At 71.2% G+C, this 115,343-nt stretch carries 89 protein-coding genes, 2 tRNA genes and 4 pseudogenes (2 of these 95 cut by a window edge); 53 read left to right on the top strand and 42 right to left on the bottom strand.

Translation table 11 applies throughout. The features are described from left to right. Positions 1-227: the 5' portion of a GPP34 family phosphoprotein gene (locus ACIA79_RS05695; protein ID WP_399426874.1), read on the bottom strand. It extends 514 nt beyond the left edge of the window; only the first 227 of its 741 coding nucleotides appear in the window; its start codon is at positions 225-227; the stop codon falls past the left edge of the window. A 178-nt stretch (positions 228-405) separates the two neighbouring features. Between ACIA79_RS05695 and ACIA79_RS05690 the strand changes: the two genes are divergently transcribed. From ACIA79_RS05690 to ACIA79_RS05680, 3 genes are all read left to right on the top strand, one after another. After that, complete coding sequence (locus tag ACIA79_RS05690) at positions 406-3,039, top strand: hypothetical protein (RefSeq protein WP_399426873.1); 2,634 nt, start codon at positions 406-408, stop codon at positions 3,037-3,039. A gap of 475 nt (positions 3,040-3,514) precedes the next feature. After that, positions 3,515-5,299 (top strand): MFS transporter, encoded by a 1,785-nt coding sequence (locus ACIA79_RS05685; protein WP_399426872.1) that lies wholly within the window; start codon positions 3,515-3,517, stop codon positions 5,297-5,299. Between the two features lie 40 nt (positions 5,300-5,339). Beyond that, complete coding sequence (locus ACIA79_RS05680) at positions 5,340-5,999, top strand: adhesin (protein ID WP_399426871.1); 660 nt, start codon at positions 5,340-5,342, stop codon at positions 5,997-5,999. Positions 6,000-6,147: 148 nt separating this feature from the next. Here the strand turns inward: ACIA79_RS05680 and ACIA79_RS05675 are convergent, their stop codons facing one another. Beyond that, a complete protein-coding gene (locus ACIA79_RS05675; RefSeq protein ID WP_399426870.1) occupies positions 6,148-7,026 on the bottom strand; it encodes a GntR family transcriptional regulator in 879 nt (292 codons plus the stop codon). Between the two features lie 811 nt (positions 7,027-7,837). Here ACIA79_RS05675 and ACIA79_RS05670 point away from each other — a divergent pair. After that, entirely contained in the window at positions 7,838-8,254 is a 417-nt protein-coding gene (locus ACIA79_RS05670; protein WP_399426869.1) for a hypothetical protein, read from the top strand. Continuing rightward, complete coding sequence (locus ACIA79_RS05665; RefSeq protein ID WP_399426868.1) at positions 8,251-8,685, top strand: hypothetical protein; 435 nt, start codon at positions 8,251-8,253, stop codon at positions 8,683-8,685. Before ACIA79_RS05670 ends, ACIA79_RS05665 begins: the two co-directional genes overlap by 4 nt. Before the next feature lie 45 nt (positions 8,686-8,730). Here the strand turns inward: ACIA79_RS05665 and ACIA79_RS05660 are convergent, their stop codons facing one another. From ACIA79_RS05660 to ACIA79_RS05640, 5 genes are all read right to left on the bottom strand, one after another. Beyond that, positions 8,731-9,522 (bottom strand): hypothetical protein, encoded by a 792-nt coding sequence (locus ACIA79_RS05660; protein WP_399426867.1) that lies wholly within the window; start codon positions 9,520-9,522, stop codon positions 8,731-8,733. A 200-nt stretch (positions 9,523-9,722) separates the two neighbouring features. Continuing rightward, a complete protein-coding gene (locus ACIA79_RS05655) occupies positions 9,723-9,938 on the bottom strand; it encodes a hypothetical protein (protein ID WP_399426866.1) in 216 nt (71 codons plus the stop codon). Positions 9,939-10,055: 117 nt separating this feature from the next. Then, entirely contained in the window at positions 10,056-10,355 is a 300-nt protein-coding gene (locus ACIA79_RS05650) for a hypothetical protein (protein WP_399426865.1), read from the bottom strand. Between the two features lie 168 nt (positions 10,356-10,523). After that, entirely contained in the window at positions 10,524-11,432 is a 909-nt protein-coding gene (locus ACIA79_RS05645; protein ID WP_399426864.1) for a restriction endonuclease fold toxin-2 domain-containing protein, read from the bottom strand. A gap of 133 nt (positions 11,433-11,565) precedes the next feature. Beyond that, a complete protein-coding gene (locus ACIA79_RS05640) occupies positions 11,566-12,192 on the bottom strand; it encodes a hypothetical protein (RefSeq protein WP_399426863.1) in 627 nt (208 codons plus the stop codon). Positions 12,193-12,282: 90 nt separating this feature from the next. Between ACIA79_RS05640 and ACIA79_RS05635 the strand changes: the two are divergent. After that, positions 12,283-12,623: pseudogene (locus ACIA79_RS05635) on the top strand (tyrosine-type recombinase/integrase); the annotation flags it as partial. Between the two features lie 55 nt (positions 12,624-12,678). Here ACIA79_RS05635 and ACIA79_RS05630 read toward each other — a convergent pair. The 3 genes from ACIA79_RS05630 to ACIA79_RS05620 form a co-directional block, all read right to left on the bottom strand. After that, a tRNA-Arg gene (locus ACIA79_RS05630) sits at positions 12,679-12,754 on the bottom strand. Between the two features lie 209 nt (positions 12,755-12,963). Beyond that, positions 12,964-14,394 (bottom strand): hypothetical protein, encoded by a 1,431-nt coding sequence (locus tag ACIA79_RS05625; RefSeq protein WP_399426862.1) that lies wholly within the window; start codon positions 14,392-14,394, stop codon positions 12,964-12,966. Then, on the bottom strand, positions 14,387-14,791 hold the full coding sequence (locus ACIA79_RS05620; protein WP_399426861.1) for a hypothetical protein: 405 nt from the start codon (positions 14,789-14,791) through the stop codon (positions 14,387-14,389). Before ACIA79_RS05620 ends, ACIA79_RS05625 begins: the two co-directional genes overlap by 8 nt. 315 nt (positions 14,792-15,106) lie before the next feature. Here ACIA79_RS05620 and ACIA79_RS05615 point away from each other — a divergent pair, with 315 nt between their 5' ends. The 3 genes from ACIA79_RS05615 (at position 15,107) to ACIA79_RS05605 (ending at position 19,011) form a co-directional block, all read left to right on the top strand. Beyond that, positions 15,107-15,490, top strand: a complete 384-nt coding sequence (locus ACIA79_RS05615; RefSeq protein WP_399099107.1) for a hypothetical protein — start codon at positions 15,107-15,109, stop codon at positions 15,488-15,490. Between the two features lie 90 nt (positions 15,491-15,580). Then, positions 15,581-17,038: an ATP-binding protein gene (locus ACIA79_RS05610; RefSeq protein ID WP_399426860.1), complete on the top strand. Its 1,458-nt coding sequence runs from the start codon at positions 15,581-15,583 to the stop codon at positions 17,036-17,038. Positions 17,039-17,148: 110 nt separating this feature from the next. Beyond that, positions 17,149-19,011 carry a Druantia anti-phage system protein DruA gene (locus ACIA79_RS05605; protein WP_399426859.1) on the top strand — a complete coding sequence of 621 codons (1,863 nt, stop codon included), beginning with the start codon at positions 17,149-17,151 and terminating at the stop codon, positions 19,009-19,011. Between the two features lie 473 nt (positions 19,012-19,484). Here the strand turns inward: ACIA79_RS05605 and ACIA79_RS05600 are convergent. From ACIA79_RS05600 to ACIA79_RS05565, 8 genes and pseudogenes are all read right to left on the bottom strand, one after another. Then, positions 19,485-20,355: pseudogene (locus ACIA79_RS05600) on the bottom strand (IS5 family transposase). Between the two features lie 25 nt (positions 20,356-20,380). Next, positions 20,381-21,574 (bottom strand): hypothetical protein, encoded by a 1,194-nt coding sequence (locus ACIA79_RS05595; protein ID WP_399426858.1) that lies wholly within the window; start codon positions 21,572-21,574, stop codon positions 20,381-20,383. Then, a complete protein-coding gene (locus ACIA79_RS05590) occupies positions 21,571-22,161 on the bottom strand; it encodes a DUF4365 domain-containing protein (protein WP_399426857.1) in 591 nt (196 codons plus the stop codon). The genes ACIA79_RS05595 and ACIA79_RS05590 overlap by 4 nt, the downstream gene beginning before the upstream one ends. Positions 22,162-22,413: 252 nt before the next feature. Then, on the bottom strand, positions 22,414-27,981 hold the full coding sequence (locus ACIA79_RS05585; RefSeq protein WP_399426856.1) for a DEAD/DEAH box helicase: 5,568 nt from the start codon (positions 27,979-27,981) through the stop codon (positions 22,414-22,416). Next, entirely contained in the window at positions 27,978-28,847 is an 870-nt protein-coding gene (locus ACIA79_RS05580) for a hypothetical protein (RefSeq protein WP_399426855.1), read from the bottom strand. The genes ACIA79_RS05585 and ACIA79_RS05580 overlap by 4 nt, the downstream gene beginning before the upstream one ends. 218 nt (positions 28,848-29,065) lie before the next feature. Further along, the gene (locus tag ACIA79_RS05575; protein ID WP_399426854.1) at positions 29,066-31,957 is read right to left on the bottom strand and encodes a hypothetical protein; all 2,892 of its coding nucleotides are present in this window, start codon (positions 31,955-31,957) and stop codon (positions 29,066-29,068) included. Between the two features lie 233 nt (positions 31,958-32,190). Continuing rightward, positions 32,191-33,432 (bottom strand): annotated as a pseudogene (locus ACIA79_RS05570) (IS3 family transposase). A gap of 268 nt (positions 33,433-33,700) precedes the next feature. Beyond that, positions 33,701-34,024: a helix-turn-helix domain-containing protein gene (locus tag ACIA79_RS05565; RefSeq protein WP_239099564.1), complete on the bottom strand. Its 324-nt coding sequence runs from the start codon at positions 34,022-34,024 to the stop codon at positions 33,701-33,703. Between the two features lie 1,608 nt (positions 34,025-35,632). Here ACIA79_RS05565 and ACIA79_RS05560 point away from each other — a divergent pair. From ACIA79_RS05560 to ACIA79_RS05530, 7 genes are all read left to right on the top strand, one after another. Continuing rightward, positions 35,633-37,012 carry an FAD-binding oxidoreductase gene (locus ACIA79_RS05560; RefSeq protein WP_399426853.1) on the top strand — a complete coding sequence of 460 codons (1,380 nt, stop codon included), beginning with the start codon at positions 35,633-35,635 and terminating at the stop codon, positions 37,010-37,012. Positions 37,013-37,119: 107 nt separating this feature from the next. Beyond that, entirely contained in the window at positions 37,120-37,323 is a 204-nt protein-coding gene (fxsA, locus tag ACIA79_RS05555) for an FxSxx-COOH cyclophane-containing RiPP peptide (RefSeq protein WP_399426852.1), read from the top strand. Further along, positions 37,320-38,507, top strand: a complete 1,188-nt coding sequence (locus ACIA79_RS05550) for an FxsB family cyclophane-forming radical SAM/SPASM peptide maturase (RefSeq protein WP_399426851.1) — start codon at positions 37,320-37,322, stop codon at positions 38,505-38,507. The genes fxsA and ACIA79_RS05550 overlap by 4 nt, the downstream gene beginning before the upstream one ends. Next, the gene (locus ACIA79_RS05545; protein ID WP_399426850.1) at positions 38,504-39,547 is read left to right on the top strand and encodes an aKG-HExxH-type peptide beta-hydroxylase; all 1,044 of its coding nucleotides are present in this window, start codon (positions 38,504-38,506) and stop codon (positions 39,545-39,547) included. Before ACIA79_RS05550 ends, ACIA79_RS05545 begins: the two co-directional genes overlap by 4 nt. A 125-nt stretch (positions 39,548-39,672) precedes the next feature. Continuing rightward, entirely contained in the window at positions 39,673-41,043 is a 1,371-nt protein-coding gene (locus ACIA79_RS05540; RefSeq protein ID WP_399426849.1) for a TIR-like protein FxsC, read from the top strand. Then, positions 41,040-45,014, top strand: a complete 3,975-nt coding sequence (gene fxsT / locus ACIA79_RS05535) for an FxSxx-COOH system tetratricopeptide repeat protein (RefSeq protein WP_399426848.1) — start codon at positions 41,040-41,042, stop codon at positions 45,012-45,014. Before ACIA79_RS05540 ends, fxsT begins: the two co-directional genes overlap by 4 nt. A gap of 129 nt (positions 45,015-45,143) precedes the next feature. Further along, positions 45,144-46,904 carry a class I adenylate-forming enzyme family protein gene (locus ACIA79_RS05530; RefSeq protein ID WP_399426847.1) on the top strand — a complete coding sequence of 587 codons (1,761 nt, stop codon included), beginning with the start codon at positions 45,144-45,146 and terminating at the stop codon, positions 46,902-46,904. Here ACIA79_RS05530 and ACIA79_RS05525 read toward each other — a convergent pair. Further along, positions 46,891-48,174, bottom strand: a complete 1,284-nt coding sequence (locus ACIA79_RS05525; protein WP_399426846.1) for a M6 family metalloprotease domain-containing protein — start codon at positions 48,172-48,174, stop codon at positions 46,891-46,893. The genes ACIA79_RS05530 and ACIA79_RS05525 overlap by 14 nt on opposite strands. A gap of 305 nt (positions 48,175-48,479) precedes the next feature. On the opposite strand from ACIA79_RS05525, the gene ACIA79_RS05520 reads away from it, so the two are divergent. The 3 genes from ACIA79_RS05520 (at position 48,480) to ACIA79_RS05510 (ending at position 51,195) form a co-directional block, all read left to right on the top strand. After that, a complete protein-coding gene (locus ACIA79_RS05520; protein ID WP_399426845.1) occupies positions 48,480-49,385 on the top strand; it encodes a LysR family transcriptional regulator in 906 nt (301 codons plus the stop codon). 176 nt (positions 49,386-49,561) lie between these two features. After that, on the top strand, positions 49,562-50,116 hold the full coding sequence (locus ACIA79_RS05515; RefSeq protein ID WP_399426844.1) for a cysteine dioxygenase: 555 nt from the start codon (positions 49,562-49,564) through the stop codon (positions 50,114-50,116). Then, positions 50,116-51,195 (top strand): YeiH family protein, encoded by a 1,080-nt coding sequence (locus tag ACIA79_RS05510; protein WP_399426843.1) that lies wholly within the window; start codon positions 50,116-50,118, stop codon positions 51,193-51,195. Before ACIA79_RS05515 ends, ACIA79_RS05510 begins: the two co-directional genes overlap by 1 nt. 210 nt (positions 51,196-51,405) lie before the next feature. On the opposite strand, the gene ACIA79_RS05505 is transcribed toward ACIA79_RS05510, so the two are convergent. Continuing rightward, positions 51,406-51,909, bottom strand: a complete 504-nt coding sequence (locus ACIA79_RS05505) for a MarR family winged helix-turn-helix transcriptional regulator (RefSeq protein WP_399426842.1) — start codon at positions 51,907-51,909, stop codon at positions 51,406-51,408. A gap of 111 nt (positions 51,910-52,020) precedes the next feature. Between ACIA79_RS05505 and ACIA79_RS05500 the strand changes: the two genes are divergently transcribed. Next, positions 52,021-52,806 (top strand): dioxygenase, encoded by a 786-nt coding sequence (locus ACIA79_RS05500; protein WP_399426841.1) that lies wholly within the window; start codon positions 52,021-52,023, stop codon positions 52,804-52,806. A gap of 115 nt (positions 52,807-52,921) precedes the next feature. On the opposite strand, the gene ACIA79_RS05495 is transcribed toward ACIA79_RS05500, so the two are convergent. Then, a complete protein-coding gene (locus tag ACIA79_RS05495; RefSeq protein ID WP_399426840.1) occupies positions 52,922-53,434 on the bottom strand; it encodes a GNAT family N-acetyltransferase in 513 nt (170 codons plus the stop codon). 150 nt (positions 53,435-53,584) lie between these two features. Here ACIA79_RS05495 and ACIA79_RS05490 point away from each other — a divergent pair, with 150 nt between their 5' ends. Next, a complete protein-coding gene (locus ACIA79_RS05490) occupies positions 53,585-54,595 on the top strand; it encodes an RNA polymerase sigma factor RpoD/SigA (RefSeq protein ID WP_399426839.1) in 1,011 nt (336 codons plus the stop codon). 187 nt (positions 54,596-54,782) lie between these two features. Here the strand turns inward: ACIA79_RS05490 and ACIA79_RS05485 are convergent, their stop codons facing one another. Beyond that, entirely contained in the window at positions 54,783-55,775 is a 993-nt protein-coding gene (locus tag ACIA79_RS05485) for a helix-turn-helix transcriptional regulator (protein ID WP_399426838.1), read from the bottom strand. Positions 55,776-55,837: 62 nt separating this feature from the next. Here ACIA79_RS05485 and ACIA79_RS05480 point away from each other — a divergent pair, with 62 nt between their 5' ends. The 4 genes and pseudogenes from ACIA79_RS05480 (at position 55,838) to ACIA79_RS05465 (ending at position 61,761) form a co-directional block, all read left to right on the top strand. Next, a complete protein-coding gene (locus ACIA79_RS05480; protein WP_399426837.1) occupies positions 55,838-57,457 on the top strand; it encodes an MFS transporter in 1,620 nt (539 codons plus the stop codon). A gap of 277 nt (positions 57,458-57,734) precedes the next feature. After that, positions 57,735-58,496 (top strand): DeoR/GlpR family DNA-binding transcription regulator, encoded by a 762-nt coding sequence (locus ACIA79_RS05475; RefSeq protein ID WP_399426836.1) that lies wholly within the window; start codon positions 57,735-57,737, stop codon positions 58,494-58,496. After that, positions 58,493-59,422 (top strand): annotated as a pseudogene (pfkB, locus tag ACIA79_RS05470) (1-phosphofructokinase); the annotation flags it as partial. The gene ACIA79_RS05475 and the pseudogene pfkB, both read left to right, overlap by 4 nt. Positions 59,423-59,598: 176 nt before the next feature. Then, on the top strand, positions 59,599-61,761 hold the full coding sequence (locus ACIA79_RS05465; protein WP_399426835.1) for a fructose-specific PTS transporter subunit EIIC: 2,163 nt from the start codon (positions 59,599-59,601) through the stop codon (positions 61,759-61,761). 156 nt (positions 61,762-61,917) lie between these two features. Here ACIA79_RS05465 and ACIA79_RS05460 read toward each other — a convergent pair whose 3' ends face one another. The 4 genes from ACIA79_RS05460 to ACIA79_RS05445 form a co-directional block, all read right to left on the bottom strand. Next, positions 61,918-62,745, bottom strand: a complete 828-nt coding sequence (locus tag ACIA79_RS05460) for a DUF6227 family protein (protein ID WP_399426834.1) — start codon at positions 62,743-62,745, stop codon at positions 61,918-61,920. Positions 62,746-62,888: 143 nt separating this feature from the next. Continuing rightward, the gene (locus ACIA79_RS05455; RefSeq protein WP_399426833.1) at positions 62,889-63,938 is read right to left on the bottom strand and encodes a P1 family peptidase; all 1,050 of its coding nucleotides are present in this window, start codon (positions 63,936-63,938) and stop codon (positions 62,889-62,891) included. Further along, positions 63,935-65,122 carry a low temperature requirement protein A gene (locus ACIA79_RS05450; protein ID WP_399426832.1) on the bottom strand — a complete coding sequence of 396 codons (1,188 nt, stop codon included), beginning with the start codon at positions 65,120-65,122 and terminating at the stop codon, positions 63,935-63,937. The genes ACIA79_RS05455 and ACIA79_RS05450 overlap by 4 nt, the downstream gene beginning before the upstream one ends. 459 nt (positions 65,123-65,581) lie before the next feature. Continuing rightward, positions 65,582-66,844 carry a beta-ketoacyl-[acyl-carrier-protein] synthase family protein gene (locus ACIA79_RS05445; protein WP_399426831.1) on the bottom strand — a complete coding sequence of 421 codons (1,263 nt, stop codon included), beginning with the start codon at positions 66,842-66,844 and terminating at the stop codon, positions 65,582-65,584. Between the two features lie 65 nt (positions 66,845-66,909). Here ACIA79_RS05445 and ACIA79_RS05440 point away from each other — a divergent pair, with 65 nt between their 5' ends. Together ACIA79_RS05440 and ACIA79_RS05435 are read left to right on the top strand one after the other, a co-directional pair. Further along, positions 66,910-67,527, top strand: a complete 618-nt coding sequence (locus ACIA79_RS05440) for a TetR/AcrR family transcriptional regulator C-terminal domain-containing protein (protein WP_399426830.1) — start codon at positions 66,910-66,912, stop codon at positions 67,525-67,527. Between the two features lie 203 nt (positions 67,528-67,730). Then, on the top strand, positions 67,731-67,937 hold the full coding sequence (locus ACIA79_RS05435; RefSeq protein WP_399426829.1) for a hypothetical protein: 207 nt from the start codon (positions 67,731-67,733) through the stop codon (positions 67,935-67,937). A 46-nt stretch (positions 67,938-67,983) separates the two neighbouring features. On the opposite strand, the gene ACIA79_RS05430 is transcribed toward ACIA79_RS05435, so the two are convergent. The 6 genes from ACIA79_RS05430 to ACIA79_RS05405 form a co-directional block, all read right to left on the bottom strand. Continuing rightward, positions 67,984-68,409: an MscL family protein gene (locus ACIA79_RS05430; protein WP_399427125.1), complete on the bottom strand. Its 426-nt coding sequence runs from the start codon at positions 68,407-68,409 to the stop codon at positions 67,984-67,986. 56 nt (positions 68,410-68,465) lie between these two features. Then, a complete protein-coding gene (locus tag ACIA79_RS05425) occupies positions 68,466-68,954 on the bottom strand; it encodes a hypothetical protein (protein WP_399426828.1) in 489 nt (162 codons plus the stop codon). Between the two features lie 395 nt (positions 68,955-69,349). After that, positions 69,350-70,189: an S-methyl-5'-thioadenosine phosphorylase gene (locus ACIA79_RS05420; RefSeq protein ID WP_399426827.1), complete on the bottom strand. Its 840-nt coding sequence runs from the start codon at positions 70,187-70,189 to the stop codon at positions 69,350-69,352. Between the two features lie 85 nt (positions 70,190-70,274). Next, positions 70,275-70,601, bottom strand: a complete 327-nt coding sequence (locus ACIA79_RS05415) for an FmdB family zinc ribbon protein (protein WP_399426826.1) — start codon at positions 70,599-70,601, stop codon at positions 70,275-70,277. 69 nt (positions 70,602-70,670) lie between these two features. Beyond that, positions 70,671-71,966, bottom strand: coding sequence for an MFS transporter (locus ACIA79_RS05410; RefSeq protein WP_399426825.1), 1,296 nt, complete (start codon positions 71,964-71,966; stop codon positions 70,671-70,673). Between the two features lie 253 nt (positions 71,967-72,219). Next, positions 72,220-73,677, bottom strand: coding sequence for a potassium/proton antiporter (locus tag ACIA79_RS05405; RefSeq protein ID WP_399426824.1), 1,458 nt, complete (start codon positions 73,675-73,677; stop codon positions 72,220-72,222). Between the two features lie 278 nt (positions 73,678-73,955). On the opposite strand from ACIA79_RS05405, the gene ACIA79_RS05400 reads away from it, so the two are divergent. After that, entirely contained in the window at positions 73,956-76,733 is a 2,778-nt protein-coding gene (locus ACIA79_RS05400) for a penicillin acylase family protein (protein ID WP_399426823.1), read from the top strand. Positions 76,734-76,772: 39 nt separating this feature from the next. Here ACIA79_RS05400 and ACIA79_RS05395 read toward each other — a convergent pair whose 3' ends face one another. Beyond that, the gene (locus ACIA79_RS05395) at positions 76,773-77,384 is read right to left on the bottom strand and encodes a 5-formyltetrahydrofolate cyclo-ligase (RefSeq protein WP_399426822.1); all 612 of its coding nucleotides are present in this window, start codon (positions 77,382-77,384) and stop codon (positions 76,773-76,775) included. Between the two features lie 93 nt (positions 77,385-77,477). On the opposite strand from ACIA79_RS05395, the gene galU reads away from it, so the two are divergent. The 7 genes from galU (at position 77,478) to ACIA79_RS05360 (ending at position 82,882) form a co-directional block, all read left to right on the top strand. Further along, positions 77,478-78,380 (top strand): UTP--glucose-1-phosphate uridylyltransferase GalU, encoded by a 903-nt coding sequence (gene galU / locus ACIA79_RS05390; protein WP_399426821.1) that lies wholly within the window; start codon positions 77,478-77,480, stop codon positions 78,378-78,380. Between the two features lie 4 nt (positions 78,381-78,384). Then, positions 78,385-79,692 carry a gephyrin-like molybdotransferase Glp gene (gene glp, locus ACIA79_RS05385; protein WP_399426820.1) on the top strand — a complete coding sequence of 436 codons (1,308 nt, stop codon included), beginning with the start codon at positions 78,385-78,387 and terminating at the stop codon, positions 79,690-79,692. Between the two features lie 121 nt (positions 79,693-79,813). Further along, positions 79,814-80,314, top strand: a complete 501-nt coding sequence (gene moaC / locus ACIA79_RS05380) for a cyclic pyranopterin monophosphate synthase MoaC (protein ID WP_399426819.1) — start codon at positions 79,814-79,816, stop codon at positions 80,312-80,314. After that, positions 80,311-80,904, top strand: coding sequence for a molybdenum cofactor biosynthesis protein B (locus ACIA79_RS05375; RefSeq protein ID WP_399426818.1), 594 nt, complete (start codon positions 80,311-80,313; stop codon positions 80,902-80,904). Before moaC ends, ACIA79_RS05375 begins: the two co-directional genes overlap by 4 nt. After that, on the top strand, positions 80,901-81,521 hold the full coding sequence (locus ACIA79_RS05370) for a GNAT family N-acetyltransferase (RefSeq protein WP_399426817.1): 621 nt from the start codon (positions 80,901-80,903) through the stop codon (positions 81,519-81,521). Before ACIA79_RS05375 ends, ACIA79_RS05370 begins: the two co-directional genes overlap by 4 nt. Before the next feature lie 145 nt (positions 81,522-81,666). Next, complete coding sequence (glpR, locus tag ACIA79_RS05365; protein WP_399426816.1) at positions 81,667-82,713, top strand: gephyrin-like molybdotransferase receptor GlpR; 1,047 nt, start codon at positions 81,667-81,669, stop codon at positions 82,711-82,713. A gap of 95 nt (positions 82,714-82,808) precedes the next feature. Continuing rightward, positions 82,809-82,882: transfer RNA gene (locus tag ACIA79_RS05360), tRNA-Ala, on the top strand. A 79-nt stretch (positions 82,883-82,961) separates the two neighbouring features. On the opposite strand, the gene ACIA79_RS05355 is transcribed toward ACIA79_RS05360, so the two are convergent. After that, the gene (locus ACIA79_RS05355) at positions 82,962-84,218 is read right to left on the bottom strand and encodes a vanadium-dependent haloperoxidase (RefSeq protein WP_399426815.1); all 1,257 of its coding nucleotides are present in this window, start codon (positions 84,216-84,218) and stop codon (positions 82,962-82,964) included. Between the two features lie 525 nt (positions 84,219-84,743). On the opposite strand from ACIA79_RS05355, the gene ACIA79_RS05350 reads away from it, so the two are divergent. Next, positions 84,744-86,699 carry a ricin-type beta-trefoil lectin domain protein gene (locus ACIA79_RS05350; RefSeq protein ID WP_399426814.1) on the top strand — a complete coding sequence of 652 codons (1,956 nt, stop codon included), beginning with the start codon at positions 84,744-84,746 and terminating at the stop codon, positions 86,697-86,699. On the opposite strand, the gene ACIA79_RS05345 is transcribed toward ACIA79_RS05350, so the two are convergent. The 3 genes from ACIA79_RS05345 to ACIA79_RS05335 all read right to left on the bottom strand — a co-directional run bounded on the left by ACIA79_RS05345 (position 86,672) and on the right by ACIA79_RS05335 (position 90,169). Further along, positions 86,672-88,336 carry an amidohydrolase gene (locus tag ACIA79_RS05345; RefSeq protein ID WP_399426813.1) on the bottom strand — a complete coding sequence of 555 codons (1,665 nt, stop codon included), beginning with the start codon at positions 88,334-88,336 and terminating at the stop codon, positions 86,672-86,674. The two genes, ACIA79_RS05350 and ACIA79_RS05345, sit on opposite strands and share 28 nt — an antisense overlap. Before the next feature lie 232 nt (positions 88,337-88,568). Then, positions 88,569-89,540, bottom strand: a complete 972-nt coding sequence (locus tag ACIA79_RS05340) for a trypsin-like serine peptidase (RefSeq protein WP_399426812.1) — start codon at positions 89,538-89,540, stop codon at positions 88,569-88,571. A gap of 128 nt (positions 89,541-89,668) precedes the next feature. Further along, on the bottom strand, positions 89,669-90,169 hold the full coding sequence (locus ACIA79_RS05335; RefSeq protein WP_399426811.1) for a GNAT family N-acetyltransferase: 501 nt from the start codon (positions 90,167-90,169) through the stop codon (positions 89,669-89,671). Between the two features lie 61 nt (positions 90,170-90,230). Here ACIA79_RS05335 and ACIA79_RS05330 point away from each other — a divergent pair, with 61 nt between their 5' ends. Both ACIA79_RS05330 and ACIA79_RS05325 read left to right on the top strand, forming a co-directional pair. After that, positions 90,231-91,028 carry an exodeoxyribonuclease III gene (locus ACIA79_RS05330; RefSeq protein WP_399426810.1) on the top strand — a complete coding sequence of 266 codons (798 nt, stop codon included), beginning with the start codon at positions 90,231-90,233 and terminating at the stop codon, positions 91,026-91,028. 139 nt (positions 91,029-91,167) lie between these two features. Further along, a complete protein-coding gene (locus tag ACIA79_RS05325) occupies positions 91,168-92,196 on the top strand; it encodes a DUF6528 family protein (protein ID WP_399426809.1) in 1,029 nt (342 codons plus the stop codon). A 12-nt stretch (positions 92,197-92,208) separates the two neighbouring features. Here the strand turns inward: ACIA79_RS05325 and ACIA79_RS05320 are convergent, their stop codons facing one another. Then, positions 92,209-92,829: a MerR family transcriptional regulator gene (locus tag ACIA79_RS05320; RefSeq protein WP_399427124.1), complete on the bottom strand. Its 621-nt coding sequence runs from the start codon at positions 92,827-92,829 to the stop codon at positions 92,209-92,211. A gap of 225 nt (positions 92,830-93,054) precedes the next feature. Between ACIA79_RS05320 and ACIA79_RS05315 the strand changes: the two genes are divergently transcribed. From ACIA79_RS05315 to ACIA79_RS05300, 4 genes are all read left to right on the top strand, one after another. Continuing rightward, positions 93,055-94,554: a flavin-containing monooxygenase gene (locus tag ACIA79_RS05315; protein ID WP_399426808.1), complete on the top strand. Its 1,500-nt coding sequence runs from the start codon at positions 93,055-93,057 to the stop codon at positions 94,552-94,554. Next, positions 94,551-95,429 carry an alpha/beta fold hydrolase gene (locus ACIA79_RS05310; RefSeq protein ID WP_399426807.1) on the top strand — a complete coding sequence of 293 codons (879 nt, stop codon included), beginning with the start codon at positions 94,551-94,553 and terminating at the stop codon, positions 95,427-95,429. The genes ACIA79_RS05315 and ACIA79_RS05310 overlap by 4 nt, the downstream gene beginning before the upstream one ends. Then, positions 95,426-96,331: an SDR family oxidoreductase gene (locus tag ACIA79_RS05305; protein WP_399426806.1), complete on the top strand. Its 906-nt coding sequence runs from the start codon at positions 95,426-95,428 to the stop codon at positions 96,329-96,331. Before ACIA79_RS05310 ends, ACIA79_RS05305 begins: the two co-directional genes overlap by 4 nt. A gap of 93 nt (positions 96,332-96,424) precedes the next feature. After that, complete coding sequence (locus ACIA79_RS05300) at positions 96,425-96,619, top strand: hypothetical protein (protein WP_399426805.1); 195 nt, start codon at positions 96,425-96,427, stop codon at positions 96,617-96,619. A gap of 369 nt (positions 96,620-96,988) precedes the next feature. Here ACIA79_RS05300 and ACIA79_RS05295 read toward each other — a convergent pair whose 3' ends face one another. Next, the gene (locus tag ACIA79_RS05295) at positions 96,989-100,237 is read right to left on the bottom strand and encodes a S41 family peptidase (protein ID WP_399426804.1); all 3,249 of its coding nucleotides are present in this window, start codon (positions 100,235-100,237) and stop codon (positions 96,989-96,991) included. A 151-nt stretch (positions 100,238-100,388) separates the two neighbouring features. On the opposite strand from ACIA79_RS05295, the gene ACIA79_RS05290 reads away from it, so the two are divergent. Then, positions 100,389-100,961, top strand: a complete 573-nt coding sequence (locus ACIA79_RS05290; protein WP_399426803.1) for a TetR/AcrR family transcriptional regulator — start codon at positions 100,389-100,391, stop codon at positions 100,959-100,961. A 93-nt stretch (positions 100,962-101,054) separates the two neighbouring features. Further along, a complete protein-coding gene (locus tag ACIA79_RS05285) occupies positions 101,055-103,223 on the top strand; it encodes an MMPL family transporter (RefSeq protein ID WP_399426802.1) in 2,169 nt (722 codons plus the stop codon). 20 nt (positions 103,224-103,243) lie between these two features. Here the strand turns inward: ACIA79_RS05285 and ACIA79_RS05280 are convergent, their stop codons facing one another. Beyond that, positions 103,244-103,606, bottom strand: coding sequence for an SsgA family sporulation/cell division regulator (locus ACIA79_RS05280; RefSeq protein WP_399426801.1), 363 nt, complete (start codon positions 103,604-103,606; stop codon positions 103,244-103,246). A 156-nt stretch (positions 103,607-103,762) separates the two neighbouring features. Here ACIA79_RS05280 and ACIA79_RS05275 point away from each other — a divergent pair, with 156 nt between their 5' ends. From ACIA79_RS05275 to ACIA79_RS05255, 5 genes are read left to right on the top strand one after another with little or no spacing between them, the layout of a single operon-like run. Next, complete coding sequence (locus ACIA79_RS05275; protein ID WP_399426800.1) at positions 103,763-104,815, top strand: energy-coupling factor ABC transporter permease; 1,053 nt, start codon at positions 103,763-103,765, stop codon at positions 104,813-104,815. A gap of 1 nt (position 104,816) precedes the next feature. Further along, positions 104,817-105,578 carry a cobalt ECF transporter T component CbiQ gene (gene cbiQ, locus ACIA79_RS05270; RefSeq protein ID WP_399426799.1) on the top strand — a complete coding sequence of 254 codons (762 nt, stop codon included), beginning with the start codon at positions 104,817-104,819 and terminating at the stop codon, positions 105,576-105,578. Beyond that, complete coding sequence (locus ACIA79_RS05265; RefSeq protein ID WP_399426798.1) at positions 105,575-106,348, top strand: energy-coupling factor ABC transporter ATP-binding protein; 774 nt, start codon at positions 105,575-105,577, stop codon at positions 106,346-106,348. Before cbiQ ends, ACIA79_RS05265 begins: the two co-directional genes overlap by 4 nt. A 59-nt stretch (positions 106,349-106,407) precedes the next feature. Then, complete coding sequence (locus tag ACIA79_RS05260; RefSeq protein ID WP_399426797.1) at positions 106,408-107,565, top strand: serine hydrolase domain-containing protein; 1,158 nt, start codon at positions 106,408-106,410, stop codon at positions 107,563-107,565. Positions 107,566-107,587: 22 nt separating this feature from the next. Further along, entirely contained in the window at positions 107,588-108,085 is a 498-nt protein-coding gene (locus tag ACIA79_RS05255; protein ID WP_399426796.1) for a peptidylprolyl isomerase, read from the top strand. 122 nt (positions 108,086-108,207) lie between these two features. On the opposite strand, the gene ACIA79_RS05250 is transcribed toward ACIA79_RS05255, so the two are convergent. Continuing rightward, entirely contained in the window at positions 108,208-109,866 is a 1,659-nt protein-coding gene (locus ACIA79_RS05250) for a penicillin-binding transpeptidase domain-containing protein (protein WP_399426795.1), read from the bottom strand. A 137-nt stretch (positions 109,867-110,003) separates the two neighbouring features. Next, a complete protein-coding gene (locus ACIA79_RS05245) occupies positions 110,004-111,761 on the bottom strand; it encodes a dolichyl-phosphate-mannose--protein mannosyltransferase (RefSeq protein ID WP_399426794.1) in 1,758 nt (585 codons plus the stop codon). A 52-nt stretch (positions 111,762-111,813) separates the two neighbouring features. Here ACIA79_RS05245 and rsmI point away from each other — a divergent pair, with 52 nt between their 5' ends. The 4 genes from rsmI to ACIA79_RS05225 all read left to right on the top strand — a co-directional run. Continuing rightward, complete coding sequence (gene rsmI / locus ACIA79_RS05240; protein WP_399426793.1) at positions 111,814-112,689, top strand: 16S rRNA (cytidine(1402)-2'-O)-methyltransferase; 876 nt, start codon at positions 111,814-111,816, stop codon at positions 112,687-112,689. Between the two features lie 169 nt (positions 112,690-112,858). Next, positions 112,859-113,317 (top strand): hypothetical protein, encoded by a 459-nt coding sequence (locus tag ACIA79_RS05235; RefSeq protein WP_399426792.1) that lies wholly within the window; start codon positions 112,859-112,861, stop codon positions 113,315-113,317. 31 nt (positions 113,318-113,348) lie between these two features. Beyond that, a complete protein-coding gene (locus tag ACIA79_RS05230) occupies positions 113,349-114,218 on the top strand; it encodes a TatD family hydrolase (protein WP_399426791.1) in 870 nt (289 codons plus the stop codon). Positions 114,219-114,317: 99 nt separating this feature from the next. After that, a protein-coding gene (locus ACIA79_RS05225; protein WP_399426790.1) for a ubiquitin-like domain-containing protein crosses the window boundary here: on the top strand, positions 114,318-115,343 show its 5' portion. 525 nt of this gene lie beyond the right edge of the window; 1,026 of the gene's 1,551 nt are visible here — the first part of the coding sequence; its start codon is at positions 114,318-114,320; its stop codon lies off the right edge, out of view.

The following is a 115,343-nucleotide window of genomic DNA, read 5'->3' as shown; positions in this document are numbered from 1 at the left end:
CGCAGCAGTTCCAGCGCGGAGTCCAGTGTCGGATCTCCGGTCGGCCGTGGCATCACCACGGCGATACGATCCCCGTCTGGGGCTATCCGTCCCGCCAGTGCCAGCTCCACTAGCTGAGCTCCGGCGAGACCGAGGTCGAGCGACTGCGGCTGCGCTGTGGTACCCGTGGCCGGGTCCAGAGCGAGCAGCAGAAGCTCCTCCGGAAGTGTTCTGCGGCTCCTGCCCATCCATGCCTCCCCGCGTGGATGAATGACAGGGTGACCCCTCTCACATTGGTCTGTCGAGAGTGCCTGGGTGCTTCGTACGGGAACCGGTAGGTATGTCGTTCTCGTCTAGCACGGGGGCCAAGCGCTCACACAGGACACTGGTACATGGTTCGGACACGGCGTTTTTGAAGGAGGCACGGTGGCGGGCGAGTCCCCCGACAAGTCGGAGCAGCAGAAGTCGTCGGGGAGGACGTCTTCGAGCGAACGCGACCCGCGGGTGCGCGTGCGCGGCGACGGAGCGGCCGTCGACCAGCCGACCGCGGTCTTCAGGACGCTTCCCCGGACCACCGCGGTTCCCCAGCCGTCCGACGCCCCGGACGCCGAGGAGGCGGCGGAAGCCGCTGACGCCGCTCCTGACGCTTCCGGGGCTGCTGAGGCTCCTGAGACTCCGCGGCCCCCTGAGGCCGCCGCGGCACCGGGACCCGACGCACCCGCGAAGGCGGGGAAGACCGCTCCCCGGGCCGGCGCGCCGACCTCCGGCGACGAGTCCCTGACCCGCGACGAGCCCGTTGCCGCGGAGGCCCGCGCGGGGGGTGCCGCACCGCGGGACGGCCTGGACGACGGGGACGGCGGAGACAACGCGGACGACAGGGACGACAAGGCCGCCGCGTCCGGCGAGGAGCCGGCGAAGGCGGCCGCTTCGGGCAAGGACGCCGCGGACGACGGCTCCGAGGACGGTGACGAGCGGCTGCGCGCCGCCGTGGCGGCCTGGGTCGCGGACGACGCGCCCGACGCCGCCGCCTCCGAGGGCAACGGGGACGCGGGGGCGGAAGGTTCCGCCACGGCGGACCCGCGCGCGCAGGCGGACACGCCCGCGCCGGCGCGTACGCCCCGGGCGCCGCGCTCGGGCCGCGGCGGCACGCCGCCTTCCGCGGCCGAGCCGGCTGCGGGGGGCGCGGAGGACGCACAGGCTGCGAAGGACGCGCAGGCGTCGAAGGACTCGGGGGACCCGCGGGCTCCCAAGGAGGCGCAGGGTTCCAGGAGCGAACCGGCCCCCAAGGGGGCGCAGGACGCGCAGGCGTCGAGGGGCGCACAGACTCCGAAGGACTCCGAGGACGCGCAGGCCCCGAAGGCCGGCGCGCCCGTCGACCAGCCCACCGCCGTCTTCACGGCGGTCCCGCGCAAGAAGGCCGTGGACCAGCCGACGACCATGCTGAAGGCCGTCACGCCGCCGAAGGCGAAGCCCGAGGCAGCACCCGAGACGACATCCAGGACGGCGCCCGAGGCGGAGCCGAGGTCCGCCACCGAGGCGGAGGCCAAGTCCGCCCCTGAGGCTCCCGCGGAGCGGACCAGCAGGTTCGTACCGCTGCGGCACGACGACGTACGCCCTGCCGGGCAGCCGAAGCCGGCGCCGAAGCCCGCATCGGATTCCGCGCCCAAGCCCGCGCCCGCACCGGCGGCGGCCGCACCCGCGGAGGGTGCCGCACCCGCGGGGAGCGCCGCGCCCGCGTCCCTCACCGAGGCCGAGCGGACCAAGCAGCAGCCCATGCCGCCGCTGCCGCCGCTCGACCTGCTCGCCGAGCTGACGAACACGCCGCCGCCCCCGGAGACCCCGGTCCGCACGCTGGTCCGGCGCGTGAAGATCTGGACGCCGCTCGTCGTCCTCCTGCTGATCGTCTTTGCGGTCGTACAGGCTGTCCGCCCGCTGCCGGCGCCCACCCTGACGCTGACGGCCGAGTCCTCGTACACCTTCGAGGGCGGCAAGCCGTCCCTCCCGTGGCCCGACCAGGGCCAGGGCTGGATGACGGCCACGGGCCTCGGCACGGTCGACTCCTTCGGCGAGCAGAAGCCGGTGCCGATCGCGTCCGTCACCAAGTCGATGACGGCGTACATCATCCTGCGGGACCACCCCCTGAAGAAGGGGGAGAACGGCCCGATGATCGAGATCGACGCCAAGGCCGAGAAGGAGGGCGGCTTCGACGCCCAGGGCGAGTCCACGCTGGACACCGTCAAGGCCGGCGACAAGATCTCGGAGCGCGACGCGATCGCGGCCATCATGATCCCGTCCGCGAACAACATCGCACGGCTGCTCGCCCGCTGGGACGCGGGCTCCGAGGCGGCGTTCGTCAAGAAGATGAACGCCACCGCCAAGGAGCTCGGGATGACCAACACCACCTACACCGACCCCTCCGGTCTCGACGCGACGACCGTGAGCACCGCCGAGGACCAGGTGAAGCTGGGCGAGAAGCTGGTGGAGATCCCGGCACTGGTGGACATCACCAAGCTCCCCCAGTGGGAGGACCCCTCGGGCAAGAAGTGGCGCAACTGGAACGAGCTCGTGCCCTTCGACGGCGCGATCGGCATCAAGACCGGCAGCACCACCAAGGCCGGCGGCAACCTGCTGTTCGCCGCGCACAAGAAGGTCGGCGACACGGACCAGCTGATCGTCGGCGCGGTCTTCGGCCAGCACCGGACGCCGATCCTCGGCACGGCGATCGCCGCCAGCAAGCAGGCGATGCTCGCGACGCAGGAGCTGCTGGAGAGCCGCACGGTCGTGAAGAAGGGCGAGGTCGTCGGCCATGTCGACAACGGGATGGGCGGCAGGACGCCGGTCATCGCGACCAAGGACGTCAAGGTCGTCGGCTGGCCGAGCCTGAAGGTCGAGCTGGAGCTGAGCGACGACGGCGCGGCCCCGCCGCACACGGCCCCGGCCGGCACCAAGGTCGGCACCCTCACGGTGGGCGAGGGGGCCAGCCAGGTACGGGTGCCGGTGGCGCTGGAGAGCGCCGTGGACGAGCCGGGCATCGGAGACAAGCTGACCCGCCTGAGCTGACGCACGCCGGGGGGCGTCCCGGGCCGCCGGGGCGCCCCGCGTGTTAGCGTCCGGTCAACTGCCGGGCGTCGGGGCGGCGTCTTCGCAGAGGGGACGACGCAGAGGACTGAGAGCCGCAGTGACCACGACCGAGCCGACACGCGCGGACAGCGACCCGCCTTCCGGCGCGGAGCCGGGAGTCGTACCCGGTCCCGTGCTCGGGCCGGAACCCGGAACCGTGCCTGTGCCCGGAGCCGTGCCCGTACCCGGAGCCGTGCCCGTACCCGGTGCGGTGCTCGGGCCGGAAGCCGGAACCGTACCTGTGCCCATGCCCGGCACCGAACCCGTGCCCGTTCCCATGCCCGGCACCGAACCCGTGCCCGTGCCCGTATCCGTGCCTGCGCCAGCCCGCGGGCACCTGGTGGACGGCGCCGGAGGCGCAGCCGGTGCGGGGACCGCTCGCGCCGGCTCCGCCGCACGGCCGCCACAGCAGCCCATGGCCGCCACCCCAGCCACGCCCACCCCAGCCACGCCCACCACCCCCACCCCAGCCGCAGCCGCCGCGGCGCGCGCCGCCCGTCGCCGGAGGCTGCTCCGTCACCCCGTCAGCGTCGCGACCGCGCTCGCCGCCCTCACCCACGTCGTCTGGTTCCTGGCCTTCGCCAACAGCGGCGGAGACCTCGCCGCGCAGGACGCGTGGGCGGAGTTCGTCGGACGGCACCCCGACTCCGCGTACAACCTGGCCTGGTACGGCGGGATGCACCCGGTGTCCTACAGCGTCGTCTCGCCGTACCTGATGTCGCTGCTCGGCGTGCGGACGACGATGATGATCGCCGGGACCGCGTCCGCGGCGCTGACCGCGCTGATCCTGGTCCGGGTCCGGGCCGTGCGCAATCCGATGGCGTGTGCGCTCGCCGCGGTGTTCGCGCTGCTGTGCAACGCGCTGTCCGGCCGGGTCACCTTCGGCCTGGGCATGATGTTCGCGCTCGGCGCGGTGGCGGCCGTCTTCTGCTGGCCGCACCGCTGGCGCCGCAGGCGCTGGGCGAAGGCGGCGGTCGCCGCGCCCCTCGCGGGGCTGGCGACGGCGGCGAGCCCGGTGGCGGGACTCTTCCTGGGCGTCGCGGCGGCGGCGCTGTTCCTCAACAAGCGGCGCCCCGGGGCGTACGCGCTGGGTCTCGCGCCGGTCGCCGTCGTGGCGCTGTCGTCGTGGCTGTTCCCCTTCTCGGGGACGCAGCCGATGTCGTTCGCCTCGACGCTGCTGCCGTTCTCGTTCGGGGTGCTCGTCTTCGTCTTCGTACCGGCCGACTGGCGCACCGTCCGGACGGGCGCGGCGGTGTACGCGCTCGGCACCCTGCTGACGTGGATCATCGACTCGCAGATCGGGTCGAACGTGGCACGCCTGCCGATGCTGTTCGCGGGCGTGGTCCTCCTCGCCGCCCTGCCGTACGCGGCTCCGCGCACGCGGCCCTGGTACGCGATCGTCGTGGCGTTCGTGGGCCTCAACTGCTGGATCGGCTACAAGAGCGCCGACGACGTGATCCGTACGGCTCCGGACGCGTCGTGGGCGCGCGAGGCGGCACCGCTGATCAACCAGTTGCAGCGGCGCGGCGCGGAGAAGGCGCGCGTCGAGGTCGTGCCGGCCCGCAGCCACCGGGAGGCGTCCGCGCTCACCCCGTACATCAACCTCGCGCGGGGCTGGAACCGGCAGGCGGACATGGAGCGCAACCCGGTCTTCTACGACGACACGCTCAACTCGGCGACGTACCGGGACTGGCTGCACCGCTGGGCCGTGCACTACGTGGTACTGCCCACGGGCGAGCCGGACGTCGGGGCCGAGCAGGAGGCGGAGCTGGTGCGGGACGGGCTGCCGTACCTGAAGCCGGTGTGGACCGACGAGAACTGGCAGCTCTTCGCGGTCGAGGACCCGACGCCGCTGGCCGCTCCGCCGGCGACGGTGGAGCGGGCGGGTGCGGGCGAGGTGACGATCCGGCTGAAGTCGGCGGGCCGGGTGCTGATCCGCGTGCCGTACTCGCCCTGGCTCGCGCTGCTCGACGCGGAGGGCAAGAAGGTCGAACCGCCGCAGGAGACGGAGGAGTCGAAGCGGCGGGAGGACGGCCCGAAGAGCTACGTCAACGTGTACGGCTGCCTGCTGAAGGCGGAGGAGGACGCGGAGGGCGACGAGTGGACGGAACTGCTCGCGCCCGAGCCGGGCGTGTACCGGCTGGCCGCACCGTACAAGATGTTCCCGCGCGGCACTCCGTGCCCGGAGGAGCTGCGCTGACCCTCCCGTTACCGCGAGTGACGGTGCATAGTGATCGCCCATGCCGAGCCAACGCACCACACTGGCGGCGGTCGTGATGGCCGTCTCCTGCCTCGCGGCGTGCGAGCCGTCCGCCGAGGACCGCGACGACCTGCTCCCGCCGCCCGAGCGCAGCCTGCCGTCCCGCATCGCCCCGACGGGCGCCCCCGATTACACGGCCTGGGCGGGCCCGGGCTGCACGAGCGAGACGACGTACCGGGAGAAGGGCCGCTTCGAGAACGGCGACGCGGCCTGGTACACGGTCCCCTCAGGCGGCCACCGCGACGACACGTGCGACGGCCGCTTCACGGCCCTGCCCATGTCGGGCAGCGCGACCCGCGACGGCACGGGCTCGGTCACCTGGACCTGGCCGGTCGGCACGTCCTTCGCGCGCTGCGCCCTGGCGGTGTTCGTGCCGAAGGGGCCACGCGACATCGATGTCGCGGGCAATCCCGCGCTCTACCGCGTCCTGGAGGCCCCGGACGACCCGTCGTCCGCGTACGCGGTCTTCGGCGTCCGCCAGCCGGTCCACCGCGGCACGCTGGTGGAGGTCGGCACCTACGCGGTGAAGTCCCCCACCTTCACGGTGCAGCTCTCGGACCGCGGCCGCGACTGGGGCGACACCTCGGTGGTGGGCGCCCACCTGGGGGCGGCCCAGATGAAACTCACCTGCCGCCGGTAGGCCGGTGGGCCGGGGCCTTCGGTCGGCGTTTCGGGAGGCGGGGCGCCGCGCCCGGTGGGCGTCGGTGGTCGAGGGGCTCGGCGCCGTGGGCAGCGGCGACCTCGTCGATGCGCCTTGGGCGCCTAGGCCGATGCTGCTGTACGCCGGCTCAGTCGTCGAGGTCGATCACGAAGTCGACGACCGTGGTGTCTCCGCGCCGCACGATGGGATGTGCGACTTCCACGACGCGGCCCGTATCCGCGATGTGCCTGCGGGTGTACCGCAGTACCGGCACGCCTTGGCCGACGCGGAGCGCCGTCGCTTCCGCATCGGTGGGCATGGCTGCCGTGAACGACTCGGTGATGCGTGTGACGCGAATGCCGAGCGAGCTGAGCTGCGCCCGCGTTCCGCCGGGCCACGGCTCGTTGATCGGGTCCGCCACGGGAGTGCCGGCGACGTCCGTCCACCGCAGGCAGGACGTGCTCATCTGGGTGGGGGCGTCGTTGTCGTAGAACACGAAGTGCCGGGCCAACAGGCGCTCGCCCACCTCGCATGCGAAGAGCGCGGCCAACTCGGCGTCGGCGCGCACCTTCTCGAAACGCTTGTCCAGCCGGTGCTCGGACCAGCCGATTCCCTGATCCCGGGTGTACGGGGTGGCCTTGGCGCCCGGAGCGCTGCGGTACCGGTCGGCCGCCATGCGGTGGATCGGGGGCCGGGGCCGGACGCGGGTGCCCGCGCGGGCGCGCGTTTCGACGAGGCCCTCGTTCCTCAGCAACCCGATCGCGTTCCGGACGGTGGTCTCGGACACCCGGTAGTGCTCACACAGTGCCGGGAGGGTGGGGAGTTGGTCACCGGGCCCGAACTCGCCGCTGGAGATGCGCCGACGCAGGTCGGCGGCGATCCGGAGGTACTCGGACTGGGCCACTGCCACACCGCCGTTCGGGAAGATCGCGTCAATCTGAGTACAGAAGTAGCTGTTGGTACTCGGATAACCATGAGAGCCGGGGATCAAGCATGTCCGAAGCGGGGCAATCCTGGCGACGAGCATTCAAGGCGCTGCCCCAGGAGGCAGCTCACGTCCGCTCGTGGACGGCACTCCGTACTCCCCACGCGGACGCCCCGCTCGTCGCTCACGAGCTCTTCGTGGCGATCCTCGGCACCCGACCCGCCGTGATCGAGATGGCCATTTCCACCGCGGACACCCGCGTCCGCATCTCCGCCGCCGGGCCGGCACGGCTGAGCGTGCGGCACAGCCACGGACCGGGCTGGCCATCGTGGCCGGCCTCTGCCGGCACCGGGGCGTCACCCCCGACGAGCGGGGGCTGTGGGCGCAACTCCAGCAACAGGACGGGACATGACCGAACGGACGGACCGCATGCCCGCCATCACACCCGCGTTGCGACACGACGACGTGGTACCGACCCACCCCGGAGCCCGCTGGCTGGCACCCGCCATGAGCCCGCCGTCCATCGTCCTCACCGAGTGGGCGGACAACCCCGACGGTTCCCTGACGGACCCCGCCTCCTTGCACACGTCTACACGCGCTCGTCCTGCGCGGCGACCACCCCTGAGGGAGCAGCCGATGACCTCCACGTCCCGCCCGCGGATCTGCGCGCGCTGCGACCAACCGATTGCGGCCGGGAGGGCCGTCAAGCTGGAGACTCCGTTCTCGGCGTCCGGCGCGGGTCCCGACGACTACGCGCACCCCTACGGCGACCCCGACTGCGCGACCGGATCCCCATGGCGGAGGCCTTGGAAGCGAGAGCGGCGCCTCTGAACTCCGCCCGACGCCCGAGGCGAGGACGGCCCGCACACCTCCCTGGCGAACAACGCCCACCACGGCACACATGGAGGCACCGATGGACGACCGCATGACCGACGACGACAAGCGCGGCGGGGCGCCGTCCGACACACATAGGCTGCGAGGTGATCACCACCATCACAGTCGGCGCACCGGACGGGGAGCCATGCCGCGGTACCTGCGCGTAAAGATCGTCACGCCGGAGAGGGAAGCCGCCGAGCGCAGAGCCGGCATGCTCATGTTCCTCACACTGGCCGCCCTGGCCGTGCAAGCGATCGGAACGATCCACCTCTCGCTGTCGCTGAGGAGCGAGCACTACCCCCAGGCGGCCGTGGGAGCGGCGTGCGCCGTGCTCGGCGCGTGGGCGGGGCTGTACGTGGACGCCAGAAGCCGCCGCCGCCCCTTCAGGACGGGCAGGTTCCTCCTCAGCGCCTCCCTGTCGATCGCCTTCGGCGTGACGATCGGCCTCCGGTGAGCGCGGAGGCCGCTTACGGCAAGCAGCCGGAAACCATCGCGGCGGTTCTGCGGGCCGCCGGCAACGCCGCGATGGTCCTCTCGCACGCCGAGGACCGCGCATGCGCCGCCCTCGCCCTCAATCGCTTCGGCGCCATCGGATCGACCCGCCTGGACTGGCACGGCGCCGAAGTGCTCCGGCGCTCCCCGGCCTTCGACGGCGCGGGGCTGCGGAGCCTGCTGCACGCCTTCGCCGGCCCGGACGAACTCGCCGTCGTGTCGTGGGGCAACCTCGCGGTGCCGTCCATCGCGCTGGAGGCGCGGGTGGCGGCGACGTACGCCGACGAGATCCTGGACTGCGGTCCCGAGTGCTGGATCCACCTCATGGACGGCGACGTGCTGATCGAGTTCCAGGACGGCGAGGGCTTCACGGCCGGCCGACCGCCGCGGTGACGCCCGCGCCGCGCATGCCCGGCCGGGCGCCCGTAGCGGTACGGATCAGCCGAGCTTGGCCGCCTGCGCCTTGATGACGGCGGTCGGCTGCGGGAACGCCTCGCCCCGGGAGACCGCCGCGATGTTGAACGACGAGAAGCCCGCGAGCGTGGAGCCCTGCCGGAGGACGACGACCTTGGTGTCGCCGGTCGCGTCGCCCTGCTTCGTCCCCACGGTCCAGGCGACGGCCTCCTCACCGACGGAAAGCTTCTCCTCGCTGACCTTGGTGACCTGCTGCTTCTCCCCGTCGACCGTCATGGTGAAGCCGCCGGCGCACTTCTTGCCGGCCTCCCGCAGCGCGGCCATGGCCTGTGCGGCGCCGTCGGAGTCGTAGGACCAGAGGGCGGTCCGCGTCTTGGTGATGTCGAGCGAGTCGATCGTCGCCTCCTCGGCCTCCTTCTCCGTCATCTCCGCGAGCTCCTCCACCGTGGGCATGCCTTTCTTGGCCGCCGCGGACTCGTGGACGACGAGCCGCTGCACGCTCGCCGCCGGCTTGCCCGTGGCCAGGGCCGACAGTGCCTGGGCGACGGGTTCGCACTCGGCCTTCCCGACGGAGAGCCCGGCAGGATCGGAGACATCCTGCTTGCCCGGCTTCTTGACCGTGTGCCCGTCGACATCGCCCTGGGCGATCACGCGCTTCTCCAACTCGGCGGCGGTGTACGCCTTCGCCGCCGGCTGCCCGGACGTGGCGCCACCCTTCGCCGCCCCGCCGTCACCGCCACCGCAGGCGGTGGCCAAGAGGACGAAGGAGACCGCGGTGGCGGCCATGACGGTACGGCGGACGGCAACGACTCTCACTGTGCAACTCCCGGTCTTCGGCACCCCGCGCCGAGGAGCGGCGCAGAGATCACCTGACGAAGACGAGCGCCGGGCCGCCGGGGTTGTGCCGAAACCCGTCCGATTTCCGGACACACCACGGGCCGGGCGAACCGCCGGCACGAGACGCGCGGCCCGAGTCCCCTGGTGCGTTGCGGAGTGGGTCTGCTCGGCCGGTCGCTTCACTCACTCCCGTCGACGTGCGACCGCTCCTCGTCATGCCACCTGTCGATGGCAGCGATGCGGTTCAACGCTGCTTGCGCCTCGCCGTCCGTCACGCTGCCGTACTCCTCTTCAAGAAGCTCGGCCAGCTCACGCAGCCGCTCTATCGCCTCCCGGTGTTCGGCACTGACCTCGGCGCTGCCAAACGCCCCATGCACTTCACTGCGCTCCTGCATCCAGCCCCTCCGGCACGGTGTCGGTGTTGTTATGGGACGCCATACCCGCGGTAGGTCTTCCTGCGTGGGCGCGCACGATTCGTCGGAGACCTCGCTGTACCCGCATTCGAGCCGCTTTCAAGATGCATCGACGGACTGCAGATGCCTGCGCAGTTCCGCCTCGATCTCCTCTTGGCCTCCAACGGTCGGCAGGGGCCACGGAAGCTGCTCTCCATTCGCCATGGCAAGACTGCTCGCGAACCGGGCCAGGTGTGGGGACGGCACGAACGAGTCACGCAGCCATTGGGCGAAGACCGCAGCTTCACCGGCCGTCACGTCGGTGAGGGTGATGTAGGAGTAGTCGCCTTCCGACAGCGCTGCCGTGCCATCGATCCATACGTCATGCGCCAGCTCCACTTCGAAGTCGAGCACGGTCATACGGTGGATCCCCGACTTCCGGTAGTTCACGGTGTGCTCGGGGAAAGCCTGCCGCAGGGCACGCTCCAAGCCTTCGAGGCTCGCTCCCCAGCACTCGCCCCCCTGGGGCGGGTAGAAGCCGAAGTTCGTCCGGATGTTCCGTTCAGCTGACACAGTCTTCCTTCGCTCTCACGGCACGTATCGCGTCGAACCCTGCGTACCCGTCATCGCCATCATGGACTGCCAGTAGGCGGCGTTGTCCTTGCCGTTCGTGACGATCTCCAGGCCTCGGACCTCGCGGTTCGCCGGGTTGGCCATGGCCTGCTTGTACCGGATGAGCTCCTTCTCGTCGCCCGCGTACATGGAATCGACCACCGGGTCCCGGGCGATCTTGCCCTTGTCATTCACCTTGACCGGCTTGGCCAGCGTTTCCTCAACGCGGTCGAGGGACCGGAAACTCTTCTTCCGGCAATCCGGATCCCTGACGTGTTTGGCCTCGATGAGGTATCCGTCGACCGGTCGTACGCCGTCCACCATGAGGCCACGCCGGCTTCCGGCCAGTGGTACCTCCCGCTCCGGGTATCCGGCTATACGTAGCTGATACGCGTTGTCCGGATCGTTGGGACCTCCGCCGCGCGCCAGGCCTCCCGGCCGGAGAGTGTTCGCCCAGGAACGGAACTGCTGTTGCTCGACGGCCGTGAGCAGCCGGGTCGTTCCGGGCGCAGGAGGAATGGGGTCGCCGAAGGCGATACCCGGATCCACGGGATTGACCGTGGGCAACAGGGTCGGCACTCGTCCGGTGCGGGAGGCGATCCTGACAGGTACGGGAATCGGCACGCGGATCGGAGGAGGCAGGATCGGCGCCCAAGGAGTGCCGGGCGCCGATGGGTTTTCCGGGCTGGGGAGCGATATTCGAGCGGCTGAAGAATCGAGGGCATGGGCTACGTCGCCCAGATCACGTATCCACAGGTCGGCGAGGACCGCGTCGTGCAATCCGCCGTCGTAGCCGTTCGCGCCGAACATGGGCTGATCCCACGGCATGTCGACCTCGAACGGATCCGTCTGGTGATGGAGGATCTTCTCCTTCGCCGCTGCCACGTGGTCCGCGTACGGCAGTGGCTCGCCTGTCACTGTCGGTCGCCGTTGGTCGGCCTCGGGCACCCTCACACGGCCCAGGACTGAGCCGAGCCGGGAGCGGAAATCAAGAGCTTCTCCGCCGCGCTGACATCCGTCACTCAAGCGGCATAGAAGCGACCGGGAGCTGTTCCTTGTGGAGCCACGTGAAGGTGCGGTCCGGTTCGAGGTGGGCCTCTCCCCAGTGAATGACGTGGATGCCGTTCTCCGCGTCGGCCGTGAAGAACACGCAGACGAGCCTCGTAGAGGCCCCCAGCTCCTCGAACGCCTCGTGCAGTCCCAGGTACTCCTCCGTCGCCAGGCCGGCGTCCACCTCGAACAGCCCGTCCGGAGGCTGCGGCCCGTGGGCCCGGAACAGTCGCTGACGGGTGGGCGACGCGTTGGCAGGCAACCGCGCGCGATCCAGGGGCCGCAGCTTGTCCGCGTACCGGAAGGGGAACAGTGCGTGCTCGTTGATCACGGCGTACTCATATCCACGGACGTCCCGCACGGACTCCCCCAGCTCCCGCGCCGCGTCCGCCAGGCCCTCCCGCACAGCCCCGGCAAGGGCGACACCGTAGGGACTCCGCTTCTTCAGTCCCGCCGCTATGTGCGCCGCGTGAGCCTTGGCGTGCGCGCTGGTCAGCTGCCGCGGGACCGCAGCGGCGAGCGCGCCGGCATGCCGCCCGAACCGCTCGCTCGCCCAATTTGACGGCACGACCGGATCACCACTCAACTCCCACATGAAGCGCCCCTCCGCCTCCGGAGACCGTCCGCATCTCAACTGTGTGGCAGCTGCACAAAGGGAGCACAAGAGGGCGATTCAGCCACCATGGCCGAGGCGGGGGAGAACTGGCGGAGTCGGACTACGTCTTCACCACCCGGACCGGGCGCCCGGTCGAGTGCGGAACGTATACCGGTCCTGCACCCGCGTCGCCCAGTCCGCCGACCTCCGCGTGATCCGGCTGCACGACGCCCGGCACGGCACGGCGACGCTCCTGACAGCGGCCGGGGGTCGCACCCCGCGTCGTGATGGAGATCCTGGGGCACTCACAGATCAGCATCACCATGGACGTGTACAAGCACGTCGTACAGGACACGCAGCGGGAGGCCATGAGCCACATGGACCGGCTGCTCAGGAAGAGGCGGCCGATCAAGGGCGGCCGCTCTCGTTGATGTCAGAAGTGGATGTCAAAGGCCCCGGACCAAGATCGGTCCGGGGCCTTTGCGCTGGTGCCCCCGGCAGGATTCGAACCTGCGACACCCGCTTTAGGAGAGCGGTGCTCTATCCCCTGAGCTACGGAGGCGGGGCTTGATCGAAACCTTGCACGGAACTCGGTGAAGTGTCCGTGGCCAGGTCTGTCTGTCAAGCCCTGAGCATCCTGGAGGCGACCGCTGTGGCGTGGACAGGCTGGGCCTGTTGACATGCCGCAGCGCCCGCCGAGGCGCTCGATCCACAGGGTACCGGATCGGGGCTCGGGCGGGCGCTGGTGTTAGTGGGTCGGCGGTGGGGTGCTCAGGCGGTGGGGCTCAGCAAGGGTGACCCCTCTTCGTGGAGGGCCCGGCTCGTTGAGTTCTGGGCGAGGACGAAACCGAGGGTAAGGAGCTTCTGGGCCTCGACGCCGTAGGAGATCAGGCGTCCGTTCCACAGTGACGCGTCGAGCTGGGAGTGGCCCGACTCGGCGTCGCTGCGGTAGGGGTAGACGAGCTGGTGGGTGCGGGTGTACTTGGGGATCTGCTGGAGGTGCTCGGCGCGGTGGAATCCGCGTTCCTCGTCGCTTTCGCCGGCCGGGCGTTCACCGGCACGGCTGGTGGTGGCGACGGCGACGCGGTGGATATGGGCCCCGTGGCGGCAAGGAATTTCCAGGACGTGGTACCAGCGGTAGGTGCGAGTGCCACGTCTTTCCAGTCTTCTGATCGGCACTGGGACCAGTTCCGTCGTACCGTCGGCGAACGGGACCTTTTCCGCGATGCGTCCGTTAGCGGCCCACAATTCATGGATGCAGCGTCCTGGCCGGAGCGTCTCGTAGAATTGCGGTTCGTTTCCTTTGTGCTGTTTGTTGATTACGAGGCCGCCGCGCCGGGCGATGGCGTCTCGGTGGGTGCCGCGGAAGGCGCCGTCGTAGAGGACGCCCATGCATCCGGGGGCTCTGTCCATAATGTCGAGGACGCCGTCGACGGCGATGGCGGCTTCCCCACCCGGGTGCTGATGGGGCACGTAGCGGGAGTCAAGGAAGACCCGGGAGAGATAGTTATCGTCTTTCCGTGCGGAGAAGAAGACGTATTTGGGGCCGTATGCTTCGTTTCCACCCCCCTCTCGCTGTGGGGCGGATGCGGGGTCGATGCGGTGGTAACGGATTTCTCCGGTTTTCATGTCGATGCTGCAGTGGGCCCGGGCGAGGGTCGGGGATTTGAGGACGGTTCCGTCGGCGGCTATGAGCTGGTGGCGCCCTGGGCTGCTCCAAGAGCGGGTTTCGTCTCCTGGGAAGATTCCCTGCTCGAGCGCCTGGTCCAGTGCGAGCATGCGGTACAGGTCCCACAGGTCGTCCGCGTGGTCCCGCAGGCGGCGCTGGGCGTGGAGCCACTGGGAGCGGGTTGGTCCGGTCTCCGGGAGGAGCAGGGCGGTTTCGGCACCGAGTTCGCTTCGTACTCCTGATCGGAAGATCTTCCATATCTCGGGGTCTTCGAGGTGTGCGGCGGTGCGGCGCGCGGAGGCGAGGACGCTGCGGGCGGCGAGGAAGAAGAGGAACGCAACATCGGGGTAGCCGCGGCGCCGGCCGACCCTGTTGGGCGGCGGGAGGGCTTCGGCAAGGTCATAGAGGTCGGGGTTGTGGGCGCAGTCGGTGAGGCGCTCGTGGAGGGTGCGGCGGTCCCGTTCGGTGAAAGTGCGCTTGCGTGGTGTGCGCTGGGCCGGCGGGAGGGCGTCCTGGAAGATGTCGTCAGGCATGTTCGGCTCCCGCTTCCGGCGCAGGGGTCGTCCAGTCAAGGCCGATCAGATCGGCGGCGCGGTCGAGGGAGCGGAGCCCGAGCCGGCGGGCAACGTCCTCGATGTTCCGGGTCTCGTCGTAGAGGCGCACCGCCGCGTACGCGGGCAGGGAGGCTGGCTTGACGTGCGGGTCGGCATTCAGGCCGATTCGGCGGATGAGGTCGGCCAGGGCGACGCAGGCCCTTGCCTGCAACTGTTCGTCCGGTGCCGGAGCCGAGGAGACGGCGAGCCGGCCGTCCGGTGCTCCTTCGCTGCGCAACTGCTGCCGGGTAACGAAGGCGGATCTGGCCTTCAGGACGCGCAGGGCCCAGGGATCGAGAGGGCACCAGCGGGGATCGGTTCGCGTGGAGCCGTGCATCCAGACGGCGGCAGCCTGGCTGCCGGTTCGCCCGCCGCGCTTTCGTCCTTGGCTCCCTCCATCTGCTCCACAGGGAGCGACTCCAGGGCTCAGATCGGATCCGTCGCCATGAGATCGACTCACTCCACCCGGGCGCCGGCCTGAGGGCCCGGGACCGGACGGACGGCGTCCAGCACCGCGCGGCTCAGCCGTTAGGCCAGCGAACCTTCGTTAAACTGCGAATTTCTCTCACAGATGACGTCCCGACCATACTCACTGAGGAAGCAACCGGTCGACCGGTGCCTGCCTTGCTCTTCCATCAGTCATGATGCTCGCATGGGTACCATCCAGTCAGCAGCAGAGATCGGGCCTCTGCTGGAACCCCTTACGGGGCAGAAGATCGCCGCACTCCAGGTGCTGGGCATCAACTCGCTGAAGACGCTTTCGCCACCTCTAGAGGCGCTAGCGGGAGAGGTGGTGACAGCGGTGGATGTCGTCGATCGCACCCTCCGCGTCGACACGACGAGCCATGTCATCTCGTTCGATCTGCAGCGCACCGGTCGGGTGGTCCTGCTTGAGTCCGCGGAGCCCTATCGGTTCGTTGCCGGGGCTAATCGCCCTACCGTCCGTCTTCTGATGGTGGATGGGACGGGCCTGGACTTGACCGAACCGGCCAAGACCAAGCGGATCACGGTGACGATCACGACCAAGCCCGCCTGACCCCAGCCGCACCGCAATGATCTACTTCCCAGGGCCGCCTCGATGCAGCTACTCTCGACGCAGAGATATGGGCAAGTCATGGGAGTGGCGATGGGTCAGCAGACGCACCGGAAGGATGACCTCCTGGTCTCCTCCAACTTCATTCGGGCGATCCGGGAGTCGGGCTACGTCAGCCTCTCGACCGCTCTCGCAGAACTCATCGACAACTCCCTCCAGGCCGCAGCGACCGAGGTCGCGATCACGGTCGTGCGGACCAAGGCAGACGATGATCCCGAGATCTCTGTCGAGGACAACGGTCACGGGATGTCGCGTTCCGAGATTGAGGCGTGCCTCCGCTTCGGTGGTTCGTCACGCTTCGACGGGCGGCAATCGTTCGGTCGCTTCGGCATGGGACTGCCTGCCGCATCGCTCAGCCAGGCTCGATGGATCGAGGTGATGTCCTGGCAGAACGGCCGGAGCGCGCACCAGGTCTCCTTGGACGTTGATGCTGTCGCTGCCGGGGCCCCGGTTGACCTTCGTGCGCGCCGCCAACCTGGCAGCACTGCAGGCTCGGGTTGCCGGGTGGTCTGGCGAAACTGCGACCGCATCGAGTATCGCCGCCTCGCCTGGCTCGAGCGGGCCCTGCGTCGTGATCTCGGACGCCTGTACCGGCGCTTCCTGAGCAGCGGCGAACTTGTCTTGACCATCAACGGGAAGCAAGTTGACTCAGTCGATCCCATGCTCCTTACCACCAGGATCGAGGGCCGTAGTGCACGGCTGGCCTTCGAGCCGATCCGCTATGAACTCGCCACCTCATTGGGCAAGACCGCCTTCGTCACGGTCAGGTTCGCGATGCTGCCGGTTCAGCACTGGCATCACCTGGACAATGTGACCAAACGACGCATGGGCATCGTCGGTGGAGCTGGCGTCTCCATCCTGCGTGCCGGCCGTGAGATCGCGAGTGGCTGGCATCTCATGGGAGCGAAGCGCAAGGAAAATTACGACGACTGGTGGCGATGTGAGATCGACTTCGATCCCATCCTTGATGAGCACTTCGGGATCACCATGAACAAACAGGGCATCCGGCCGTCTCAGGAACTTCAGGAGGCCCTTGGGCCGGAGCTGGAGTCGATCGCTCGGCTGCTGAACTTGCGCGTACGCCAAGCCTTTGAGGAGGTCAAGTTCCAAGCGGCAACGGAGACGTCATGCCGTATAGCGCAGGCCGCGGACGCCGACCTGCCCGTTATCCGGTCCACCAGAAAGGGGTCGGGCACCCTGAGTTACCGAATCGGGTCGGAACAGCTGCCGATTGAGACGATGTTCACCTCAGACCTGAAGCGGCGCACGCTCGATGTCACACTTAACGTTGATCATCCAGCCTTCGCAGCGTTGTACCGGCCCCTGCAGGCACTGAGCGACGAGGCGGGGAGAGACCTACGCACTGCACTCGAACTGTTCCTTCTATCCTTCGCCCGTACCACGACCCTCCTGGGCAGCGACGGTCACAACTGTGACGACCTCCTGCGACTATGGAGCAAAACCTACGGACGGATGCTCCAGAAGTCATGAAAGAAGAGGCCAAGCCCGTTACCCTCAGGCTCCCTGCCGACGCGCCTCGTCGGGAGAGGCAGGCGTTCGCTCGTCTCTGCGGCCTGCTGGCAAGTACTCCGCTCGGATCCATGGATGTGAGCAGTCACGATCACTGGATTCAGGCGGCCAAGATCAAGAACCTGTACGAGCAGCCGCTGCTCGCGGCAGCTGCTCACACCGCCATAGATCTGGTAGATCAGGGCTGGACGATCCAGACCGATAAGTCCGGGCACGTCTTCACTCCCCCGTTGGCGAGTGGTGACCGAGAGAATGAGAAAGCCCGGATCCGACGCCAGGAGCATCTGCGTCGGGACGAGCAACTCGGGCAGAGCAGCGTTCGACGCTTCGTCGAGAGTATGGAGCGCACGCACCAGCACGGCGGCCGGCTGGTCTCCATCTTTAATCTGATGCGCGACGGCCGGGAGTTGGCGGACGCACTTCAGAGTGCTGGCGCATCCACAGACGTCATCAGACCGTACGTTCAGATCGTCGACTCCTCGACCTGCGTTCTGACAGGTTTCAAGCTTCACGACATCTGGCGATACTTCCGGCACACTTGGTCCAATGCCTACGCAACCGTGCCCGGCCGTTCGATGCCAATCTTGATCCGGGACGCGGCCACTGAATTCCACACCGTCATTGGGCTGGCGGCGATCTCCAGCCCCGTTGTTCAAATCGCCGAGCGCGACCACTGGATGGGTTGGGAAACTGATCAGTTTCTTGAGCAGGTGCGGGCTGAGCCCACTGCTGACATCGCCCGCTGGCTGGCCCGACGGATCACGGTTCAGCAGGAAGAGATCTATGTTGATGATCTCCTCCGCGACGGGATCCTTCAACCGACCGACCTGGCGGCGCCTACCTCGGAAGTGATCGGCCGGCTGCGGGCTGACGCTGAACGGCACCGTCAGCGACACCACCAGGCCAGCACAATCCGCGAGGTCCGCAACATAGAGCGTGGTGCGTGGGTGGATCGGGCCACGACAGATCTGTTTCGCAGTAAGCGTTCAGCAGCGCTTGCCGAGACCTTGGAGATCGCCACCCTCCTTGGGGCCTATCTCTCTCCACCCACAGCCGAAGGACTCGCCAAAGCTTTCTCGGATTCGAAGGCGCGGGCACACATGCGTCGCGTGGTACGACGCGCACGAGGAGAGCGAGTCGGCACCGTCATCGCCGACCTCACCGTCTGTGGCGCCGTGGCGCCTTATAACGCGCTGGTGGCGGGTAAGCTTGTAGGGGCCTTGGCCGTCTCACCGAAAGTACTGACGGCCTACCGTGAGAAATATTCACGCCCCAGTGAGATCGCCTCTGCGATGGCTGGCCGTCCAATTCTGCGGGAGCCTCGCCTTTCCTTCATCGGAACCACGTCGCTCTACGGAACTGGTTCAAGCCAGTACAACCGGTTGTTTTGGCCTGCTGAAGTGATGGGAGGAAAGAGCAGCGCCCGGATGGGATTCCACGAACTTGGGCGATCACGCTCCTTTGGAACCTCTCACTTCTCCAGTGAGACTGTCGAAGCCCTTGTTCGGCTTTCGGCCCTGCGCGGATCGCTCGTACGAGTCAACAATCTGTTCGGTGAAGGAGTCAGCCCTCGTCTACGGAAGGTGAGGCTAGGGATCGCCGCACTTGGGTGGCCCGCCAACGAACTCCTCAGACACGGACGTGAGCGCATCCTCTACGGCGTTCCGTTGGTCAAAAATCTGCGGGACTACTCACTCGGCATCGATGAGGAGCCGGAGTACCTACTCAATCCCGATCTTCCTGAAGCAGACGACAGGGTCGCCAACTGGTGGCTTGAACGCTGGTGTCGGCAGAGGGCTGCACGCCAGGACGTCCTTGAGTCCATGCGTTCCCATCGGCTGGTCCGCCCAGTCCGGCATGGCGCCCGGGTACCGTTGCCTGCTGGAGACGGGGTGCCGCCGATCGACCAAGGAATGCTGCCCATGTTCACATAGCCGGGAGGCGTCCCTTCGCCGAGTGCGGGGCATGGCCGGAGCGGCACTGGCGTCATAAATCTCGGGCCAGGGCGGTTCGATCGCACCCAAAGCCCGGCCGCTGCTCGCCTCGATGTCGACCGGGCGGGTCGCCGGTAGGGGAATGGGCGCCCACTCCTTCACCCGCGGTAGGCGCCGACGAAGTGCCGCTCCTCGGAGCGGACAACGTCGCAGTCCGGCGGATGGCAGGCTAACGGTTGTCGCGGTCCGTGCTCTTGGTGACCTTACGCGAGCAGCGCCACCCCAGCTCGTTGCGCGGTATCCATGCTTCGTCGATGTCCTTGAGCCAGTGCATGCGCGGGCATCTCGTCCCCGCCTCCTGGGTGCGCTTCCGGACGATCGTGCAGGTCACCTTCCGCCCGGACGGAATCTCGCCGTAGCAGGTCAGGCGGGGACGCCCATGGACTTGCCTACTGTCAACCCGATAACAACGGCTAACACAATGAGCTGAGTCGCCGGAGGGTGATGAGGCAGCAGGCGAGCTTGAGGAACGCTTCGTGGATGTCGGCCCGCCGTTCCCAGCGGATCCGCAGGCGTCGGAATCCGTGCAGCCAGGCGAAGGTCCGCTCGATCACCCATCGGTAGGTGCCCAGACCGGTTCCGTGCCGGGTGCCTCGGCGGGCGATGGCGGGCACGATACCGCGGATGCGGACCTGGTCGCGGTAGATGGCGTGGTCGTAGCCTCGGTCGGCGAACAGAGAGTCGGGCTTGCGGCGGGGACGCCCGACCCGTCCACGGACCGGCGGGATCGCGTCGAGCAAGGGCAGCAACTGGGTGACGTCGTTGCGGTTGCCGCCGGTGAGAAGTGCCGCTAGCGGAGTGCCGTGCCCATCGGTGATCAGGTGGTGCTTCGAGCCGGCCCGGCCCCGGTCGACTGGCGACGGACCCGTGTGCTGCCCCCTTTTAACGCGCTGACGTGGGAGGAGTCGACCCGCAGCGGGACCAGTCCAGCCGCGAGGCCGCGTTGAGCTCAGCGAGCAGGACCTCGTGAAGTCGCTGCCGCACTCCGGCCTTGTTCCAGTCCCGCAAGCGTCGCCAGCAGGTCATGCCCGAGCCGAAACCCAGTTCCTTCGGCAGGTACTCCCACTGGATGACGGTGTGCAGGACGTACAGGATCCCGCACAGCACGTCCCGGTCGGGCAACGGCTTGCGGCCTGGATAGCGGAACTGCCGCTCGCGCTGCGGCAGCAGCGGCTCCAAGCGGTCCCACAGCGCGTCCGACACGATCCACGGCGACGTCTCCACACCGCAACGAACGCTCGGCTCCCCTCCTCGGACACGGCCACCAGCACCGATCCACTTCATTGTGTTAGCCGTTGTAAGAGTCTCCTTAGGAACTGCCCGAGTCGGAATCTTCTGAGCCTGTAAGGTGGCGCAGGAAGCTCGAATCGACCTCGATACGGCCAGTTAGGCGCCAAGTGCGGCGCTCGTAAGACAGGTCGCCCGTCACAGTAAAGGGAAGTTGGCGTTCGTAGGCCATGATCGCCCAGCTGTGGTCTGCTCCCGTCAGTGGTACATGCACTCGCAAAGTCTTTCGTTTTACCTCCGCCACGACGATAGCTGTTCCTGCCTCTTCGCCACTGGGCGTCGAGTGTTCCCGTATAAGCGACTTAACGAGACCGACTAGCCTTTCTCGCCGTACGGGCTCTTCTCTTCGCACGAGTTGTTCTCGTACACGCGGAAGCTCAACAATCGTGTCTCGGTCCAGCGTAATTGTTGCTAGGCCCACGTCCGGCCTGCGGTCAGCCGCTGCCCACTCGAAAGAAAAGTCCAGTGAGCGAAGGTGCTGCGAGTGTGACATCTCTTCGAGCGACTCCACTAGCCCCGCACTAAGCCCTAGGCTGCTTGGAGATGAAAGAACCTCTTCGTCCCAAGACTGTGTCAGACGTTTTGTGGTCTCAAGGCCTCTGGCCAATGTTTCCATGACTTGTCGTGGAAAAGGCATAGCAGGTTGCTCGTGGCCATCGATTGGTTGCGGATTAGCCTCGCCTAGGCGGGATACTACGGTGAAGACAAAACTGCCACGCTTCGTGTGCCCCAGTCTTGCATCCTCTTCCAGGAACTCGTTGACTGCGGCCGGCCTCCGTCCCTTATTCGGATGATCGGGATCGATTGCTGTAGTTGCAGCTGACTTCATCAACTTGAAGATCGCTTGTAATGTCTTTTCGGCCTGCTGGAAAGGGATTGTGCCATCGATCATTTCTTGATCGAGACGCACAAAGAACAAGTCCGCTCGTGTGGCGATGATTTGTTCCAGTAGCTGCCCGGCATCCCAGTTGTGAATATGCCCGAGCGACTCCAATGTGTCCGCGAAGCGTGGTGCGAAATCTGCGAAATCTGTGGCTAGCGGGACCATGACACGGGGCGCGGTGGCCAACGAGGCTGACCGGTAGCGCCAGACCTCGCGAACCTGCGGCTGCTTCTGTTCCAGCTCCCAGTCGTGAGAAGCCAGGAACTGAGAGACCGCGGGAGGAGTCAGCGCGGATGCAATCTCACGGTAGCTGTCAAACGCGGCTCGGGTCACCTCAGGCTCATCTCTGCATCGCCGATTGACTTCATGATGCCCAGAAGCTGCTCACCCGTGAAGAGGTTCCGGCGCGGTAGATGTACCGTGTGGTAATCATTGATCGGGCCATCGTATCTCAGGTTATCCGCAGACTCCCAAAACATGCGGCTACGCGTATACAGGCCATATTCATTTATGTGAAGCCAGGGTTCCGGGTCGCGTGGAATGAGGAGGACGCCAAGGTAGGCGGGGATATACCGCTTCGTGCGAGTTAGTTTTCGAAACGGTTTTGCTTTCATTTTCCACGTCATGCTGTCATCTTTAAGTAAGCTCTCCTGGTAGGTGCACTTCAATTGAAGCTCGAACTGTGGCCCGTAGAAGCCGCGGTACTCTGTCGAAGAAACAATAGTGATGTCAACGCCCTCAAAATCGGTCTCATGAGTCTTTATGGAGCATCCAGCCGCATAAGCAATCATCCGCGTGAACGATACGCTGAAGTGCTCCTGTAGTGCTGTGATGGGTATCTGGCCTTCCGCAAGATCTTGTTCGCCCATCTCTTCACCAGTGCCGCCTTCGGCCATATTGCCCCTCTTGGTTTCTTTCATCAATTGCCCTAGCGAGTCACGAGGGAGGAAGTAACGTTCAGGATAGAAGGTTCTTACTTGTGGTGGTTCCGTCTATTTTTGTGTAGAGCGACGCTAGGCTTCTTCATGATTCAGCACAGGCGACGGCCCGCACAACAATATGCAGGCCGCCGCCCAATGGGCTATCTCCCCTTGCCGTGCGATCAGGAGAGGTAATGGAGACTAATTCGGCCAAGCCCAGGCCTCAGTGTCGCCATTTGTATCCGTTCTAGCTCATGTCAGAGCCTTCAGAACGGTTTGGGTCGCGAATGGCAAGTTCTGGGAAACCACCAAATCATCAACCAAGTGGACCGAAACCTTGCTCTTGTCGGAACTTTCCTGGGCATGCTGCAACCGGTCGTTCGGTGCCACGCCCGGAGTCAGAGGGCTGTGAACACCAATGATCCATTCACGGTCACCTTCCCTAGCCAGGATGGGCGCAGTGACCGGCCCGACACCTGCGACGTCGGTTTCGACGCTTCGCTCGAACGTGATACCGAGCTCTCGGCTATCGAGATCCTCGAAGAGCTTGTCGGTCGACCGCGCGAGTCGTGCTTCGTCAAGAGCCGGTGGCGTGTCGTCGACCAGGTAGCGCAGGAGACTGGCCCCGACGTGGCGGTCAAGGAGGTTGTGTTCGAACCGATTACGGAAGCTGCGCAGACAGCGGTAGCAGGACTCATCGCAGTTCGCCGGGCAGTCTTCGAGAAGCTTCAGCGTTTGCCTAAAGATCTCCATGCCGTGGTCGTTGACCCGGCGGGTGAAGCCGGCACCGCCAGCGAGGGTGTCGTACATGTAGATGTCGGCTTCCCGGCCTTCGCCGCCGAGAGGTGTCAGCGCAGGACGGTATTCCGCTTGCAACTCCGTGGCCTCGATGCCTAGCTTCCGTGTCGCAGCAATCGTCAGGGCCTCAGCAATTGTGCGCAGCGCGATGTGTGTCGATAGATAGTCCGGCTTGAGGGTGATGGGCGAATCCACCTTGAGACGGACTAGGAGTACGTCGGAGATGAAGTCAGTACCGAGCACCAGTCCACGGGTCGAGCGAGATCCGGGACAGTTCGGTTCCTTTTCGTCGGGGTAGGGCTTCTTGTGTGTCCCATTCACCACACCCGTGGCAGAGGCTGTCGGCTCAATGAGCCCGCAGAGCGTGCAGTAGGTGTACCCCTCGCTGCGGGGACCGGTGTTCGTCACCAGCAGCGTCTCGCGACGATACGTCTGCTCAAGCCGGTTCGTGACGCGCTGCCAGGCGCTCTCCTCGGTCGGCCCGGATGCCATGAGCTTGGCTCGCGTGGCGTAACTGCGAGCCGGCGCCTTGTCGGCACTGGTGCCAGGGTCTTTCCTGGCCGGGTGCGCGAACCCCGGCGGGCGCATCCAGTTCTTAGCCTTGCCGAACTTGCCTTCGGCACGGCAGGCCGGGCAGTTGCGCTCATCCCCAGGCGCGGCCTCGCCGTACGAATAGTAGTTGGCGTAATGGCACACCTGGCACTCGAAGTAGAGCAGTTTGTCCCGCCAAGCTTGGTGACGCGTTTCTTGGACTGGCGCGTAGATGGCCTCGGAGGTCCATTCTTTGTTATCGATCCACACCACCTTGCCGGGCGCGTACTGGCTGAGCGCTACCGCAAGACCCTGACTGGGCGCATAATGGAACTCAGGCTTGAAGCGCGTCGACCGATCGATGTCAAAGACGTAGAACGATACGACGTCCGTCGGGAACGCGTAACGCGGCAGCACACCTTTGTATAGGAGTCGATCGAGCAGGTTCTTCTGGGTCCTCCGGGCATTCGGCTCCTCCGGATCCTCGGCTGCGTCGTCCGTATCTTCCTCATCAGTTTCCGATGACGCGTCACTACCGGAGGCCGTCACAGGGTGCCCGCTGGCATCGAGGTCAAGGGCCTCGTCGATCTCGTCGAGAGTCCTCGTGACGAAGTTTTCAAGGACGGAGTGGTGGCCGTTCTGGCCGAGCTCGTCGGGGAGCCATGCTGCAATGTCATGCCGAAGAGAGTCTTCATGGGACTTCAACCACTCTTCCAGGTCGGCCCTGTTCAGCGGTGAATTTGTCCCAGTGAAGTCCGTGATTTGTCCCAGTACCTCGAAAAGCTGCGGCTGCTCGTCGGGGTCGATGTCAGGAAGACGGTCCTGGTGGTAGCGCTGCAGCAGGTACGCAATAACGTGACGACGTGTGATCTCCTCGTTGTTCATCGTCAGTACTGGGTCATCGACCACACCGCGGATCATCAGTTCCGGCTGGCGGAAGTAATGATCGTCGTGAGTGTCAGCGCTTCCAAAGGCCAGCACAGTGGCGACTGCGTTGCCCCGCCGACCGGCCCGACCTGCGCGTTGCTGATAGTTCGCGCGCGAAGGTGGCATGTTACGCAGAGCGACACCGGACAGATTTCCGATATCGATGCCCACTTCCATGGTGGTAGTGCAAGACAGAACATCGATGGCGGCGGGTTTCTTCCGATCTCCGGATCCGGGCAGACCGAGGTCGACGTCTTGGAACAGCAGCTCGTGCTCTTCTGCTTTGGAGAACACAGCGTCTGACTGTGCCGCGGCATTGAGCTGCGCCGTATGCTCAGCGGCGATGATGCTCATCGGGGACTCGGGGCTGTCCTGTAGAGCCCGTGTGGCGCTGGCGCGGTAGTACCCCTTACGGGCTTGGAACACCGGGTCAGTGTCGGGGTCTAGCGTACGGACTTGGTCGTCTCGGCAGCTGACGCACCGGGAAGAGCCGGGGAACGGTCGCTGGGTGAAACGACAGCGTTCACAATATCCCCAAATCGTTCCGAGATCCAAGTAGACTTTCGAGGCGGACAGCCGGTATTTCCCAGCTACCGCTTCGCAGAACTCCTGAAGCAGTGTAGGCAGCCATGTGTCATTGAACTGCTTCTTCGCTGCCTTGGAGTGGAGCCATTGGTCAATCGATTGGAATTTACCCGTGTGCGGATGGACGCCGCCTTCCGTCTTCCACCAGTCTCCATCGGTCATCGACGGGAACCAGATGCCGGGAGTCGTCCATTGCATAAGCCACATTCGCATCAGCGCCAGCTTGGATTCCTCGCTGGTCGCCACGCTGTCGATGCCGGGGAGCGTTGCGAGCAAATCAGCAGTTCTGGCTCGGGGTTCCCGTAGGGATGCGAGGCCGAGGGATGCGAGGCCGAGGTATTTGTCCGTGAGCGTCGCGTACATCGTCCGCATCAGCGCATGCGGTGGCGGATCGGTGATGCTGAACAACTGCATGAGCTCGCCGGGGTTGCCCTTGAGTGCGCCCTTCTCGATGGCTGCTTCGACCCTGTCCAGGACGTGAAGTGACTCAGAAGGGCGCAGTTCGGGGCGAAGCCGAACCGACAATTGGCGGGCGCCAACCATGACTGCCAGATATAGATGATTCAAAGACAGCATGGGCTCGAGCATCGTCTTTTCCAGCTCTTGCCACCCGCGCAGGATTAGGGGCCGCATGGCGTCGCGCATCGAGTAACTCTGCAGGTTGGGAGCAAGCCGGGCGGCGACCTGTCGGGAGTCGGAAAAAGCGAGCACCTTACGCCCACGCAATGGCGCGAACTCGGTGTTCGGCTGCGCGCCTGGTGGTTGCACTTCAAGTTGACGGGTCACCAAGGCCTGAAACGGTTGGTCACCCTTCGTTTGATGATCTTGCACTGACGAGCGCCCGTAGCCTGCGCGCCGACCGCAGACACCGCAAGGCTTGAACTGCCCGTCCGCCTCGGCCTCGTCGCCGTCATCTTCGCCGGCGATTGGTTCCCCGCTCCGGAGTCCGGGCAGGAAAACGCTGCGGACGCGACGATCGAGTACCTTCTCTGGGTTGAGTCTGCCGGTGACCAGGTCGAGGTCGGCGAGTTCGACGTTCTTCTCGTAGGGCTCTTCGAGTAGCAGGTCAAGGGACTGCAGTTCCGGGATGAGGCCGGACGCAGACTGGAAGGCTCCTCCAGGCTGGTTCCACAGGTGCGAGGGGTTGACGAGGTCGTCGGTGTAGGCCCGCGCGTAGGAGGAGCCACAATGCCGGCACGTGTACAGCTCAAAAACCCTGGCTCCGCAGTCACAGGTTGCTCTGGGCTGGGCGTAGAGTCGGCCCACCGGACCTGACTCTGGGTAAGCCTCTCGGTCGACCTCCGGGCAGTCAGGGTCGAGACATGCCCACAGCCCGGGGAGACCGCGGAAAAACGCATGCACACGGCACGGCAGCAGCCCTGCACCGTCCACCGACCGTCGTGCCGCGCTACCGAGTGCAACCAGAGCAGAAGCGGCTCTGTCAGCGAGAACTTGGTCCACATCCGGGAAGATGAGTGTGCCCAGCTCGCTGACGGGCTGTGCTTGCTTCATCGTCTCGTTGACGAGGAGGTTCATCGGACCGAAGGCGTCGAGCGCCTCGTGTAGCAACTCGCCGACCGTGGCACCCGGCCTCAGGTCCACCGCACGGTAGTCCAACAGGCCTTGTACGGCAGCGATGCGGGCCTCGTCCCCTTCACCCTCATAGAATTCGTGCATCGGCACGGCAGCTAGGACCTGTGCATCCGGCAGGCTTCCTGTGCTGGCGCCTGCCCGAAGGGCAAGCTTGCCTTCGATGCTCTTGAAGTCGGCCTCGGACTTGCCGCTCAGCTGGGCGGCGAACTGACGCGCATACCGGGAGCTCGTGAAGCTGGCACTTGTGCAGATCACCTGCAACTGCTCTGCGGGGATACCGAGCCTCGCGCGTAGACGACGGAGCAGGAGTGCCACCTCGGCACCGGCGGCTCCCCGGTACATGTGAGCTTCATCGATGATCAGAAAAAACTTCTCGTCGGGGTTTTTTGCCAACCAGTCCCTTGTGGCATCGAATACGGGCCGCTCAAGCGGACGCATGAGCATGTACTCGAGCATCGAGTAGTTGGTGATCAGGACGTCTGGAGGCTCTTCCAGCACTTCATGGCGTGTCAGAAGCTCCGGGTCTTCGGGACGGGTGACGGCACGGATGAACTCGCCAGCCTTGTTCTTCCACCGGGAACCGCTCTTGCCGTACCACGCCTTCAGATCCGGCTTAGCTGGCCACTTGCCACGTGCCTCCAGTTCCTTGATGAGAGCATCTGCCTCCTCACGCTGTGGCGATGAGGAGTCGTTCGCCAGGTCGATCAGGTTGACGTAGAAGTCCTCGATGGAGCGAAGGCGCGTCTGGTCCTTCTTGGCCTTGCGCACGCCTGGGTACAGCGTCCGGCTGGTGTAGCGGGCGAAGCGCGCCGGGCGGCCGGCCCACTCGCTAAACTTGGCAGTGACGCGTGGGTCGCTCAGCAGGAGGCGAAGACGGCCCAACTGGTCGTTCACTAGCGCGTTCATCGGGTAGAGGATTAGTGACCTCACAGCCGGAACCTTGAAGGACTCAGGCTTGTGTGCGGCCTCTGCCGCGAGTTTGGCCAGCATCGGCAGGAGGAACGACTCAGTCTTGCCCGAACCTGTACCGGTCGTGACGGCCAGGCTCAGGCCATCGCGAGCGGTCGACTCTAGTGCTTCAGCCTGGTGGGTATAGGGCGGGTCGTACAGCAGGCGCTTCGAGCCGGCCGCATGTGCCGACAGGCTGCTGAGTAGATCTCGCACGGCTTCGTCGAGGTCCAGATCACCGAAGCCGCGGTTCGTCTGGTAGCGAGGGGTGCTCTCGATGAAGGGGGCTTGGAACAGTACGCCTTCCTGCTCGAGCAGTTCACGACGCTGGTCGAGCACGGTGGGATGCCCGATGTGATAGGTCGCCTCGATGTAGTCCCGAAGGGCTGTCTGGATCTTGCTGATCGTCTCCGCGATCGTTGGCGCTTCCACTGTCACGCCACCCCTCCCTCTTCTCTGACGTGCATCCATAGCATGTCAGTGAAGAACGCCCGCACTTGGCCGATCGCCGACATCGGTACGCGATAAGAGACGAGTGCCCCTCTTGCCTGCGGGACAGGGATACCCACAAGCTCGAGGTAGCGCTGCGCCCACCCGGGCACGGGGCTGAACAGGTCCAGACATCGGTCGCCAGACGTCCCCGGAGCCGGTCGTATGTACATGACTTGCGGTGTGTCGGCCAAGGCATCGATGGCTGCCTGTGTGCGCCACGCCTCGTCGCAGCCTGCCGCAGCGAGGTCATCAACTGGAAGATCCACCAGTGCGCGAGGGACTCCATGCTCCACGCGCACAAAGCACCACAAGTCAGCACCGTAGGCCTGAGATCGGCGGGCAACGAAATCTCCTGAGTCACTGCTCGCGAGTTGTCGCCAGCGACCTCGGTAGTAGCGGACGGATGCCGCTGTATCGATGATCTTGAGGCCGCCGACCTCTCCAGACTCACCGGCACCGTCCAAGCGCTGGCGCATCACAGTTACGACCGCGGCTGGCTGGTCCGTCCTAGGTCGCTTGAGCCAGTGATCAAGAGGTATCTCATGCAGGCCGGCGGCACGCAAACGCCCCGGGGCGAGCTGAGCGTCGAGCTTGAGAGACCTGGTGTGGCCCTTGTGCTGGATTCCTGCGCCCAGCGACTCGTTTACGAGCGGTGCGCCGTTGGGCCGCACACCGAGCAAGAGGTACCGTCCGAGCGCCTTCTCCACGAATGAAGGCGGAGCCAAGTAAATCTGACGACCTTTATGATCACCTCGGTGAGGAAGTTCGATCAGGTCACCAATCGATACCAAAAGGTCCAGCTGTGCTGCCACTTGGGGACGCGTGAACAGGCTTGATTCGTCCAGTGGACTGAGAGCCTCAAGTACTGCATCTACAAGGCGGCGCGGAGTCGACGGGCACAGGAAAGAGGCTGCACGGCGGAGCAAAGCGGAGAGCGCCTCGGCAGAGAACGCATCAGTTGTCGTCTCATCCAGCCAGAGTGCACGGACTGTTCGCTCTGCTGCCTCTTGCTTACTGAGCACCGTTAATTTCACCGGGTGCCTCCGACAATCGACTGTTCTGATACCTCTCGAAGATCTTCAGTACCCATTATCGCGAATCGAGCCGCACGAATAAGGACGGGTGATATCAGCACACACCTCAGCATTTTGTCTCGCTCGATCTCGTCCCAACTCTCCAGAGACCCCGGTGTGCTTGCAAGAAGCAGTAGAAATTCCGCTGCGACACGCGGGTCGCCGATACCAGTGTCTGACGCGATGAGGCTGATCGCCTGGCTCAAGCCCTCCCGCAATGCCGGCAGCGAATCCGTCCACTCCCAGAGATGGTCAGCGATGTAGCGGGCTACTGCACGTTGTGCCTGAGCCTCGCCTACGAGCCTCTGCATTTCATCTAACGTGTCTGGCCTCCTATGCGCACTAAGACGACCACGTCTGCGCTCCAAATGAGACCATCTGTTCCCGGCCGTGAGGGACACGAGGGCCGCTGTAATCGCATCGAGTACCAGTTGCCGCTGGCGGTATGAGAAGGGATCGGCTGACAGATCAGCATCCTGCCATCGGTGGTGTCCACGGATTAGTTCGAGGACGTCGGACATGGGAGTGCCTGTGCAGTGGATGTTTGGCTGGTCGTTCGGCCTCTGACGCAGCCAATTTGGGTCAGGAGGCAGGATGATGGCTGCGGTCGCGTGGCCGGAAGTAGCTCGAAGCATGCCACCACTCGTTGGGACGGTAATCGCCCGTCGGGCATCTTGCTGCTCACCGAGCAGAGGATTCTCCACAGAGAAGAGGAGCACCTGAGTGCAATCGCCATCTGTACGGTCGATTAGACGTGCGGCGTGCCCACCGTTGCGCTGCTTAGTGAGAATCCAACGGAGCGGATGAAAGCCACGTTCACATCTGAGTGTCGCGAAGCCGACTCCGCTGCGGGAAACCGAGATCTCGCATGACTCGGCTACATTGTAAACACTCTGCAGCCTTCCCTTGCGGAACTCCTGGGCTGCCAACCTCGTCCATGCGCTGTCGTCAAAGGGAAGTGAGATTGCGTGACGCTGGCGAACCAGTTCATTGTCGGATTCGTCACGCAGCACAATACTCAGCTCAGCCCTCGTCCCCACAGGGCCGTCTACCGAGAGACTTGCCCGACCGTCCCAAATCTCGGTTAGCTTCGGGCGGGCTGGAGTGGCGAACAGCCGGATGCCTGCCCCCTCAGTGTTCTCCTCCAAGCTTGGGTGAGGATCGCGAATAGTGACAATAAGCGAACCGCTCACAAAGGGCCTGCCTGCACTCCTGGTTAGGAGTGCAACATGTACCTCGTGCGTGCCTACAGGAAGGTCCTCGAGAGCGAATACGAGTTCTTGACTACCTGCAGGCCATTCGAGCAGTGAAGGTAGTCCACCGTCTATTCTTACTGAACATTTCTCTGTCGCTTGAGTAGACTTCACTATGAGGAGTGCTGGTTCCCCGGCCATCCACTCGGCAACTCCTTCCCCGTCCCAGGAAGCCGGAATAAGCCCGACAGGGTGGATGGACACGTTCGACACCACTGACAGGCCCACTGCCGCGAGCTGAGTGACCTCTTCTTCGCTGAGGGTGTTGGGCACCTTTAAATCGAAAGCATTCACTCCATCAGCAAGAATAAATGTCTCAGATATCCAAGGTAGTGCCAGAGGGGGAAGGTCAGCGCGGCCCACCAGGCAATATTCGTGACCTGGCCGGACAACTCCGCCTTTGATCTCGATAGCTAGACCTCCGGGTTGCTTCCGGAAGAGCCACCATGGGCCCCTGGTGATGGTGCAACGCTCGGCGATCAGCTCATTGACTTGTGTGGATCCCTGCTCCAATTGAATGATGGGCACGCCCGGCCGAGGCCACGCGGTTAGCGCTACTCTGCCTGGGTACAGCAGTTTTCCGCGGGGAAGTGGTTGGTGACGTCCTTCGATTTTTGGGCGACGTGTCCGCAGTTCCTCGCCGACCTGGATATTTTCCGCTTGAAGAGTCGTGAGGTCGGGTAGGCCCAAATAGGGGCACCAACCGTTAGCTTCTTGGCGCAAGAGGAGTTTCGGATTGGAGACAGTCGGTAGAGGCTGCCCTCGCTGCGCAGGCCCCGAACTCGTACTCGTCGGAAGAAATCCGCTAGAGCGGACTGTGTGCGCCGAGCGCTTAGCCTGGTACAGCCAGTTTCGTGAATCATGCTCTTCCGTTAGGTCGTCAAGTAGACGAATGAGCGCCGATTGCACCAGGTACGGAGATTCCTCGTCGTCGCCTGATAGTAGAGCTGCGGAAATATGACCGAGCAGGATCTGGTTCGAGCAGAATTTTTGGAAGCGATCACTGTACCCGCCCGTGCGCGATGCCAGGCTGGCGCCCAGAACGCGTGGGTCATCAAGCATGGTCGGTGTAAGTATTGCGCGCGCCTCGTATAGAAGCTGTGCCATCTGGCGTTGTAGGTCAGCTGGCATGATGGCATGTGTGATTGGCCATGCGATGATGCTGAAATTTTTAGCAAAAGCTCCCTTGGGTTCAATCCCGCCGTACTCGGCCGCAAACCGTTTAAACCACTGCTTAATGTATTTACGGTTATTGTCTATTTTCCACTGCGGGCCACGTTCCCAGCCTGGTGTCTTCTGGGAGAACAGGGGCCAGTACTCGTCTCCGGTATAGAGATATCCGATCTCAGCAGCGTGCACTACGAACGGCAGCCACCAGGTACGGTGTCGAATGTCGAATCCTTGTTCGACAGCCCCGCGCACCGCATTCGAAAGCAACTCAAGGTCATCCTGGTTGAGTTCGTGTTCCAGGGCGAAGACGGGCGCTGTTGGCTGTAGTGCCTGGCGATGTGTGTGAAGTGTCCGAAAGTGCTCATCGAGGTACTCGTGTAGGTACTTGAGGACCTCCGTCGGTCCGGCAGGCGCCGTTCTTGCCACGCTCGGTCTCCCTCCCCTGGGTCCCGCCTTGCACTAGACATAGTTTGGGACAAGTCGATGGCAGTGCGGACATGGTTGGGCGAGAACGACCATCCCCGCCGACTCCCGGCAGCGTGCGCCCGGAAGTCGTCGAGCTCTATCGCTTCCATCGGAAGGGCCACGGGGAGCTTGGGATCGGCGTGGCCGACCACCGCGGTACGCACCCGTGAACCGCTCCGGGATCGGTGGAGGCTCTATGCGTTGACTCCAGCCGCCGGTTGGGGCTGGAGTTGAGCGTAGTAGTTGGTCTCGTGTTCGTGGGGCGGGGTGTCTCCGATCGCCGTGTGGAGGCGCTGGCTGTTGAACCAGTCGACCCATTCCGCGGTGGCGAGTTCGACGTCGGCCAGGCTGTGCCAGGGCCGACGGGGTTTGATCAACTCAGTCTTGTAGAGGCCGATCTGGGGACTCCATAAGCGCGTTGTCCAGGGCGTCGCCGACGGTGCCGATCGAAGCATCGATGCCGGCCTCGAGGAGGTGCGCGGTGAACGCGAACGACGTGTATTGACTGCCCGCATCCGAATGATGAACCAGCCCTGGTCCAGGGGAGTTCCGGCACGGTCTCGGCGCCACAACGCCATATCGAGGGCGTCGAGGACGAGCTTGGCCCGCTTGCTGGTGGCGGCGGACCAGCCGACGATCGCCTGGGAGAACACGTCCACGACGAACGGAACGTAGACGGTCCCTGACCAGGTGGCGACATAGGTGAAGTCGGCCACCCACCGCTCGTTCGGGCCGGACGCGGTGAAGTCGCGCCTGAGCAAGTCAGCAGCCCGGTCTTGGCCGTCGTCCCGGATGGTGGTGCGGATCTTCTTCCCGCGTCGGGCACCCTCAAGGCCGCGGTCCCGCACCAGCCGGGCCACCGTGCAGCGGCCACGGGTATGCCTTCGCGGTGCAGCTGCCGCCAGACCTTCCGCACCCCATAGACGCTGAAGTTGTCCCTGTGGATACGGCTGATCTGCGTCTTCAGCTCCGCGTCGCGGACCGACCGGGCGCTCGGGTCGCGGTTCCTGCGGCGTAGTAGGTGCTCGTTGCGATGTTCAGTCCGTGGTCGGTCAGGACCCGGCAGATCGGCTCGACTCCGAACACCTGGCGGTACTCGTCGGTGAACGCTAGGAGCGTTTCGACGGCCGGTCGAGCTCGGCCGCGAAGAAAGCCGACGCGGCCTTCAAGATCTCGTTCGCCCGCCGCAGCTCGGCGTTCTCGGCCCGCAGCCGCTTGATCTCCGCAGCCTCCTCGGACGTGACACTGTGCCGCTGACCGGCGTCCACCTCGGCCTTGCGGACCCAGGTCCGCACCGTCTCAGCCGCGCCGATCCCCAGCTTCGCCGCGACAGACTTCATCGCGGCCCACTCGGTCGGGTAGTTCGGACGGATCTCCGCGACCATGCGCACCGCACGCTCACGAAGCTCAGCAGGGTAGGGGGACGGACGTGCCATGACTCGATCCTCTCTGGGAATCGAGCCCCCATCAGACCCGGAGCGGTTCACCCGTCGCTTGTCGACGGCCACGCAACCTCCAGCCGTACTGGATCGGTGTCCGCCGTTGGCCGGCGCCCTGCCACACTGTCGGGCACCTCCGCCCTAATGGCACGTCCTGCCACTGACAATGCTGAGGGCTACTGTTGAGGGACCCAGACTGACGTGGCGGGCGTACATTGTGCGCCGAGATGGGGGCGACGTTCCCATGCCAGCTCTGAGCGGCTGCTCAGAATCTGCGATCTCTTTCCGTCCAAGCGGCTGGCCCGGGCCACAAGCTTTTGCCCAGCGCCACTTCCAGTCGTGCCAGGGTCCCCAGGTCGGGCAGGACCATCCCCCGGAGCAGCCGGCTGATCGTGGCGTGGGAGACGCCCGCCTTGTCGCCGAGCGTGCGCAGGCCGATCTCGGAGGCCGCCATGGCCGTCGCCAGGTTGCGTGCGAAGGCCTGGCCATAGTGCGCGCTGACGGGGGCGCTCTCGACGAGCCGGGCGTACGGCCACTCGCCGGAGGCGATGTACGTCGCCGGCAGTTGGTCGTTGTTGCTCCGGGGCATGCCGAAATGATCCCACGTCGCCATGGGGCCCGTCCCTCCGTGCCGGTTGAGTCGACACACGCCTCGTTTTGGTGCAAGTACACACCAGTCTAGATCATGAGTGGCAGCGACGTCGGCATTCTTGTTGCCGCTTTACGGAGACGGTTGCTGGCCGTTGGCGGGAAGCTCTGTGCATTTGACCAGGGTTCGTTGGAGGTCCGCAGCGAGGCCGACGGCGGTGGTCGCCTGGCCAGTCCGAATGATCAGCATCCCCGTGCGCCCTGACGGGGCTGCCTCGACGAGGTAGCCGAGCTGATGTCGAGCCGCTCGTGAGCTCCGTCTGCCCTGCCCATGGGCAGGACTGTGAGTCGTTCATTCCGTGAGGGTGATGACGCCATCGGGGATCCACCCCTCCAGATAGCCCCGCAGAAATGGGCCGAGCTCGTGCGGGTGCACATGCAGGTCACCCTCGACCTCGGTCAGGGGGTGCCAGGCATACACGGCATCTGGTGACGTGCTCGAGCAAGGACGAAGGGTGAGATTTCTCATTCGGCCCCGACGGACGGCGAAAATGTGCCTGGTGGCGACCTGCGTCGGTGCGGTCGGAGGGGACGTGTACTTGCCGACCACGGGAACTGCAGCCAAGTACCAGCGATTGAGCAGAGGGTCCTGGATTCGCACGAGGGAGAAACCGGTCGGCTGGAGGCGGACCACTGTCGCCCTCAATGGCTTCCACGCCCTCTCACCGGGCGAGCGTCTGAGCAAGACACGCTCCTGCTCGTCAATGACGGCAACTTCTTGTGAGCAGTGGCTGTGTCGGCGGGTTGCGATACGTCTCATGTCTTGAGAGTCCGGCAATGGCCACCTCGGCGCCCCTGAGGGGCGCCGGAGTGAATGAAAGCGATAGGCGTGGAGCGGAAGACTCAACCATCGCGCCGATACGCGCCCAAGAGGTGTGTGCGTGAGGAGGGCTGACAGGTCGTGACCTGCGGCGATGCTGACAGCGTTCCCAGATCACTCGAAGCGCGTTCTGAGGGCGGAGGGGCCGCCCTCTCTGACCTGCGCTCTGAGAGTTTCGATCAAGCCCCACGGAGGCGGGGAGGCCACCGGGACGGGCCCGATGATCCGGTCGTGCGCCACTGGGTGCGGCGTACCGGCGTCAGTGTAGCGGGTGGGGAATCGCGGGCGCCGGGAGACAGGGGGTGGCCGGGCGGTGCCCTCCCCGGTGCGGTGGCGCGGCGCGGGTGCCCGCGCAGGCTCCCGCCCGCCAGCCCTTCCCGCCCCCCGCCGGTAGGATCCGGGCGCTTCGGCCCCGCGCCCCCGCCTCCCGGGCCGGACCCGGGCTGGGCCGGGACCCGGACCCCGCAAGGCCGAGCCCGCCCCACCCCACCTCCCGCCCCCGGTCCCGCAAGGCCCAGCCCCCTCCGCCGACCCACCCCGCGGTACAAAGAACCCACGCCCCCGCGGCGGCGCGCAGAACCGCCCCCGCGGCCGACCACGCAGAGGACCGCCCCCACAGAGCCCCCCCCCACAAAGCCCCCCCAAGCGCAGCCCCACAGCTCCCCCCACAGCGCAGCCCCCCACAGCGCAGCCCCCACACCGCCCCCCCCGCAGAAGGGCCAGCCCCCCATGACCACCCCCGATCCCGATCCGCTCGCGCAGCAGCTCGCGGAGGTCGTCGGTGACGCGCACGTGCTCGTCGACCCCGGCCTGCGTGCGGGGTACGAGACCGACTTCACCGGGCGCTGGGCCGGGCGGGCGCGGCTCGTCGTGCGGCCCGGGGGGACCGGGGAGGTCGTGGAGGTGGTGCGGCGGTGCGCCGCCGCCGGAGCGGCCGTCGTGCCGCAGGGCGGCAACACCGGGCTGGTCGGCGGTTCCGTGCCCGGTCCCGACGGCACCGACGTCGTCCTGTCGTTGCGCCGGCTCGACACGATCGGCCCCCTCGATCCCCGCGCCCGGCAGATCACCGTCGGCGCGGGCGTACCGCTCGCCGCGCTGCAGCGCCACGTCCGGCCGCAGGGCTGGGACTTCGGCGTCGACCTCGCGGCCCGCGACTCCGCCACGATCGGCGGCATGATCGCCACGAACGCGGGCGGTGAGCGCGTCGTGCGGTACGGCACCACCCGGGCGAACGTGGCCGGGCTGGAGGCGGTGCTGGCCGACGGCGGGGTCGTGGACCGGCTGGCCGGGCTGCCCAAGGACAACACCGGGTACGACCTCACACACCTGCTGGCCGGCAGCGAAGGAACCCTGGCCGTCCTCACGCGGGCGCGGCTGCGCCTCGTCCCGCTGCTCCCCGAGCGGGTCACGGCCCTGCTGGCCCTGGACTCGCTCGACGCCGCGCTCTGCGTCCTCACCGCCCTGCGCCGCCTGGAGTCCCTGGAACTGGCCGAGTTCTTCACCGCGGACGGCCTCGGCCTGGTGCTGCAGCACACCGGGCTGCCCGCCCCCTTCCGCGGCGCCCACCCGGTGTACCTCCTGGCCGAGTGCGCGGGCCGCCGCGACCCGGGCGAGGAGCTCGCGGCCGCGCTGGAGGACGCGCCCGTCCGCGAGGCGGCCGTCGCCCTGCACGCCTCCGATCGGGGGCGGCTCGCCGCCTACCGGGAACGGCACACCGAGGCCGTCAACGCCGCCGGCGTCCCCCTGAAGCTGGACGTGACCGTTCCCCTGGACGACCTCCCGGGCTTCGTCGGAGGGCTGCCCGCCCTGCTGGACGGCCGCGCCCGGGCGTACGTCTTCGGACACCTGGCCGAGGGCAACGTCCACGTCAACCTCCTGGACGTCGCGCCGGAGGACGAGGAGGCGGTCACCGAGGCGGTACTCCGGCGGGTCGCGGCCGCCGGCGGCAGCATCAGCGCCGAACACGGTGTGGGCCGGGCCAAGGCCCGCTACCTGCACCTGTCCCGCTCCGCGGCCGAGATCCGGCTCATGCGCTCCGTCAAGGCGGCCGTCGACCCGGGCCACGTACTCAACCCGCGGGCGCTCCTCCCGCCGCCGGGCGGGGCATGAACACCGGTGCCGGGCCGTCCGGATCCGGGCATCGGCCGTGCCGCGTGCGCAGGCGGGCGTGCACTGTGTGTTATATGCTCCGGCACAAAGTGAACGGTAAGGGGATCATGGACGCGATCAATTCGCCCGCCCCGCTCGTCTCGGTGCTGGCTGACGTCAGCGACCTGAGCGACGCTGAGCTGGCCGAGCTGCCGGACACGGTTTTCGGCGCCATGGTGGCGCGGCTGCGGGACGACGCGCTCCATCCCTCCTGCGAGCCGGTGTCCGCGTTCGGGTCCGCCCTGGTCGAAGTGGGCCGGCACGAGTTGTGACGCCCCGTCAGTTTCTGCTGAAGCTGCACGGACGGTGCAATCTGGCCTGCTCGTACTGTTACGTGTACGAGGCGGCGGACCAGAGCTGGCGCACCAAACCCCGGCGGATGGAGTCCGCGACCGTACGGCAGGTGGCCCGGCGCATCGCCGCTCACCGGCGGCCCGGGGAGCCGATCTCCGTCATCCTGCACGGCGGTGAGCCGCTGCTCGTCGGTCCCCGGCACCTGGACGAGACGCTCGGCGTGCTGCGCGAGGCCCTCGGCGGCGGCGCCGACGTGGCGCTGGGCCTGCAGACCAACGGGGTGCTGCTGCGCGACCCGGAGCTGATGCGGGTCCTGCGCCGCTACGAGGTACAGGTCGGGGTCAGCCTGGACGGGGCGGCGCGCGACCACGACCGCAACCGGCGGTTCGGCAACGGACGGGGGAGCCACGCGGCGGTCGCCGAAGGGCTCAGGATCCTCGGGGCGGCGGAGAACCGGCACCTGTACGCGGGGGTGCTGTGCACCGTGGACCTCGCCAACGATCCCGTCGGGACCTATGAGGCGCTGCTGGAGTTCGCGCCGCCCCGCATGGACTTACTGCTGCCGCACGGGAATTGGAGCGCCCCGCCGCCCGGGACGGGACGGCGGCCGCTGCCCCGGGTGCCTCCCGCGGGCCCGCCGGACGGGGCGCGCGGGCGCGGCGGCGGCGACGGGCCGGCGCCGTACGCCGACTGGCTGTGTGCCGTCTTCGACCGCTGGTACGGTGCGCCCCGGCGCGAGACCGGCATCCGGCTCTTCGAGGAGCTGATCATGCTGCTGCTGGGCGGCCGGGCGAGCAGCGAGGCCGTCGGCACCGGACCCATGGACCTGGTGGTGGTGGAAACGGACGGCACCCTGGAGCTCGCCGACAGTCTCAAGGTGGCGTACGACGGGGCGGCCGCCACCGGGCTGGACGTGTTCCGGCATTCGTTCGCGGACGTGGCCCGGCACCCCTCCTTCCGTACGCCCCGCCGGGCGGCGGTGTGCGGCGGGTGCGCGCTGGAGCGGGTGTGCGGGGGCGGGCTGTACGCCCACCGCTACAAGGCCGGGGAGGGCGATACGTTCGCGCATCCGACGGTGTACTGCCCCGACATGGCCGCGCTCATCGGGCACATCCGGGCCGCACTCGTCCGTGACGTCGCCGCCCTGGGACCGGCGCGGTGACCCGGCCGCACGTGATCGCCCGGGAGACCTTCCGCGCGCTGGCCCGGGGCCGCGGCGGCGCCGGAGCCGTCGCCGTGCTGCGGGCCGGACAGCTGAGCAAGCGGCGGCTGCTGCTGGGCGCGGTGCGCCGGGCCGCCGAGGAGCGCAGGCCGCGCGCCGCCCGCGAGGCGGGCCTCGCCGGGACGTACGAGGAGCTGGAGCGGCTGCGCCGCCACTCGCGCGCCCGGTGGGAGGCGGCGCTGCTGCTGCCGTACGTCGACCTGTGGGCGGCCGAGTGCCTGCGCAGGCTCGACGCGGCCCCGCACCCGGACGGGGGCGGCGGGGGCGAGGAGCCGTGGCTGGGCGGGCTCGCGGAGCTGCTCGGCGCTCCCGGCCACCGCGTGACGCTGGAGGCCGCCGGGCTGCGGCTCACCCTGCGGATCGACGACCGCGGCCCGTACCGGGAGGCGCATGGCGAACCGGTGCCCGGGCCGCTCGGCCCCGGGGAGCTGCGGCGCTGGGAGGACGCCCTGGGGGCGGCGTGGCGGGTGCTGGCCCACCGGCACCCCTGGTACGCGCAGGCGGTCGCCGCCGGGCTGACGACGCTGGTGCCGCTGCGCCCCCGGCCGGACGGCACCGGGGTGTCCTCCGCGGTCCGCCGGGGCTACGGCGCGGTCGGCCTGTCGCTGCCGCCCGACCCCGAGCGGCTCGCGCTGGCGCTGGTCCACGAGTTCCTGCACGTACAACTCGGGGCGCTGCTCGATCTCGTGCCGCTGCACGGGCCGGACTCCGGGGCCCGCTACCACGCGCCGTGGCGGCCGGACCCCCGGCCGGCCGGGGCGCTGCTGCAGGGGACGTACGCGCATCTGGGCGTCTCCGACTTCTGGCGGGTGGAGCGGGGGCGGTACGCGCGGGAGCAGTACGCGCACTGGCGGGAGCGCACCTTGGAGGCCGCCGGGACCCTGCTCGATTGTGGTGAACTGACGGCAGACGGCAGGGAGTTCGTGGCAGAGTTGCGCCGGGAGATCGCCGGCTGGGGCGGCGGCGCCGCGCCCGTGTAGGCGAGTTCTGGCCAGAAGGTGACGCTCCGCCTGCCGCTTGGGGCCGGGGCGCAATAACGGGCGGGCGCGAGGGGTATGCCCCGTCTGCCGGGGCGTGCTCGAACACGCGGAACAGTGGGGGCGCGGTGGGGCCGTACTTCTTCCTGAGCTACGCCAGGGTCGACGACAAGGACGCGTACGTCCGCCAGTTCTACGACGACCTGTGCGACCGGATCATCGAGCTCTCCGACAGCACGGCACAGGTGCCGGTCGGCTTCCGGGACAACAGCTCGATACAGCTCGGCGAGCACTGGAGCGAGCAGCTCGAACGCGCCCTCGGCAGCTGTCACTCCATGGTGGCCCTGTACTCCCCGGCGTACTTCCGCAGCGAGTGGTGCTCGCGCGAGGCGGGCGTGATGATGCGCCGCGCCGGCCAGTACTTCGCCCGCACCAACCGCGGCTCGTCCGCGCTGATACCCGTGCTGTGGCAGCCCGTCGAGGTGCCGCAGGAGATCGCGCACATCCAGTACCTGACCGACGGGCTCGGGTCCTGGTACGCCGACGCCGGACTGCAGCGGCTGCTCCAGCGGGACCCCACCGGCCGGGACTACCAGAACGCCGTCCGGCTGATCGCCCAGCGGGTCCTGGACGTCGCCCGGGCCGAGGAACTGCCCGCCCCCGAACACCCGGTGCGCCTCGCCCGGGAACCGCTGTCGTTCCAGCCGCGCACCGAGCCCACCCGGCCCGGCAGCACCGTGCGGTTCTTCGTCGCCGCCGGCACGGCGGACACGGCGCCCGAGCACCGCCGCGGCGCCCCCTACTACGGCAGGGCGGGACTCGACTGGAACCCGTACCACCCGCAGGAGGAGTACCCGCTCTACCAGCAGGCGCAGCGGCTGGTCACCGCCCAGGGGTACGGGACCGCCTACCAGGAGGTGCGCTCCGGGCTGACCCGGCAGCTCAACCAGGCGTGGCAGGACGACCAGGTCACGATCCTGCTGGTGGACGCGTGGAGCGCGCCGGCCGAGCCCTACCGCCGGCAGCTGGAGCAGTTCGACCGCAGCGACCACCCGGCGACGGGCGTCCTCGTGCCGTGCCACCCGCAGGAGGAGCGCGACCGGCACGAACTGTGGAGCGGCGTCACCGAGGTCTTCGAGCGCAAGGCATCCCGCGGCGTGCAGGACCGGCAGTTCCAGGTACGGGTCTGCTTCGGCGACTTCAAGCGGGCGCTCGGCCAGATGGTCGCGGCCGCCCAGAACAACCTGATCCGCAAGCGGCAGGCGGGCGCCGTCCCGCCGGCCGCCGATGACACCGACACCGTGCCCGCCGCCCGGCCGATCCTGCGCGGCCCCAGCGGCGGCCCCGCGCCCCGCCGGGCCCCGGCCGCCGGGAACCCGCAGATCCCGCGGCCCCAGCGGCACCCCTGGGCCGCCGGGCGCGGCCCGCGCATCCCGTACGACCCGTACGCCCCGCAGGAGTCGCGCGACCCCCGCAGCGAGGGAGGGCCAGAGCAGTGAACAGCCCCGGTGGCTCCGCCACGCCGGCCGCACCCGGCACCGTCGTGACCTTCTACTCGTTCAAGGGCGGCGTGGGCCGCACCATGGCCCTGGTCAACACCGCCTGGATCCTCGCCAGCAACGGGCTGCGCGTCCTGATGGTCGACTGGGACCTGGAGGCGCCGGGCCTGCACCGGTACTTCCACCCGCTGCTCGTCGACCCCGAACTCAGCTCCACCGAGGGCGTCATCGACCTCATCCGCGACTACGCGCTGCGCGCCGACGAACCGGGCGGCGAACACCCGCCGGACCGGGCCGCCTGGTTCCGGGAGCGGGCGGACGTGGACCGCTGCATCGTCGGCGTCGGCGTGGACCTCGACGGCGGGGGCCGGCTGGACTTCCTGCCCGCCGGGCTGCAGGACGAGGGGTACTCGGCGGCCGTCTCCACCTTCGACTGGGACCACTTCTACACCCGGCTGCGCGGTGCCGCGTTCCTCGCCGCCCTCCGCGACGAGCTGCGCGGCCGGTACGACTACGTCCTCGTCGACAGCCGTACCGGCCTGTCCGACATCGCCGGCATCTGCACGGTCCTGCTGCCGGACGTCGTCGTCGACTGCTTCACCCTCAGCGCCCAGTCGATCCAGGGCGCCGCCGCGGTCGCCGAGTCCGTCCGCGCCCAGGTCGGCACGCGGCCGGTGCGGATCCTGCCCGCCCCGATGCGCGTCGAGTACGCCGAGCAGAAGAAGCTGGAGGCCGGCCGCGACCTGGCCCGCAGCCGGTTCGCCGCGTTCCTGGGGGGCATGAGCCGCGAGGAGCGCGACCGCTACTGGGGCGACGTGGAGATCCCGTACCGGCCGTTCTTCGCGTACGAGGAGATCCCCGCGCCCGTCGGCGACCGGCCGCACCAGGGCGGCAGCCTGCTCGCCGCCTCCGAGCGGCTCACCGGCCGGATCACCGAGGGGCGGGTGACCCGGCAGCGGGCGATGCCGGAGACCATGCGCCGGGCGCTGCTGTCCTCGTACGAGCGGACCAAGCCGCCCGTGCCGTCGGACCTGTTCCTCAGCTACGCCCCCGCCGACCGTATGTGGGCCGAGTGGATCGCCGCCCGGCTCGCCGGCCTCGGTTACGAGGTGGCGCTGAGCGGCGCCGCCGAGCACGCCGGCTCCGGGGCGCTGACCGAGGTGCGGCACGCACTGGACGGCTCCGGGCGGATCGTCGCGCTGCTCTCCCCGGACTACGTGCGGCTGCCGCACGCGCACGAGGTGTGGAAGGCCGTCGCGGCCCGCGACCCCGAGGCGTCGCAGCGGATGCTGATCCCGATCCGCATCCACGCCGCGCCGCTGCCGGCGCCGTTCGCCGACCTCGTCGCCGTGGACCTCGTCGAACGCGACGGGCCGGACGAGGCGGAGTCGGCGCTGCTCGCGGCGGTCGGGCGGCCCGGACTCGCCACCGGCGACGCCCCGCTGCGGCCGGTCGGGCCCGACGAGGACCGCAGCCCGCGCTATCCCGGCACGCCGCCCCCGGTGTGGCAGGTGCCGCCGCGCAACGCCGCGTTCACCGGGCGCGGGCGGACCCTGGAGGACATGCGCGACGGATTCGCCGCGGGCGGCCCGCTGGGCGGCCCGCCGCAGGCGGTGTTCGGCATGGGAGGGGTCGGCAAGACCCAGGTCGCCATCGAGTACGCGCACCGCTTCGCCGCCGACTACGACGTGGTGTGGTGGGTCAACGCGGGCCAGCCCGGTCTCGTGCGGCAGGGGCTGGCCGCGCTCGCCCCGCGGCTGGGGCTGCCGGCCGGCGACGACGTGACGGTCACCTCCAACGCCGTGCTGGAGGCGCTGCGCCAGGGCCGCCCGTACCGGCGGTGGCTGCTGGTCTTCGACAACGCCGAACAGCCCGAGGCGCTGGCCCCGCTGCTGCCCACCGGACCCGGGCACGTCCTCGTGACCTCCCGCAACCGGACCTGGGCGGAGCGGGCGACGCAGATCGAGGTCGACGTCTTCGCGCGGGACGAGTCGGTGCGGCTGCTCCAGGTGCAGAACCCCGAGCTGCCCGACCGGGACGCGGGCCAGGTCGCCGAGGCGCTCGGCGACCTGCCGCTGGCCGTGGCCCAGGCGGCGGCGTGGCTGGAGCAGTCCGCCATGCCGGTCGAGACGTACCTGGAGCTGCTGAGCACCCAGCTGGCGACGATGCTGGAGCAGGAGTCGGCCACCACCTACCCGCGGTCGGCGGCGGCGACGTGGCTGCTGTCGCTGCGGGCGCTGCGCGAGTCGATGCCCGCGGCCGCGCAACTGCTGGAACTGTGCGCCTTCTTCGGGCCCGATCCCATCCCGATGTGGGCGCTGTACGGGAACCGGGCCGGGGAACTGCTGGCCCGCCACGACCCGCGGCTGGTGGACCCGATGCGGATGGGCACGCTGTTCGCCGAGATCAACCGGTACGGGCTCGCGCGCACCAACCAGAGCGACAAGACCGTCACCCTGCACCGGCTGGTGCAGGAGGTGCTGCGCTCGCAGGTGCCGCAGGACGAGTGGCCCGCCCTGCGCGCGCACGTGCACGCCATCCTCGCCGAGGCCAATCCGGGCAACGCCGAGGACCCCGCGCTGTGGGACCGGCACGCCTCGCTGCTGCCGCACCTGCGCCCTTCCCTGGCCTTCACCAGCAAGGACAACCGGGTGCGCCGCTGGATCGCCGAATCGGTGCGCTACCTGTGGCGCCGCTCCGACTACTCCACCGCCCAGGAGACCGCCGAACGGGCCCTCGCCTCCTGGGTGCCCGCGTTCGGCGAGGACGACCCGCTGGTGATCTACCTGCGCACCCAGTACGCCAACGTGCTGCGCTCCAGCGGGCGGCTGGAGGAGGCGTACGCGATGGACGAGGCCCTGCTGCGGCGCGCCCGCGAGGTCCTCGGCCCGGACGACCACTACACGCTGGTGGCCGCCACGAACCTCGGTGCCGACCTGCGCAGCAAGGGCGCCTACACGCAGGCCCGGGACATCGACCAGGAGACCTACACGCTGTGCCGCCGGGTCTTCGAGGACGACCACCCGCGGGTGCTGTTCGCCGCCAACAACCTGGCCGTGTCGCTGTATCTGGTGGGAGACCGGTTCGCGGCGCGCGACATCGACCGGGACGTGTGGCAGGCGCGGCGCCGGGTGAGCGGACCGAACCACCCCGACACGCTCAACTCGGCCAGCAACTACGCGCGCGACCTGCGGGAGACCGGCTCGCTCACCGAGGCGCTGAAGCTGATCCGCGAGACGGTGGACGCCTTCCGGGAGAAGACCGGCGAGCGGCACCCCGCGACCCTGCGGGCCTCCAGGAACCTCGCCGCCGTGCTGCGCCGCATGGGCCGGTACGAGGAGGCGCGGGCGCTGAGCGCCGACATCCACGACACGTCGATGTCCGTGCTCGGCCCGGACCATCCGGAGACGCTCGCGGCCGCCATCAACCTCGCCTGCGCGCTGGTCGCCACGGGGCGGGCGCAGGGTGCGCGGATGCTGGCGCAGGACACCCTGGACCGCCACCACACGCAGCTGGGGGAGCGGCACCCGTTCGCCCTCGCCTGCGCGAACAACCTGGCGGTGTACCTGCGGCTCACCGGGGAGCGCGGGGCTGCCCTGGCGCTGTCGCGCCGGACCGTGCAGCAGTACCGCGAGGTGCTGGGGCCGGACCATCCGTACACGCTGTGCAGCGCCATGAACCACGCCACCGACCTGGCCGGGCACGGCGACCTGGCCGAGGCGGTGCGGCTGGGGCGGGACGTGCACGACGGCTTCGTCCGGGTGCTGGGCGCGGACCACTACGACGCGATCGGCTGCCTGTCGAACCTGGCGATCGACCTGCGGGCGACGGGCGCGGAGGACGAGTCGGAGGCCCTGCACGCGGAGGCGCTGCGGCGGGCGCGGACCACGATGGGCCCGGAGCATCCGACGACGGGCGCGGTGCGCGGCTGGGTACGGCTGGACTCGGACATCGAGCCGCCGGCGACCTGACGGAGCCCGCCCCGGCGCAAAATCGATGGTGGGTACACGTACCTCCTTGACGGGCCGGTCCGCCCGCGCATAGCGTCGGCAACCCGGCACAGGCTGAGCAAGCGCTCAGCGCGCGGTGAGGAAGAGGCGATGGTGGACGGACACCCGGACGGACCCGGCCCGGACGGACACGACCCCGAGGAACCCCGTCCGGACGGACAGGACTCCGGGGGGTGCGGCCCCGAGGGGCGCGGCGCCGGCGGACCCGGCCGGGACGTGACCGACCCGCTGACCGCGCCGGGCGCGCCCTTCGCCGTCACCACCGGCGAGGACGGGCGGCGCGTGTACGCGGGCGGCCCGCGCACCCTGCGGGAGTTCGTCGAGGTCACCTGGGCCCACGGCGAGCGGCCGTTCCTCGTCGCCGGCGACCGGACGTACACCTACCGCGAGTTCTTCGCCGCCGCCTGCGCCCTCGCCCGGCGGCTGAGCGGGGAGTACGGGCTGCGCCGCGGCGACCGGGCCGTCGTCGCGATGCGCAACCACCCCGAGTGGCAGATCGCCTTCTGGGCGGCCCAGCTCGCCGGGCTGGTGGCCGTGCCGCTCAACGCCTGGTGGACCGAGGAGGAGTTCACCCACGCCCTCGACGACTGCCGGCCGCGGGTGCTCCTCGTCGACGGGGAGCGCGTCCCGCGCGTGCGGGCGTGGGCGCGCGCGCAGGGCGTGCCCGGCGTGGTCTTCCACGGGGAGGCCGAGGAGGGCTTCGTACGGTACGAGGACCTGCCCGCCGCCGATCCCGCGCTCGGGCCGCCGGACGTGGAGGTTCGTCCCGAGGACGACGCGACGATCATCTACACCTCCGGCACCACCGGGCGCCCCAAGGGCGCCGTCGCCACGCACCTGGCGCAGGCCGGCGCGGCGATGAACCCGCGCTACCAGGCCGCCGCGGCCGCGCTGGAGCGCGGTGAGGTGCCGGGGCTGGGGCCGGCGCCCGTGTCGCTGACCACGTTCCCGTTCTTCCACGTCGCCGCCTTCACCTCCTTCTACTCCGTGATGGCCGCGGGCGGCACGCTCGTCCTGATGCACAAGTGGGACGCGGCCCGGGCCCTGGAGCTCATCCACGAGCACGGCGTCACCCACTACGCCGGAGTGCCCACCACCGCCCTGCAGCTCCTGGACGCCGCGGGGGAGGCGGGCCTCGGCACGCTCCGGCACCTCAACACCGGCGGTGCCGCCGCCCCGCCCCGGCTCGCCGCCGGCTGCCCCCGCGGCGTCGAACCGCGCAACGGCTACGGACTCACCGAGACCAGCGGCGGCGTCCTCGCCGGATACGGCACCGACTACCGCGCCTTCCCGGGCAGCGTCGGCCGGCCCACCCCCGTCACCGAGGTCCGCGTCGTGGGGCAGGACGGGCGGGCGCTGCCCGACGGCGAGGTCGGCGAGCTGTGGCTGCGCGGCCAGTCCCTGGTGCGCGGGTACTGGCGGGACCCCGAGGCGACCGCCGCTGCCTTCACCCCCGACGGCTGGCTGCGCACCGGCGACCTGGCGACGCTCCACGACGGCCGGGTCAGCATCGTCGACCGCATCAAGGACATGGTCATCCGCGGCGGCGAGAACGTGTACTGCGTCGAGGTCGAGGCGGCCCTGTACGCCCACCCCGACGTGCTCGACGCGGCGGTGCTCGGCGTCCCCCACCCCCAACTCGGCGAGGAGGTGGCGGCCGTGGTCCGGCTGCGGGACGGCGCCCGCGCCGGCGCGGCGGACCTGCGCGCGCACGTGGGGCGCAGCCTCGCCGCCTTCAAGGTGCCCGCCCACGTCGTCGTGCAGGACGGGCCGCTGCCCCGCAACGCCACGGGGAAGGTGCTCAAGCGGCAGCTGCGGGCGGAGCTGGAGGGCGCGCTCACAGCCGGGTGACGCGCACCCGGTAGGTGCCGGAGCGGCGGTCCTCGGCCAGCACCGTGATGCGCACGCCGCTCTCGCGGTCGGTGAAGGACTCACCCGGCCGGAACGGCGCGTCCGACAGCTCCGCGTGCACGTTCGGGCGGCGCGTGCACCCGCCGCTGTCGCGGTCGCTGTCCACGACGGTGACCGGGCCCTGGCCCGTGTCCACGTCGGAGCGCACGTGGTAGACGAGGACCCCCGGCTCGCACACCGCCTCGTCGTTGCCCTCCCGGGTGCGGACCTCCACCGCGTACCCGGTCTCCTCCGACAGGGGTATGACCGCGAGCTTGGTCCCGTCGCCGGTCGCGGCCAGCGGGGTGAGGGTGTAGACGCGGGTGCCGGGGGAGGCGGCGCAGCGCACCTGGTCGTTGCCGAGCCAGCCGAGCTTCCACTTGTGCCAGCCCAGCAGGTCGTTGTTGGCGCCCCAGTCCTCGGACATGATGTCCCAGTGGCCGACCGCGCCGCCGCCGTCCGCCGTGTACAGGTCGGGCAACCCGAAGACGTGGCCGTTCTCGTGCGGCAGGACGCGGAAGCCCGTCTCGTGGTAGGAGCCCGAGCCGTCGTCCTGGCGGCTGTACACGAACGACGTGTTGGCGAGCGGCGTGCCGTCCGCGTGGGGCGCCTCGGTGTTCCCGGAGAAGGTGACGGACAGGACGGTGTCCAGCGCCGAGGGGCCCGCGTTCGGCGTCACCAGGATGTTGACCAGGTCGTACGCGCTGAAGTCGACCTCCGGGTCGGCGGCCTCGACGATGTCCTCGACCAGCTTGCGGTACCCCGGCTCGTACGGCGAGCCGCGGTCTATCCCGTACTCGGCGAACGGCAGCGGCATCCGCAGCCAGTCGGGCAGCGGGGCCTCGGGGCGGTACACGAGCCGCCCGTACGAACTGATGCGGAACCAGTCGGAGGTCTGCGGGAAGAACTCGGCGTACCGGTCCATCGCGGCGCCCTCGCCGGGTGCGTCCGGGAAGTCGATCATCAGGTTGAGGGCGCGGACCTCGCCGGTGGAGCGGGCGTAGCCGGGCGGGGTCGGGATGCCCTCGGTCATCTGCACGCCCATGGTGGCCGTGATCCGGCACGGGCCGAGCGCCAGCTCGTCGGTGGCGTCCTCGGCGGCGACGGGCCCCGCGGAGGCACGGTGGGGGCCCTGGAGGGTCGAGCTCGCCGTGGCCAGCGTGGCGAGGGCGAGCGTGGTGGCCGCCCCGAGGGCGACCGGTCTGCGTATCCGCCGGCGCGTCCGCTCCATAGGTGCTGATCGCCTTCGGTCCGCGGCAGCCGGCCGGATCCGCGCTGCTCTCCGTCCGATCAGCCTGAGCCGGGTGCGCCCCCGGCGCGCGCCGGGTGGCCCGATCGTGGGTTTCTGTGCGGACGGGTGAGGGCCGCGGGCGCCCCCGGCTTGCGCAAACGCCGCCGTACGGGTGAGGGTCGGGTGCGGGAACGCCGCGGCGGCGTCGCGGAGGGTGTCGCGGGGGCCGCGGACCGGCCGGGGGTGGCCGGGAACGGCTGGGAAGGGCCCTTTCAGGGGGCCAATTTCTGCTTATGCTTTCGACCGTGTTCGATTCCCGGTACATCAAGACCTTCCGTGAGGTCGTCAGGACCGGTTCCTACACCGCGGCCGCCCGCTCCCTCGGCTACACCCAGCCCGCCGTCAGCCAGCAGATGAAGGCGCTGGAACGGGACGTCGGCACACCGCTGTTCACCCGTGTGGGCCGCGGCCTGCGCCTGACCGAGGCGGGCGAGGCCCTCACCCGGCACACCCGCACCATCCTCGACAGCCTCGCGGCGGCCCAGGAGCAGATCGACGCGATCGCCCGGCTGCGGTCCGGGCGCGTGCGCGTCTGCGCCTTCCCCAGCGCGGGGGCGACGATCCTGCCCGAGGCGATGGCCCGGATGGCGGACGAACACCCCGGGGTGCGGGTCGAGCTGGTGGAGAGCGAGCCGCCGGAGTCGCTGCGCATGGCGGCCCGGGGGGAGTGCGACATCACGCTGGCCTTCAGCTACCCCGGCCTGCGGGTCGACGTCCCCGAGGAACTCGCCGAGTTCAAGCTGATGGAGGACCCGCTCACGGTCCTGCTGCCCATCGGACACCCCCTGGCCCGGCGCCGGGCCGTGCACCTGGCCGACCTGGCGCACGAGCGGTGGATCGCCGGCTGTGCCCGCTGCCGGGCCAACTTCCTGCACGCCTGCGCCGAGGAGGGGTTCACCCCGGACATCGCGTGCACGACGGACGACAACCTGGTGATGCAGAGCCTGGTGGCGGCGGGCGTCGGCATCGCGATGGTCCCGGCGCTGGTGCTGTCGTTCCTGTGCCACCGCAAGATCACCGGCCGGGTCGTGGAGCCCCACACGCGCCGCCAGGTGTACGCGTACGTCCTGCGCGACCATCTGCGCATCCCCGCCACCGCCCTGGCCCTGGACGCGATCGTCACGGCGGCGGAGGCGAAGGTCGGCTGCTGACCGGCCACCCGTGAGCGACCACCGCGTCCCCCACTCGCAGGCCCTCCCCATGAGCGGTCGTCGGCGTCCCCCGCCCCCGGGCGGTCGCCGGGTCCCCGACCCATAAGCGGTCGTTGGGGTCCGGTCAACGAACCGTGCTTGGACGGGACCGCCCGCGCGGGCGGACGCTCCGGTCCATGACCACGACCTCCCTGGAACCGGCCGCCACCGCCCGTCTGCGCTCCTTCGTCGCCGAGGTGCGCGGTGCCGTGGACCGGGGCCTGCCGCCCGAGCCCACGGCCCGGCTCGTGGCCGCCTGCCTCGCCCCGCACCTCGGTGCGCCCGACCTGCTCACCGGCGCCCAGTGCGAGGGCGACCCCGAGCACTACCGGCAGCACGTGCTGCACGCCGACCCCGACGGCTCCTTCTCCGTCGTCGCCCTGGTCTGGCTCCCCGGCCAGGCCACGCCCGTCCACGACCACGTGTCGTGGTGCGTGACGGGGGTCCACCGGGGCGAGGAGCACGAGCGCCGCTACCGGCTCGTGCCCGACGGCATCACCGCGCGGCTGGTCGCCACGGAGGAGGTGGTCAACGCGGAGGGGACGGTCGCCGCGCTCGCCCCGCCCGGAGACATCCACCTCGTCCGCAACGCGGGCAGTGACCTCGCCGTGTCCCTGCACGTGTACGGCGCCGACGTCACGCGGCTCGGCACGAGCGTGCGGCGCGTGTACCGGCTGCCGGCGGACGGCTGATGGCCCTCGTCGGCGGACGGGCGCGGCCGTCCGCCCGCCCGGCCGCGCCCGGTGCCCCTCCGGCCACGCCCGCCGCAGGAGCCGCAGGGGCCGCCTGGCCCGGCCTCGCGCTCGCCGTCGCCGGGGTGGCCGCCGCCTGGCTCGTGCACCGCGCCCTGCCCGCCGTACCGATGCTCACCGCCGCCGTCGTCCTGGGCCTCGCCGCCGCGCACACCCCCTGGCTGCGCACCCGCATCCGCGGCCGCTGCCGGGCGGGGCTGAGCGTGGCCGCCAAGCGGCTGATGCGCCTCGGCGTCGTCCTGCTCGGGCTGAAGCTGAGCCTGTCCGACGTCCTCGGCCTCGGCTGGTCGACGGTCGCGATGGTGCTCGCCGTCGTGGCCGCCACCCTGGGCGGCACGTGGTGGCTGGGGCGCCGCCTCGGGCTGCCCGGCGACCAGCCGTTGCTGATCGCCACCGGGTACGCGATCTGCGGGGCCTCCGCCATCGGCGCGGTCGCCGCCGTGCACGACAGCGACGAGGACGACGCCGCCACGTCGGTCGCGCTGGTGACGCTGTGCGGCACCCTGGCGATGGCCGTACTGCCGCTGCTGCACGGCCCGTTGGGGCTGACCGACGCGCAGTTCGGGCGCTGGGTCGGCGCCGGGGTGCACGACGTGGGCCAGGTGGTGGCCGCCGCGCAGACCGCCGGCCCGGCCGCGCTCGGCGAGGCGGTACTGGTCAAGCTGATGCGGGTGGCGCTGCTGGCCCCGCTGGTCGCGGCCCTGGTGGTGGCCGCCCGGCGGCGGGGGAGGGGCGCGGCGGCCGGGGGCCGTGCGGGCCGCCCGCCGCTCGTGCCGCTGTTCGTCGCCGGCTTCCTCGCCATGGTGGTGGTGCGCACCACCGGGCTGCTGCCCGAGCCGGTCCTTGCCTCCGCCGGGACGGCACAGGAACTGCTGCTCGCCGCCGCGCTGTTCGGCCTCGGCAGCGCGGTGCACCTGCCGACGCTCTCCCGCACCGGGGCGCGGGTGGCGGCGCTCGGCCTCACGGCATGGGCGCTGATCGCGGCGGCGTCGTACGCGGGGGTCCTCCTGACCGCTTGACCGCCCGCCGGGCGCTGGGCTGCCGGCGCCGAGCGCCCGCGTGCGCTGGATGCGACGCCGCCCCGACCGCTCGCGGGCCCAGGTGCGCGACGCTGATCCGAGCGCCCGCGGGCCCAGGTGCGTAACGGCGACCCAGCCGCCCGCCGGCTCCTGAGCGCGCCGCCGGCCCGAGCGCCCGCGGGGCACCGGCGCCGCCGAACCGCCCCGCCGTCAGCGCAGCCAGGGCAGGTCGGCGTCCGGGCCCGAGGGCTGGAGTCCCTCGGCCATCACCCGCATGATCTCGCCGAGGTGGCCGACCTGTTCCGGGGTGAGCCGGTCGAAGACCGCCTGCCGTACGGCCGCCACATGGCCGGGCGCGCTGCGCTCGAGCACCGCGTACCCCTCGTCCGTCAGATGGGCGTTCTGGCCGCGCTTGTCCGAGGGGCAGTCCTCGCGGCGCACCCAGCCGTTCTTCTCCAGCCGTGCGACGGCGTGCGACAGCCGGGACCGGGTGATCTTCGCGGCCTTGGCGAGTTCGGTCATGCGCATCCGGCGGCGGGGTGCCTGGGAGAGCTGGACCAGGAGCCCGTAGTAGACGTGCGGCATCCCGGCGTCGCGCTGGAGCTGGCGGTCGAGGTGGTCCTCCAGCAGCGTGGTGGCGTGCAGGTAGGAACGCCAGACGCGCTGCTCGTCGTCCGTGAGCCAACGCGGCCCGTCCCCGGCATGGTCGTTCATGCGTCCCACTCTACGTCTTCTTGAAGGTTGAACTACATACCCGCGGCGCGTTACGGTGGATGAGCTTGAATCTTCAAGTAGTAAGCTTGATGTCATCGACCGGGAGCCGTCATGACCGCGCTGACCAGCGGGCGCATGCCCGCCCTCTACCTCTCGCACGGCGCGCCGCCGCTCGCCCACGACCCCGTGTGGCCCGGCGAGCTCGCGGCCTGGTCCGCCGGCCTGCCCCGCCCGAGGGCGATCCTCATGGTGTCCGCCCACTGGGAGGAGGCCCCGCTGGCGCTCGGCGCGACCGAGACCGTGCCGCTGGTGTACGACTTCTGGGGCTTCCCCGCGCACTACTACGACGTGCGGTACGCCGCTCCGGGCGCGCCGCGCCTCGCCGAGTCCGTCCGCAAACTGCTGCGCGCACCCGGCACGCCCGTGCAGGACCTGCCCGACCGGGGCCTGGACCACGGGGCGTACGTCCCACTGGCCGAGATGTACCCGGACGCCGACATCCCCGTGCTGCAGATCTCGATGCCCACCCTGGACCCGGCCGCGCTGATGGACATCGGGCGCAAACTGGCTCCCCTGCGGGACGAGGGCGTACTGATCGTCGGCAGCGGCTTCTTCACCCACAACCTGGCGGCGCTGCGGCACGACGGTGTGCCGGGCTGGTCCGTGGAGTTCGACGACTGGGGGCGGCGGGCGCTCGCGGCCGGGGACGTCGACGCGCTGCTGGACTTCACGCACAAGGCCCCGGCCGGGCAGCTCGCGCACCCGCGCACCGAGCACTTCGCCCCGCTGTTCGTGACGCTGGGCGCGGCGGAGGCCGCCGGGGACCTCGCCGGCGGGCGCAGCGTCATCGACGGGTTCTGGATGGGCCTGGCGAAGCGGTCGCTCCAGTTCGCCTGAGCCTCCTTCGCGGGCCGCTTCTGCGCGGCCCGAGCCTCCTCCGCGGGCCTGAGCCTCCTCCGCGGGCCGGCCACCTCCGCCGGGTTCGGATGCCTTCTCCGGACCCGCTCGGATGTCACAGGTCCTTCTGGTACCAGGCGACATCCCAGTACCGGCCGAACTTGCGGCCCACCTCCGTGAACGTCCCGGCGTGGCGGAAACCGAAGCGGGTGTGGAGGCGGATCGAGGCCTCGTTGGGCAGGGCGATGCCGGCGTAGACGCGGTGGACGTCCTCGTCGGCGAGCACCTCGAAGAGGTGCTCGTACAGCAGCGTGCCGACGCCCCGGCCGGCCGCCGCGGGCGCGAGGTAGACGCTCACCTCGACGGAGGGGGCGTACGCCGCCTTGGGCCGGAAGGGTCCCGTGGTCGCGTACCCGAGACACCGGTCGGCGTCGTGGGCAACCAGCAGCCTGTGCGGGCCGTCTTCAGGGTGGGAACGCAGCCACGGGAGACGCTGTTCGGGGGTCCAGGGCACCGTGTCGAATGTGATCGCCGTCTCACGCACGTAATGGTTGTAGATCTCCGTGAGGGCGTCGATGTCGGCCTCCGAACCGGCCCTGACCTGCACTTCCGGCTGGTCGTCCGCCATCCGGCCTCCCCTCGTGGGCGCAGAGGATACTGCAAGATCACCAAAATGGGTGGGTCTCGTGGGAATTCTGTCCTGATTCCAGTCGTTGTTTCCGTCGGATGCAGGGCACCCGGAAGGGTGTCGCGACACCTACTCAGCAAGGGAGCTCGCATGGCAACCCGTGCCGTCGCCCAACGCCGGTCCGGCGGGACCGCTACCGCGACCGGGACCGACCGGGCCAGCAGTGCTCGCGCCGTGGGCGGGGAGATCGCCGACCGCGACCTGGTCGGCATGTACCTCGACGAGATCGCGCGCACGCCCCTGCTCGACGCCGCGAAGGAGGTCGAGCTGTCCCAGACGATCGAGGCGGGTGTGTACGCCCAGCAGATCCTCGACGGCGAGATCGAGAGCGAGGCGGGCGGTGCGACCCGTGAGGAGCTGGAGGCCCTGGTCGCCGCGGGCGAGCGCGCGAAGGACGTCTTCATCCGGTCCAACCTGCGGCTCGTCGTCGCGGTCGCCCGGCGCTACCCGCGCAGCGGCCTGCCCCTGCTCGACCTGATCCAGGAGGGCAACGCGGGTCTGGTGCGGGCGGTGGAGAAGTTCGACTACACCAAGGGATTCAAGTTCTCGACGTACGCGACGTGGTGGATCCGCCAGGCCATCACGCGCTCGATCGCCGACCAGTCGCGCACCATCCGGCTCCCCGTCCACCTGGTCGAGGAACTGGGGCGCATCCGCCGTGTGCAGCGGGAGTTCAACCGCGAGCACGGCCGCGACCCGGAGCCGGCGGAGATCGCCGAGGAGCTCGGCTCGTCGCCGGACCGCGTCACCGACGTCCTGGACTGGGCGCGCGACCCGGTCTCGCTCAACATGTCGGTGGACGACGCCGGCGAGACGCAGTTCGGCGATCTGCTGGAGGACACCTCGGCGGTGTCGCCCGAGCAGTCGGTGCTGACGCTGCTGCGCAGCGAGGAACTGGACGACCTGATCGGCAAGCTGGACCACCGCACGGCCTCCATCATCCGTATGCGGTACGGCATCGAGGACGGGCGCGAGCGGACGCTCACGGAGGTCGGCAAGGAGCACGGCCTCACCCGTGAGCGCATCCGTCAGATCGAGAAGCACGCCCTCCTCGAACTGAAGCGCATGGCCCGCGACACCGGCTTCGACGCGGCGGCGTGAGGCCGCGGCGGCGCGCGACCACGGGGCGGGAGCCGGCGGAAGCCGGAGCGGCAGAAGGGGGCGCGGCGGGGGCCGGAGCCGCGGACGCGATGGCCGTACCCATGGCAGGCCGGGCCGCGGGAGCCGACGGGGGCGCGTGAGCACCTGACGGTGCGCGCCCCCGCCGCCCGTCCCGATCCTGGTGCTCTCAGTGGCCGTGGGACGGTGCCTCGACACCGGGGACGGCGCCCACCGACCGGGCCAGCCGGGCGGACAGCCCGGCGACGTACGACGCGAGCGCCGGCGGCCCGTGCACCGTGAACTCGCAGTCGATCAGCGCCAGTCGCACCGCCAGCCACTCCACCGAGTCTGTGGACCGCGCCCTCAGCCGGCACGTGTCGGGGCCGGTCTCCGTCAGGGAGAGGTGCCCGGGGAGCCGGGCCGAGACGAACACGGCGGGTGCGGCGAAGGTGATGTCCACCTCGTGCTGCGCCTGCGACCGTGCCCCGGAACGCGACAGCATCTGCGCCGCGTCATCCGCGGGGAGTTCGCGGGGCGTGAAGCGTGACCCCGTCGGGAACGGCTCGCTGACCCGGTCGACCCGGAAGGTGCGCCAGTCCTCACGGCCGAGGTCGTACGCCACCAGGTACCACCGCCACGCCGTCGAGACCAGCCGGTACGGTTCGACCTGCCGCCGGCTCTCCGCCCCGTCGCCCGCGCGGTACGCGAACCGCAGCCGCTCCCGCCCCGTCACCGCTGCGGCCAGCGCGGTCAGCGTGGAGGGCGCGACCGTCGCCCCGTCCCCGCGGGTCAGCGGGATCGTCGCGTTCTGCAGCGTCGACACCCGGTGCCGCAGCCGGGACGGCAGCACCTGCTCCAGCTTCGCCAGGGCCCGTACCGACGCCTCCTCCACGCCCTCGATGGCGTGCCCTGCCCCCGCCCGCAGCCCGACCGCGATCGCCACCGCCTCCTCGTCGTCCAGCAGCAGCGGCGGCATGGCGCTGCCGGCGACCAGCCGGTACCCGCCGACCGCGCCCCGCGTCGCCTCCACCGGATAGCCCAGGTCCCGGAGCCGGTCGATGTCCCGGCGGATGGTGCGCGCGCTGACGCCGAGACGGTCGGCCAGCTCGCTGCCCGGCCATTCGCGCGGCGTCTGGAGGAGCGACAGCAGATTCAGGAGTCGTGCCGGAGTGTCCGTCATGGCATCCAGCATGCGCGGCATGTAGGACACGAACTGTCCTACATGCCGATTAGCTTCTTCCCATGACCTCCACGCAGGACCTCTCCCGCCTCCCCGAGGCCCCGACGCAGACCCCCGACCGGCGCCGATGGCTGGCACTGGCCATCGTGATGACCGCCGCCTTCATGGACCTCGTCGACGTCACGATCGTCAACATCGCCATACCGAGCATCGAGCGCGACCTGTCCGCGTCGTTCGGCGCCATCCAGTGGATCACAGCCGGGTACGCCCTCGCCTTCGCGGCCGGCCTCATCACCGGTGGCCGCCTCGGCGACATCTACGGCCGCAGGCGGCTCTTCCTCGTGGGTATCGCCGGCTTCACCCTCGCGTCCGCGCTCTGCGGTTTCGCCGGGAGCCCGGAGATGCTCGTCGCCTCCCGCCTCCTCCAGGGCGCGATGGCGGCGATGATGGTTCCGCAGGTGCTGTCGATCATCCACGTCACCTTCCCGGCCCACGAGCGCGGCAAGGTCTTCGGGATGTTCGGTGCGATCGTCGGCCTCGGCGCCGTGTCCGGTCCGCTCCTGGGCGCGCTGCTGACCCAGTGGAACCTCTTCGGCCTGGAGTGGCGGCCGATCTTCCTGATCAACCTGCCCGTCGGCATCGCCGGGCTGATCCTGGGCCGGAAGTTCATCACCGAATCGCGCGCCGACAAGGTGCTGCGCCTCGACCTGGTCGGCGTCGCGCTCATCACCCTCGGCCTGCTGATGCTGCTGTACCCGCTCACGCGCGGCCGTGAGCTCGGCTGGCCGCTGTGGGGCCACCTCTGCATGGCGGGCAGCCTCGTGGTCTTCGCCGCGTTCGTCGCGTACGAGAAGTACAAGACGCGCAAGGACGGTTCGCCGCTCGTGGAGCTGTCGCTGTTCCGCGTGAAGAGCTTTGCCGCCGGCATCGCCGTCCAGCTGACCTTCGGTGTCGTGCTGGGCATCTTCTTCCTGGTCTGGACGCTGTACATGCAGATCGGCCTGGGCTGGAGCCCGCTGAAGGCCGGGCTCACCGGCGTGCCCTTCTCGATCGCCGTCTCGGTGGCGGCGGGCGTCTCCGTGCAGAAGCTGGTCCCGCGCTTCGGCCGGAAGGTGCTGCAGGCGGGAGCGCTCACGATGGCCGCCGGACTGCTGCTCTACATCTGGGAGGCCGGGCGGTACGGCACCGGCATCGAGCCGTGGATGATGACCGCGCCGCTGGTGGTCATGGGCCTCGGCATGGGCCTGATCGTGGCGCCGCTGACGGACGCCGTGCTGTCGGAGGTGCCGCGGGAGCACGCCGGCTCGGCCTCCGGGCTGATCAACACGACCGGGCAGATGGGCAACGCGCTCGGGCTCGGCCTGGTGTCGGTGGTCTTCTTCGGCGTGATCGACGGGGAGCGGCTGGTGCCCGAGCGGGTCGGCGCGGTGTTCGCGGACGCCTTCCAGAGCGCGCTGTGGTGGGTGGTGGCGGTGCTCGCCCTGATCTTCGTGGTGATGTTCGCGCTGCCGGCCAAGGCGCCGGGCGGTGCGGACGCGGACGCCGGTGCGGAGGCCGATGCTGCTGAGGCCGGTGGCGCCGGGGCCGGAGAGGCCGGTGATGCTGCTGCGGGCGCTGGAGGCGTTCGGGGTGCCGATGGTGCGGACGGCGCCGTGGAGCCTGAAGCGGAACTCGTGCGCTGAGGCGGGCGGCCGGAGAGGCCGGGCCCGGCACCCCGCGTCCAGCGGGTGCCGGGCCTTCGTTCTGTCCGGCGCCCGCGGGCCCGTGAGCCTGTGAGTACGTGAGCCTGTGAGTCCGTGAGCCTGCGAGTCCGCGGGCCCGGGCCTGTGGCGGTCAGGCTTGCGCTCACCGTGCCCGAATCTGTGGCTTGCTGTGCCCGGATGTGTTTACTTTCTCCTCGTACGGTCGTACGGTGCTGGTGGAACCACACGTTCGGGCATGGATCGGATGTAGAACCACATGTACGCACCGGAGCGCCAGCACCAGATCGTGCGCCTGGCCCGTGAGAGCGGCCGGGTCGACGTGCTCTCCCTCGCCGAGGAGTTCCAGGTCACCGCCGAGACCATCCGGCGCGACCTGAAGGCACTCGACCGCGCCGGGCTGCTGCGCCGGGTGCACGGCGGCGCCATTCCGGCCGGGCGGCTCGACTTCGAGCCCGACCTCGCCGAGCGCGAGACCACCGCCGCCGACGAGAAGGACCGCATCGCACGGGCCGCCCTCGCCGAGGTGCCCGAGGACGGCACCGTCATCCTCGACGCCGGCTCCACGGTGGCGCGGCTCGCCGCCTGCCTCCCGCCGGACCGCTCGCTCACCGTCGTCACGCACGCGCTGCCCGCCGCCGCGCGGCTCGCCGACCACCCGGGCATCGCGCTCCACCTCGTCGGCGGACGCGTTCGGCACAGCACGCGCGCCGCCGTCGACGCGTGGGCGCTGCAGGCGTACGCGCAGATCCGCGCCGACGTCGCCTTCGTCGGCGCCAACGGCTTCTCCGCCGCGCACGGCCTCACCACCCCCGATCTCGCCGAAGCCGCCGTCAAGCGGGCCGTCGTCGCCTCGGCACGGCGCGTGGTGCTGCTCGCCGACTCCGGGAAGTACGGCCAGGACCACTTCGCCCGGTTCGGCGGCCTCGACGACGTGGACCTGCTCATCACCGACACCGGGCTCGGCACCGAGGACGCGTCGGCGGTCGAGGCCGCCGGTACGGAGGTGGTGCGCGCATGATCCTCACCGTCACCCCGAACCCGTCGCTGGACCGGACGTACGAGGTCCCCGCCCTGGAGCGCGGCGCGGTGCTGCGGGCCGCCGGCGAGCGCACGGACCCCGGCGGCAAGGGCGTCAACGTCTCGCGCGCCGTGGCCGCGGCCGGGCATCGGACCGTCGCCGTCGTGCCCCTGGGCGGCGCGCCCGGCGCCCTGCTCGCCGAGCTCCTCGCCGGACAGGGCATCGAGGTCGCCTCGGTGCCGCTGAAGGGGCACACCCGCTCCAACATCGCCGTCGCCGAACCGGACGGCACCCTCACGAAGATCAACGCTCCGGGACCGGAGCTCACCCCCGCCGAGTCGGAGGCGATCCTCTCCGCCGTCGGCGCGTACTCGCCCGCCGCCGACTGGGTCGCCTGCGGCGGCAGCCTGCCGCGGGGCCTGGCGCCCGAGTGGTACGCCGACCTCGTGACGCGCGCGCACGGGTACGGGGCGCGGGTCGCGCTGGACACGTCCGGCCCGTCGCTGCCCGCAGCGCTGCGCGGCCGGCCCGACGTGGTGAAGCCCAACGCCGAGGAGCTCGCCGAGGCGGTCGGCCGGCCCCTCGCGACGCTCGGCGACGCGGTCAAGGCGGCGGAGGAACTGCGGGCGGCGGGCGCCGGCGCGGTACTCGCCAGCCTGGGCGCGGACGGGCAGTTGCTCGTGTGTGCCGAGGGGACCTGGTACGGCTACGCCGCCGTCGACACCGTCCGCAGCAACGTCGGCGCGGGCGACGCCTCCCTGGCGGGGTTCCTCGCGGCGGGCGGCGAAGGGCCGCAGGCGCTCGCGGCGGCGGTCGCCCACGGCGCGGCGGCCGTCCGGCTGCCGGGCAGCGAGATGCCGACACCCGCCGACCTCGACCCGGCGGCGGTCACCGTGACGGCCGACGTGCCCCTCGACCGCGTACTCGGCGCGTCCGCCCCGTACGGCGACGGCACGGAGACGGGCGGGGCCAGCAGGACGGGTCGCATCGGCGAGAGCAGCGAGAGCGCCGGCGGCACCCACAGCACCCACAGCACCCACAGCACCGACAGCACCGACAGCACCGACAGCAGCGAGAGCAGCAAGCGAGGGAGCCGCGTGCGATGAGCGAAATGATCACCGCGGACCTGGTCGATCTCGACCTGGCCGCGCAGACCAAGGAAGAGGCGGCCCGTGCGCTCGCCCGGCGCATGGTGGCACTGGGCCGGGTGACGGACCTGGACGGCTTCCTTGCCGACGTGGCGGCGCGCGAGGCACAGATGCCGACGGGACTGGACGGCGGCATCGGCATCCCGCACTGCCGCAGCGCGCACGTGGCCGCTCCGACCCTCGCCTTCGGCCGGTCGGCGAGCGGCATCGACTTCGGCGCTCCGGACGGGCCCGCGGACCTGATCTTCCTGATCGCGGCCCCCGCGGGCGCGGACGACGCCCATCTGACGATCCTCTCGTCCCTCGCACGCCGCCTGATGGACGCCGGCTTCACCTCCACCCTGCGCACCGTGACCTCCCCGCGCGACGCGGCCGTACTGCTCGGCGGCGAACCCGCGCCGGAGCCGCGCGCCGAGGAGACCGCCCCGGAGGCGGAGGAGCCGGTGGAAACGGAGCCGGCGCAGGAGCCGGTGAAGACGGAGCCGGTGGAGGATTCGGTAGAGCAGGAGCAGGAGCAGGAGCAGGAGCAGGAGCAGGAGCAGGAGCAGGAGCCGGAGCCGGAGCCGGAGCCGGAGCAGGAGCCGTCACCCGCAGCCGGGGTGTTCCGGGTGGTGGCGGTGACGTCCTGTCCGACCGGGATCGCCCACACCTACATGGCCGCCGAGGCGCTGGAGAAGGCCGGGCGGGAAGCCGGGGTCGAGGTGGCGGTCGAGACCCAGGGATCGGCCGGGTTCACGCGGCTCGCCCCGGACGTCATCGCGGCCGCCGACGGCGTGATCCTCGCCCATGACGTGCCCGTCCGCGAGAAGGAACGGTTCGCCGGGAAGCCCACCGTCGACGTCGGCGTCAAGGCGGGCATCAACCGGGCCGCCGAACTCATCGCCGAGGTGCGCGGCAAGGCCGAGCGCCAAGGCACCCGGCGCGGCGGGGCCGAACGCAGTGGAACCGAGCACGGAGGGGACGGCGCACCGCACCGGCCGGGGCCCACGCCCGTGGAGAGCGCGGGCGAGCCCGGCGCCGGTTACGGCACCAAGCTGCGCACCTGGCTGATGGCGGGCGTGAGCCACATGGTCCCGTTCGTCGCGGCGGGCGGCCTGCTCATCGCTCTCGGCTTCGCCATCGGCGGCTATAACATCGACAAGGCGCCCTCCGTCGCCGAGCACTTCGCCTGGGGGCAGGCCGACAGCTGGGCCGCGCTGCTCTTCCAGACCGGCGGCCTGGCGTTCGGCTTCCTCATCCCGGTGCTGGCGGGCTACATCGCGTACGGCATGGCGGACCGGCCCGGACTCGTCCCAGGATTCGTGGGCGGTGCCGTCGCGCTGACCATCAACGCCGGGTTCCTCGGCGGTCTCGCGGCGGGGCTGATCGCGGGCGGTGTCGTCCTGGGTATCCAGCGCGTCCGCGTGCCTGCGCCACTGCGCGGCATCATGCCCGTCGTCGTCATCCCCCTCCTCTCCTCCGCGGTCGTCGGCTTCCTGATGTTCCTGGTGGTCGGCAAGCCCATCGCCTCCCTCCAGAAGGCGCTCACCGACTGGCTGTCGGGCCTGTCCGGCGCGAACGCCGTCGTCCTCGGCGTGGTCCTGGGCCTGATGATGTGCTTCGACCTGGGCGGTCCGCTCAACAAGGTCGCGTACGCCTTCGCCATCGGCGGCCTGGCCAACCCCAACGAGGGCTCGCTCAAGGTCATGGCCGCCGTGATGGCCGCCGGTATGGTGCCGCCGCTCGCGATGGCGCTCGCCACCGTGGTGCGCGGCAGGCTGTTCACCCGTGCCGAGCGGGAGAACGGCAAGGCCGCGTGGGTGCTCGGCGCCTCGTTCATCACCGAGGGCGCGATTCCCTTCGCCGCTGCGGACCCGCTGCGGGTCATCCCGTCGGCGATGGCGGGCGGAGCGGTCACCGGGGCGCTGTCGATGCTCTTCGAGTGCACCCTGCGCGCTCCGCACGGCGGCGTGTTCGTCGTCCCGCTGATCGGCAATCCGCTGCTCTACCTGGTCGCCATCCTCGCCGGTACGTGCGTGAGCGCGGCCCTGGTCATCCTGCTCAAGGGTCACGCACGCCGCGGGACGCCCACCCCGGCCGCCCCCGAGGCACCGCACAAGGTGGCGGTCGCCGCCTGACCTTCCGGCCGGCCGCCTGACCTTCCGGCCGGCCGCCTGACCGTCCGGCTAGACGCCGGACGCGCCGGACGGTTCGGACGTTCAGGCCGGACCTGCCTGGCCTTCCGGCGGCACCCGCCTGACCGTCCGTCCTCCGGACCGGCCGGAACCCGGCGGTCAGCGCACCCGCGCGCGGTGCTCCATCGCCTCGCGCGCGGTGCGCTCGCTCTCGTACACCTCGCACATGTGCCGTCCGTCCGGCGTCGCGGTGTGCTCGACCTCCCACACGCTCATCTCGGTCCCGTCCAGCAGCAGGAAGCCGTGCTCGTACAGGGTGAAACCGGCGTCCCGGCCCGCGACGCTGCACTGCCGGCCGAACACCTGCTTGATGTGGTGCGCGAACGCGCCGCGCAGCCGTGCCGCCACCTCCTCGCCCGGGCGGTCGGCGTTCTCCGCGCGGCGCAGCACCCGCCGGGCGTGGTCGGCGGAGTCGTCCAGTTCGTACATCGGCGCGGGGGCCGCCGGCGGTACGGCGTAGAGCGCGCCCAGCAGCTCCAGGTCCCTGTCCAGCCCGTCGAGTCCTTCCAGCCCGTCGAGTCCGTCGAGTCCGTCGAGGCTGTCGAGTCCGTCGAGCCCGGCCAGGCCGTCCTGCGCCGGCTCCGGGAGCGCGATGGGCAGCCGGGACGCCGCGAGGCGGACCTCCGACTCCTCCGTGTACAGCTCGTGGTGCTCGTGACCGTGCTCTCCGGTCCCGTCCCGTCCCACGTTGTGCACCAGCTCCCACAGGGTCAGCGACGAACCGTCCGCGAGGAGGTAGGTGTGCCGGTACGTGGTGCGGTGGAACCGGACGCTGTGGTGCGACGAGTGCAGGGAACTCGCGTGCGCCAGCGCCGAGTCCAGGCGCTCGACCAGGGCATCAGGCAGGTCGAAGGAGTTGAGCGCCCGCCCCAGGAGCCGCTCGATATGCGTCTCTGCCGTTTCATAGGGATCGTTCGGAACGTTCAAGATGGGACTCCAGGCCGTCGCCGCGTGTCACTTGATGCTTGCTTAAGGTAGTGCCTGGGTCTGACAACGCGTCCGGCTTCCACAAAACGAAGGGCGTGCGGGCCGAGTTCCCGCGCCCCCTCGCAACTCCCGCCGCCGACCTGTCAGTCCGGGCCGTACAGGTCGCGGTACGCGGGGAAGTCGCCCCCCGGCCCCGTCACCGAGCCGGCTGCCGTGACCGCCCGGACCATCGCCCTGGTCACGGCGTCCGCGCCCGCCGCGTACACCTGGTTGAGCGCGACCGGATCCAGCGGCTGCTCCGCCCGCGCCGGGTCGGCGAGCGGTCGTGCGCCGGTCGCGAGGGCGAAGACGGTGTCCCCGTCGTTGAGCAGGTGCGCGGGCCGCACGGCGCGCGCGATGCCGTCGTGCGCCGTCCCGGCCAGTTTGTGCGCCTGCGCGCGGGTCAGGTCGGCGTCCGTGGCGACGACCGCGAGGGCGGTGTTCAGCGACGGCCGTCCGCTGCGTTCGCGCGCCGCGGCCAGCCGGCGCTGCGCCTCGGCGTGCACCCGCGGGTCCGGCGGTACGGTCCCGGAGCCGTCGCCGTACCGCCCGTACAGCACGCCCGTGGCCGGGTCGACCGCCGAGCCGACCGCGTTGGCCACCACCAGCGCGGCGACGGTGACGCCGGAGTCCAGGACGAGGCTCGCCGTACCGACCCCGCCCTTCATGCCGCCGACCACCGCGCCCGTCCCGGCGCCCACCGAGCCGCACTCCACGGGCGCCCGCTCCCCGCCGGCGGCCGCCGCCTCCACGGCCGCCCGGCCGGTCGAGGCGTCCGGACGCGCCGTGAAGTCCCCGCCCCGGCCGAGGTCGAACACGCACGCCGCCGGCACCACCGGCACCACGTGCGACGGGTCGGGCCCGACCCGCACACCCCGGCCCTGTTCCTCCAGCCAGGCCATCACCCCGGACGCGGAATCGAGTCCGTACGCGCTCCCGCCCGTCAGGACCACGGCCTCGATGCGCTGGACGAGGTTGCGCGGGTCGAGGGCGTCCGTCTCCCGGGTGCCGGGGCCGCCGCCCCGCACGTCCACGGCGGCGATCACCCCGCCGGGGGGCGCGAGGACGACCGTGGTGCCGCTCAGCGCACGGTCGCCCGGAACCCGCGCGTGCCCGACGCGCAGCCCGGCCACATCCGTCAGTGCGTCGTTCATGCCTCCTGCGTACCACGCCCCGCCGTGTGTGCGGTCAGGATCACCCCGATCGCGACCGCCGCCGCCCCCACGAGCCCGGCGGCGAGGATGCCCCACCTCCCGGCGAATGTGCAGACGAGAAGGGCGAGCGCCGCGCACGGCAGCACCAGCTGCTGCGCGGTGCCGACCTTGAAGTAGCGGGAGTGCAACGCCCACACGAGCAGCAGGAACAGGGCGGAGGGCAGGGTGACGGCGGCCGCGGCGGCGGTGTCCGACAGGTGTGCCGCGCCGACGGCCTGCTCGACGGCCACCTCGATGCCCGCGCCGATCGCCGCCGCCGACGCGACGATCAGGTAGTGCCCGTACCCCCAGAGGAAGGCCTGGCGGTTGGAGACCAACCGCTGGTGGGCCGGCACGACGAAGTAGATCCACCAGGCGGCGAAGATCAGCAGCAGCCCGCCGGCGGCGATGGGCAGCAGTTCCCCGAGTGCGTCGTTCTCCTCCACCCCGGTCTTCACGGCCACGGTCGCGGCGGCGATCGTCTCACCGAGCACGATGATGGTGAACAGGCCGTACCGCTCGGCGATGTGGTGCGCGTGCCAGCTGCTGGAGAAGTCCCTCTCCGCGAGCGGCGGTACGGACAGTTCCGCCGCGACCATCACCAGGAACACCCATGGCGCGGCCTGCTCCGGCACCAGCACCAGCGCCGTCCATCCGGCCTGGCAGGCCATCACCCCGGCCGCGTACCGCAGCGCCATGGTCCGCTCGGCGCCGGACGCGGCCAGCGCGGCGCGCAGCCACTGCGAGGCGAGTGCGATGCGCATGACCACGTAGCCCAGCCACACCACGGTGAAGTCCTGCTCCTGGAAGGCCCGCGACACCCCGGCGGCGAGCACGAGGACGCCGGCGATCTGGACGAGCGTCACGGTCCGGTAGAGCGCGTCGTCGTTGTCGTACGCCGACGCGAACCAGGAGAAGTTCATCCAGGCCCACCAGATCGCGAAGAACACCATCGCGTACCGGCCGATGCCGGCCCCCGCGTGCCCTTCGGCTACGGCGTGCACCAGCTCCGCCCCGGCCTGGGCGACCGCCACGACGAAGCAGAGGTCGAAGAACAGCTCCAGGGGCGTGGCGGCGCGGTGCGCCTCGTCGCGGCTGCGCGATACGAGGGGCCGCACGGGCCGCGCAGGGGGTGTGGAGGTCATCGCCCCAGAACAGCAGAGGCACCGGGCGTGGGCGCCGTCCATGGCAGGCCGTCACCCGCAAAGTCCCCACAACGGGCGAACGCCCCCACATCCCCCTACGGTGGCCGCGTGCCCGACCCCTCCACCACCCCCGACCCGCCCGACCCGCCGGACCCACCGGACACCTCAGGCCCGGGCGAACCTCCCGCGCCGACGGGTGACCCGGCGCCGGGCGAACCTCCCGCGCCGACGGGTGACCCGGCGCCGGGCGAACCTCCCGCGCCGACGGGTGACCCCGCCCGTCGCGAGCCTTCCGCCCCCGCGGAGCACCTCCGCCGCCGAGCGGCGGCTCCAGCGGCACCCGGGGTGCAGGACGGGCCCGGGGCCCGGGGCGGAGTGCAGCGGCGGGCCGCCCCGGCCGGGGTCGCGATCGCCGCGCCGCTGATCGCCGCCGTCGTCCACATCGCGCTGATGTGGGGGTCAGGGTGTGGTCGGCACCCCACGGGACGCGTGGTGCCGTGCGCCGGTGACGATGAGTGAGACGTTCTGCCCACCGAAGCCGAAGGAGTTGCTGAGCACGGCTTCCTGGGGGACGTCTCGTCGCTCGGTGACGACATCGAGATCGATGCCGTCACCGACGCCGGCCGTGGCGAGGTTGCGGGTCGGCGGGATGGCGCCGTGCTTCACACTGAGGACGGCTATGAGCGCCTCGATTGCGCCGGCGGCGCCGAAGAGGTGGCCGAGCGCCGCCTTGGGGGCTGTCACGGTGGCGCGACCGAAGACCTTTCCGATCGCGTGCGCCTCGGCGACATCACCGGCCGGGGTTCCGGTGGCGTGGGCGTTGATGTGGCTGATCTGCTCCGGAGCCAGGCCGGATTGCGCGAGGGCCTTCCGCATGGCCGAGATCTGACCGGAGCCGTCGGGAGCGGGCGCCGTGATGTGGTGAGCGTCGGCGGCGATGCCGGCGCCCGCGAGTACCGCGTGGACGTGGGCGCCCCGGGCCCGGGCGTGTTCGGCGCTTTCCAGCACCACGACAGCCGCGCCTTCACCGAGGACGAATCCGCTGCGGTCCGCGGCGAACGGCCGGGAGGCCGAGGCGGGTTCGCCGGTGTAGCGCGACAGTGCCTGTGCCTGGGCGAAGCCGGCGACGGTGATCGGGGTGATCGCGGCCTCGGTTCCCCCCGCGATGACCACGTCCGCCTCGCCGGCACGGATGAGCCTGGCCCCCAGGGCGATCGCCTCGGCACCGGAAGAACACGCCGAGACGGGCGTGTAGACCCCGGCCCGCGCGCCGTACTCGATGCTGATCAGCGCTGCCGCCGCATTGGGCATGAGCATCGGGACCGTGCGGGGCGAGACGCGCCGTGTCCCGGCCGCCTCCAGTACGTCGTCCTCCTTCAGCAGCGTCCGTACGCCTCCGATGCCCGTGCCGATCGCTGATGCGAGCCGCTCCGGGTCCACCCGCGGGGCACCGGCATCGGCCCAGGCCTCGGCCGCCGCGGCGAAGGCTGCCTGCTGTGAGCGGTCGAGCCGCCTTGCCTGCACCGGCAACAGCGATGCGGCGGGGTCGACCGCCATCGTCCCCGCGACGGTGCCGGGAAGGCCGGCGTCCGCATGGCCGGGCAGGACGCCGCCGCGGATGCCGGACTCGCCGGCAAGCAGGGCGTCCCAGGTGGACTCGACGTCTCCACCGAGTGGCGTGATCGCGCCGAGTCCGGTCACGACGACTTCAGTCCGGTGCATGTCCTGGACCCTTCTTGTATGCGATACAAGCTGATGAGTGTTGTTGTATCACATACAATTCGAGGGTGGAGAAGAAGCGAACCGAAGCTCGATCAGCGCCGGCCGGGTCCCGTGACCGCGGTCGCGCGACGAGGCGCCGTCTGATCGAGACAACCGCACGGCTCTGCAAGGAGCGGCCCGGCGCCGAGGTGAGCGTCGCGGAGATCGCGAACGCGGCAGGCGTCTTCCCCAATCAGGTCACCTACTACTTCGGCTCCAAGGACTCGCTGCTCGTGCACGCCGCTTTCCTCGGCTTGCTGCACGACGCCCGACGGATCGAGCGCATCGGTCGCCACGCCCCCGACGCGGCGGCATTCCGGCGCAACATCGCCCGCGCCGTACTGGCCATGCCCTCGCTCCCCTCGGTCGCGCGAGCACTCGCCACCGGGATCTCCAAGCCCGAACTCGCCCCCGTGGTCGACCAGCACCTCCAGTTGCTGTTCCGGCAATCCGAGCGCTTCGTGCGGCAGCTCGTCGACAGTCGCGGCTGGAAGACCCGTCGACCGCTCAACGTGGAGGCCAGGACGTTCTGGAGCACCGCGCTCGGCGCAGTGCTGCTCGTCCGCGCCGGGGCGCACGGCAGTGTCGCCGAGCTCGACCTCGCCGGAGCGCTGACCATCCATGACGAACCCGAGGGCGGCTGACTCGGTCGAACGGGCCTGCGCCGGACCGCTCTCCGCGGATCCGCCCGACCGGCGGCCACGGGGACCCGCGGATCCGGCGCACCGGCCCCGGAACCGAGCAGGAACCGGAGCGCTCGGCGAAGCCGGCCGCCCGCCTCGCGCCGTCATCGAACCGTGCCTCCTCGGCCCCGAGGGCCAGTGACACGACGGCGTAGGCTGGAACCATGAGCACCGCCCCCACCCCCGGCCCGCGCGATGCGAAGCCCGAGCCGGCGCCGCCGAAGAAGACGCCGGCCCTGATCTTCGACGATCCGCTGAACCAGCAATCCGCGGACGACACGGACCGCGCGTGGGGCGAGCGGACTCCTGACGGCGACAGCGCCGCGGATCTGGCGCGCTTCCTCGACGAGAAGCCGCCGCACCACATCTGAGCCGGCGCTGGAGCCGACGTCCGGGCCGGGGCCCCAGCGGCCCCGGCTACGGCTGCATGCGGCCGGCGCCCCGCTGCGCGACGAGCTCGTCCCGGATCTCCTTCAGCACCTCCAGCTCGCTGACCTCCAAGGTCTCGTCGACGCCCGCCCGCAGCCTCTCCTGCTCGGCGCGCCGGGCCAGGTACCTGGCCGTGGGCAGGACCATCAGGAAGTACACGACCGCCGCGGTGATCAGGAAACTGAGGGTGGCGCTGAGCACCGAGCCCCACAGGATCGTGATGCCGCTGACGACCTCGCCGCTGTCGTTCACCAGGCACGGGCCCTTCAGGCACGACCGGTAGCTGTCCAGGTTCTTGGTGCCGAAGGCTCCGACGATCGGGTTGATGACGCCCCGCACCACGGCGTTCACGATGCTGGTGAACGCGGCGCCGATGACCACGGCGACCGCCAGGTCGATCACATTGCCCCGCATCAGGAAGGCCTTGAAGCCCTCCAGCACGTTCTCCGGCTTCTCCTCTCACGTACGAATCAGCACAGGACCACCGCCAGACGGGACGTGGCGGCCGCGCCGGCCAGCACGGCAGCGGTCGCCCGCGGCACCGACAGCACGACCAGCGCCCCGCCGTCCGGGGACGGTTCGCGCACCCGCGGCACCTCGGCCACCCTGGCCCCGGCCGCGACCACCCTGGCGTCCTCGCCGTCCTCCGCGGGCGACGCGGCCGCGGCGATCACGTCCACCCGGTCCCCGGGCCGCAGCAGCCGGACCGTCGCGGCGTCCGCGATCCGTACCGGAGCCGACACCAGCGCGACCGGCGGGCGTGCCCGCTCCTTCTGCCGCTCCTGAGCTGCCGTCACGGGGTGCGGCCCGCCGGTGTCGGCCGGGCCGCGCGGACCCCAGGCCGCCAGAGCGGCAGCCGTCACCGCCAGCCCGGCCGCCATGGCCCGCCGCCTGCGCCGCACCGCCCGGCGCAGCCGCAGCCTCCCGCCGCGGACCCGCAACGGCGCGAACGGCGGCACACCGCGGACCTCCGGCACCGCGGCGGGCGCGACGGAGGAGCAGACGGAAGGAGCGGAAGAGGACGAGGAGAGCGAGCAGGAGGAGAAAGGGCGGGAGGAGGAGGAACGGGAGGAAGCGGAAGAAGGAGAGGGAGAGGAAGAAGGTGAGGGAGAGGAAGAAGGAGAGGGAGAGGAAGAAGGTGAGGGAGAAGAAGAGGCTGAGGAGAAAGGGAAGGACGCGGAGAACGGCACGGCACACCACCTGCGCGAGTCGAGGGGAGAACGGATCGGGACGCCCGCCGGCTTTCGCCGACGCCGACGTCCCTCACGATCCCGCGCCCGGTGCGATCCCGCTGGACCCTGTGGACAGCCCGGTGTCTGTGGAAAACGCCCTCACCTCGACGGGTGAGGACGGACTACGGCAGCTCGATCCCCAGGTCCCAGCCGTCGTGCGCGTGGGTGCACAGACACGACCGGCTCTCGGTCTCCGGAAGCGCCGCGACCGCGTCGAAGAGCACCTCGCGCAACCGCCCGACGTTCTCCCCGAACACCCGCAGCACCTCGGTGTGCGAGACGCCCTCGCCGGTCTCCGCACCCGCGTCCAGGTCCGTGACCAGCGCCATCGAGGTGTAGCAGAGCCCCAGCTCCCGCGCGAGCACCGCTTCGGGGTGACCGGTCATGCCGACGACCGACCAGCCCATCGCCGCGTGCCACTGCGACTCGGCCCGGGTCGAGAAGCGCGGGCCCTCTATGACGACCATGGTTCCGCCGTCCACCGCCTCCCAGCCGCGGCCGTGCGCGGCGGCGAGCGCGATCTTGCGCCCGTCGGGGCAGTACGGGTCGGCGAACGAGGTGTGCACGACGTTCGGCACGCTGCCGTCCGGCAGCGGCTCACCGTCGAAGTAGGTCTGCGTCCGCGCCTTCGTGCGGTCCACGAGCTGGTCCGGTACGAGGAGGGTGCCCGGCCCGTACTCGGGGCGCAGCCCGCCGACCGCGCAGGGCCCCAGCACCTGGCGCACACCGGCCGCGCGCAGCGCCCACAGGTTGGCGCGGTAGTTGATGCGGTGCGGCGGCAGGTGGTGGCCACGGCCGTGCCGCGGCAGGAACACGACGCGCCGCCCGGCCAGCTCGCCGAAGAACAGGGAGTCGCTCGGGCTGCCGTACGGGGTGGTCACCTGGACCTCGGTGACGTCCTCCAGGAAGGAGTAGAAGCCCGAGCCGCCGATCACGCCGATCTCTGCGTTCGTGTTCGCCATGCGGTCACCCTAGCCGGGCGGGGAAACGCCGTGGACCCCGCCGTACGGAACGGCGGGGTCCACGGGAACGAACGAGGAGGAAGGGTCAGGCGGCGGAGCTGGTGCTGCTGCTCGACGCCGCAGGCTTCGCGTCGGAGGACGCCCCCTTGGACGACGCGGACGACGTCGAGGACGACGAAGAACCGGACGTCGAGGACGACGACGAGGAGGACGCGGGCGAGCTGCTCGACGACGCGCCGCGGCTGTCGTTGCGGTAGAAACCGGAGCCCTTGAAGACGATGCCCACCGCCGAGAACACCTTCTTCAGGCGTCCCTTGCAGTTGGGGCACTCGGTCAGCGCGTCATCGGTGAACTTCTGCACCGCCTCGAGGCCCTCGCCGCACTCGGTGCACTGGTACTGGTAGGTCGGCACTTTGTCTTCCTCCTGGCACTCTCACTCATTGAGTGCTAACGACAGTCCATACTGACGTATTCCGCGGGATCAGTCCACCGTCACCGGCACTCGGTGACCGACGCCACGTGCCACCGTCCGTGCGGCGGTGCGCGGCGCGAGCCGCGAGCGCAGGGCCACCAGCGTGACCAGGGCGAGCGCCGTGCCGCCCAGCGGGACCAGGAATCCGGCGCTCGCGCCGTACCCGTCCGCGAGGCGCCCGGCCACCGTCACGGCCGCCGCCTGGCCCAGCGCCACGGCGCCGGTCAGCCAGGTGAAGGCCTCGGTGCGGGCGGTGGCGGGCACCAGCGTCTCGACCAGTGTGTAGCCGGTGATCAGCGCGGGGGCGATGCACAGGCCGACGACCAGGCCCAGAGCGCCCAGCAGGGCCACCGAGTGGACCGACCACAGCAGCGAGGTGGCCACGGTGAGGGCCGCGTACCCGGCGACCAGGCGGCGGCGCGGCCCGATCTTCCAGGCGATGGCGCCGACGGCGATGCCCGCCAGCATGTTGCCCGCGGCGAACAGCCCATACAGCAGGCCGTTGGCGCCGGGGTTGCCGATCTCCTCGGTGAATGCGGTCAGCGAGACCTGCATGCCGCCGAAGACCGAGCCGATGCCGAGGAAGGCGACGGCCAGGACCCGTACGCCGGGGATGGACAGTGCGGAGGCCCGCTCCCCGCGCGCGTGCGTCCCGCCGTCCGCGTCGCCGGCGAGGCCGTAGGGCGGCTGCGTACGGCGCTGGGCGGCGAAGAGCAGACCGCCGGCCAGCGTCAGCGACGCCTCGGCGATCAGGCCGGCCGCGGGGTGGACGCCGGTGCACAGGGCGGTGGCCAGTACCGGGCCCACCACGAAGGTGAACTCGTCGGTGACGGACTCGAAGGCCGCCGCCGTCGACATCAGTGGCGAGCCCTCCAGCCGGGCGGCCCAGCGGGCCCGCACCATGGGGCCGACCTGCGGTACGGAGGCGCCCGTCGGCACGGCCGCGGCGAACAGCGCCCACAGGGGCGCGTCGGCCAGGGCCAGGGCCGTCAGGGCGGAGACGGACGCGGTGTGCACGAGGACGCCGGGGACGAGCACGGCGCGCTGGCCGAAACGGTCGGCGAGCTTGCCGCTCTGCGGCGCGAACAGCGCCATGGAGACACCGGTGAAGGCGGCGACGGCGCCGGCGCTTCCGTACGAACCGGTGGTGTGCTGAACCAGGAGCACGATGCCGATGGTCAGCATCGCGAAGGGCTGCCGCGCCGCGAACCCGGGGAGCAGGAAGGACCACGCACCTGGGGTGCGCAGGAGCTGCCCGTAGCCGGGACGCTCGACAGCGTCGGACGTGGTGACCGTGGATGCCACGGCCCGTGCCTTTCTGCCGCCTGGTAGCGCTCCCCTGGGTGTCGGGAGCCGCCGAGAGCTGTCCTCTTGCGCGGAACTGCGGTAGATACCGGTGCCCACTACAGGGGCGTCGCGGCCGCCATACGGTCGCGCCAGCTCTGCATCAGGCAGAGGTGGTCGATCATGTTCGGTCGATCAGTGTGCCTTCATGATACAGGGGGGAGGCAATGTGGCACCTGTGAAATCGCCTACCCCGTCCCGCGTCCACCTGTGATCAACCGGGCCTCTGCCCGCCCGTTCCCAGCCAGTCGGCCAGCTTGCCGCCCTGCCCGACCGCCCGCAGCCGTCGCTCCGCCGCGTCGCGTACCGGATCCGTGGCCACGACCAGCAGCTCGTCGCCGCGGCGCAGCGCGGTCGTCGGCGAGGGGACGAAGCTCTTGTCCTCCCGCACGACGAGGGTGACGGCCGCGCCGGGCGGCAGGCGCAGCTCCGCGACCTCCACGCCGTGCATCTTCGACTCCTCGGGGATGGCCACCGACAGCAGGTGTCCGCGCAGCCGCTCCAGGGGGGCCGATTCGATGCCGAGGTCGGCCGCCTCGCCCGCGTCGCGCAGCCGCAGGGCCTTCGCCAGCCAGGGCAGGGTGGGGCCCTGGACCAGGGTGTAGACGACGACCAGCACGAAGACGATGTTGAAGACCTTCTCGCTGCCCTCGATCCCGGTCACCATGGGGATGGTCGCCAGGATGACGGGCACGGCGCCGCGCAGGCCCGCCCAGGACAGCAGGGCCCGCTCCTGCCAGGGCAGGCGGAACGGCAGCAGGCTGATCACGACCGAGAGCGGCCTCGCGACCACCGTCAGCACCAGCCCGACCATCACGGCCGGCCAGAAGTCGTCGAGCAGCTCGTGCGGGGTCACCAGCAGCCCGAGCAGCACGAACATGCCGATCTGGGCGATCCAGCCCAGGCCCTCGGCGAAACCGCGGTTCGCCGGCGCGTGCGGCAGCTTGGCGTTGCCCAGCACCACCGAGGCCAGGTACACGGCCAGGAAGCCGCTGCCGTGCGCCATGGCGCCGGCCGCGTATGCCGCGACCGCGATGGCCATCACCGCGATCGGGTACAGGCCGGAGGCGGGCAGTGCCACGTGCCGCAGGGCGAACGAGCCGAGGAACCCCACCAGGAGGCCGACCGCCGCACCGATGGCGAGCTCCATGACGATCTTGCCGACCAGCACGTACCAGCTGTCCACCGGCCCGGTCGTGGAAAAGGCCACCACCAGGATCACGACGGGGGCGTCGTTGAACCCCGACTCGGCCTCCAGGACACCGGTCATGCGCGACGGGAGGGGGACCTTGCGCAGCACGGAGAAGACCGCGGCGGCGTCCGTCGAGGAGACGACCGCGCCGATGATCAGGGCCTGGCGCCAGTCGAGGCCGACCAGGTAGTGCGCGGCCATGGCCGTGACACCCACGCTCACCGCGACGCCGACGGTCGACAGCAGGGCCGCCGCGGGCAACGCGGGCCTGATCTCCTTCCACTTGGTGCCCAGACCGCCCTCGGCCAGGATCACCACAAGTGCGGCATAGCCGATCACCTGGGTCAGTTCGGCGTTGTCGAAGGCGACGTGGCCGATGCCGTCCTGCCCGATGGCGATCCCGATCCCGAGGTACAGCAGCAGGCTGGGAAGCCCGCTGCGGGACGAGATGCGCACCGCCGCGACGGCGACGAGCAGCACGAGCGCGCTGATGAGCAGGAGTTCGTTGAGCTGGTGGACAGTCAGTGGCCGATCCTTCCCCTCACGTGCATGCCGGATCGCTGCCGGCCGCCGTTACTTCGTTACCTTACCTAATCTTTAACGTTTTCTTGATGTCACTTTCGCACCAGGTGCCCCCATGGCAGGGCACCCCGGAGGGGTCCCGTACGGACACCGCGTCCTGGCCGGGTGAGTGCTGCGCCTATGGTTGCTCCCAGCACTCAGCACTCCCGGACCAGCCTGCGCCTCGAAGGACAGCGATGCCCGCCAACACCACCGCCGCTTCCACCAAGAAGAAGGGGCGACGCGCCCGCCTGCTCGTGTTCGTTCTGGTGCTGGCGCTGGTCGCGGGCGTCGGATACGGCGCCTACTGGACCGTCAGCACGGTGCGCGCCTCCTTCCCCCAGACCACCGGCACCCTCGACGTCGAGGGGCTGAGCGCCCCGGTCGACGTCAAACGGGACCAGTACGGCATCCCGCAGATCTACGCCTCCACCGACGAGGACCTGTTCCGCGCGCAGGGCTACGTCCACGCGCAGGACCGCTTCTGGGAGATGGACGTGCGCCGCCACATGACGGCGGGACGGCTCTCCGAGATGTTCGGCAAGAGTCAGGTCGACGCGGACGCCTTCCTGCGCACGCTCGGCTGGCACCGGGTGGCGCAGGAGGAGTACGACAAGAAGCTCTCGCCCGACACCAAGAAGTACCTCCAGGCGTACGCGGACGGCGTCAACGCCTACCTGAAGGGCAAGGAGGGCCGGGACGTCTCCCTGGAGTACGCCGCCCTCGCCTTCAGCAACGACTACACGATCGAGCCCTGGACGCCGGTCGACTCGGTGGCCTGGCTCAAGGCCATGGCCTGGGACCTGCGCGGCAACATGCAGGAGGAGATCGACCGCTCGCTGATGCACACCCGGCTCAGCGAGAAGCAGATCAAGGACCTGTACCCGGCCTACCCGTACGACCTGCACCAGCCGATCGTCGGCAAGGGGGCGGTGGACGAGGCGACGGGCAAGTTCGACCCGTCCGCCAAGGCGTCCGGCTCCTCCGCGGACTCGGCGGGCTCCGGGGACGCCTCCGGCTCCTCCGGGGCGGCCGGCACCCCGCAGGGGGCCGCCCAGGGCTTCCAGACCCAGCTGTCCGCGCTGTCCGACAGCCTGGAGCGGATCCCGGCACTCCTCGGCCCGAACGGCAACGGCATCGGATCCAACTCCTGGGTCGTCTCCGGCAAGTACACGACCACCGGCAAGCCGCTCCTGGCGAACGACCCGCACCTGGCGCCGCAGCTGCCGTCCCTCTGGTACCAGATGGGCCTGCACTGCCGCGCCGTGTCCGACAAGTGCCGTTACGACGTCGCCGGGTACACCTTCTCCGGAATGCCCGGTGTGATAATCGGTCACAATCAGGACATCGCCTGGGGCTTCACCAACCTGGGCGCCGACGTCAGCGACCTGTACCTGCAGAAGGTCTCCGACCAGGGCTACCAGTACGACGGCAAGGAAGTGCCCTTCACCACCCGCACGGAGACCATCAAGGTCGCGGGCGGCGGCAGCCGGACCATCACGGTCCGCACCACCAACAACGGCCCCCTGGTGTCCGACCGCAGCAACGAGCTGGAGAGGGTCGGCGAGGAGGCCCCCGTCACCGCCTCGGCCCCCGACCGCGGCGACGGCTACGCGGTCTCCCTGCGGTGGACCGCGCTGGACCCGGGCAAGTCCATGGACGCCGTGTTCAAGCTGAACCGCGCCAAGGACTTCGACGGGTTCCGCGAGGCCGCCCGCGACTTCGAGGTCCCCGCGCAGAACCTCGTCTACGCCGACGCCAAGGGCGCCGAGGGCCACATCGGCTACCAGGCGCCCGGACGGATCCCCGTCCGCGCGAAGGGTCACGACGGCACCATGCCGGCGCCCGGCTGGGACCCGAAGTACCGCTGGGAGAAGGACCCCGTCCCCTTCGACGAGCTGCCGTACGAGCACGACCCGCAGCGCGGCTACATCGTGACCGCCAACCAGGCCGTGATCGACGCGGAGAAGTACCCGCACGCGCTCACGCGGGACTGGGGCTACGGTTCGCGCAGCCAGCGGATCAACGACCTCATCGAGTTGAAGATCAAGGACGGCGGCAAGATCTCGACCGACGACATGCGCACCATGCAGATGGACAACAGCAGCGAGATCGCCAAGATGCTGACCCCGTTCCTGCTGAAGATCGACGTCTCGGACGACGCCTACGTCCGGGAGGCCCAGAAGCTGCTGGAGGGCTGGGACTACACCCAGGAGGCGGACTCGGGTGCCGCCGCGTACTTCAACGCGGTCTGGCGCAACGTCCTCAAGCTCGCCTTCGGCGACAAGCTGCCCAAGGAGCTGCGGGTCAAGGGCGAGTGCATCAACGTCCGCCCGGCCGACTCCACCGGCCCGGTCGACGAGCAGAACCGGCTCGTGCGGGAGTGCGGCCAGCGTGACGCCGAGTCGGCCCAGCCGGACGGCGGCGACCGCTGGTACGAGGTGGTCCGCCCGCTCCTGAAGAACGAGAAGAGCGAGTGGTGGCAGTCCCCGGCCAGCCGGATCGACGAGGGCACCACGACCCGCGACCAGCTCCTGCGGCGCGCCATGATCGACGCCCGCTGGGAGCTGACCTCGAAGCTCGGCAAGGACGTCAACAGCTGGAGCTGGGGCCGGCTGCACCAGCTGACCCTGAAGAACCAGACCCTCGGCACCGAGGGGCCGGGCTTCCTGCAGGCCATGCTCAACCGGGGCCCGTGGAACCTGGCCGGCGGCGAGGCGGCGGTCAACGCCACCGGCTGGAACGCGGCGGGCGGCTACGGGGTCGTCTGGGTGCCGTCCATGCGGATGGTGGTGAACGTCGGCGACTGGGACAAGTCCCGCTGGATCAACCTGACCGGCGCCTCCGGCCACGCCTACAGCGCCCACTACACCGACCAGACCGACAAGTGGGCCAGGGGCGAGCTGCTCGACTGGGCCTACGGCGAGAAGGCGGTGGACGCGACGACCGCGGACACGCTGGTCCTCAAACCGTGACTCAGCCCGGCCGTGAGCCGGCCCGGGCCGTGACTCCGCTCAGGCCATCAGGCCGTGGAAGGGCCTGAACCGGAGCGTGACGTCCGGGGTCACCACCGCGTGCACGGGGTGGTCGTGCGGTTCCTCCGGGACCCGCTCGACCACCTCGTTCGCGTAGAGCAGCACCACCAGGTGCGGGTCCGCCCCGGCCCGTACGAACCGGGCGAGCACCCGGTCGTACGAACCGCCGCCCCGCCCCAGGCGCATACCGCGCGCGTCGACGGCGAGTCCGGGCAGCAGGACGGTGTCGGCCTCCAGGACGGCGTCCACGCCCAGGTGGGGCCCGGACGGCTCCAGGAGCCCGCGCCGGGCCCGTACGAGCCGCTCGGCGCCCTCGTACGCCGCCCAGTCCAGGTCGTTGTCGGGCAGGAGGACCGGCAGCAGGACGCGCACGCCCCGGGCGCGCAGCGCGTCGAGGAGCGCGCGGGTGCCCGGTTCGGTGCCCACCGACACATATGCGGCGACCGTCCGGGCCCGTCGCAGCTCGGGCAGTTTCAGGGCGATGTCGGCGAGAACCGCAGCTGCCTTCTCGACGTCCTCACTGGTCAGAAGGGTCCGCGCGGCGAGCAGGTGGCGTCGCAGAGCGGTCTTTTCAGACATGTCGCCGGCCATAGTGATCTCACGAACCCCTCATATATGCCTTTATGTGACGGAAGTTAACCGGAGACAATCTTCCGCCCATACCAACCCGATAGGGTGCACCGCATGACTCAGTCGCACACCAGGATCAGCAAGGCTGTCATCCCCGCCGCAGGCCTCGGCACCCGGTTCCTGCCGGCCACGAAAGCCACTCCCAAAGAGATGCTGCCTGTCGTCGACAAGCCCGCCATCCAGTACGTCGTCGAGGAGGCCGTGACCGCCGGCCTCTCCGACGTGCTGATGATCACCGGCCGTAACAAGCGTCCGCTCGAAGACCACTTCGACCGCAACTACGAGCTGGAGGAAGCCCTCGTCAAGAAGGGCGACCAGGAGCGACTGGGCAAGGTGCAGGAGTCCAACGACCTGGCCACCATGCACTACGTGCGCCAGGGCGACCCCCGGGGCCTCGGCCACGCCGTCCTGTGCGCCGCGCCGCACGTGGGCGACCAGCCCTTCGCCGTACTGCTCGGCGACGACCTGATCGACCCGCGCGACCCGCTGCTGCAGCGCATGATCGACGTCCAGGAGCGCGAGGGCGGCAGCGTCGTCGCCCTCATGGAGGTCGAGCCCTCCCAGATCCACCTCTACGGCTGCGCCGCCGTCGAGCCCACGGGCGACTCCGACGTCGTGCGGGTGACCGGGCTCGTCGAGAAGCCGGACCCCTCGGAGGCGCCCAGCAGTTACGCCATCATCGGCCGCTACGTCCTCGACCCCGCCGTGTTCGAGATACTGCGCAAGACCGAACCGGGCCGCGGCGGGGAGATCCAGCTCACCGACGCCCTGCAGAAGCTGGCCGCCGACGAGAAGGCCGGCGGCCCCGTCCACGGCGTGGTCTTCAAGGGCCGCCGCTATGACACCGGCGACCGGGGCGACTATCTGCGGGCGATTGTCAGACTCGCGTGCGAACGTGAAGATCTGGGACCGGAGTTCCGTTCCTGGCTCCGCCGTTACGTCACCGAGGAGATGTAGGGACTTGAGTACGACCTGGTCGGTGGACGAGCACCTGGAGGACATCCTCGGCGCCATCCGCCCGCTCGAACCCATCGAGCTCACCCTGCCCGACGCCCAGGGCTGTGTCCTGGTCGAGGACGTCATGGTGCCCGCCGCCCTGCCGCCCTTCGACAACAGCTCCATGGACGGCTACGCGGTACGGGTTGCGGACGTCACCGGCGCCACCGAGGAGTTCCCGGCCGTGCTCACCGTCATCGGTGACGTCGCGGCGGGCAGCGGCGGACTGCCCACCGTCGGCCCCGGCCAGGCCGCACGCATCATGACCGGCGCGCCGCTGCCGCCCGGCGCCGAGGCGGTCGTCCCGGTCGAGTGGACCGACGGCGGCACGGGCGGCGCGCCCGCCACCGGGATGCGGGCCGCCAGCGCCGCCCCCGAGGGCGCGAGCGGCGAGGTCCGCGTCCACCGCCCGGTCGAGGCCCGCGCGCATGTGCGCGCGCGAGGCAGCGACGTCCAGGCCGGCGACCTGGCCCTCGCGGCGGGCACGGTCCTCGGCCCGCCGCAGCTGGGGCTGCTCGCCGCCATCGGGCGCGGCGCCGTGCGGGTGCGTCCCCGCCCGCGCGTGGTCGTGCTCTCCACCGGCAGCGAGCTGGTCCAGCCGGGCGAGGAGCTCGGCCCCGGCCGGATCTACGACTCCAACAGCTTCACCCTGGCCGCGGCCGCGCGGGACGCCGGCGCCATCGCGTACCGGGTCGGCGCCGTCACCGACGACGCCGACACGCTGCGGGCCACCATCGAGGACCAGCTGATCCGGGCCGACCTGCTGGTCACCACCGGAGGGGTCAGCGTCGGCGCGTACGACGTCGTCAAGGAGGCCCTGTCCTCCGTCGGCGACCAGGACGAGCCGGGCAGCGGCATCGACTTCCGCACGCTCGCCATGCAGCCCGGCAAGCCCCAGGGGTTCGGCTCGATCGGCCCCGAGCACACCCCGCTGCTCGCCCTGCCGGGCAACCCGGTCTCCTCGTACGTCTCCTTCGAGCTCTTCGTGCGGCCCGCCATCCGCGCGCTGAGGGGGCTCCAGGACGTGCCGGACACCCGGCGCCCCCGCGTGCGGGCGGCGCTCGCCGCCGACGAGCCGCTGTCCTCGCCGCCCGGCAAGCGCCAGTTCCTGCGCGGCACGTACGACGCCGAGGCGGGCACGGTCACGCCGGTGGGGGGCGCCGGTTCGCACCTGATCGCCGCCCTCGCGCAGGCGGACGCCCTGCTCGTCGTCCCGGAGGGGACCACCGCGGTCGAACCGGGTGCCGCGCTCGATGTGATCCTCATCGGCTGAGTCCCCCGGTGTGGCGGTACGGTGTCTGCCGCTGTGCCTTCCGGGGGACGTCCCCCGGACCCCCGGCGGACAATGGGCCGTACGGGGACACCGGCGCCGGAACCCGAGGCGGAGTTCAGCAGTGAGTACGCAAGGCAGCCTGACGCACATCGACGAGGCGGGGGCGGCCCGCATGGTCGACGTCTCCGGCAAGGACGTCACCGCCCGCACCGCCCGCGCCACCGGCCGGGTCCTGGTCTCCCCGCGCGTGGTGGAGCTGCTGCGCGGCGAGGGCGTCCCCAAGGGCGACGCGCTGGCCACCGCGCGGATCGCGGGCATCATGGGGGCCAAGCGCACCCCGGACCTGATCCCGCTGTGCCATCCGCTGGCCGTTTCCGGGGTCAAGCTGGACCTGACCGTCGCGGACGACGCGGTCGAGATCGCCGCCACCGTGAAGACCACCGACCGCACGGGCGTCGAGATGGAGGCCCTGACCGCGGTCTCCGTGGCCGCGCTCACCGTCGTGGACATGATCAAGGCCGTGGACAAGGCGGCGGTCATCACCGACGTACGCGTCGAGGAGAAGACGGGCGGCAAGTCCGGCGACTACCGGCGGGCCGAGGCGGCAGGAGCGGGTCAGTGACCCCGCGGGGCGGCCACGTCGGCGGCGCCCACGCCCACGAACCCGACCACCCGCACGCCCACGAGCCGGGCCACCCGTCCGCCCCTGCCGCCCCGACCGCCGGGGCGCCCTACCGCGCGCTGGTGGTGACCGCCTCCAACCGGGCCTCCGCCGGCGTGTACGAGGACAAGGGCGGCCCGGTCCTCGCCGAGGGGCTCGCCGCCCTGGGCTTCACCGTCGACGGCCCGCAGGTCGTCCCCGACGGGGACCCGGTCGGAGCGGCCCTGCGCGCCGGGGTGGCCGAGGGGTACGACGTCATCCTCACCACCGGCGGCACCGGCATCTCGCCCACCGACCGCACCCCCGACGTCACCCGGCGGCTGCTCGACCACGAGATCCCCGGCATCCCGGAGGCCATCCGGGCGTACGGCCGCGACAAGGTGCCGACGGCCGCGCTCTCCCGGGGCGTCGCCGGGGTCGCCGGGCGCACCCTGATCGTCAACCTGCCCGGCTCGGCCGGCGGTGTGCGCGACGGCATGGCCGTCCTCGGCCGGATCCTGGTCCACGCGGTCGACCAACTGCGTGGCGGCGACCACCCCAGACCGTCATGAACATCGCCTGGCCCGTCATCCTGGTGGACGGCGACATCGTCCTGCGCCCGATAAAGCTGCGCGACCAGCGGGCCTGGCGCGAGGTCAACCGGCGCAACCGCGAATGGCTGCGCCCGTGGGAGGCCACCATCCCGCCACCGGCCCCCGGTGCGCCCTTCGTGCAGCGGCCCACGTACCGGCAGATGGTCCGCCATCTGCGCGCGGAGGCGAACGCCGGGCGGATGCTGCCGTTCGTGATCGAGTACCAGGGGCGGCTGGTGGGCCAGCTGACCGTCGCGGGCATCACCTGGGGCTCGATGTGCGCGGGCCACGTCGGCTACTGGGTGGACCGGGAGGTCGCCGGGCGGGGCGTCATGCCGACGGCGGTGGCGCTCGCCGTGGACCACTGCTTCCGTACGGTCGGGCTGCACCGGATCGAGGTGTGCATTCGCCCGGAGAACACGCCGAGCCGGCGGGTCGTCGAGAAACTGGGATTCCGCGAGGAGGGACTGCGCCCCCGCTACCTCCACATCGACGGCGCCTGGCGCGACCACCTGGTGTTCGCCCTCACGGTCGAGGAGGTCCCGGACGGCCTGCTGCGCCGCTGGCACCGCGCCCGACCGGGTACACCTCGATAAATAAAATAAATGTTCGAATTCGATCCCGGATCGACCACAATCGGTCTGACGAATCACAAAAAAATTCAGTGATATCAGCCAGATCGTGCGACACACCGGCCCAATTGGCCGATGGCCTGCTGCGAACCCCTCTACGGTGTGGGATGTGAGCAGCAGCGGCCTCATCTACGCAGTCATCGTCGGGGCCTGGGCCGCCTACTTGGTGCCGATGTGGCTCCGACGGCAGGACGAGCTGAACGAGGCCCGTCCGACGGAACGCTTCAGCACCGCCATCCGGCTCCTGTCCGGACGGGCGGGGATGGAGCGCCGGTACGCCAAGGAGCTGGACCGGCGCACCGCCGGACAGGTGGAGCCCGAGGTCGACCCGGACGCCGAGACGGAGCATCTGAGCTCCGTCGACGTCCGGGCCTTCGCCGCGCCTCCGGCGCTGACGGAGGCACGCCTGGAGGTGCCCGACGCCCCGCCCGCCCGGCCTCGTCCGCCCCGCCCGGCCGCCGCGGCCGCGGCCGCCGAACGGGCGCGCCGTTCCCGGGTGCTGGCCCGGCGCCGGCGGACCACGGTGATCCTCTTCCTGGCGTTCACGCTCGGTGCGATCGTCGCGGCCGTCGGCGGACTCGCCTTCCTGTGGGCCCCGGGCATCCCCGCGGTCCTGCTCAGCGCGTACATCGTGCACCTGCGGGCGCAGGAGCGCCGCCGCTTCGTGTACGTCATGGACCGCAGGCGCGCCGAGGCCGCCGCGCAGCGGCTGCGCGAGAGCCGCCCGCGGACCCGGCCCGTCCCGGAGCAGGCCACCGAACCGGCGCCGAGCCCTCAGCCCGAGCCGGAGCCCACGGTCTCCCCGCAGGAGGCCGGGCGCCGCGCGCTCGTCGAGCAGACCGACCACGCGGAGTGGGTGGACCAGCAGCGCGACCGCGGTCCGGCCCGCGGCGACAGCTGGGACCCGGTCCCGGTCCCCCTGCCGACGTACGTCACGGCGCCGGTCGCGCCGCGCGCCACCGGCGGTGTGGACGTCACGGACCCGGAGACCTGGAGCGCGGCCCGCTCCTCCGCGGCCGAGCCCACCCCGCCGCCGCCCACGCGGCAGAACCCCAACCCGAGCCCCACCCCGCCGCGCCGCACCCGCGACCACGGCCGCACCCCGCTGTTCGACCAGTACGCGGACGAGGACCGGCCGCGCGCGGCCAACGAGTGACACGGCGCGTGTGAGGCGGGTCTCGTCCTCCGCGGCCCGCGGGGAACGGATTTCCAAGCAGCCCGATCGGGATGCTAATGTTTCACACGTCGCAAGGGCCTGTGGCGCAGACTGGTAGCGCACCTCGTTCGCATCGAGGGGGTCAGGGGTTCAAATCCCCTCAGGTCCACGCACACGAGATCCCGTCCGATCGAAAGATCGGGCGGGATTTCGCTTTTCCGTGGTGCCCTCGCCTTCCGCGGCGCCGGTCAGCCGGGGAGCAGGCGGTGTGCGGTGCGCAGGGTGTGGGCGGCGACCTGCCTGCCGAGGGCCAGACCCGCCTCGTCGGCCGAGCGGGTGTGGATGCCGGAGAACACCCGGGCGTCCGCGTTCTCTTCGGCCAGCCGGCTCCAGGAGGTGTAGGTGCGGGTCACTCCGGGGGCCGTGGGACTCGTGAGCTCGAAGGGGGCCGTCCGGGGGCCGGTCAGGGCCGTGAGGATGGTCTCCGCCGCGCCCGCGTAGGTCGTGTGGCCGCTCGGGTGGTCCGGATGGGGCGGGGTGGCGTGCAGGGGCGTCCAGGCCGGGTCGGGGTCGATCGAGCCGGTGCGGATGGCCGTGACCGGGCGCCAGCGCAGATGGGCGTACTTGCTGTCGGACGTGGCGATCTGGGTGTCCACCAGGGCGGTGTGGAACAGCGCCACCAGCCGGGTCCGCGCCGCGACGGACTCCGGTGAGCGGGACACCGCCACCCGCAGCGGCTCGGTGAACAGGGTGAGGGAGGAGCCGAGCCAGAACGTGGCCGTCTCCGTCTGGTGGGGCGTGCGGGCGGCGCCGGTGGCGGCGCCGTAGGCGCGTACCTCCGCCAGATCGGCGCGGTAGCGCGCGGAGTCCAGCGCGGGAGGCGCGGGCACCCGGTACCGGTCGGGGCGGTCCAGCAGGAAGGGCCGGGCGAGCCGGCTGCCGTACTGGATTGCGGGGGCGTGGGCCGGCGGCGTCGGCTGCCACACCCCCGGCGCGGCCGGCGGCACCGGGAAGGGCGCGTTCACCGAGGCCGGGTCCAGACCGTCGCCCTCCCGGGAGGCGAGCAGCAGCCGTGCGTGGCGGACACCGGCGCTCGCGCCGCTCGCCTCGGCCTTCCCGTCCGGGACGCGGTCCAGCGTCGCGCGCAAGGCGGTGTCCAGCTCGCGGGCGCGGGACGGCACCAGTGTCATGAGCGCGTGGTGCACGGCGGAGGCGAGCGCCGCGTCCTGGAAGGCGCGCCGGCCCGCGCCCCGCGGCGCCTCGGCCACGGCGCGGGCGGCGGCGAGCCAGCTGATGGCCCAGGTGCGGCTGTTGGTGATCTGGGCGGGCGCCCCGGCCGCCGCGACGGTCGCCGCCGTGGTGTCGTACCAGTCGAGCACCACGGACGGGCGCGTGCGGTGGTCCCGGGCCGTGGCGGGGGAGGTGGCGGTGAGGGATCCGGCCAGGAGGGCGGCGGAGCCGAGAGCCGCCAGGGCGCGGCGGCGGCTGCATACGGAGATCGACATGGCGGCGAAGCTAGCCCCATCCCGCGACGCCGGTCAACGCACAGTGACCGGTTGAAAGCGGAAGGCAACGGACATGCAGTGCTGCCGTCACGTGCCCGTCATGCCGGCCCGCCCCGCGTGGCCGCCGTGCGACCGCCGTGCGGCCCCTCGCCGGTCCCGGCGGGCGGTTCCCCGAATGGGTCCGGGAGGTCGCCGCCATGTGGCTTCGATGAACTCTTGTTGCAGCAGCGGGAGTTGTGTCATGGTGAGCCTTCTCACGGCCCAACATGCCGATTGTGCTCAACAGTTCGAATTCCTTTCGGTGGCGCCTCCGTAAAACGAAGGGCACGCAAAGGTACGCACCAATCCGGCACACTCCCCACCGCAATTGGCCTGGATGGAAATACGTGATGCACAACCCCCCTCCCTTCCCGTCGCCCCCTCGCCCCCCCCTACGGGCCCACCTCCGGCGGCTCCGACGCGTTCCTGGCCGCTGAGCTGCGGACCGGCGAGCGGCACCGCGCCGCCTACCCGGAGGCCGCACTGATGGAGCGGCACTGGGAGGCGGTGCACGACTACGTGGCGCTGTTCGTGCCGCCGGGCGGGAAAACCGTCTCGATGGCCGCGGCTGCCGCATTCGGGCACGCCCTGGAAAGGCTGCGCGAGGACGCCGGCGGGGCCGGTGCTGCCGGGGGAGGCGAAGCGGGGCCGGCCGAGGGTGCGCTGCGGGTGCATTTCCTGGTGACGGCACGTCAGGTATTGCGGGAGTGGGCCTCCGACGACCGTATCGCCGCATTGTTGACGGGAATTCGATACCCGGAGGAGCCGGCGGAGAACCGGCGGCTGATCACCCGGGCCTTCCGGGCCCTGCCCGGCCCGGCCCAGGTGCTGCTGTGGCACCGGGAGGTGGAGGCCGAAGGGCTGTCCATCCCCTGCGGACTGCTCGCCATCGACCCCCGCGGCGCCGCCGCGCGGCTCGCCGAGGCCCGCGAGCTCCTGCGCGCCGGGTGCCTCAGCGCGCACCAGCAGCTCGCGCAGGACCCGGAGTGCCGCCACTACGGCCGGCTGCTCGACATATCCCTGCGGCGCACCGGCCCCCTGATCCCCGACATCCAGCGCCACCTGGCGGCGTGCCGCCACTGCCGGCACGCCGCCGAACAGCTGCTCCACTCGGACGGGCGGCTGGCGCTGCTCCTCGCCGAGGGCCTGCTCGGCGGGGGAGCGGAGCGGTACCTCGCCTCGCGGCCCGGCCGGGTCCGCGCCCGCGACCAGGCGCAGCCGGCCCCGAAGCGGCCGGGGCGGCACTCCCGGGGCGGCCGCCGGCGCGGGGCGGCGAGCGGGGGCGGCCGGGTGCTGCGCCTCGCGGCGCCGGCGCTCGACGGACTGCGGGCCGGAGCGCTGCGGCTCGGTGGCGCGAGGGCGGGAGCGGAGGCCGGGACGGCGCCCGGGTACCGGGCCGCCGAGTCGTCGGCATCCGCCGGAGTCCGCCGTGGAGGGCCCCTCCTGGTCGGTCTTGGCATCGTTGTCACCGGCGGTCTGCTCGCGGCGGCGGTGGCGTCGCTCGTGGGCGGCGGGGACGCGCCGGACGGAGGCCTCGGCCACCGGGCCGGGACGCCGCAGCCCGGCGGGGCGGCGACCGCCCCCGTACCGCCCGCCCCCGCCCCGGCCGGGCACCCCACCGGACGGCCCACGGGCCTGCCGACGCAGGTGCCGGCCGGCCCGCTCGACTTCCGGCTGCGCAACGCCGGTTCCGGGCTGTGCCTCGACCTCCAGGACGGCCGGGCCATCGCCGGGGCCGAGCTGACGCTCGCCGCCTGCGCGGCCGGGCCCGTGACGCAGCTGTGGACGTACGAGGACGACGGGCTCCTGCGCAGCGCCGCGGACCCGACCCTGTGCGCCCACTCGCACCGGCCCGCCGGCACGGTGGTGCTGGCCGCGTGCACGGCGGACGCGGCCCCCGACGCGGCGGACGTGCGCTACGACATCACCCTCCAGGGCGTGGTCGTCCCGCGCTGGAGCGAGCAGCTGGCGCTCACCCCCGTCACACCGGGCGCGGGGTCGAGCGTGGTCGTCCGCGTGCGGGACGGCTCGGCGGCCCAGCGGTGGACGACCGAGGCGCCGGAGGCGGCCGGCCCGGTGCCGCGCGGGCGGATGCCGGGAACGGCGCCCCGGCGGGTGCCCGCCCCGACGAAGGCCGCGCACCGGCCCGTGCCGCGGGCCGTGACCCCGTCCCCGGAACCGGCCGCATCAGCCGCCTCCCCGGGCGGCGGGCCCGGCCCGGACCCCGCAGCGCCCCCCGGACCGGTGTCCGGCGACGCCCCGCACCGAGGGACCGGCGACGCCTCCGGGGACGGTCCGGCCGCGGACGTGCCGGGCGGCGACGGTTCCGCCGGCGCGGCCCCGCGGCACGTCCGCGTTCCCGCGCAGCGCCGGCCGGACCCGGTCGGCCCCGCCGCGGTGGAGGCCGGCCCGGATCAGCGGCTCGCCCGGCTGTCCGCGTAGACGCGTACTCCGCCCACGAAGGTCTGCAGCACCCGGGTCGCGGCGATCTCCTCCGCAGGCCCCGCGAACGGGTCGCGGTCCAGCACCACCAGGTCGGCCAGGTTCCCGGCCCGGATGACGCCCGTGTCGTCGAGGTGGTTCACGTACGCGCTGCCCGCGGTGTACGCGGTGAGGGCGGCGTCCAGGCCGATGCGCTGCTCCGGCAGGAACACGGGAGCGTCCGGCCCGGCCTCCGGCAGGACGCGGTTGACCGCGACGTGCAGCGCGGCGATCGGGTCGGGGCTGCTGACCGGCCAGTCGCTGCCCGCGGCGAGCCGCGCCCCGGTGCGCAGCAGGTCGCCGAACGGGTACTGCCAGGAGGCGCGTTCGGCGCCCAGGAAGGGGATCGTCAGCTCGTCCATCTGCGGCTCGTGCGCCGCCCAGAGGGCCTGGATGGTGGCGGTCGCGCCCAGTTCGGCGAAGCGCGGCACGTCCTGTGGGTGCACCACCTGGAGGTGGGCGAGGTGCGGCCGGGTGTCGGCGGCGTCGCCGCCCGCCTTCCGGGCGGCCGCCACGGCGTCGAGCGCCTCACGCACCGCGCGGTCGCCCAGCGCGTGGAAGTGGACCTGGAACCCGTGCGCGTCCAGGGCGGTGACGTAGGAGGCGAGCGCGTCCGGCTCGATGAAGGAGACGCCGGAGTTGTCCGACGCGCAGCCGCAGGACGTGAGGTAGGGCCCGAGCAGGGCCGCCGTGCGGTTCTCGGCGATGCCGTCCTGCATGATCTTCACGGTCGTGGCGCGGAGCCTGCCGTGCGTCAGTTCCGCGCGGCGCTCCAGCAGTTCGGGCAGCTGCTCCAGGCCGCGGGTGCGGTCCCACCACAGGGAGCCGACGACCCGGGCGGTGAGCTTCCCGGCGCGCGCCGCGGCCGCGTACGCCGGGGCGGGGTCCGCCATTCCGGCGTGGTCGCCGAGGAGGGCGTCCTGCCAGGCGGTGACGCCCAGCGAGTGCAGCAGCTCCTGCGCGCGCAGCAGGCCGGCCGTCAGTTCGGCGTGGGTGGGCGCCGGTACGACCCCGGCCATGAGGGTCATCGCGCCCTCCTGGAGCATGCCGGTGGGGCGGCCGTCCGCGTCCCGCTCGATGCGCCCGTCCGCCGGGTCGGGTGTGCCGGCGGTGATGCCGGCCAGCTCCAGGGCGCGGGAGTTGGCCCAGCCGCCGTGGTGGTCGCGGTTGACCAGGTAGGCGGGCCGGTCGGGGACCAGCTCGTCCAGGAAGCGGCGGTCCGGCATGCCGCCCGGGAACGCCTCCATCGACCAGCCGCCCCCGGTGATCCACGCGGCACCGGGGTGCGCGTCCGCGTACGCCCGGACGATGTCGCGGTACGCCTGTGGTGTCGTCGCCCCGCTCAGATCGCAGCGGGCGAGCTCCACACCGGCACCGACGGGGTGGATGTGCGCGTCCTGGAACCCCGGTATCAGCAACCGGCCGCGCAGGTCGACCACTTCGGTGCGCGGGCCGATCAGACCGTGGACCTCGGAACCGCCGACCGCGACGATGCGTTCGCCGCGCACGGCCACGGCGCTCGCCCGGCGGCGCGCCGGATCCACGGTGTGGACGGGGCCGCCGGTGAAGACGAGGTCCGCGGTGCGGTGAGGGGCCATGGGCGTACTCCTGGTTCACGGAGGGGTCGTTCGCCGTTCAGTCTGCGGGCGGACGCGCCGGTGTCCATGGGCAGGGTGGACTTTCCGGACGGCCTTCCTCCGTGGCGGCCGGTTCCGGTGGAACGGACGGGGGCGTGCGGGGTCCCGTGGTGGAGGATCGTCCACATCACGGGCGCGCCCGGCGGGAGGGAACACCCCGCCGGGCGCGCTGTTCGCGGTGTGCGTCAGCGGCTCAGGAGACCTGGGCCTTGTCGTACAGGGCCTTCGCCTCGTTGCCGAAGTACGGCCCGAACATCCGGTTCGGCAGGAAGGTGTAGCCGAAGCTGTTCACCGAGACCTGCAGGCCGGTGCCGGTCGCCTCGCTGAAGCCGGTGAACCAGGGGCCGCCGCTGGAGCCGCCCGTCATGTTGCAGCCGAGGCTGTGGTCCTGCGAGAAGAGCCAGTCCTTGGAGGAGTTCCCGCTGCAGTAGACCAGCTTCGAGCCGTCGTAGGGGGACGCCGCCGGGAAGCCGAAGGCGTACATCGGCTTGTTGTACCCCCCGTTGAACTGGATGCCCTGCGCGCCGGTGACCGCGGTGAGCTTCTGGCCGTTCAGCGGGGCGACGACCGCGGCGCCGATGTCGTGGTTGATGTCCTCGCTCGCCTCCCACTGCGGGGTGGTCAGCGTCCTGGCGGCGGTCCACTGGCCGTACGGCGCCTGGCCGTTGTCGTACGCCGGCACGAAGACCCAGTTGGTGTGCCAGCTGCCCTGGTACTTGACGCAGTGGCCGGCCGTGATGACGGTGCTGGCGTTCTGGCTGGTCACGGCGTTGCCGGAGCAGGAGGCGGTACGGCCCTGGAAGGAGAAGAACACCCGCCCGGACGTCTTGACGACCGCGCCGCCGCCGGTCCAGGAGCCGCCCGCCTGCGGGAAGGCGGTGGGCGCGACGGTCGTCGTCGCGCCGCCCGGCCGGGGGGCCTTGAGCTTCTTCAGCGCCTGCGGGGTGAGCAGCAGGTCGAGCGGGGTGGCGGAGCGCATCCGGTCCGGGGTCCAGAAGGCGCGGGCGCGGTGCTGTTCGGCGGCGGGGACGCTCCGGGCGGAGGGGGCCGCGCCGTCCTGGCCGGGCGCCGGTGCGGGGGCCGCGGCGGCGGTGGCCGACAGGGCGCCGGTGAGCAGGGCTCCGACGGTCAGCAGGATGCCCGTGGCGGTGCGATGGCGTCTCACGCATGTCTCCTTCTGCCGTGTCCGGGCGCGGTGGCGCGGCCCGGGCAGGGTGGGGGAACGAAGAGCGGTGCGGATCGGCGTTGCGTGAGGCAGCGTGCCACGGGATGGTGCGCTTTGTCAGGACCGCGTCACGGACTGGTGCCGGGTTCCGGGGTGAGCGGCTTCGCGTAGCACCGGCTGTTGGGGTACTCCCGGTAATAGCCGAACTTGGCGCACGGCGCGTACCCGCTCGACGTGTAGAGCCCGATCGCCTCCGGCTGCATGTCGCCGGTCTCCAGCACCATCCGGATCCGCCCGGCGGCGCGCGCGTCCGTCTCCAGGGCGGCGAGGATGCGGCGGGCCAGGCCCAGGCCGCGCGCCTCGGGGACCACGTACATCCGCTTGAGCTCGGCGTCCCCGTCGGAGTAGCCCTCGTCGTTCCGGTCCTGGGTGCGCCAGCCGCCGGTGGCGACCGGGCGGCCGAGCCCGTCGTACGCGATCAGGTACAGCCCGCGCGGCGGGAGGAACATCGAGGGGTCGAGCGGGGTGAGATCCCCGCCGTCGCCGTACCGCTCGGCGTACTCGAGCTGGACCGCGTCGTTGAGTTTCACGGCGTCGGGGTGGTCGAAGGGTACGCGCTGCATGTCCATGCGATGCATCGTACAGATATGCAGGTCCTGGGCCGGTCCCCCGGGTGGGTATCGTGCCGGAATGCTCACTGTGACGTCCGCCAATGTCAATGGCCTGCGCGCCGCCGCCAAGAAGGGTTTCGTGGAGTGGCTGGCCGGGACCGCGGCCGACGTGCTCTGCCTGCAGGAAGTGCGCGCCGAGGAGTCGCAGCTCCCCGAGGCGGTCCGCACGCCCGGGGGCTGGCACGCCGTCCACGCCCCGGCCGCCGCCAAGGGCCGCGCGGGCGTCTCCCTCTACACGCGCCGCGAGCCGGACGCCGTGCGCGTCGGCTTCGGCTCGTCCGAGTTCGACGGCAGCGGCCGGTACGTGGAGGCCGACCTCCCGGGCGTCACGGTGGCCAGTCTCTACCTGCCCTCGGGCGAGGTCGGCACGGAGCGCCAGGACGAGAAGATCCGGTTCATGGGCGAGTTCCTGCCCTACCTCGAGGAGCTCAGGGAACGCGCCGCCGCCGACGGGCGAGAGGTGCTGGTGTGCGGCGACTGGAACATCGCCCACCAGGAGGCCGACCTCAAGAACTGGAAGGCCAACCGGAAGAGCTCCGGCTTCCTCCCCGAGGAGCGTGCCTGGCTCACCCGCGTGTTCGACGAGGCGGCGTACGTCGACGTGGTGCGCGCCCTCCACCCTGACCAGGAGGGCCCGTACTCGTGGTGGTCCTACCGCGGCCGCGCCTTCGACAACGACTCCGGCTGGCGCATCGACTACCACGTGGCGACCCCCGGCCTCGCGGCCCGCGCCGTGAAGGCCTGGGTCGAGCGCGCTGCCACCCACGCGGAGCGCTGGAGCGACCACGCGCCCGTGACGGCCGTGTACGACCTGTAGGCGGCCCGCGGGCCGGCGGGCCGGGGCGGCGGGCCCGTGCCCGGCCGGGACGAGAGGCGTCCGCTCCGGAAGTGATGATCTGTCAGGAACGGTGTGTAGGGCCCGGCTCCTGGGAATGCTTCTGGCACGCTGGGGTGCCGTGCGCATCGCCACCGTACGTACGCTCCGTTCCGCCCTGTTCACGGCGGTCACGCTCGGCCTGGTGCTGACCGCCCCCGTGCCGACGTCGGCCTCCGTCCCGGTTCCCGCTTCCGAGATCCCCGCCGGGACGCCCGACGTCCTCCTCACCGACCAGGCGTCCGGACGGGTCCTGCTGCTCGACGGCGCCCGGCGCGAGTGGGACCCGGCCACCGGGCCGTCCGCCGTGAAGTGGGCGTTCTCGCCGCTCGGGGACCCGCGGTACGCCGACCTGGACCCGGACGCCAGCTGGGTCCACCCCTCCGAGGCCAAGGTGCGGACGCACCGCGGCAGGACGTACGTGCTCACCGTCGCCTCGTACGGCTTCGCGGCGGTGGTGGAGTACCCCTCGGGGCGGCGCTACTGGGGCGACGCGCTCTCGCCCGGCACCATCCGGCACAACCCGCACAGCATCGAGCTCCTGCCGGACGGCAGCGTCGCCGTCGCGGGCAGCACCGGCGATGTCGTCCGGCTCTACGCGGCCTCCCGGGGGCGGGCCGGCGTGCCGTTCGCCTCCTACGCGCTGGAGGACGCGCACGGACTGCAGTGGGACGGCGCGCGCCAGGTGCTGTGGGCCCTGGGCGGCGACCGGCTGGTGGCGCTGAAGGCCGGGGAAAGCGCGGGCCTGCCGACGCTGACCGGGGTCTTCGAGGTCCCGCTGCCGACCCCGCACGGCCACGACCTCGGGCAGGTCGCCGGGCGGCCCGACCGGCTGTGGGTGAGCAGCGGCTCGGCCGTGTACCAGTACGTGAAGAGTGCCGGCGCCTTCGTGCGGGACTTCCCCGACGCGGAGCGCATCAGCCGCGCCCGGGTGAAGGCGGTCGGCGACGACCCGGTGACCGGGCAGGTCCTCTCCACGGTGCCCGAGCCCGGCCTGGGGGAGACCTGGTGGACCCGGACGGTGACGGTGCACCGGCCCGAGGGCGCCTACCGGCTCGCCGGCGGCGGGATCTACAAGGCCCGCTGGTGGCTGCCCGTGCCGGCGGCCTGACCCGGCCCCGCCCTACAGGGCGCGCAGGCGGCGGTCCAGGGCCATCGAGACCTCCGCCTCCACCACGCTCTTCGCCAGCGGGCGCAGCCGTACGGCATCGGCGTCGCCGCCCGCATGCCGGAGCAGGAGGTCGGCGAAGAGGGCGGCCAGCGCGTCGGCGTGCTCCCGGACGCGGGCCGCGGCGGCCAGGACCGCCGCCAGCGGGATGCCCTCCCGGACCAGCGCCGCCGACACCTCCAGCAGCCGGCGGCTGACGTGCACGATCTCCTCGCCGTCGGTGGCCAGGTAGCCCAGCTCCAGGGCGGCGGCGAAGTTCTCCGGGGTCACCTGGTCGCCGAAGTGGTCGGCGAGCTCCTCGGGGGTGAGCCGTACCGGCTCCTCCTCCGTCGGCTCGCCCAGACCCAGCACCTCGCCGACGTCCCGCCCGCTCTCGAAGGCGGCCGCGAGGTCGGCGATGCCGTTGAGGGTGTGGCCGCGCTCCAGCAGGGCCGCGATCGTCCGCAGCCGGGCCAGGTGGTGCGGGCCGTACCAGGCGATGCGGCCCTCGCGGCGGGGCGGGGGGATCAGGCCGCGCTCGCGGTAGAAGCGCAGGGTGCGCACCGTGATGCCGGCCTCCGCGGCCAGCTCCTCCATGCGGTACTCGCGCCGCGACGGGTGCTCGCCGCCCCGCTCGTGCCGGCCGGTGCCTTCGGTGATCCCCTCGTTCGCCACGGTCGCCACCCTATGTCGTACCGCCGGTAACTTTTCCCGGCGCACCCTCTACCGCTCGGTAGGGAGCTGCTCTACTCTCCCAACCGTGCCAGCGATTGCTGGCGGAGTCCTGAGGACCGGACTTGCGGACGGGTATGCGGAGGCGGCATGGGCCAGCACGAGCACGTACGAGTGGCGGTGATCGGATCGGGATTCGGCGGCCTCGGGGCCGCCGTCCGGCTGCGCCGCGAGGGAATCACCGACTTCGTCGTCCTGGAGCGGGCCGACTCCGTGGGCGGCACCTGGCGGGACAACAGCTATCCCGGGTGCGCCTGTGACGTGCCGTCACACCTCTACTCCTTCTCCTTCGCGCCCAACCCCGACTGGCCGCGCACCTTCTCCGGCCAGCAGCACATCCGGGCGTACCTGGAGCACGTCACCGACACCTTCCGCCTGCGGTCCCACATCCGGTTCGGCCACGAGGTGCGGATGATGCACTGGGACAACGACGCCCTGCACTGGGAGATCGAGACCACCCGCGGCACGCTCACCGCCGACGTCGTGGTCTCCGCCACCGGACCGCTGTCCGACCCCAAGATCCCCGACGTCCCCGGGCTCGCGGGGTTCGAGGAGGCCGGCGGGAGGGTCTTCCACTCCGCCCGCTGGGACCACGACTACGACCTGGCCGGCAAGCGCGTCGCCGTCATCGGCACCGGCGCCTCCGCCATCCAGATCGTGCCCTCCGTCCAGCCCCGGGTGGGCAGGCTGACGCTGTTCCAGCGCACCCCGGCCTGGGTCATGCCGCGCATGGACCGGCCCATCAGCGGCGCCGAGCGGTGGCTGCACCGCCGGCTGCCCCTCACCGGCAAGGCCCGCCGCGGACTGCTCTGGGGCATCCGGGAGCTGCAGGTCAGCGCCTTCACCAAGCGCCCCGGTGAGCTGAGCCTCGTCGAGTCCGTCGCCAAGGCGAACATGAACCGGGCCATCAAGGACCCCGCGCTGCGGGCCAAGCTGACCCCCTCGTACCGCATCGGGTGCAAGCGGATCCTGCTGTCCAGCGACTACTACCCGGCCCTCGCCCGGCCCAACGTGGACGTCGTCGCCTCCGGGCTGGCCGAGGTCCGGGGCTCGACGCTCGTGGCCGCCGACGGGACCGAGGCCGAGGCCGACGCGATCATCTTCTCCACCGGCTTCCGCGTCACCGACATGCCCATCGCCGAACGCGTCGTCGGCGCCGACGGGATCACCCTCGCCGAGGCGTGGAAGGACGGCATGGAGTCGCTGCGCGGCGCCACCGCCGCGGGCTTCCCCAACTGGATGACCATCATCGGCCCCAACACCGGCCTCGGGAACTCCTCCATGATCCTCATGATCGAGTCCCAGCTGAACTACCTGGCCGACTACATGCGCCAGCTCGACGTGCTCGGCGGGCGCGTGGCGCTGGCGGCCCGGCCGTCCGCCGTGGCCGCCTGGAACCGGCGCGTGCAGGCCCGCATGGAGCGCACCGTGTGGAAGTCCGGCGGCTGCGACAGCTGGTACCTCGACGCCAACGGCCGCAACACCACCCTCTGGCCCGGCACCACCGGCGAGTTCCGGCGCGCGACCCGGGCCGTGGACCTGGGCGAGTACGAGGTGGTCCGGGTACGCGACAAGGAGACCGTGCGATGAAGATGAACGTGACGTCCGCCGACGGGACGCCGGTGCACACCGAGGTGCACGGGCCCGAAGGGGCCCCCGCCGTGGTGCTGTCGCACGGCTGGACCTGCTCGACCGAGTTCTGGGCGGCCCAGGTGCGGGAACTGACCGCCGACCACCGGGTCGTCGTCTACGACCAGCGCGGACACGGCCGCACGCCCGCGGCGGGCCCCGGCGGCTACTCCACGGAGGCCCTCGCCGACGACCTGGAGGCCGTGCTCGCCGCCACCCTCGCCCCCGGCGAGAAGGCCGTGCTCGCCGGGCACTCCATGGGCGGCATGACCCTCATGGCCGCCGCCGGGCGTCCCGCGGTGCGCGAGCACGCGGCGGCCGTCCTGCTGTGCAGCACCGGTCCGTCCCGGCTCGTCGCCGAATCGCTCGTCCTGCCGCTGCGCGCCGGGCGGCTGCGCACCCGGCTCACCGGGCTCGTCCTGGGCGCCCGGGCACCGCTCGGACCGGTCACCCCGGTCTCCAAGGCCATCCTCAAGTACGCGACGATGGGCCCCGGTTCGGCCCCCGCCGCCGTCGCCGAGTGCGCCCGCATCGTGCACGCCTGCCCGCGCGCCGTCCGGGTCGGGTGGTCGCACGTCCTGGCCGAGCTCGACGTCGAGGCGGGCGTACGGGAGCTGACCGCGCCGACCGCGGTGATCGTCGGCGCGGCGGACCGGCTCACACCGCCGGTGCACGCGCGGGCGCTGGCCGCCGCGCTGCCCCGGTGCACCGGGCTGGAGGAGCTCACGGGCGTGGGGCACATGACGCCCGTGGAGGCGCCGGAGGCCGTGACGGCCCGGATCCGCGCGCTCGTGACGACGTACCTGAGGTCCGCGGACAAGGAGGAGGCGGCATGAGCAAGGTGAGCCTGGACGGGCAGGTCGCCGTCATCACCGGCGGCGCGCGGGGCGTCGGCGAACTGCTGGCGCGCAAGATGTCCGCGCGCGGCGCGCGGATCGCGCTGCTGGGCCTGGAGCCGGAGCTGCTGAAGCAGGTCTCCGGGCGGCTGCACACCGAGAGCGACTGGTGGCACGTCGACGTGACGGACCACGAGGCGATGGCGCGGGTCGCGGAGGAAGTGAAGGAGCGCTTCGGGAAGGTGGACGTCGTCGTCGCCAACGCGGGCGTCGCGGCCGGTGGTCCGTTCATGGACTCCGACCCGGTGGCGTGGCGGCGGGTCATCGAGGTCAACCTCATCGGCGGCGCGGTGACGGGCCGGGCATTCCTGCCGGTGCTCGCCGAGAGCCGCGGGTACTTCCTGCAGATCGCGTCGCTCGCCGCGATCACCCCGGCACCGATGATGACCGCGTACTGCGCTTCCAAGTCGGGCGTCGAGGCGTTCGCGCACAGCCTGCGCGCGGAGGTCGGCCACAAAGGCGTGCGGGTCGGGGTCGGGTACCTCTCGTGGACCGACACCGACATGGTGCGCGGCGCCGACCAGGACGACGTGATGCGGGAGTTGCGGCAGCGGCTGCCCTGGCCCTCGAACCGGACGTACCCGCTCGGCCCCGCCGTCGACCGGATCGTCGCCGGCGTCGAGCGGCGGTCGGCCCACGTGTACGCGCAGGGGTGGCTGCGAGGCATGCAGGCGGTGCGCGGCTACCTGCCGGGCCTCATCGCCGCGGTCGGGCAGCGCGAGATGCGGCGCTTCGAGCCGCGGCTCGGGCGCGTGCGGAGAGGGCTCGTCGGGGCGGGCGGCGAGGCCGACGAAGCGGCCCGCCGATGCGCTACCGAACGTGACGGAACCGTCACTGCTTGATCGAAATGCGCGGTATGTCTGGCCATGCCACGCTGGTCGAGGCCGGGGGCCGAACATGGCCCCCGCACCCCACCACTTTCAGGAGTGAACTCGATGGGTATCGCAGACCAGTTCAAGGACAAGTCGCAGGAACTCAAGGACCAGGCCAAGCAGCGGGCGCAGGACGCGAAGCGCGAGGCGCAGCAGCGCACGCAGAAGGGCCGTCCGCAGCGCGACGAGCGCCGGCAGGGCATGGACGAGGACGCGCAGACGATGCGCGAGCGGACGGACCGCAGCTACGACGTCTGACGCATGACGTCGACGCGTAGCGGCGCGTGACCGCGCGGGGCGCACCCGGGACGCCGGGTGCGCCCTGCTTCTGCGTGCGCCGGCCGCGGCCCCTGCTGTGCGGGGGCGTCGGCTTGGGGCGCGCGGTACGCGGGGGAGGTGTCGGCTTGGGCCGGAGGGGCGCGACGGGGGCCGGGGGCTCCGGTGGGGGGCGGCCGGACTCCCGTTCACCGCGCTTCGCGCGAGTTCAGTCGTTTTACGTCCGGCCACCCCCCACGTTCCGCCCCCGTCCCCCTCACGTGGCGGGGCCCGTCCACGGGCCGGTCGGGCAACTTCCGGCGGGCGGGTGCGGGTTGTCAGGGTTCCCCTGCCCGGTCGCGGGGCGGCCCCTCAGCCGCGGGGTGGCAGCGGGGGGCGGCGCAGTGAGGGGACCTGGGAGTAGTCCGGCGGGCGGGCCGCCGGGTGTTCGGCCAGGAGCTTCAGCGCGACCTCCACCGCGTCCGCGAGCTGGCGGTGGCGGCCCTCCGCCCAGTCCAGCGGGGTGCGCAGGATCTCGATGTCCGGTGCGACGCCGTGGTTCTCGATGGACCAGCCGTACTCGTCGAACCAGGCCGCGTTCATCGGCACCGTGATCACCGTGCCGTCGCCCAGCCGGTGGCGGCCGGTCATGCCGACGACACCGCCCCACGTGCGCTGGCCCACCACCGGGCCCAGGCCGAGGAGTTTGAACGCCGCCGTGATCATGTCGCCGTCCGACGAGGTCGCCTCGTCCGCGAGCGCCACGATCGGGCCGCGCGGCGCGTTGGAGGCGTACGAGACGGGCTGCGCGCCCCGGGTGAGGTCCCAGCCGAGGATCTTGCGGGTGAGCTTCTCCACGACGAGCTCGCTGATGTGGCCGCCGGCGTTGCCGCGTACGTCCACGATCAGGGCGGGGCGGGACATCTCCAGCCGCAGGTCGCGGTTGAACTGGGCCCAGCCCGAGCCGCCCATGTCCGGGATGTGGAGGTAGCCGCACTTGCCGCCGCTCAGCTCCCGCACGACGTCGCGGCGCTTGGCGACCCAGTCCTGGTAGCGCAGCGGCCGTTCGTCGATGAGGGGGACGACGGCCACGCGGCGGGATCGGCCCTCGCCCTCGGCCGGCTGGAAGGTCAGCTCGACGGTGGTGCCGCCGGCCGCGGCCAGGAGGGGGTAGGGGCCCGTGACCGGGTCGACCGGGCGGCCGTCCACGTGGGTGAGGACCGCCCCCTCCCTGATGCCGGTACCGGCCAGCGGGGAGCGGGCCTTGGAGTCGGACGACTCGCCCGGCAGGATGCGCTGGACCGTCCACCGGCCCTCGCGGCACGCGAAGTTGGCGCCGAGCAGCCCGATGGCGCGCTGGTAGTGCGGCGGCCCCTCGTTGCGGCGCGCGGGCGTCACGTAGGCGTGCGAGGTGCCCAGTTCGCCGAGGACCTCGCGCAGGAGGTCGGCGAACTCGTCGGGCGAGGCGACCCGTTCGACCAGCGGGCGGTACTGGTCCAGGACCTCCTGCCAGTCGATGCCGCTCATGCCCGGGTCCCAGAAGTACGCGCGGATGATCCGCCCCGCCTCGTCGTACGCCTGCCGCCACTCCGCGCCCGGATCCACCTCGTGCTGGATCCGCCGCGCGTCGACGTACACCGTGCTGTCGCTGTCGCCGGCCTCGGTGGCCGGGACCGCCCGCAGCTCGCCCTCGTCGACCACGACGAGCCGCGTGCCGTCGCCGCTCACGGCGAACCAGTCGAGGTTGTCGACGAGTTCGGCCTTCCTGGCCTTGGTGAGGCTGAAGTGTTCGAGGGTGGGCCGCCCGGAGGTGTCGGCCGGGTTCACGAACGTCTCGCCCAGCGCGCCCGAGATCGGCCAGCGCAGCCACACCAGGCCGCCGCCGCTCACCGGGGCCAGCGACGAGTACTTGGACGCGGCGACCGGGAACGGCGTCACCCGGTTCTCCAGCCCTTCGAACTCGACGACCACCGTGCCGTCACCGGCCTCGTCGTCCGCCGGGTCCAGCCCGCCCGCCGCGGGCCTGCCCTCCGGCGAGAGGGCGAAGGGCGACGGCGTCGTGGAGGCCAGGGGGACCAGGTAGGGGCGGCAGCCCAGCGGGAACGACAGGTCGCCGGTGTGGACGTCGTACACCGGGTCGAAGCCCCGCCAGGAGAGGAAGGCGAGGTAGCGGCCGTCGCGCGTGAAGACCGGGCTCTCGTCCTCGAAGCGGCCGTTGGTGACGTCCACGATCGTCCGGTCCTTGATCCGGGCGATCTTGATCTGCCGGAGCGACCGGCCGATCCCGGGGTGCGACCAGGTGAGCCACGCGCCGTCGGGGGAGAACGCCAGGTCGCGCACGGGCCCGTTGAGGGACCGGGCCAGCTCGCTGACCTCCCCGGTCGACTCCTCGGTCACGTCGAGCAGCAGCAGCCGGCCGTCCTGGGAGGCGATCGCGAGCCGCTCGCCGTCCGCGTCGGCCACCATCTCCAGGACGTGCCCGAGGCCGCCGCCCGCCATCCGCCGCGGCTCGCGGTCGCCGCTCGCCCGCGGCAGGTGGGCGATCTCGATCGCCTCCTCGCCCTCCGCGTCCGTGACGTACGCGACCCGGCCGCTGCCGCCCAGCATCACCGGCACCCGCACGCGCACCCCGGGCGTGTCGGTGATCACCCGCGACGGCCCGTCGCGGTGCGTCAGCCAGTACAGGCTGCCCCGTACGCAGACGGCGCTCGCCCGCCCCGTCTCGTCGACCGCGACCGCGTTCACATGGGTCGCCGCCGGCACCTGGTACCGCCGCCGCCCGGTGCGCGGCCCGCCGAGCCGCACCGGGAGCCTGCGCGGTACCGAGTCGGGCGTCAGGGCGTCGACGATCCACAGGTCGCCCGCGCACTGGTACACCACCCGCCGCCCGTCCGAGGAGGCGTGCCGGGCGTAGAAGGCGTCGTGGTCGGTGTGCCGGCGCAGGTCCGAGCCGTCGGGCAGGCACGAGTAGAGGTTGCCGACGCCCTCGTGGTCGGAGAGGAACGCGATCCTGCCGTCCACGAACATCGCGCAGTCCAGGTGGCCGCCGAGGTCCGGCAGGAGCCGCTCCCCGTGCAGCCACAGCCGTCCCGTGGCCCCGCCCCGGTACCGCTTCCAGGCGGCCGGCTCGTGCGGCGGCTTGCCGGTGAGCAGCAGGGTGCGGTGCTGCCCGCCGACGTCCGCGACGGCGATGTCGGAGACCGGCCCCCAGGGCAGCCGCTGGCCCGGCGAGCCGTCGGTGGGGACCTTGTACGCCCAGGAGAAGTGCGAGAACGGCTGGCCGTGGGAGGCCACCGCCAGGATGTCGCCCTCGGGTGTCCAGCCGCACACGCGCGTGTCGAGGGACCCCCAGTAGGTCAGCCGCCGCGCGGGCCCGCCGTCGACCGGGGCGAGGTGGACCTCCGGGTCCAGGCTGCGCCAGTTCGTGTACGCGATGTGCCGCCCGTCCGGCGAGAAGCGCGGGTGCCCGACCCGGGTCCGGTCGACGGTGAGCCGCCAGGCCCGGCCCGGCGGCTCGCCCTCGGGGACGAGCGGGGCGAGCCACACGTCGTCCTCGGCCGCGAAGCACAGCAGGTCCTGGTGGAGGTGGGGATACCGGAGGTACGCGCCGTCGCTGCTCACACAGCCATGCTTTCCGCGCCCGGGGGCACCGGCAACTCGACCGCGTGTTCCCGTGAGGTGCGACACGTACGAAACGGTTTCGTTTCGCTCATGCCCCGGGGTACCGTACGAGGTGTACGAAACCGTTTCGTCTCGATGGAGGACGAGGACCGTGGCACGCAGCAGGCTCACCCCGGAACGCGAGTCCGAGCTGTACGAAGCCGTCCTCGACCTGCTGCGCGAGGTCGGGTACGACGCCCTCACCATGGACGCCGTCGCGGCCCGCACGCACTCCAGCAAGGCCACCCTCTACCGCCAGTGGGGGAGCAAGCCGCAGCTGGTCGCCCGGGCGCTGCGGCACACCAAGCCGGTGCGCCTCGACGAGATCGACACCGGCTCGCTGCGCGGCGACTTCCACGAGATGCTCATGCGTTCCGACGACTGCCAGATGGAGCGGGACTCCGCGCTGATGCGGGGCCTCGCCCATGCCGTCCACGACAACCCCGACCTGCTGCAGGCGCTGCGCGAGCTCCTCATCGAACCCGAGATGACGGGCATGGACCGGGTCCTGCGGCGCGCGGTCGACCGCGGCGAGGTCGCCGCGGACAACCCGGCGCTGCGGCTCGTCCCGCACATGCTGATCGGTGCCTTCGTGGCCCGCCCGCTGGTCGACGACCGGCCGGTAGACCAGGCGTTCCTCACCGCCTACCTCGACGCCGTGCTGTTCCCCGCCCTCGGCGTCTGACCCGTTCCACACGCTCCACCTGACACGTACCGCTCGCGCTGTCGGGCCGACTCCCCTGCCCCTGTCCGCCCACACCTCCGGGAGTACGCACCCGTGGCCACCTTCCTGAACCGACTCGGCCGCCTCGCCTACCGGCGACGCCATGTCGTGACCCTGATCTGGATAGCCCTGCTGGCGCTCGCCGGCGTCGGCGCCGCATCCGCGCCCGCCGCGACCTCCAGCTCCTTCTCGATACCCGGCACGGAGGCCCAGAAGGCCTTCGACCTGCTCGAAGAGCGCTTCCCGGGCGCCGGTGCCGACGGCGCCACCGCCCGGGTCGTCTTCAAGGCACCCGACGGCGGCAGGATGACCGACCCCGGCAACAAGGCCGCCGTCGGCAAGGCCGTCGACGCGCTGCGGTCCGGTTCCGACCAGGTCGCCTCGGTCACCGACCCCTACGCCGTCAAGGCGGTCTCCCCGGACGGCTCGACCGCCTACATCCAGGTGTCCTACAAGGTCAGCGGCATGGAACTGACCGACGCCACCCGCGAGGCGCTCCGGGACACCGGCGCGGAGGCCCGGGAGAGCGGCCTGACCGTCGAGATCGGCGGTGACGCGCTGCAGACCGTGCCCGAGACCGGCGCCGGCGAGATCATCGGCGTGATCGTGGCCGGTGTGGTCCTCGTCATCACCTTCGGTTCCCTGGTCGCCGCCGGGCTGCCGCTGCTGACCGCGCTCATCGGCGTCGGCATCGGCGTCTCCGCCATCACGGCGCTGGCGAGCACGCTCGACCTCGGGTCCACCACCTCCACGCTGGCGATGATGATCGGCCTCGCCGTCGGCATCGACTACGCGCTGTTCATCGTCTCCCGCTACCGCGCCGAGCTCGCCGAGGGCCGCGAGCGCGAGGAGGCGGCCGGGCGGGCCGTGGGCACCGCGGGCTCCGCGGTGGTCTTCGCCGGGCTCACCGTGGTCATCGCGCTGGCCGGGCTGGCCGTCGTGAACATCCCCATGCTGACCAAGATGGGCCTCGCCGCGGCCGGCACCGTGCTGATCGCCGTGCTCATCGCCCTCACCTTCATCCCCGCCCTGCTGGGCTACGCCGGCGGGCGCGTGGTCGGCCGCAAGGCCCGCAAGGCCCCGCAGGCCCCGCGGGAGAACAAGCCCAACATGGGCACCCGCTGGGCCCGGTTCGTGCTGCGCCGCCCGCTCGTCGTGCTGCTGGTCGGCGTGATCGGCCTCGGTGCCGTCGCGGTGCCCGCCGCCTCGCTGGAGATGGGCCTGCCCGACGACGGCGCACAGCCCACATCCACCACCCAGCGCCGCGCCTACGACCTGCTGTCGGACGGCTTCGGGCCCGGCTCCAACGGCCCGCTGATGGTCGTCGTCGACGGCGACCGGGCCGCCGCCGGCCGCACGGCCGAGCAGATCCGGGACCTGGACGGCGTCGCCGCCGTCACCCCGGCCACGCCCAACAAGGCCGGCGACACCGCGATCATCACCGTCGTACCGGAGGGCCGGCCCTCCTCGGCCGGCACCGAGGAGCTGGTGCACGACATCCGGGACACCACCGGGGACGACGTGCTGGTCACCGGCGCCACCGCGATGAACATCGACTTCTCGCAGAAGATGAACGACGCGCTGCTGCCCTACCTGGCGCTCGTCGTCGGCCTCGCCTTCCTGCTGCTCATGGTGGTCTTCCGGTCCGTCCTCGTCCCGCTGAAGGCGGCGCTGGGCTTCCTGCTCTCCGTGGTGGCCGCCCTCGGCGCGGTCGTCGCGGTCTTCCAGTGGGGCTGGCTCGGCTCGCTCTTCGGCGTCGAGCAGACCGGCCCGATCATGAGCATGATGCCGATCTTCATGGTGGGCGTGGTCTTCGGTCTGGCCATGGACTACGAGGTCTTCCTCGTCACCCGGATGCGCGAGGCGTACGTGCACGGCGAGCGGCCCGGCCAGGCCGTCGTGACCGGTTTCCGGCACGGGGCGCGGGTGGTGACCGCGGCCGCAGTGATCATGATCGCGGTCTTCGCGGGCTTCATCGGCTCGAGCGAGCAGATGGTCAAGATGATCGGCTTCGGGCTCGCCGTCGCCGTCTTCTTCGACGCCTTCATCGTCCGCATGGCGATCGTCCCGGCGGTCCTGGCCCTGCTCGGCCGCACCGCCTGGTGGCTGCCGCGCTGGCTCGACCGGGTCCTGCCCGACGTCGACGTCGAGGGCGAGGCCCTGAGCAGGACGCCGGGTGCCGGGGCGCCCGAGGAGGACGAGCGGGAGCTCACCCGGGTCTGACCGGCCCGCCGGTCACGCCGTCACCGCGTCACGGACGACGCGGTGACGGCGTACGTGCTGCGCAGGAAGCGCAGCAGCACCGACGAGTCGAACTGCACCATCGCGACGCCACCGGAGGAGTGCAGCTCCACCACGGTCTGCACCCGGCCGCACGGCCACACGCCCATGTCGCCGCGCCGGGCGGGCGCGCGCAGCCCGGCCTCCAGCAGGGTGCGGGGGAAGACCCACGAGGTCCCGCCCGGGAAGTCGAGGCGCACCATGGTGGGCTCGGCGCCCGGGTCGTACCGCAGGGCGACGGGGACGGGCCGGGAGAGCGGGCCGTCGTTGACGATCAGGCCCTTGGCATGGACTTCGACGTAGGCACCATCCTCATCGGGGGGCATCGTCCCACTCCTCACATATGACGCAGTTGTCTCTAATGTCCCACTTATCGGCGGCGTGCGCCCCGGCTCGTTCTGTGACCTCTGCGCTCTTGCAACCTCTTCGCAACAGGGCTCATCATCGAACGGATCAGCCGCCTGTCCGAAAGTGGTCGCCGCATGCATGTCCCCGACGGATTCATCAACGCGCCCGTCTCCGCGGCCGCCGGTCTCGTCGCCGCCGGCGCGGTCGCCGTCGGCCTGCGCGGGGCGCGCAAGGAACTCGACGAGCGGGCCGCCCCGCTCGCCGGCCTGGTCGCGGCGTTCATCTTCGCCGTGCAGATGCTGAACTTCCCGGTCGCCGCCGGCACCAGCGGACACCTCCTCGGCGGCGCGCTCGCCGCGATACTCGTCGGTCCGTACACCGGCGTCCTGGTGATCGCCGTCGTCCTGCTCATGCAGGGCGTCCTGTTCGCGGACGGCGGCCTCACCGCCCTCGGCGTGAACATCACCGTCATGGGCGCCGTCACCGTCCTCACCGCGTACGGCCTCTTCCGCGGACTGGTCCGCGTCCTGCCGCGCACCCGCCGTTCGGTGACCGTCGCCTCGTTCGTCGCCGCACTGGTCTCCGTACCCGCCGCGGCCGCCGCGTTCACCGTGATGTACGCCATGGGCGGCACCACCGACGTACCCGTCGGCAAGGTCCTCACCGCCATGCTCGGCGTCCACGTCCTCATCGGGATCGGCGAGGCGGTCATCACCACGGCGACCGTCGGCGCCGTCATCGCCGTCCGCCCCGACCTGGTGCACGGCGCCCGCAGCCTGACCGCGCCGCTCAAGCTGCGCGTCGGCGGCGAGCTGGTCGACGGCCCCGCCGCGACGCCCGCGCCGGCCGGCGGGCCCGTCCGCCCGGCACGGAAATTCTGGGCCGCCGGCCTGGCCGCCTCCGTCGTGCTGGCCGGCTTCGTCTCCTTCTACGCCTCCGCCAGCCCCGACGGCCTGGAGAAGGTCGCCGCCGACCAGGGCATCGACCGCACGGCGGAGGAGCACGCCGCCGCCGGTTCGCCGCTCGCCGACTACGGCGTCAGCGGCATCACGGACGCCCGCTTGTCCGGGGGGCTGGCGGGCACCGTCGGCGTCGGCGTCACGGCCGTGGTGGGCACGGGAGTGCTCTGGGCCGTGCGCCGGCGCCGTGCGGGAACCGGCGCGCCCGCCGCCCGGGAGTCCGCCTGACATGGGCGCGGGCCACAGCCACAAGCTCTACCGGCACGGGCACTCGCCCGTGCACGCGCTGCCCCCGCACTGCAAGCTCGCCGCCGTCCTCGGCTTCGTCGTGGTCGTGGTCTCCACCCCGCGCGAGGCGGTCTGGGCCTTCGCCCTCCACGCCGCCCTGCTCGGCGCCGTCGCGACGGTGTCCCGCGTCCCGCCGGGCTTCCTGCTGCGCCGGCTCGTGATCGAGGTGCCGTTCGTCGCGTTCGCGTTCCTGATGCCGTTCGTGGTGCCGGGCGAGCAGACCCATCTGCTGGGTGTCCCCGTCTCCGTCCCCGGCCTGTGGGACGCCTGGAACGTCCTGGCCAAGGGCACCCTCGGCGTCGCCGCCTCGGTCCTGCTCGCCGCCACCACCGAGCTGCGCGCCCTGCTGCTGGGCCTCCAGCGCCTGAAGCTGCCGCCGCTGCTCGTCCAGATCGCCTCCTTCATGATCCGGTACGGCGACGTGATCACCGACGAGATGCGGCGCATGTCCGTCGCCCGCCGCTCCCGCGGCTTCGAGGCGAGGGGCGTACGCCACTGGGGCGTCCTCGCGAAGTCGGCCGGCGCCCTGTTCATCCGCTCCTACGAGCGCGGCGAACGCGTCCACCTCGCCATGGTCAGCCGCGGCTACACCGGGACCATGCCGGTCATCGACGAGGTCACCGCCTCGCGCGCCCAGTGGGCCGCGGCGGCCGCCCTCCCCCTCACGGCCCTCGCCGTCTGTCTGCTGGGATGGACCCTATGAGTCTCGGTTTCGTCCCCTCGCTGGCGGTGCGCGGCCTGGCGTACGCCTACCCCGACGGCCACCAGGCGCTCTTCGGCGTCGACCTCACCGTGGAACGCGGGGAGCGCGTCGCGCTGCTCGGCCCCAACGGCGCCGGCAAGACCACCCTGGTGCTGCACCTCAACGGCATCCTGGGCGGCGGCGTGGGCACGGTCGAGGTCGCCGGGCTCCCGGTCGCCAAGGCCGACCTCGCGGAGATCCGCCGCAAGGTCGGCATCGTCTTCCAGGACCCCGACGACCAGCTGTTCATGCCGACCGTCCGCGAGGACGTCGCCTTCGGCCCGGCGGCGGCCGGGGTGCGCGGCGCCGAGCTGGAGGCCGTCGTCATGAAGGCCCTCGCCCGGGTGGGCATGGAGGCGTACGCGGACCGGCCCCCGCACCACCTGTCGTTCGGGCAGCGGCGGCGCGTGGCGGTGGCGACCGTCCTGGCGATGGAGCCGGAGATCCTGGTCCTGGACGAGCCGTCGTCCAACCTCGACCCGGCCTCGCGCCGCGAACTGGCCGACATCCTGCGCTCCTTGGACGTCACCGTGCTGATGGTGACGCACGACCTGCCGTACGCCCTGGAGCTGTGCCCCCGCTCGGTCGTCCTGAGCGAGGGGGTCATCGCGGCGGACGCCCCGACACGCGAGCTGCTGGCCGACGAGGAGCTGATGCGGCGGCACCGCCTGGAGCTGCCGTTCGGCTTCGACCCCACCGCTACCCCGACCCGGAATCCGGCCTCCCGCTAGCGCGTTGCACCATGGGGACCGACAGGCCGAGGGGTCGATCGCGTAAGGGAGCGTGGGGCGTGGACGTCCAGGGCACGGTGCAGGCGGGCTTCGAGCCGGTCAAGGACGCGTTCGTCCGCAACTTCGAACAGCGCGGCGAGCGGGGCGCGGCGGTCGCGGTCTACCGCGACGGCCGCAAGGTGGTCGACCTGTGGGCGGGCACCCGGGACGTGGACGGCACGGCCCCCTGGGCCGTGGACACCGCCCAGGTCGTGCGCTCCGCCACGAAGGGCGTCGCCGCCGCCGTACCGCTGCTGCTCCACCAGCGCGGGCAGCTCGACCTGGACGCCCCCGTCGGCACGTACTGGCCGGAGTTCAAGGCGGCCGGCAAGGAACGGACGCTCGTGCGCCACCTGCTGTCGCACCAGGCCGGCGTCCCGGTCCTCGACCGCCCGCTGAGCCTCGCCGAGGCCGCGGACGCCGGGACGGCCGCCGCGGCCGTCGCAGCCCAGGCACCCGCCTGGGAGCCGGGCACCGACCACGGCTACCACGCCCAGACGTACGGCTTCCTGCTGAGCGCCCTCGTCCAGCGCGTGACCGGCCGCTCCCTGGGCCGCTGGGTCGCCGAGGAGATCGCCCGCCCGCTCGGCCTGGACCTGTGGATCGGCCTGCCCGCGGAGGAGGCCCACCGCGTGGGCCGGCTCGGACCGGTCGAGGAGCCCGCCGGCGGCGGCGCCCTCAAGCTGCGCCCCAAGCGCTCGGTCGCCGAGGCCTACCGCGACCCCGACTCCCTCACCCGCCGCGCCTTCGGCGCGATCGCCCCCGCCCCCGACGAGAACGACCCGGCCTACCGCGCCGCGGAACTCCCCGCCTCGGCGGGCGTGTCCACCGCCCGCGCGCTGGCCCGCTTCTACGCGGCGACGCTCGGACCCGTCGACGGCCACCGGCTCTTCGCCCCCGCGACGCTCGCCATGGCCCGCACCGAGGAATCCGCCGGCCCGGACCGGGTCCTGGTGGTCGGCACCCGCTTCGGCCTCGGCTACATGCTGCACGGCCCGGCGTCGCCGCTGCTGTCCCCTGGATCCTTCGGGCACCCCGGCCGCGGCGGCTCCCTCGGCTTCGCCGACCCGGAGTCGGGCGTCTCCCTCGGCTACGTCACCAACGGCATGCGCAAGGGTGTCACGGCCGACCCGCGGGCCCAGGCGCTGGTGCGGGCGGTGCGTGCGGCGATCGGCTGAGGCGTCACTTAGGGTGAGCCGCATGACTGACAACAGCAACGTCTACTTCGACATCACGATCAACGACGAGCCGGCCGGCCGGATCGTCTTCAAGCTGTACGACGACGTCGTCCCCAAGACGGCCCGCAACTTCCGCGAGCTGGCCACCGGTGTGCACGGCTTCGGTTACGCCGGTTCCGGCTTCCACCGCATCATCCCGGAGTTCATGCTGCAGGGCGGCGACTTCACCGCCGGCAACGGCACCGGCGGCAAGAGCATCTACGGCGAGAAGTTCGAGGACGAGAACTTCCAGCTGAAGCACACCCGTCCCGGTCTGCTGAGCATGGCGAACGCCGGCCGCAACACCAACGGCTCGCAGTTCTTCATCACGACGATCGTCACCGACTGGCTGGACGGCAAGCACGTCGTCTTCGGCGAGGTCGTCGAGGGCATGGACCTCGTGAAGAAGATCGAGGGACTCGGCACCCGCTCCGGCACGCCGCAGGCGAAGGTCACCATCGCCGCCTCCGGCACGGTCTGATCCACCGTTCCGGGACCGCGTACCGCCCGGCCGGCCCCGCCGGCCCGGGCGGTGCGGGAGCCCGCGGGCGCCGGCCCGCCCGAAGAACGCGCGCCGGCCATCGCCGGGCCCGCGCGCCGGGGCTACCGGGCCTTCAGCACCGACGCGACCAGCGGCCCCGCCGCGTCACCGCCGTGGCCGCCCGACTGGACGACCGCAGCGGCCGCCAGGTCGTCGGCGTAGCCGGTGAACCAGCTGTTGGACGTGCCCTGGTTGTCCACCTCCGCGGAGCCGGTCTTCGCGCCCTTGTCGTTCGTGCCGAGCCCGGACATCGCCCGCTGCGCGGTCCCGGCGGTGGCGGTGGCGTGCATCATGTCGCGCAGGGCGCCCGCCACGGAGACCGGCAGCGGCCGGGCGGTGGCCGGTTCGCGGTCGTCCAGGCCGCGCTCCACGATGACCGGCTGCCTGAAGGAGCCGTTCTTCGCGGTGGCGGCGATCGACGCGACATTGAGGGCGTTCATCGTGACCTTCCCCTGGCCGATGTACGAGGCCGCGGTCTCCGCCCCGGTGGACGGCGGCACACTGCCGTCGACGGACGGGATGCCGGTGTTCCACACCGCGCCGATGCCGAAGTACGTACGGGCCGTGTCGCCCAGCGCCGTTCCTGCGACGCCCTTGTCGTTGAGCGGCTTGACGGCCTTGATGAAAGCGGTGTTGCAGGAGCGCCGGAAGCTGTCGCGGAAGGTGCCGCCCGTGATCTCGAAGTCGTCGAGGTTGTGGAAGGGGACGCCCTCCCAGGTCACGGTGGCGGGGCACGCCACGTCGTCGCCCGGGCCGGAGACCAGCCCGTGCTCCAGCATCATCGCCGCGGTCACGATCTTCATCGTCGAGCCGGGCGCCTGCTTGCCCAGGAAGGCCGCGTTCCAGTCGCCGTCGCGGTGGTTGGCGACCGCCCGTATCTCGCCGGTGCTGGGCTTGATGGCGACGACCGACGACTGGTCGTAGCGCCGCACCGCCCGCTCGGCCGCCGCCTGCACGTCCGCGTCCAGGGTGGTGCGCAGCGTGCCGGGCACACCCTTGGCGAGCGTGAGCAGCGTCAGGCCGGCCGGGCCCTCGCCGGACGAGGAGGACTCGATCCGCGTCTCGACGCCGGGCGTGCCGCCCGTCCGCGCGCCGTACTTCTTGCGCAGCTCGGCCAGGACCGGGCCGAGCGAGGGGTACTTGGCTTCCGTCAGTTCGCGGCCCGCGTGGTCCACGGCCCGTACCGGCGGGTCCGGCGCCTTCCCCGTCCGCAGGGTGCCGCCCTCCGGCAGCTTCGGGTGGATGACCGCCGACCGCCAGTCCACCAGCGGCAGGCCGGTGGTGACACCCCGCACGACGGTGAGCTCCGAGGCGTAGGCCAGCTTCGCCGTCCTGCCCTCGTACGTCACGGTCGCGTCCACCGTGAACGGCACCTTCGCCCCCACCGCCGGGCCCGGCGTGATGACCGCCTTCGAGACGTGCGCGCCCTCGCGGAAGTTCCGCACGGCCGCCGCGGCGGTGCTCGCGTCGTCGGTGAGCGCGCTCGCCGCCGCGTCGTCGCCCTCGGCCCACGCGGCGAGGAAGTCCTTCGCCGTCTGCCGCACCTCCTCGGCGGTCACCGGGCCGCTGCCGGGCTTCCGCTGCCCCTCCGCCCGCGTGGCGGCCGTCTCCGTCGCCCCGCCCGAGAGGCCGTTCCACACGTTGTACGCGCCGTACCCGACGCCCCCCGCCACGACGGCGAACACCCCGCCGACGATCGCTGTCCTCGCTCCGCTGCGCATGCGTGCAGTCCCCTCCCTGGAGCTCCACTTGAACTGAACATGTTCAAGAAGTACGGGAGTCACCCTAAGGGACAGGTGTGACAGGGGAGTCGGCCGTTACGGGACCGGAACCATGAGGCGCCCCACAGCGCGGCGCCTCAGACCCAGGTGTCCAGCCACATCCGCTCACGCCAGTCGTCCATCGGGATCGACTGGCCCGTGTACAGCGGCCAGAACCAGATGAAGTTCCAGATGATCAGCAGCACCAGCACACCCACGCCCACGGCCCCCAGCGTGCGCCGCCGCTCCGCCGACCCGTGCGCCCCCGGCGGCCCGAGCACCGCCCCGGCCGTCATCGCCACCGCCAGGCACAGGAACGGCACGAACACCACCGCGTAGAAGAGGAAGATCGTGCGGTGCTCGTAGTGCAGCCACGGCACCCAGCCCGCCGCGATCCCGCACGCGATCGCCCCCGCACGCCAGTCGCGCCGGAAGAACCAGCGCCACAGCACGTACAGGACCGCGAAGCACGCCGCCCACCACAGCAGCGGCGTACCGATCGCCAGCACCTCGCGCGCGCACTTCTCCGTGGCGTCCGCCGGACAGCCCTCCCGGCCCGCCCCCGGGTCCTCGTAGAAGTACGAGACGGGCCGGCCCAGCACCAGCCAGCTCCACGGGTTCGACTGGTAGGTGTGACCCGACGTCAGCCCGACGTGGAAGGTGTACACCTCGCTCTCGTAGTGCCACAGGCTGCGCCACCAGTCGGGGAACAGCCACGACCACGCGCTGTCCCTGCCGTCCGTGGTCGCCCAGTTCCGGAAGTACCCCTTGCCCGTGAGGATCCACCCCGACCAGGAGGCGATGTACGTGGCGATCGCCACCGGCACCGTCGAGACGAACGCGGGCACCAGGTCGCGCCGCACCACGGCCGCCCAGGGCCGGAAGGCACCGGCCGTGCGGCGCGCCCCCACGTCCCACACCACCGTCATCAGTCCGAACGCCGCCAGGAAGTACAGGCCGTTCCACTTCGTGGCGCACGCCAGCCCCAGCAGCACGCCGGCCCCCAGCCGCCATGGCCGCCACCCCAGGCGCAGTGTCTCCGCGACCGCCGCGTCCGGCCGCAGCACCCCGTCCCCGTCCACCGGCAGGGCCGCCGCCAGCCGGGCCCGCGCCCGGTCCCGGTCCACCAGCAGGCAGCCGAACGCCCCCAGCAGGAAGAACATCACCACCAGGTCGAGCAGCGCGGTGCGGCTCATCACGAAGTGCAGCCCGTCCACCGCGAGCAGCGCGCCCGCCAGGCAGCCGAGGAACGTCGAGCGCAGCAGCCGCCGCCCGATGCGGCACAGCAGCAGCACCGACAGCGTGCCGAGCACCGCCACCATGAACCGCCAGCCGAACGGCTCGAACCCGAACAGCCACTCGCCCAGGCCGATGACCCACTTGCCGACCGGTGGGTGCACCACATAACCCGGGTCCACCGGCACCGGCACCGCACCGGGGTTCTCCAGGATCGCCTTGTCGACGTCCTTCGGCCAGGCGCCCTCGTACCCCTGGTTGATCAGCGCCCACGCGTCCTTGGCGTAGTACGTCTCGTCGAATATCACCGCGTGCGGCCGGCCCAGGTTCCAGAACCGCAGCACCCCCGCGACGAGCGCCACCAGCAGCGGGCCGCCCCACGCCGTCAGGCGCACCAGCCGGTCCACCGCCGTGGGGGGCACACCGAGCACGGTCCACATCCGGCCCGACGGGCGGGTGTACGGCGGCACCAGCCGCTCCCGCAGACCGGTCACCGGCCGCGGGGCGTAGCCGAAGCGGCGCAGGCGCCGCTGCCAGGACGGCGGGCCGGAGTCGCCCCCGGCGTTCCCCGCGTTCCCGGCGTCCCGCGCGTGCAGGGCCTCATGAGCAGTACTGGTCACCGCGCCATCGTAGGGAACGCGCCTGTGCGCGTCGCTCGTCCGGGCTGCGAGGATGACACCTGTGACAGGAACGGGAACGGCAACCGGAACACTCGTCCTCGCGGGGACCCCGATCGGCGACGTGGCGGACGCCCCGCCGCGGCTGGCCGGCGAACTGGAGAACGCCGACATCATCGCCGCCGAGGACACCCGGCGGCTGCGCCGGCTGACGCAGGCGCTCGGCGTGCACACCCGCGGGCGGGTCGTGTCGTACTTCGAGGGCAACGAGTCTGCCCGGACACCCGAACTGGTCGAGGCGCTCGCGGGCGGCGCGCGCGTGCTGCTGGTGACCGACGCCGGCATGCCGTCCGTCTCCGACCCCGGCTACCGGCTGGTCGCCGCCGCGGTGGAGCACGACATCCGGGTCACCGCCGTCCCCGGCCCGTCCGCCGTGCTGACGGCGCTGGCGCTGTCCGGGCTGCCCGTGGACCGGTTCTGCTTCGAGGGCTTCCTGCCGCGCAAGGCGGGCGAGCGGCTCGGCAGGCTGCGCGAGGTGGCGGACGAGCGGCGCACCCTCGTCTACTTCGAGGCGCCGCACCGGCTGGACGACACCCTGGCCGCGATGGCCGAGGTGTTCGGCCCCGGCCGGCGCGCCGCGGTCTGCCGCGAGCTGACCAAGACGTACGAGGAGGTCAAGCGCGGCGGCCTCGGCGACCTCGCGGCGTGGGCCGCCGACGGCGTGCGCGGCGAGATCACGGTCGTCGTCGAGGGCGCGGCCGACACGGGCCCGGCCGCTCTCGGCGCCGACGAACTGGTGCGCAGGGTGCGGGTGCGCGAGGAGGCGGGGGAGCGGCGCAAGGAGGCCATCGCGGCGGTCGCCGCCGAGGCGGGCCTGCCCAAGCGCGAGGTGTTCGATGCGGTGGTGGCGGCAAAGAACGCGGAACGCTGAACCGCACGGAAGCCCTGTGGCCGGTAAAGGACTATCGTGAAAGGCAAAGACCAGACCGCGCCGCAGGCCTTTCGGCATGGGACGCCTCAAGACCGGTCCAATTCTCGGCATGCACCGATGCGCTCCCGCCCGTGAAGGCGTCCACTGGCAGCAGTGGAAAGGAGCTGGCATGAGCGAGACCACGAGCACTCCTCCGGTGGCCCACGAGGCGTACTCCTTCGCCTGTATGCAGTGCGGCTACGGCTGGGAGCAGGCGTACGACATAGAGCACCACACGGACGCGCGGCAGCACGAGTTCGTGGTCTACAAGGCCGACGGACGGCGGGTCCCCTCGCCGCTCTCCCAGCCGGCCTGCCCCAACTGCGAATCGCAGCGGGTCCGCATCATGCGCTCCGGCCGGGTGTCGTCGGTCCTGGACCTGATGGCCCGGGCGCACGAGAAGGCGGCCAAGGCGCCCAAGGCGCCCAAGGCCCCGAAGAGGACGGAGGCCGAGCCGATCGCCGCGGCCGGGCCCCTCGGCCAGCAGGCGGAGGAGCCGAAGAGCGAGCGCGACCAGGCAGGTCCGGCGGAACGCGAACCGCACCACTGGCACTTCCGCGACCTCCTCCGCCACTGGCACCGCACGTGACCCGTCCCCGCCCCCTCGTACGATCGGGGGCATGAGTTCCAAGGACGCCCCGCCGCCGCTGCCCGAACCCCTCGGGGTGCCGGTCGCCGATTCGCACACCCACCTGGACATGCAGTCCGGCACCGTCGAGGAGGCCCTCACCAAGGCCGCCGCCGTCGGCGTCGAGACGGTCGTGCAGGTGGGCTGCGACCTCAAGGGCTCCCGCTGGGCCGCCGAGACGGCCGCCGCCCACGACTCCGTGTGGGCGGCGGTCGCCCTCCACCCCAACGAAGCACCGCGCATCGTGCTGGGCGACCCCGACGGATGGTCCCGCCAGGGCGCCCGTGAGGCCGGGGGCGAAGCGGCGCTCGACGACGCGCTCGCCGAGATCGACCGGCTCGCCGCCCTGCCCGAGGTCAAGGCCGTCGGCGAGACCGGCCTCGACCACTTCCGCACCGGCCCCGAGGGCATGGCCGCCCAGGAGCGGTCCTTCCGCGCCCACATCGAGATCGCCAAGCGGCACGGCAAGGCCCTCGTCATCCACGACCGCGAGGCCCACGCCGACGTCCTGCGCATCCTCGCCGAGGAGGGCGCCCCGGAGCGGACCGTCTTCCACTGCTACTCCGGCGACGCCGACATGGCCCGCGTCTGCGCCGAGGCCGGCTACTTCATGTCGTTCGCCGGGAACGTCACCTTCAAGAATGCCCAGCCGCTGCGCGACGCGCTCGCCGTCGCCCCGCTGGACCTCGTCCTCGTCGAGACGGACGCCCCCTTCCTGACCCCCGCGCCGTACCGCGGACGGCCCAACGCCCCGTATCTCGTTCCCGTCACGGTCCGCGCCATGGCGGCGGTGCGGGGCATCGACGAGGAGGCCATGTCGACGGCGATCGGCGTCAACACGGCCCGCGCCTTCGATTACTGACCGATCACGGCCGCGAGCCGGGCCGTAGGGTAACGGTACGACGCTCCGTAGTCGAGCCGCTTTGGAGAGTGACGGACCCTCCGCTATGGTCCCGGCCTCGTGGACAACACGCAGGCCCGCCACCGAGCCCCCGTCGCCGCTCCGGCCCCCGCGCCGCCCGCGCCGCCGGGCCCCGCGGACGGCGGCCTCGCGCGGGAGGTGTACCCGTACGAGGCCCTGCCGCTGGGGACGGCCCTGGCCGACCCGGACGCCGCCACCCTGCCGGCCGCCCCCCGGCCCGGCGGCGGATGGGCGCAGGCCCCCGCGCTCGCGGCCCTCGCCGCCGGCGGGCCCTCCGCCGGGACCACGGCCGCCTGGCCGCTGGAGGAGTACCTCCCCGCCGGACCGGGACCGGGGGCCGGGAGCCCCGCCCCGCACGATCCGGGCGGGCCCGGGAGGACCGGCCTCGCGGCACCGGCCGCCGCACCGACCGTCGAACTGCCCGTCGGACCACCCGCCCCCGCCGGCGGGCGGGCGCAGGCGCGGCGGGCCGCGCGGCGCCGGACGTCCGGGCCCGGCGGCGACGGCCTGCGGCGCCTCGTCCCCCAGGCGCTCGTCGTGGCGTTCCTCGCCGGCGGCACCAGCGCCTTCGTCGCCAGCGACAAGGCCGTCCGGCTCAGCGTCGACGGCACACCGCGCACCCTGCACACCTTCGCCGACGACGTCTCCGAACTCCTCGCCGACGAGGGCCTCGCCGTCGGCGAGCACGACCTCGTCACCCCGGCCCCCCGGCAGGCGCTCACCAGCGGCGACGAGATCGTCGTCCGCTACGGCCGCCCCCTCGCCCTCACCCTCGACGGGCAGCACCGCCGCGTGTGGACGACCGCCCGCACCGTGGACGAGGCGCTGCGCGTGCTCGGCGTGCGCGCCGAAGGCGCCTACCTGTCCGAGCCCCGCGCCACGCCGATCCCGCGCAAGGGCCTCACCCTCGACGTACGCACCGAACGCGCGGTGACCTTCATGGCCGACGGCCGCGAGCGCACCATCCGCACCAACGCCGCCACCGTCCGGGAGGCCGTCGAGCAGGCCGGCATCGTCCTCAGCGGCCAGGACACCACCTCCGTGCCGCCGGGCAGCTTCCCCCGC

This window comes from Streptomyces sp. NPDC051310 (assembly GCF_044455245.1).
GTDB lineage: Bacteria > Actinomycetota > Actinomycetes > Streptomycetales > Streptomycetaceae > Streptomyces.
The sequence above is the reverse complement of the archived record's forward strand: the minus strand, read 5'-3'. Positions and strand labels throughout refer to the sequence as shown.

What these genes read in the sequence shown, in the direction of transcription:
- ACIA79_RS05685 (WP_399426872.1), top strand. Translation starts at nt 3,515, where the DNA reads ATGGCCGCCACCCCAGCCACGCCCACCCCAGCCACGCCCACCACCCCC.
- ACIA79_RS05680 (WP_399426871.1), top strand. Translation starts at nt 5,340, where the DNA reads ATGCCGAGCCAACGCACCACACTGGCGGCGGTCGTGATGGCCGTCTCC.
- ACIA79_RS05675 (WP_399426870.1), bottom strand. Translation starts at nt 7,026, where the DNA reads ATGCTCGTCGCCAGGATTGCCCCGCTTCGGACATGCTTGATCCCCGGC.
- ACIA79_RS05670 (WP_399426869.1), top strand. Translation starts at nt 7,838, where the DNA reads ATGGACGACCGCATGACCGACGACGACAAGCGCGGCGGGGCGCCGTCC.
- ACIA79_RS05655 (WP_399426866.1), bottom strand. Translation starts at nt 9,938, where the DNA reads ATGCAGGAGCGCAGTGAAGTGCATGGGGCGTTTGGCAGCGCCGAGGTC.
- ACIA79_RS05650 (WP_399426865.1), bottom strand. Translation starts at nt 10,355, where the DNA reads ATGACCGTGCTCGACTTCGAAGTGGAGCTGGCGCATGACGTATGGATC.
- ACIA79_RS05640 (WP_399426863.1), bottom strand. Translation starts at nt 12,192, where the DNA reads ATGTGGGAGTTGAGTGGTGATCCGGTCGTGCCGTCAAATTGGGCGAGC.
- ACIA79_RS05625 (WP_399426862.1), bottom strand. Translation starts at nt 14,394, where the DNA reads ATGCCTGACGACATCTTCCAGGACGCCCTCCCGCCGGCCCAGCGCACA.
- ACIA79_RS05620 (WP_399426861.1), bottom strand. Translation starts at nt 14,791, where the DNA reads ATGCACGGCTCCACGCGAACCGATCCCCGCTGGTGCCCTCTCGATCCC.
- ACIA79_RS05615 (WP_399099107.1), top strand. Translation starts at nt 15,107, where the DNA reads ATGGGTACCATCCAGTCAGCAGCAGAGATCGGGCCTCTGCTGGAACCC.
- ACIA79_RS05610 (WP_399426860.1), top strand. Translation starts at nt 15,581, where the DNA reads ATGGGTCAGCAGACGCACCGGAAGGATGACCTCCTGGTCTCCTCCAAC.
- ACIA79_RS05605 (WP_399426859.1), top strand. Translation starts at nt 17,149, where the DNA reads ATGGATGTGAGCAGTCACGATCACTGGATTCAGGCGGCCAAGATCAAG.
- ACIA79_RS05590 (WP_399426857.1), bottom strand. Translation starts at nt 22,161, where the DNA reads ATGAAAGAAACCAAGAGGGGCAATATGGCCGAAGGCGGCACTGGTGAA.
- ACIA79_RS05565 (WP_239099564.1), bottom strand. Translation starts at nt 34,024, where the DNA reads ATGCCCCGGAGCAACAACGACCAACTGCCGGCGACGTACATCGCCTCC.
- ACIA79_RS05560 (WP_399426853.1), top strand. Translation starts at nt 35,633, where the DNA reads ATGACCACCCCCGATCCCGATCCGCTCGCGCAGCAGCTCGCGGAGGTC.
- fxsA (WP_399426852.1), top strand. Translation starts at nt 37,120, where the DNA reads ATGGACGCGATCAATTCGCCCGCCCCGCTCGTCTCGGTGCTGGCTGAC.
- ACIA79_RS05530 (WP_399426847.1), top strand. Translation starts at nt 45,144, where the DNA reads ATGGTGGACGGACACCCGGACGGACCCGGCCCGGACGGACACGACCCC.
- ACIA79_RS05525 (WP_399426846.1), bottom strand. Translation starts at nt 48,174, where the DNA reads ATGGAGCGGACGCGCCGGCGGATACGCAGACCGGTCGCCCTCGGGGCG.
- ACIA79_RS05515 (WP_399426844.1), top strand. Translation starts at nt 49,562, where the DNA reads ATGACCACGACCTCCCTGGAACCGGCCGCCACCGCCCGTCTGCGCTCC.
- ACIA79_RS05510 (WP_399426843.1), top strand. Translation starts at nt 50,116, where the DNA reads ATGGCCCTCGTCGGCGGACGGGCGCGGCCGTCCGCCCGCCCGGCCGCG.
- ACIA79_RS05505 (WP_399426842.1), bottom strand. Translation starts at nt 51,909, where the DNA reads ATGAACGACCATGCCGGGGACGGGCCGCGTTGGCTCACGGACGACGAG.
- ACIA79_RS05500 (WP_399426841.1), top strand. Translation starts at nt 52,021, where the DNA reads ATGACCGCGCTGACCAGCGGGCGCATGCCCGCCCTCTACCTCTCGCAC.
- ACIA79_RS05495 (WP_399426840.1), bottom strand. Translation starts at nt 53,434, where the DNA reads ATGGCGGACGACCAGCCGGAAGTGCAGGTCAGGGCCGGTTCGGAGGCC.
- ACIA79_RS05490 (WP_399426839.1), top strand. Translation starts at nt 53,585, where the DNA reads ATGGCAACCCGTGCCGTCGCCCAACGCCGGTCCGGCGGGACCGCTACC.
- ACIA79_RS05485 (WP_399426838.1), bottom strand. Translation starts at nt 55,775, where the DNA reads ATGACGGACACTCCGGCACGACTCCTGAATCTGCTGTCGCTCCTCCAG.
- ACIA79_RS05480 (WP_399426837.1), top strand. Translation starts at nt 55,838, where the DNA reads ATGACCTCCACGCAGGACCTCTCCCGCCTCCCCGAGGCCCCGACGCAG.
- ACIA79_RS05475 (WP_399426836.1), top strand. Translation starts at nt 57,735, where the DNA reads ATGTACGCACCGGAGCGCCAGCACCAGATCGTGCGCCTGGCCCGTGAG.
- ACIA79_RS05465 (WP_399426835.1), top strand. Translation starts at nt 59,599, where the DNA reads ATGAGCGAAATGATCACCGCGGACCTGGTCGATCTCGACCTGGCCGCG.
- ACIA79_RS05455 (WP_399426833.1), bottom strand. Translation starts at nt 63,938, where the DNA reads ATGAACGACGCACTGACGGATGTGGCCGGGCTGCGCGTCGGGCACGCG.
- ACIA79_RS05450 (WP_399426832.1), bottom strand. Translation starts at nt 65,122, where the DNA reads ATGACCTCCACACCCCCTGCGCGGCCCGTGCGGCCCCTCGTATCGCGC.
- ACIA79_RS05445 (WP_399426831.1), bottom strand. Translation starts at nt 66,844, where the DNA reads ATGCACCGGACTGAAGTCGTCGTGACCGGACTCGGCGCGATCACGCCA.
- ACIA79_RS05435 (WP_399426829.1), top strand. Translation starts at nt 67,731, where the DNA reads ATGAGCACCGCCCCCACCCCCGGCCCGCGCGATGCGAAGCCCGAGCCG.
- ACIA79_RS05430 (WP_399427125.1), bottom strand. Translation starts at nt 68,409, where the DNA reads ATGCGGGGCAATGTGATCGACCTGGCGGTCGCCGTGGTCATCGGCGCC.
- ACIA79_RS05420 (WP_399426827.1), bottom strand. Translation starts at nt 70,189, where the DNA reads ATGGCGAACACGAACGCAGAGATCGGCGTGATCGGCGGCTCGGGCTTC.
- ACIA79_RS05400 (WP_399426823.1), top strand. Translation starts at nt 73,956, where the DNA reads ATGCCCGCCAACACCACCGCCGCTTCCACCAAGAAGAAGGGGCGACGC.
- ACIA79_RS05395 (WP_399426822.1), bottom strand. Translation starts at nt 77,384, where the DNA reads ATGGCCGGCGACATGTCTGAAAAGACCGCTCTGCGACGCCACCTGCTC.
- galU (WP_399426821.1), top strand. Translation starts at nt 77,478, where the DNA reads ATGACTCAGTCGCACACCAGGATCAGCAAGGCTGTCATCCCCGCCGCA.
- ACIA79_RS05370 (WP_399426817.1), top strand. Translation starts at nt 80,901, where the DNA reads ATGAACATCGCCTGGCCCGTCATCCTGGTGGACGGCGACATCGTCCTG.
- ACIA79_RS05355 (WP_399426815.1), bottom strand. Translation starts at nt 84,218, where the DNA reads ATGTCGATCTCCGTATGCAGCCGCCGCCGCGCCCTGGCGGCTCTCGGC.
- ACIA79_RS05350 (WP_399426814.1), top strand. Translation starts at nt 84,744, where the DNA reads ATGGAGCGGCACTGGGAGGCGGTGCACGACTACGTGGCGCTGTTCGTG.
- ACIA79_RS05345 (WP_399426813.1), bottom strand. Translation starts at nt 88,336, where the DNA reads ATGGCCCCTCACCGCACCGCGGACCTCGTCTTCACCGGCGGCCCCGTC.
- ACIA79_RS05335 (WP_399426811.1), bottom strand. Translation starts at nt 90,169, where the DNA reads ATGGACATGCAGCGCGTACCCTTCGACCACCCCGACGCCGTGAAACTC.
- ACIA79_RS05330 (WP_399426810.1), top strand. Translation starts at nt 90,231, where the DNA reads ATGCTCACTGTGACGTCCGCCAATGTCAATGGCCTGCGCGCCGCCGCC.
- ACIA79_RS05320 (WP_399427124.1), bottom strand. Translation starts at nt 92,829, where the DNA reads ATGGAGGAGCTGGCCGCGGAGGCCGGCATCACGGTGCGCACCCTGCGC.
- ACIA79_RS05315 (WP_399426808.1), top strand. Translation starts at nt 93,055, where the DNA reads ATGGGCCAGCACGAGCACGTACGAGTGGCGGTGATCGGATCGGGATTC.
- ACIA79_RS05310 (WP_399426807.1), top strand. Translation starts at nt 94,551, where the DNA reads ATGAAGATGAACGTGACGTCCGCCGACGGGACGCCGGTGCACACCGAG.
- ACIA79_RS05305 (WP_399426806.1), top strand. Translation starts at nt 95,426, where the DNA reads ATGAGCAAGGTGAGCCTGGACGGGCAGGTCGCCGTCATCACCGGCGGC.
- ACIA79_RS05300 (WP_399426805.1), top strand. Translation starts at nt 96,425, where the DNA reads ATGGGTATCGCAGACCAGTTCAAGGACAAGTCGCAGGAACTCAAGGAC.
- ACIA79_RS05280 (WP_399426801.1), bottom strand. Translation starts at nt 103,606, where the DNA reads ATGCCCCCCGATGAGGATGGTGCCTACGTCGAAGTCCATGCCAAGGGC.
- ACIA79_RS05275 (WP_399426800.1), top strand. Translation starts at nt 103,763, where the DNA reads ATGCATGTCCCCGACGGATTCATCAACGCGCCCGTCTCCGCGGCCGCC.
- cbiQ (WP_399426799.1), top strand. Translation starts at nt 104,817, where the DNA reads ATGGGCGCGGGCCACAGCCACAAGCTCTACCGGCACGGGCACTCGCCC.
- ACIA79_RS05265 (WP_399426798.1), top strand. Translation starts at nt 105,575, where the DNA reads ATGAGTCTCGGTTTCGTCCCCTCGCTGGCGGTGCGCGGCCTGGCGTAC.
- ACIA79_RS05255 (WP_399426796.1), top strand. Translation starts at nt 107,588, where the DNA reads ATGACTGACAACAGCAACGTCTACTTCGACATCACGATCAACGACGAG.
- ACIA79_RS05250 (WP_399426795.1), bottom strand. Translation starts at nt 109,866, where the DNA reads ATGCGCAGCGGAGCGAGGACAGCGATCGTCGGCGGGGTGTTCGCCGTC.
- rsmI (WP_399426793.1), top strand. Translation starts at nt 111,814, where the DNA reads ATGACACCTGTGACAGGAACGGGAACGGCAACCGGAACACTCGTCCTC.
- ACIA79_RS05235 (WP_399426792.1), top strand. Translation starts at nt 112,859, where the DNA reads ATGAGCGAGACCACGAGCACTCCTCCGGTGGCCCACGAGGCGTACTCC.
- ACIA79_RS05230 (WP_399426791.1), top strand. Translation starts at nt 113,349, where the DNA reads ATGAGTTCCAAGGACGCCCCGCCGCCGCTGCCCGAACCCCTCGGGGTG.